General features: G+C 71.2%; 108 protein-coding genes (2 of these 108 cut by a window edge). 24 read left to right on the top strand and 84 right to left on the bottom strand.

What is annotated here, in order from left to right; translation table 11 throughout:
* From sucC to ACZ7H1_RS07085, 4 genes are all read right to left on the bottom strand, one after another.
* A protein-coding gene (gene sucC, locus ACZ7H1_RS07100) for an ADP-forming succinate--CoA ligase subunit beta (protein WP_470784429.1) crosses the window boundary here: on the bottom strand, nt 1–997 show its 5' portion. The gene continues 182 nt to the left of window position 1, outside the view; only the first 997 of its 1,179 coding nucleotides appear in the window; the start codon lies at nt 995–997; the stop codon falls past the left edge of the window.
* Nucleotides 998–1,271: 274 nt separating this feature from the next.
* Nucleotides 1,272–2,498: a VWA domain-containing protein gene (locus ACZ7H1_RS07095; protein WP_470784428.1), complete on the bottom strand. Its 1,227-nt coding sequence runs from the start codon at nt 2,496–2,498 to the stop codon at nt 1,272–1,274.
* An 83-nt stretch (nt 2,499–2,581) separates the two neighbouring features.
* The gene (locus ACZ7H1_RS07090) at nt 2,582–4,888 is read right to left on the bottom strand and encodes a DUF5682 family protein (protein WP_470784427.1); all 2,307 of its coding nucleotides are present in this window, start codon (nt 4,886–4,888) and stop codon (nt 2,582–2,584) included.
* Nucleotides 4,885–5,991, bottom strand: a complete 1,107-nt coding sequence (locus ACZ7H1_RS07085; RefSeq protein ID WP_470784426.1) for an ATP-binding protein — start codon at nt 5,989–5,991, stop codon at nt 4,885–4,887. The genes ACZ7H1_RS07090 and ACZ7H1_RS07085 overlap by 4 nt, the downstream gene beginning before the upstream one ends.
* A gap of 167 nt (nt 5,992–6,158) precedes the next feature.
* Between ACZ7H1_RS07085 and ACZ7H1_RS07080 the strand changes: the two genes are divergently transcribed.
* Together ACZ7H1_RS07080 and ACZ7H1_RS07075 are read left to right on the top strand one after the other, a co-directional pair.
* Nucleotides 6,159–7,502 (top strand): SWIM zinc finger family protein, encoded by a 1,344-nt coding sequence (locus ACZ7H1_RS07080; protein ID WP_470784424.1) that lies wholly within the window; start codon nt 6,159–6,161, stop codon nt 7,500–7,502.
* An 89-nt stretch (nt 7,503–7,591) separates the two neighbouring features.
* Complete coding sequence (locus ACZ7H1_RS07075; protein WP_470784423.1) at nt 7,592–9,214, top strand: DUF5691 domain-containing protein; 1,623 nt, start codon at nt 7,592–7,594, stop codon at nt 9,212–9,214.
* A gap of 64 nt (nt 9,215–9,278) precedes the next feature.
* On the opposite strand, the gene ACZ7H1_RS07070 is transcribed toward ACZ7H1_RS07075, so the two are convergent.
* The gene (locus ACZ7H1_RS07070; RefSeq protein WP_470784422.1) at nt 9,279–9,692 is read right to left on the bottom strand and encodes a cobalamin B12-binding domain-containing protein; all 414 of its coding nucleotides are present in this window, start codon (nt 9,690–9,692) and stop codon (nt 9,279–9,281) included.
* A gap of 230 nt (nt 9,693–9,922) precedes the next feature.
* Between ACZ7H1_RS07070 and ACZ7H1_RS07065 the strand changes: the two genes are divergently transcribed.
* Nucleotides 9,923–10,741 (top strand): esterase/lipase family protein, encoded by an 819-nt coding sequence (locus tag ACZ7H1_RS07065; RefSeq protein WP_470784421.1) that lies wholly within the window; start codon nt 9,923–9,925, stop codon nt 10,739–10,741.
* Between the two features lie 222 nt (nt 10,742–10,963).
* Nucleotides 10,964–12,574 (top strand): M23 family metallopeptidase, encoded by a 1,611-nt coding sequence (locus tag ACZ7H1_RS07060; RefSeq protein ID WP_470784420.1) that lies wholly within the window; start codon nt 10,964–10,966, stop codon nt 12,572–12,574.
* A gap of 31 nt (nt 12,575–12,605) precedes the next feature.
* On the opposite strand, the gene pcrA is transcribed toward ACZ7H1_RS07060, so the two are convergent.
* Nucleotides 12,606–15,089, bottom strand: coding sequence for a DNA helicase PcrA (gene pcrA / locus ACZ7H1_RS07055; protein ID WP_470784419.1), 2,484 nt, complete (start codon nt 15,087–15,089; stop codon nt 12,606–12,608).
* A 202-nt stretch (nt 15,090–15,291) separates the two neighbouring features.
* On the opposite strand from pcrA, the gene ACZ7H1_RS07050 reads away from it, so the two are divergent.
* Entirely contained in the window at nt 15,292–16,368 is a 1,077-nt protein-coding gene (locus ACZ7H1_RS07050) for a C40 family peptidase (RefSeq protein WP_470784417.1), read from the top strand.
* 44 nt (nt 16,369–16,412) lie between these two features.
* On the opposite strand, the gene ACZ7H1_RS07045 is transcribed toward ACZ7H1_RS07050, so the two are convergent.
* Nucleotides 16,413–16,766: a hypothetical protein gene (locus ACZ7H1_RS07045; protein ID WP_470784415.1), complete on the bottom strand. Its 354-nt coding sequence runs from the start codon at nt 16,764–16,766 to the stop codon at nt 16,413–16,415.
* 140 nt (nt 16,767–16,906) lie between these two features.
* Between ACZ7H1_RS07045 and ACZ7H1_RS07040 the strand changes: the two genes are divergently transcribed.
* Nucleotides 16,907–17,980: a C40 family peptidase gene (locus ACZ7H1_RS07040; protein ID WP_470784414.1), complete on the top strand. Its 1,074-nt coding sequence runs from the start codon at nt 16,907–16,909 to the stop codon at nt 17,978–17,980.
* 17 nt (nt 17,981–17,997) lie between these two features.
* Here the strand turns inward: ACZ7H1_RS07040 and ACZ7H1_RS07035 are convergent, their stop codons facing one another.
* Both ACZ7H1_RS07035 and ACZ7H1_RS07030 read right to left on the bottom strand, forming a co-directional pair.
* Complete coding sequence (locus tag ACZ7H1_RS07035) at nt 17,998–18,690, bottom strand: LuxR C-terminal-related transcriptional regulator (protein ID WP_470784412.1); 693 nt, start codon at nt 18,688–18,690, stop codon at nt 17,998–18,000.
* The gene (locus ACZ7H1_RS07030) at nt 18,687–19,994 is read right to left on the bottom strand and encodes an ATP-binding protein (RefSeq protein ID WP_470784410.1); all 1,308 of its coding nucleotides are present in this window, start codon (nt 19,992–19,994) and stop codon (nt 18,687–18,689) included. Before ACZ7H1_RS07030 ends, ACZ7H1_RS07035 begins: the two co-directional genes overlap by 4 nt.
* Before the next feature lie 131 nt (nt 19,995–20,125).
* Here ACZ7H1_RS07030 and ACZ7H1_RS07025 point away from each other — a divergent pair, with 131 nt between their 5' ends.
* Nucleotides 20,126–21,448 carry a PspC domain-containing protein gene (locus ACZ7H1_RS07025; RefSeq protein ID WP_470784409.1) on the top strand — a complete coding sequence of 441 codons (1,323 nt, stop codon included), beginning with the start codon at nt 20,126–20,128 and terminating at the stop codon, nt 21,446–21,448.
* A complete protein-coding gene (locus ACZ7H1_RS07020) occupies nt 21,435–21,635 on the top strand; it encodes a hypothetical protein (protein WP_470784407.1) in 201 nt (66 codons plus the stop codon). The genes ACZ7H1_RS07025 and ACZ7H1_RS07020 overlap by 14 nt, the downstream gene beginning before the upstream one ends.
* Here ACZ7H1_RS07020 and ACZ7H1_RS07015 read toward each other — a convergent pair.
* The 4 genes from ACZ7H1_RS07015 to guaA form a co-directional block, all read right to left on the bottom strand.
* Entirely contained in the window at nt 21,605–22,102 is a 498-nt protein-coding gene (locus ACZ7H1_RS07015; RefSeq protein ID WP_470784405.1) for a DoxX family protein, read from the bottom strand. The two genes, ACZ7H1_RS07020 and ACZ7H1_RS07015, sit on opposite strands and share 31 nt — an antisense overlap.
* An 18-nt stretch (nt 22,103–22,120) precedes the next feature.
* Nucleotides 22,121–23,371: a hypothetical protein gene (locus ACZ7H1_RS07010; RefSeq protein WP_470784403.1), complete on the bottom strand. Its 1,251-nt coding sequence runs from the start codon at nt 23,369–23,371 to the stop codon at nt 22,121–22,123.
* Nucleotides 23,372–23,466: 95 nt separating this feature from the next.
* Nucleotides 23,467–24,267: a class II aldolase/adducin family protein gene (locus tag ACZ7H1_RS07005; protein ID WP_470784401.1), complete on the bottom strand. Its 801-nt coding sequence runs from the start codon at nt 24,265–24,267 to the stop codon at nt 23,467–23,469.
* A gap of 165 nt (nt 24,268–24,432) precedes the next feature.
* Nucleotides 24,433–26,013, bottom strand: a complete 1,581-nt coding sequence (guaA, locus tag ACZ7H1_RS07000; protein WP_470784399.1) for a glutamine-hydrolyzing GMP synthase — start codon at nt 26,011–26,013, stop codon at nt 24,433–24,435.
* A gap of 310 nt (nt 26,014–26,323) precedes the next feature.
* Between guaA and ACZ7H1_RS06995 the strand changes: the two genes are divergently transcribed.
* Nucleotides 26,324–26,611, top strand: a complete 288-nt coding sequence (locus ACZ7H1_RS06995; RefSeq protein WP_470784398.1) for a chorismate mutase — start codon at nt 26,324–26,326, stop codon at nt 26,609–26,611.
* 315 nt (nt 26,612–26,926) lie between these two features.
* Here ACZ7H1_RS06995 and ACZ7H1_RS06990 read toward each other — a convergent pair whose 3' ends face one another.
* The 7 genes from ACZ7H1_RS06990 to ACZ7H1_RS06960 form a co-directional block, all read right to left on the bottom strand.
* Nucleotides 26,927–28,534 (bottom strand): LPXTG cell wall anchor domain-containing protein, encoded by a 1,608-nt coding sequence (locus tag ACZ7H1_RS06990; protein ID WP_470784396.1) that lies wholly within the window; start codon nt 28,532–28,534, stop codon nt 26,927–26,929.
* Between the two features lie 221 nt (nt 28,535–28,755).
* Nucleotides 28,756–30,540: a GMC oxidoreductase gene (locus ACZ7H1_RS06985; RefSeq protein WP_470784395.1), complete on the bottom strand. Its 1,785-nt coding sequence runs from the start codon at nt 30,538–30,540 to the stop codon at nt 28,756–28,758.
* Between the two features lie 42 nt (nt 30,541–30,582).
* Entirely contained in the window at nt 30,583–32,211 is a 1,629-nt protein-coding gene (locus ACZ7H1_RS06980) for a succinic semialdehyde dehydrogenase (protein ID WP_470784393.1), read from the bottom strand.
* Between the two features lie 159 nt (nt 32,212–32,370).
* On the bottom strand, nt 32,371–33,978 hold the full coding sequence (locus ACZ7H1_RS06975) for a serine/threonine-protein kinase (protein ID WP_470784391.1): 1,608 nt from the start codon (nt 33,976–33,978) through the stop codon (nt 32,371–32,373).
* Between the two features lie 128 nt (nt 33,979–34,106).
* Nucleotides 34,107–36,710, bottom strand: coding sequence for a protein kinase (locus ACZ7H1_RS06970; RefSeq protein WP_470784389.1), 2,604 nt, complete (start codon nt 36,708–36,710; stop codon nt 34,107–34,109).
* Between the two features lie 183 nt (nt 36,711–36,893).
* A complete protein-coding gene (locus ACZ7H1_RS06965) occupies nt 36,894–39,242 on the bottom strand; it encodes a serine/threonine-protein kinase (RefSeq protein WP_470784387.1) in 2,349 nt (782 codons plus the stop codon).
* A gap of 177 nt (nt 39,243–39,419) precedes the next feature.
* Nucleotides 39,420–41,126, bottom strand: coding sequence for a glycerol-3-phosphate dehydrogenase/oxidase (locus ACZ7H1_RS06960; RefSeq protein ID WP_470784385.1), 1,707 nt, complete (start codon nt 41,124–41,126; stop codon nt 39,420–39,422).
* Between the two features lie 242 nt (nt 41,127–41,368).
* Here ACZ7H1_RS06960 and ACZ7H1_RS06955 point away from each other — a divergent pair, with 242 nt between their 5' ends.
* The gene (locus ACZ7H1_RS06955) at nt 41,369–42,598 is read left to right on the top strand and encodes a nucleotide sugar dehydrogenase (RefSeq protein ID WP_470784383.1); all 1,230 of its coding nucleotides are present in this window, start codon (nt 41,369–41,371) and stop codon (nt 42,596–42,598) included.
* 64 nt (nt 42,599–42,662) lie between these two features.
* On the opposite strand, the gene ACZ7H1_RS06950 is transcribed toward ACZ7H1_RS06955, so the two are convergent.
* The 4 genes from ACZ7H1_RS06950 to ACZ7H1_RS06935 all read right to left on the bottom strand — a co-directional run bounded on the left by ACZ7H1_RS06950 (nt 42,663) and on the right by ACZ7H1_RS06935 (nt 47,165).
* The gene (locus ACZ7H1_RS06950) at nt 42,663–43,787 is read right to left on the bottom strand and encodes a GuaB3 family IMP dehydrogenase-related protein (RefSeq protein WP_470784382.1); all 1,125 of its coding nucleotides are present in this window, start codon (nt 43,785–43,787) and stop codon (nt 42,663–42,665) included.
* Nucleotides 43,788–43,949: 162 nt separating this feature from the next.
* Nucleotides 43,950–45,455, bottom strand: coding sequence for an IMP dehydrogenase (guaB, locus tag ACZ7H1_RS06945; protein WP_470784380.1), 1,506 nt, complete (start codon nt 45,453–45,455; stop codon nt 43,950–43,952).
* A 123-nt stretch (nt 45,456–45,578) separates the two neighbouring features.
* A complete protein-coding gene (locus tag ACZ7H1_RS06940) occupies nt 45,579–46,202 on the bottom strand; it encodes a sigma-70 family RNA polymerase sigma factor (protein ID WP_470784379.1) in 624 nt (207 codons plus the stop codon).
* Nucleotides 46,203–46,553: 351 nt separating this feature from the next.
* The gene (locus ACZ7H1_RS06935; RefSeq protein WP_003948568.1) at nt 46,554–47,165 is read right to left on the bottom strand and encodes a response regulator transcription factor; all 612 of its coding nucleotides are present in this window, start codon (nt 47,163–47,165) and stop codon (nt 46,554–46,556) included.
* 379 nt (nt 47,166–47,544) lie between these two features.
* Between ACZ7H1_RS06935 and ACZ7H1_RS06930 the strand changes: the two genes are divergently transcribed.
* Nucleotides 47,545–47,868, top strand: a complete 324-nt coding sequence (locus tag ACZ7H1_RS06930; protein WP_470784377.1) for a WhiB family transcriptional regulator — start codon at nt 47,545–47,547, stop codon at nt 47,866–47,868.
* Nucleotides 47,869–48,013: 145 nt separating this feature from the next.
* Here the strand turns inward: ACZ7H1_RS06930 and ACZ7H1_RS06925 are convergent, their stop codons facing one another.
* Entirely contained in the window at nt 48,014–48,910 is an 897-nt protein-coding gene (locus ACZ7H1_RS06925) for a LysR family transcriptional regulator (RefSeq protein WP_470784376.1), read from the bottom strand.
* Between the two features lie 80 nt (nt 48,911–48,990).
* On the opposite strand from ACZ7H1_RS06925, the gene ACZ7H1_RS06920 reads away from it, so the two are divergent.
* From ACZ7H1_RS06920 to ACZ7H1_RS06910, 3 genes are all read left to right on the top strand, one after another.
* Nucleotides 48,991–49,674 (top strand): MOSC domain-containing protein, encoded by a 684-nt coding sequence (locus ACZ7H1_RS06920; protein ID WP_470784374.1) that lies wholly within the window; start codon nt 48,991–48,993, stop codon nt 49,672–49,674.
* Between the two features lie 25 nt (nt 49,675–49,699).
* On the top strand, nt 49,700–50,473 hold the full coding sequence (locus ACZ7H1_RS06915) for an SDR family NAD(P)-dependent oxidoreductase (RefSeq protein WP_470784372.1): 774 nt from the start codon (nt 49,700–49,702) through the stop codon (nt 50,471–50,473).
* Nucleotides 50,474–50,535: 62 nt separating this feature from the next.
* Nucleotides 50,536–51,228 (top strand): ester cyclase, encoded by a 693-nt coding sequence (locus tag ACZ7H1_RS06910; RefSeq protein ID WP_470784370.1) that lies wholly within the window; start codon nt 50,536–50,538, stop codon nt 51,226–51,228.
* A gap of 75 nt (nt 51,229–51,303) precedes the next feature.
* Here the strand turns inward: ACZ7H1_RS06910 and groL are convergent, their stop codons facing one another.
* Both groL and groES read right to left on the bottom strand, forming a co-directional pair.
* Nucleotides 51,304–52,935 carry a chaperonin GroEL gene (gene groL, locus ACZ7H1_RS06905; protein ID WP_470784368.1) on the bottom strand — a complete coding sequence of 544 codons (1,632 nt, stop codon included), beginning with the start codon at nt 52,933–52,935 and terminating at the stop codon, nt 51,304–51,306.
* 125 nt (nt 52,936–53,060) lie between these two features.
* Entirely contained in the window at nt 53,061–53,369 is a 309-nt protein-coding gene (gene groES, locus ACZ7H1_RS06900; RefSeq protein WP_030230757.1) for a co-chaperone GroES, read from the bottom strand.
* A 370-nt stretch (nt 53,370–53,739) separates the two neighbouring features.
* Between groES and ACZ7H1_RS06895 the strand changes: the two genes are divergently transcribed.
* On the top strand, nt 53,740–55,167 hold the full coding sequence (locus ACZ7H1_RS06895; RefSeq protein WP_470784365.1) for an FtsW/RodA/SpoVE family cell cycle protein: 1,428 nt from the start codon (nt 53,740–53,742) through the stop codon (nt 55,165–55,167).
* 24 nt (nt 55,168–55,191) lie between these two features.
* Here ACZ7H1_RS06895 and ACZ7H1_RS06890 read toward each other — a convergent pair whose 3' ends face one another.
* A complete protein-coding gene (locus tag ACZ7H1_RS06890; RefSeq protein WP_470784450.1) occupies nt 55,192–56,067 on the bottom strand; it encodes a polysaccharide deacetylase family protein in 876 nt (291 codons plus the stop codon).
* 14 nt (nt 56,068–56,081) lie between these two features.
* Entirely contained in the window at nt 56,082–57,020 is a 939-nt protein-coding gene (locus ACZ7H1_RS06885) for a polysaccharide deacetylase family protein (RefSeq protein WP_470784364.1), read from the bottom strand.
* A gap of 102 nt (nt 57,021–57,122) precedes the next feature.
* Here ACZ7H1_RS06885 and ACZ7H1_RS06880 point away from each other — a divergent pair, with 102 nt between their 5' ends.
* Nucleotides 57,123–58,310 carry a THUMP-like domain-containing protein gene (locus ACZ7H1_RS06880; RefSeq protein WP_470784362.1) on the top strand — a complete coding sequence of 396 codons (1,188 nt, stop codon included), beginning with the start codon at nt 57,123–57,125 and terminating at the stop codon, nt 58,308–58,310.
* Here ACZ7H1_RS06880 and ACZ7H1_RS06875 read toward each other — a convergent pair.
* The 5 genes from ACZ7H1_RS06875 to tsaB all read right to left on the bottom strand — a co-directional run bounded on the left by ACZ7H1_RS06875 (nt 58,246) and on the right by tsaB (nt 61,639).
* Nucleotides 58,246–58,938 (bottom strand): hypothetical protein, encoded by a 693-nt coding sequence (locus tag ACZ7H1_RS06875; protein WP_470784361.1) that lies wholly within the window; start codon nt 58,936–58,938, stop codon nt 58,246–58,248. The two genes, ACZ7H1_RS06880 and ACZ7H1_RS06875, sit on opposite strands and share 65 nt — an antisense overlap.
* Before the next feature lie 83 nt (nt 58,939–59,021).
* Entirely contained in the window at nt 59,022–59,288 is a 267-nt protein-coding gene (locus ACZ7H1_RS06870) for a hypothetical protein (protein WP_470784359.1), read from the bottom strand.
* Nucleotides 59,285–60,412, bottom strand: coding sequence for a tRNA (adenosine(37)-N6)-threonylcarbamoyltransferase complex transferase subunit TsaD (gene tsaD / locus ACZ7H1_RS06865; protein WP_470784358.1), 1,128 nt, complete (start codon nt 60,410–60,412; stop codon nt 59,285–59,287). The genes ACZ7H1_RS06870 and tsaD overlap by 4 nt, the downstream gene beginning before the upstream one ends.
* Nucleotides 60,405–60,890 (bottom strand): ribosomal protein S18-alanine N-acetyltransferase, encoded by a 486-nt coding sequence (gene rimI / locus ACZ7H1_RS06860; protein ID WP_470784356.1) that lies wholly within the window; start codon nt 60,888–60,890, stop codon nt 60,405–60,407. Before rimI ends, tsaD begins: the two co-directional genes overlap by 8 nt.
* Nucleotides 60,891–60,961: 71 nt before the next feature.
* Entirely contained in the window at nt 60,962–61,639 is a 678-nt protein-coding gene (gene tsaB, locus ACZ7H1_RS06855) for a tRNA (adenosine(37)-N6)-threonylcarbamoyltransferase complex dimerization subunit type 1 TsaB (protein ID WP_470784354.1), read from the bottom strand.
* Between the two features lie 122 nt (nt 61,640–61,761).
* On the opposite strand from tsaB, the gene ACZ7H1_RS06850 reads away from it, so the two are divergent.
* The gene (locus ACZ7H1_RS06850; RefSeq protein ID WP_470784352.1) at nt 61,762–62,313 is read left to right on the top strand and encodes a hypothetical protein; all 552 of its coding nucleotides are present in this window, start codon (nt 61,762–61,764) and stop codon (nt 62,311–62,313) included.
* A gap of 69 nt (nt 62,314–62,382) precedes the next feature.
* On the opposite strand, the gene ACZ7H1_RS06845 is transcribed toward ACZ7H1_RS06850, so the two are convergent.
* The 7 genes from ACZ7H1_RS06845 to glmS form a co-directional block, all read right to left on the bottom strand.
* Complete coding sequence (locus tag ACZ7H1_RS06845) at nt 62,383–62,670, bottom strand: hypothetical protein (RefSeq protein WP_470784350.1); 288 nt, start codon at nt 62,668–62,670, stop codon at nt 62,383–62,385.
* Nucleotides 62,671–62,807: 137 nt separating this feature from the next.
* Nucleotides 62,808–63,362, bottom strand: a complete 555-nt coding sequence (gene tsaE, locus ACZ7H1_RS06840) for a tRNA (adenosine(37)-N6)-threonylcarbamoyltransferase complex ATPase subunit type 1 TsaE (protein ID WP_470784349.1) — start codon at nt 63,360–63,362, stop codon at nt 62,808–62,810.
* Entirely contained in the window at nt 63,334–64,521 is a 1,188-nt protein-coding gene (locus ACZ7H1_RS06835) for an alpha/beta fold hydrolase (protein ID WP_470784347.1), read from the bottom strand. Before ACZ7H1_RS06835 ends, tsaE begins: the two co-directional genes overlap by 29 nt.
* Before the next feature lie 66 nt (nt 64,522–64,587).
* Nucleotides 64,588–65,730 (bottom strand): alanine racemase, encoded by a 1,143-nt coding sequence (alr, locus tag ACZ7H1_RS06830; RefSeq protein WP_470784345.1) that lies wholly within the window; start codon nt 65,728–65,730, stop codon nt 64,588–64,590.
* Between the two features lie 126 nt (nt 65,731–65,856).
* Nucleotides 65,857–67,287 carry an NAD(P)H-hydrate dehydratase gene (locus tag ACZ7H1_RS06825; RefSeq protein WP_470784343.1) on the bottom strand — a complete coding sequence of 477 codons (1,431 nt, stop codon included), beginning with the start codon at nt 67,285–67,287 and terminating at the stop codon, nt 65,857–65,859.
* A 4-nt stretch (nt 67,288–67,291) separates the two neighbouring features.
* Entirely contained in the window at nt 67,292–67,660 is a 369-nt protein-coding gene (locus tag ACZ7H1_RS06820; RefSeq protein ID WP_470784341.1) for a holo-ACP synthase, read from the bottom strand.
* A gap of 28 nt (nt 67,661–67,688) precedes the next feature.
* A complete protein-coding gene (gene glmS, locus ACZ7H1_RS06815) occupies nt 67,689–69,536 on the bottom strand; it encodes a glutamine--fructose-6-phosphate transaminase (isomerizing) (RefSeq protein ID WP_470784340.1) in 1,848 nt (615 codons plus the stop codon).
* A gap of 115 nt (nt 69,537–69,651) precedes the next feature.
* Here glmS and ACZ7H1_RS06810 point away from each other — a divergent pair, with 115 nt between their 5' ends.
* Genes ACZ7H1_RS06810 through ACZ7H1_RS06800 form a run of 3 tightly spaced genes read left to right on the top strand, consistent with a single transcriptional unit; the run spans nt 69,652 to nt 72,354 of the window.
* On the top strand, nt 69,652–70,059 hold the full coding sequence (locus ACZ7H1_RS06810) for a hypothetical protein (protein WP_470784339.1): 408 nt from the start codon (nt 69,652–69,654) through the stop codon (nt 70,057–70,059).
* A complete protein-coding gene (locus ACZ7H1_RS06805; RefSeq protein ID WP_470784337.1) occupies nt 70,056–71,825 on the top strand; it encodes an alpha/beta hydrolase in 1,770 nt (589 codons plus the stop codon). Before ACZ7H1_RS06810 ends, ACZ7H1_RS06805 begins: the two co-directional genes overlap by 4 nt.
* Nucleotides 71,815–72,354: a hypothetical protein gene (locus tag ACZ7H1_RS06800; protein WP_470784336.1), complete on the top strand. Its 540-nt coding sequence runs from the start codon at nt 71,815–71,817 to the stop codon at nt 72,352–72,354. The genes ACZ7H1_RS06805 and ACZ7H1_RS06800 overlap by 11 nt, the downstream gene beginning before the upstream one ends.
* Nucleotides 72,355–72,407: 53 nt before the next feature.
* Here the strand turns inward: ACZ7H1_RS06800 and ACZ7H1_RS06795 are convergent, their stop codons facing one another.
* A complete protein-coding gene (locus tag ACZ7H1_RS06795) occupies nt 72,408–73,130 on the bottom strand; it encodes a hypothetical protein (RefSeq protein WP_470784334.1) in 723 nt (240 codons plus the stop codon).
* Nucleotides 73,131–73,426: 296 nt separating this feature from the next.
* Here ACZ7H1_RS06795 and coaA point away from each other — a divergent pair, with 296 nt between their 5' ends.
* Together coaA and ACZ7H1_RS06785 are read left to right on the top strand one after the other, a co-directional pair.
* Entirely contained in the window at nt 73,427–74,422 is a 996-nt protein-coding gene (gene coaA, locus ACZ7H1_RS06790; RefSeq protein ID WP_470784332.1) for a type I pantothenate kinase, read from the top strand.
* 21 nt (nt 74,423–74,443) lie between these two features.
* Nucleotides 74,444–75,412, top strand: a complete 969-nt coding sequence (locus ACZ7H1_RS06785; RefSeq protein WP_470784330.1) for a DUF389 domain-containing protein — start codon at nt 74,444–74,446, stop codon at nt 75,410–75,412.
* Between the two features lie 28 nt (nt 75,413–75,440).
* Here ACZ7H1_RS06785 and glmM read toward each other — a convergent pair whose 3' ends face one another.
* The 5 genes from glmM to ACZ7H1_RS06760 all read right to left on the bottom strand — a co-directional run bounded on the left by glmM (nt 75,441) and on the right by ACZ7H1_RS06760 (nt 81,058).
* Nucleotides 75,441–76,799, bottom strand: coding sequence for a phosphoglucosamine mutase (glmM, locus tag ACZ7H1_RS06780; RefSeq protein ID WP_470784329.1), 1,359 nt, complete (start codon nt 76,797–76,799; stop codon nt 75,441–75,443).
* A gap of 129 nt (nt 76,800–76,928) precedes the next feature.
* Nucleotides 76,929–77,450: a 30S ribosomal protein S9 gene (gene rpsI / locus ACZ7H1_RS06775; protein WP_470784327.1), complete on the bottom strand. Its 522-nt coding sequence runs from the start codon at nt 77,448–77,450 to the stop codon at nt 76,929–76,931.
* Between the two features lie 42 nt (nt 77,451–77,492).
* Nucleotides 77,493–77,936 (bottom strand): 50S ribosomal protein L13, encoded by a 444-nt coding sequence (gene rplM, locus ACZ7H1_RS06770; protein WP_470784325.1) that lies wholly within the window; start codon nt 77,934–77,936, stop codon nt 77,493–77,495.
* Between the two features lie 206 nt (nt 77,937–78,142).
* Nucleotides 78,143–79,396, bottom strand: coding sequence for a glycosyltransferase family 87 protein (locus ACZ7H1_RS06765; RefSeq protein WP_470784323.1), 1,254 nt, complete (start codon nt 79,394–79,396; stop codon nt 78,143–78,145).
* A gap of 33 nt (nt 79,397–79,429) precedes the next feature.
* Nucleotides 79,430–81,058 (bottom strand): ABC-F family ATP-binding cassette domain-containing protein, encoded by a 1,629-nt coding sequence (locus tag ACZ7H1_RS06760; RefSeq protein WP_470784321.1) that lies wholly within the window; start codon nt 81,056–81,058, stop codon nt 79,430–79,432.
* A 63-nt stretch (nt 81,059–81,121) separates the two neighbouring features.
* On the opposite strand from ACZ7H1_RS06760, the gene ACZ7H1_RS06755 reads away from it, so the two are divergent.
* Nucleotides 81,122–81,922 (top strand): hypothetical protein, encoded by an 801-nt coding sequence (locus ACZ7H1_RS06755; protein WP_470784319.1) that lies wholly within the window; start codon nt 81,122–81,124, stop codon nt 81,920–81,922.
* Between the two features lie 6 nt (nt 81,923–81,928).
* Here the strand turns inward: ACZ7H1_RS06755 and truA are convergent, their stop codons facing one another.
* The 35 genes from truA to rpsL all read right to left on the bottom strand — a co-directional run bounded on the left by truA (nt 81,929) and on the right by rpsL (nt 103,955).
* Nucleotides 81,929–82,792 carry a tRNA pseudouridine(38-40) synthase TruA gene (gene truA / locus ACZ7H1_RS06750; protein WP_470784316.1) on the bottom strand — a complete coding sequence of 288 codons (864 nt, stop codon included), beginning with the start codon at nt 82,790–82,792 and terminating at the stop codon, nt 81,929–81,931.
* A 91-nt stretch (nt 82,793–82,883) separates the two neighbouring features.
* A complete protein-coding gene (gene rplQ / locus ACZ7H1_RS06745) occupies nt 82,884–83,357 on the bottom strand; it encodes a 50S ribosomal protein L17 (protein ID WP_470784312.1) in 474 nt (157 codons plus the stop codon).
* Between the two features lie 118 nt (nt 83,358–83,475).
* Nucleotides 83,476–84,498, bottom strand: coding sequence for a DNA-directed RNA polymerase subunit alpha (locus ACZ7H1_RS06740; RefSeq protein ID WP_007265920.1), 1,023 nt, complete (start codon nt 84,496–84,498; stop codon nt 83,476–83,478).
* A 128-nt stretch (nt 84,499–84,626) separates the two neighbouring features.
* Nucleotides 84,627–85,031: a 30S ribosomal protein S11 gene (gene rpsK, locus ACZ7H1_RS06735; protein WP_003956432.1), complete on the bottom strand. Its 405-nt coding sequence runs from the start codon at nt 85,029–85,031 to the stop codon at nt 84,627–84,629.
* 68 nt (nt 85,032–85,099) lie between these two features.
* Nucleotides 85,100–85,480, bottom strand: a complete 381-nt coding sequence (gene rpsM, locus ACZ7H1_RS06730) for a 30S ribosomal protein S13 (protein ID WP_470784310.1) — start codon at nt 85,478–85,480, stop codon at nt 85,100–85,102.
* A gap of 185 nt (nt 85,481–85,665) precedes the next feature.
* Entirely contained in the window at nt 85,666–85,779 is a 114-nt protein-coding gene (gene rpmJ, locus ACZ7H1_RS06725; RefSeq protein ID WP_003956441.1) for a 50S ribosomal protein L36, read from the bottom strand.
* Between the two features lie 62 nt (nt 85,780–85,841).
* Entirely contained in the window at nt 85,842–86,063 is a 222-nt protein-coding gene (gene infA, locus ACZ7H1_RS06720) for a translation initiation factor IF-1 (RefSeq protein ID WP_003956442.1), read from the bottom strand.
* Between the two features lie 139 nt (nt 86,064–86,202).
* Nucleotides 86,203–87,054 carry a type I methionyl aminopeptidase gene (gene map / locus ACZ7H1_RS06715; protein ID WP_470784309.1) on the bottom strand — a complete coding sequence of 284 codons (852 nt, stop codon included), beginning with the start codon at nt 87,052–87,054 and terminating at the stop codon, nt 86,203–86,205.
* A gap of 91 nt (nt 87,055–87,145) precedes the next feature.
* Entirely contained in the window at nt 87,146–87,793 is a 648-nt protein-coding gene (locus ACZ7H1_RS06710; RefSeq protein WP_470784308.1) for an adenylate kinase, read from the bottom strand.
* A complete protein-coding gene (gene secY, locus ACZ7H1_RS06705) occupies nt 87,793–89,106 on the bottom strand; it encodes a preprotein translocase subunit SecY (RefSeq protein WP_470784307.1) in 1,314 nt (437 codons plus the stop codon). The genes ACZ7H1_RS06710 and secY overlap by 1 nt, the downstream gene beginning before the upstream one ends.
* A gap of 336 nt (nt 89,107–89,442) precedes the next feature.
* Nucleotides 89,443–89,898 carry a 50S ribosomal protein L15 gene (gene rplO / locus ACZ7H1_RS06700; RefSeq protein WP_226734101.1) on the bottom strand — a complete coding sequence of 152 codons (456 nt, stop codon included), beginning with the start codon at nt 89,896–89,898 and terminating at the stop codon, nt 89,443–89,445.
* Nucleotides 89,899–89,900: 2 nt separating this feature from the next.
* Complete coding sequence (gene rpmD / locus ACZ7H1_RS06695; RefSeq protein ID WP_053682614.1) at nt 89,901–90,083, bottom strand: 50S ribosomal protein L30; 183 nt, start codon at nt 90,081–90,083, stop codon at nt 89,901–89,903.
* Nucleotides 90,083–90,685 (bottom strand): 30S ribosomal protein S5, encoded by a 603-nt coding sequence (rpsE, locus tag ACZ7H1_RS06690; RefSeq protein WP_030008472.1) that lies wholly within the window; start codon nt 90,683–90,685, stop codon nt 90,083–90,085. Before rpsE ends, rpmD begins: the two co-directional genes overlap by 1 nt.
* A 45-nt stretch (nt 90,686–90,730) precedes the next feature.
* Nucleotides 90,731–91,114 (bottom strand): 50S ribosomal protein L18, encoded by a 384-nt coding sequence (gene rplR, locus ACZ7H1_RS06685; RefSeq protein ID WP_470784305.1) that lies wholly within the window; start codon nt 91,112–91,114, stop codon nt 90,731–90,733.
* 3 nt (nt 91,115–91,117) lie between these two features.
* Nucleotides 91,118–91,657, bottom strand: coding sequence for a 50S ribosomal protein L6 (gene rplF / locus ACZ7H1_RS06680; protein WP_351320252.1), 540 nt, complete (start codon nt 91,655–91,657; stop codon nt 91,118–91,120).
* A gap of 20 nt (nt 91,658–91,677) precedes the next feature.
* Nucleotides 91,678–92,076 carry a 30S ribosomal protein S8 gene (rpsH, locus tag ACZ7H1_RS06675; RefSeq protein WP_005313538.1) on the bottom strand — a complete coding sequence of 133 codons (399 nt, stop codon included), beginning with the start codon at nt 92,074–92,076 and terminating at the stop codon, nt 91,678–91,680.
* Nucleotides 92,077–92,295: 219 nt separating this feature from the next.
* Nucleotides 92,296–92,481 carry a type Z 30S ribosomal protein S14 gene (locus tag ACZ7H1_RS06670; RefSeq protein ID WP_003956452.1) on the bottom strand — a complete coding sequence of 62 codons (186 nt, stop codon included), beginning with the start codon at nt 92,479–92,481 and terminating at the stop codon, nt 92,296–92,298.
* Nucleotides 92,482–92,486: 5 nt separating this feature from the next.
* Nucleotides 92,487–93,038, bottom strand: a complete 552-nt coding sequence (rplE, locus tag ACZ7H1_RS06665; protein WP_030298216.1) for a 50S ribosomal protein L5 — start codon at nt 93,036–93,038, stop codon at nt 92,487–92,489.
* Nucleotides 93,038–93,349 carry a 50S ribosomal protein L24 gene (gene rplX / locus ACZ7H1_RS06660; RefSeq protein WP_150258782.1) on the bottom strand — a complete coding sequence of 104 codons (312 nt, stop codon included), beginning with the start codon at nt 93,347–93,349 and terminating at the stop codon, nt 93,038–93,040. Before rplX ends, rplE begins: the two co-directional genes overlap by 1 nt.
* A gap of 2 nt (nt 93,350–93,351) precedes the next feature.
* Nucleotides 93,352–93,720, bottom strand: coding sequence for a 50S ribosomal protein L14 (gene rplN / locus ACZ7H1_RS06655; RefSeq protein ID WP_003956455.1), 369 nt, complete (start codon nt 93,718–93,720; stop codon nt 93,352–93,354).
* Between the two features lie 105 nt (nt 93,721–93,825).
* A complete protein-coding gene (gene rpsQ, locus ACZ7H1_RS06650; RefSeq protein ID WP_007265908.1) occupies nt 93,826–94,107 on the bottom strand; it encodes a 30S ribosomal protein S17 in 282 nt (93 codons plus the stop codon).
* The gene (gene rpmC / locus ACZ7H1_RS06645; protein WP_008739703.1) at nt 94,107–94,331 is read right to left on the bottom strand and encodes a 50S ribosomal protein L29; all 225 of its coding nucleotides are present in this window, start codon (nt 94,329–94,331) and stop codon (nt 94,107–94,109) included. Before rpmC ends, rpsQ begins: the two co-directional genes overlap by 1 nt.
* Nucleotides 94,331–94,750: a 50S ribosomal protein L16 gene (gene rplP, locus ACZ7H1_RS06640; RefSeq protein WP_030026326.1), complete on the bottom strand. Its 420-nt coding sequence runs from the start codon at nt 94,748–94,750 to the stop codon at nt 94,331–94,333. The genes rpmC and rplP overlap by 1 nt, the downstream gene beginning before the upstream one ends.
* Before the next feature lie 5 nt (nt 94,751–94,755).
* Nucleotides 94,756–95,592, bottom strand: a complete 837-nt coding sequence (gene rpsC / locus ACZ7H1_RS06635) for a 30S ribosomal protein S3 (protein WP_470784303.1) — start codon at nt 95,590–95,592, stop codon at nt 94,756–94,758.
* Nucleotides 95,592–95,939 (bottom strand): 50S ribosomal protein L22, encoded by a 348-nt coding sequence (gene rplV, locus ACZ7H1_RS06630; RefSeq protein ID WP_470784301.1) that lies wholly within the window; start codon nt 95,937–95,939, stop codon nt 95,592–95,594. The genes rpsC and rplV overlap by 1 nt, the downstream gene beginning before the upstream one ends.
* A gap of 43 nt (nt 95,940–95,982) precedes the next feature.
* Complete coding sequence (rpsS, locus tag ACZ7H1_RS06625) at nt 95,983–96,264, bottom strand: 30S ribosomal protein S19 (protein WP_007265903.1); 282 nt, start codon at nt 96,262–96,264, stop codon at nt 95,983–95,985.
* A gap of 12 nt (nt 96,265–96,276) precedes the next feature.
* The gene (gene rplB, locus ACZ7H1_RS06620; protein ID WP_470784300.1) at nt 96,277–97,113 is read right to left on the bottom strand and encodes a 50S ribosomal protein L2; all 837 of its coding nucleotides are present in this window, start codon (nt 97,111–97,113) and stop codon (nt 96,277–96,279) included.
* Nucleotides 97,114–97,152: 39 nt separating this feature from the next.
* Complete coding sequence (gene rplW, locus ACZ7H1_RS06615) at nt 97,153–97,473, bottom strand: 50S ribosomal protein L23 (RefSeq protein ID WP_150209238.1); 321 nt, start codon at nt 97,471–97,473, stop codon at nt 97,153–97,155.
* Nucleotides 97,473–98,123, bottom strand: a complete 651-nt coding sequence (gene rplD, locus ACZ7H1_RS06610) for a 50S ribosomal protein L4 (protein WP_470784298.1) — start codon at nt 98,121–98,123, stop codon at nt 97,473–97,475. The genes rplW and rplD overlap by 1 nt, the downstream gene beginning before the upstream one ends.
* 5 nt (nt 98,124–98,128) lie before the next feature.
* On the bottom strand, nt 98,129–98,773 hold the full coding sequence (gene rplC / locus ACZ7H1_RS06605) for a 50S ribosomal protein L3 (protein WP_470784296.1): 645 nt from the start codon (nt 98,771–98,773) through the stop codon (nt 98,129–98,131).
* Between the two features lie 14 nt (nt 98,774–98,787).
* A complete protein-coding gene (gene rpsJ / locus ACZ7H1_RS06600; protein WP_003948644.1) occupies nt 98,788–99,096 on the bottom strand; it encodes a 30S ribosomal protein S10 in 309 nt (102 codons plus the stop codon).
* A 499-nt stretch (nt 99,097–99,595) separates the two neighbouring features.
* Nucleotides 99,596–100,789: an elongation factor Tu gene (gene tuf / locus ACZ7H1_RS06595; RefSeq protein WP_470784295.1), complete on the bottom strand. Its 1,194-nt coding sequence runs from the start codon at nt 100,787–100,789 to the stop codon at nt 99,596–99,598.
* A gap of 152 nt (nt 100,790–100,941) precedes the next feature.
* Entirely contained in the window at nt 100,942–103,071 is a 2,130-nt protein-coding gene (fusA, locus tag ACZ7H1_RS06590) for an elongation factor G (RefSeq protein ID WP_470784293.1), read from the bottom strand.
* A gap of 39 nt (nt 103,072–103,110) precedes the next feature.
* The gene (gene rpsG / locus ACZ7H1_RS06585; RefSeq protein ID WP_109778523.1) at nt 103,111–103,581 is read right to left on the bottom strand and encodes a 30S ribosomal protein S7; all 471 of its coding nucleotides are present in this window, start codon (nt 103,579–103,581) and stop codon (nt 103,111–103,113) included.
* A gap of 2 nt (nt 103,582–103,583) precedes the next feature.
* Complete coding sequence (gene rpsL, locus ACZ7H1_RS06580) at nt 103,584–103,955, bottom strand: 30S ribosomal protein S12 (RefSeq protein ID WP_007265893.1); 372 nt, start codon at nt 103,953–103,955, stop codon at nt 103,584–103,586.
* A gap of 352 nt (nt 103,956–104,307) precedes the next feature.
* Here rpsL and ACZ7H1_RS06575 point away from each other — a divergent pair, with 352 nt between their 5' ends.
* Complete coding sequence (locus tag ACZ7H1_RS06575) at nt 104,308–106,782, top strand: YfhO family protein (protein WP_470784291.1); 2,475 nt, start codon at nt 104,308–104,310, stop codon at nt 106,780–106,782.
* An 81-nt stretch (nt 106,783–106,863) separates the two neighbouring features.
* On the opposite strand, the gene ACZ7H1_RS06570 is transcribed toward ACZ7H1_RS06575, so the two are convergent.
* Both ACZ7H1_RS06570 and rpoB read right to left on the bottom strand, forming a co-directional pair.
* Nucleotides 106,864–110,763 carry a DNA-directed RNA polymerase subunit beta' gene (locus ACZ7H1_RS06570; protein WP_470784289.1) on the bottom strand — a complete coding sequence of 1,300 codons (3,900 nt, stop codon included), beginning with the start codon at nt 110,761–110,763 and terminating at the stop codon, nt 106,864–106,866.
* A gap of 97 nt (nt 110,764–110,860) precedes the next feature.
* Nucleotides 110,861–112,387, bottom strand: the final stretch of a protein-coding gene (gene rpoB / locus ACZ7H1_RS06565) for a DNA-directed RNA polymerase subunit beta (protein ID WP_470784287.1). It continues 1,956 nt past the right edge of the window; the window shows 1,527 of its 3,483 coding nt (coding positions 1,957–3,483); the start codon falls outside the window, past its right edge; it ends in the stop codon at nt 110,861–110,863.

Genomic DNA, 112,387 nt, shown 5'->3' with positions numbered 1-112,387 from the left:
CCTGGACGATGCCGTTGGCGACCTCGTCGCAGGCGGTGATGCCGCCGAAGACGTTGACGAAGACGGACTTGACGTCCGGGTCGCCGAGGATGATCTCGAGACCGTTGGCCATGACGGCGGCGGACGCGCCGCCACCGATGTCCAGGAAGTTGGCGGGCTTGACGCCACCGTGGTTCTCACCGGCGTACGCGACGACGTCGAGGGTGCTCATGACGAGACCCGCGCCGTTGCCGATGATGCCGACCTCGCCCTCGAGCTTCACGTAGTTCAGGCCCTTGGCCTTGGCCGCCGCCTCGAGCGGGTTGGCCGCGGCGTGGTCCACGAACTCCTCGTGGCCCGGCTGGCGGAACTCGGCGTTCTCGTCCAGGGAGACCTTGCCGTCGAGAGCGATGACGCGGCCGTCGGCGACCTTCGCGAGCGGGTTGACCTCGACGAGGAGCGCGTCCTCGGCGATGAAGGTGGCCCACAGGGTCACGAGGATCTCGGCGACCTGCTCGGCGACCTCGGCCGGGAACTTCGCCTGGGCGACGATCTCGCGGGCCTTCTCGATGGTCACGCCCTCGTTGGCGTTGACCGGGACCTTCGCGAGGGCCTCGGGGGTCTTCTCCGCGACCTCCTCGATGTCCATGCCGCCCTGCACGGAAGCCATGGCCAGGAAGGTGCGGTTGGTCCGGTCGAGGAGGTACGAGACGTAGTACTCCTCGGCGATCTCCGGAGCGGTCTCGGCGATCATCACCTTGTGGACCGTGTGGCCCTTGATGTCCATGCCGAGGATGTCCGTCGCACGGGCGACGGCCTCGTCCGGGGTGGCGGCCAGCTTGACGCCGCCGGCCTTGCCGCGGCCTCCGACCTTCACCTGCGCCTTGACGACCGACTTGCCGCCCAGCCGCTCGGTGGCCTCGCGAGCCGCCTCAGGCGTGTCGATGACTTCACCGGCCAGCACCGGTACACCGTGCTTGGCGAAGAGGTCCCTCGCCTGGTACTCGAACAGGTCCACGCGCGTCCGTCCCTTGTCTTAAAGATTCGCAGTGTTCGCGGTTGTCTGCGTGGGCGTGCCGCGGAGGGCAACGTGACGGCGCTGTCACAGGGGATGCGCACACGGTGACCGTGGACGCGGCATGTCCGTCCGGCAGGTTATCCCTGCAGGACGTGGGTCCCTAAATTGCAGATCACACCGGCGCGGTGATTCCTCTCACAGATCGCCTCAGGCATGAGCTGCAACTTCGTGCGATCTGACCATTCCGCCGGGCCGGAGCGTGCGTCTGCGCCGGTCAGGGCACGGGCAGGGGACGCTTCTCGATCGCTGCGGCCATCACCTCCGGGAAGAGGTCGGGGGTGCAGGCGAAGGCAGGGGCGCCGAGCGCGGCCAGGGCTGCGGCGTGCTCGCGGTCGTATGCGGGGGCGCCCTCGTCCGAGAGGGCGAGCAGGGCGACGAACTGGACCCCGGCGGCCTTCATCGCGGCGACCCGCTTGAGCATCTCGTCGCGGATGCCGCCCTCGTAGAGGTCGCTGATGAGGACGACGACGGTGTCGGCGGGCCGGGTGATCTTCGACTGGCAGTAGGCGAGCGCGCGGTTGATGTCGGTGCCGCCGCCGAGCTGCGTCCCGAAGAGCACGTCCACCGGGTCGTCGAGCTGGTCGGTGAGGTCGACGACCGCGGTGTCGAAGACGACCAGGCGGGTGGCGATGGAGCGCATCGAGGCCAGTACGGCGCCGAAGACGGAGGCGTAGACGACGGAGGCGGCCATCGAACCGGACTGGTCGATGCAGAGCACCACGTCCTTCTTCACGGACTGCGCGGCGCGGCCGTAGCCGATGAGCCGCTCCGGTACGACCGTGCGGTACTCGGGCAGATAGTTCTTCAGGTTGGCCCGGATGGTGCGGTCCCAGTCGATGTCGCGGTGGCGGGGGCGGCTGATGCGCGCCGAGCGGTCCAGCGCGCCCGTCAGGGTGGCCCGGGTGCGGGTGGCGAGCTTCTTCTCCAGTTGCTCGACGACCTTGCGCACGACGGCCCGGGCGGTCTCCTTCGTCGTCTCGGGCATGGCCTTGTTGAGGGACAGCAGGGTGCCGACCAGGTGCACGTCCGCCTCGACGGCCTCCAGCATCTCCGGCTCGAGCAGCAGCGAGGACAGCCCGAGGCGGTCGATCGCGTCGCGCTGCATCACCTGGACGACCGAGCTGGGGAAGTACGTACGGATGTCGCCGAGCCAGCGGGCCACGGAGGGCGCGGACGCGCCGAGGCCCGCCGAGCGGTCCCCGGGGCGCTTGCGGGTGCCCTGGCGGCCGGATCCGTAGAGCGCGGCGAGGGCCGCGTCCATGGCGGCGTCCCGCCCGGTGGGGGCGTAGCCCGTGCCGTCGCCGCCCTCGGCTCCCAGGACCAGCCGCCAGCGGCGCAGCCGCTCGTCGGCCGGATCCACCGCTCCGCCCGCCGGGCCTGTCGTGCCCGTCGTACCTGCTGCGTCCGTCGTGCCGGTCGTGTTCGTCGTGTGCGTCGTCATGGCCGCGCTCCCGCCCATCGGTCCCTCCCCCTGTCGTCCGTCTCGTTCATCCCGGTCGTGCGTCCCGCCGGCGGGCGGGGCCGTCAGCCCGCTGCCGCGTGTGCGCCGAGCAGCAGCCGCACCAGGGGCACGACCGCGTCCGCCCGCACCGGGTCCAGCTCCGGCGCGAAGCCGGTCGGCGCGGCCCCGGAGAGGCCGGATGCGGACCCGCCGCCGTCCGGGCCGCGCCGGACCAGTTCGCCGAGCGTGCGCCGTACCCCCGGCTCGTACGCCCCGAAGGTCCGCCGCAGCAGCGGCAGTACGTCGGTGAAGGCCTCGGCGGGCACGCCGGTGAGCCAGCCGTCGACCAGACCGAGCAGCCGCTCGTCGTGGACCAGCAGGGTGCCGCCGCCGGCGCCGCCGCCGACGAACCCCTCGATCCAGGCGGCCGCGTCGGCAGGTTCGGCCGCCCGCGAGAGCGCCAGACCCATCAGCCGCGCCGTCTCCTCGGCGGGCAGCAGCCCGTCGTCCAGGAGCAGGCGGGCGGCCCGGCCCCGGATCCCGCCCGGCACCGTCTCGCGTGCGGCGAGGGCGCGGAGCACGGCCGACCACCGCTGCCGCAGGCCGGGCTCCTCGAGCAGCCCGATCGCCGCGTGCACCGCGTCGACATGGCCGCGCAGCTCCGCGGCGCCTTCCGCGTCCAGGCCCGTGCACGCGGGCGGCAGGGCGACGCATATCCGCTCGGCGAGCCCGGCCGCCACCCCGGCGAGGGCGGCCGTGTCCGTGCCGCGGACGTCGCCGTACCGCAGCGAGCGCGCCAGGGCGGGCAGCGCCCGGGCCAGCTGGGCCACGTCCGCGCCGAGCGCCGCCCGGTCCGCGAGCACCCGCATCACCGTCGGCAGTGCCTCGGAGAGGCCCGCGAGCAGGCACTTCTCCGCCAGCGAGGTCACGTCGCCGAGCTGCCGGGCGGCCAGGGCGTCGGCCTCCGCCCTCGCGGTCGCCGCCCCGAGCACGGTCGTGCCCCAGACGGCGGCCTCGGCCACCCGGACCGAGAGCTCGGGCTCCCAGCGCAGCCGCCACGTCTCGCGGAACGTGCCGGTGCTGCCGCGCGAGACTGCCGCTTCGCCCCAGTCGACGCCCAGCAGCCGCAGCCGGTGCAGGAGCAGGCTGCGTCCGCTGTCGGTGTCCTTGCGGAGGTCGAGTTCGAGCTCGCGCTCCAGCGCCTCCGGCTTGAGCCGCAGCGAGCGCTGCTGCCGGGTCAGATCGCGCTGGAGCGGGACGACCGGCGCGTGCTCGGGCACTTCGCCGAGCTCGTCGCCGACGACGAGCCGGTCCTCGATCAGTGCGAGGGGGACGTCGGATCCGTCGCACATCACGGCCCGGACGGCGTCCATGGTCTCGGAGAGGCCGGGAAGCGGGCGGCCGCGCATGGCAGCCAGGGTGTCCGCGAGCCGTACCGCCTCGATGACGTGGGCGGACGAGACCTGCTTGTCCTCCGCCCGCAGCAGCCCGGCGACCCGGGTCAGCCAGCGCTCCACCGGCCGGTCGGGTGCGGTGAACAGGTGCCGGTACCAGCCGGGCGAGGAGATCCCGGCGCCGTATCCGGCGGCCCGCGACAACCGGCGGTGGGTCCAGGGCACCCAGGCCGTCTCGGTCTTCACCTTGGGCAGTCCGGTGAGCAGCGCCCGGTCGGCGGTCGCGGTGGTCTTCGCCCGCAGCGCCGGCACGTGCCAGGCCCCGCACACGACGGCATACGCGTCGCCGAACTCCCGCCGGGCCGCACGCATCCGCTGGCGCATGTGGGCCTCGCGGACCAGGTCGCGGGCGTGGCCGCCGTCCCCCGCATCCTCGCGCAGTGCGGCCATGGCGTCGCCGACGGCCTCGAAGGCGGCGAGCGGGTCGCCGCCCGCGCCCCGGTGCTCGACGGCGTCCTCCCACCAGCGCTCGGGGTCGTCGTACCCGGCGGCCTCCGCGAGTGCGGCGAGCGGGTCGAGGCGCAGGGCCGCGGCGTCTTCCCCGTCCCCGGTCTGCGGCTCCGGCGCGCCCTCCCCGGCGTCCGGGACGGCGAGGGAGTGTGCGGCGGGCAGGTCGATGAAGCGAACGGGGACCTCGTGGGCGAGCGCCCAGCGGATCGCCACCCACTCGGGCGAGAACTCGGCCAGCGGCCAGAACGCCGCGCGCCCCGGGTCGTCGGCGACGTGGGCGAGCAGCGCGACGGGCGGCCGCATGCCGGGGTCGGCGGCGAGGGGCAGCAGGGCGTCGCCCTCGGGCGGCCCCTCGACCAGGACGGCCCGGGGCCGGGCGGTGTCGAGGACGGCCCGCACGGCGCGGGCGGAGCCGGGTCCGTGGTGCCGGACGCCGAGCAGCAGCGGGCCGGTCGGGCCGCCGGTCCCTCCGGTCCCTCGGGTCATGCCGATACCTCCCGGCAGGCGCGGTAGAAGTCCTTCCAGCCGTCGCGCTCCCGGACGACCGCTTCGAGGTACTCCTGCCAGATCACCCGGTCGGCCGCCGGGTCGCGGACCACGGCGCCGAGGATTCCGGCGGCCACGTCCGAGGGGCGCAGCACTCCGTCCCCGAAGTGGGCGGCGAGGGCGAGGCCGTTGGTGACGACGGAGATGGCCTCGGCCGTGGACAGGGTGCCGCTGGGCGACTTCACCTTGGTCCGGCCGTCGGCGGTGACGCCGTCGCGCAGTTCGCGGAAGACGGTGACGACGCGGCGGATCTCCTCGAGGCCCTCGGGGGCGGCGGGCAGGTCGAGGGAACGTCCTATCTGGTCGACGCGGCGGGACACGATGTCGACTTCCGCCTCGGGGCTCTCCGGCAGCGGCAGTACGACGGTGTTGAAGCGGCGGCGCAGCGCGCTGGAGAGGTCGTTGACCCCGCGGTCGCGGTCGTTGGCCGTCGCGATCAGGTTGAACCCGCGGACGGCCTGGACCTCCTCGCCCAGCTCGGGAACGGGCAGGGTCTTTTCCGACAGGACGGTGATCAGGCTGTCCTGGACGTCGGCGGGGATGCGGGTGAGTTCTTCGACGCGGGCGGTCATGCCCTCGGCCATGGCCCGCATGACCGGGCTGGGCACCAGGGCCTCGCGGCTGGGGCCGTGGGCGAGCAGGCGGGCGTAGTTCCAGCCGTAGCGGATGGCTTCCTCGGGAGTGCCGGCGGTGCCCTGGACGAGCAGGGTGGAGTCTCCGCTGACGGCCGCCGCGAGGTGTTCGGACACCCAGGTCTTGGCGGTGCCGGGCACGCCGAGGAGCAGGAGGGCGCGGTCGGTCGCGAGGGTGGTGACGGCCACTTCGACGATGCGGCGCGGGCCCACGTACTTGGGTGTGATCACCGTGCCGTCGGGGAGCGTGCCGCCGAGGAGGTACGTGGCGACGGCCCACGGCGAGAGTTTCCAGCGGGCGGGGCGGGGCCGGTCGTCGGCGGCCGCCAGGGCGGACAGTTCGCCGGCGAACGCGTCCTCCGCATGCGGCCGCAGTACCTCGCCGTCCGTGGTGTTTCCGGGCATGGTCATGGATCCCCCTCCATATGCGTGTCCGTGCTTCCCGGTGCGAGCCGGGCGTGATTCCACGGTGCACCACGGCACTGACATCGCCCCGGCGGCGGACCGCCAACCCCCTTCCGCAGCGGTGTTGTTGCAGGTCAGGGCGATTGTCAGTGGGCCCCTCTACCTTCGGACACATGACTGATCAGGCGGTGCGCTGGACTGCCGAGCAGGTGCTGTCGCTGGCGCCTGACGAAGCGTCGCGCAAGGCGGGGACGAAGCTCGGCAGCGCCGGGCCGTGGTCGGGGGCGGGCTGTTCCGCTTCGGGCGCGGTGTGGGGGTTGTGCAAGGGCAGCGGGAGCAAGCCGTACCAGACGGTGGTCGACCTGGCGGGCACGGCGTACAAGTGCTCGTGCCCGAGCCGGAAGTTCCCGTGCAAGCACGCGCTCGGGCTGCTGCTGCTCTGGGCGGGGGACGAGCGGGCCGTGCCGGAGGGGGAGGCGCCCGACTGGGCCGGGCAGTGGCTCGGGGAGCGCGCGGGGAAGAGGAAGGAAGGGGGTCCCGCGGGCGGGGGGAAGCCCGCGGATCCGGAGGCCGCCAGGAAGCGGGCGGAGCGCCGGGCCGGGCGGATCGGCGCGGGGGTGACCGAGCTGGAGCAGCGCCTCGCCGATCTGCTGCGCGGCGGTCTCGCCGGCCAGGAGCAGGCGGGGTACGGCGCGTGGGAGGAGACCGCGGCGCGGATGGTCGACGCCCAGGCGCCGGGACTGGCCGCGCGGGTACGGGAGTTGGGGACGGTCCCGTCCTCGGGGCCGGGGTGGCCGGTGCGGATGCTGGAGGAGTGCGCGCTGCTCCACCTGCTCGACCGGGCCTGGCTGGGGGTGTCGCAGCTGCCGGAGCCGCTGGCGGCGACGGTGCGGACGCGGGTGGGGCTGCCGGGCACCGCGGGGGGCGTCCCGGTGCGCGACCGGTGGCTCGTGCTGTCGCAGTACGACTCGGCTTCGCCGGACGGGCGGCTGACGACGCGTCGGATCTGGCTGTACGGGCTGGAGAGCGCCCGTCCGGCACTGGTGCTGGACTTCGGCCCGCCCGGCCGGCCGCCGCAGCTGTCCCTGCCGGTGGGGCTGGCGGTGGAGGCGGAGGCGTCTTTCCATACGGGGGCGGGGCAGCTGCGGGCCGATCTGGGAGATCGGTTCGGACCGCCGCTGCCGCATGCGGGGCCGCCGCCGGGGGTGGACACGGGGGCGGCGCTGGACCTGTACGGCGAGGCGCTGCGCGAGGACCCGTGGCTGGACTCCTGGCCGGTGGTGCTGGACGGGGTGATACCGGTGCCGTCGGACGACGGCGGCTGGCAGCTGGCGGACGGCGACGGGAAGTTCGCGCTGCCGCTGAGCCGGGCCGGGCGGTCGGGTGCGGGCCGGTGGCAGCTGGCCGCACTGTCGGGCGGGGGGCCGCTGACGGTGTTCGGGGAGTGCGGGCACACGGGGTTCACCCCGCTGACGGCCTGGCAGCCGGCCTCCGCGGAGGCCGTGCCGCTGGGCTGAACCGGCTCCGGTGTTACCGGGGACGGACTGCCCCGGTCCCGCGGAGGGGGCGGGACCGGGGCGCACATCGCACAGGAGGGGAGGACGGCATGACGGATACGGATACGCAGACCGGTCTGCGCCCGGTGGCGGGGCCGCCGGCCGGGGCCGGGGGCCTGGGTGCGGCCGGCGACTGGGAGGAGCTGGTCACGGCGGCGCTGCTGGGCACGGAGCGGCGGGGCGGCGTGGGGGCCGCGGGGAGCCCGGAGCTGCTGCTGGACGCGGCGGCGCTGCACACCGTACGGCGGCGGGCGGGGCTGCGGCCCGCCGCGGCCGGCCCGCTGCCGGATCCGGTGGCGCCGGATCCGCGGCCGGAGCTGCCGCCGGCCGCGCGACGGCGGCTGGCGCAGCTGCTGGCGGGCCGGGCCGCGGGGGGCGGGACGGGGCGCGGGGTGGCGCCCGATCTCGCGGAGCTGCTGCCGCAGTGGCTGGCCGCGGCGAACGCCCGCGGCTACCGGGCTCCGGCGGCGCTGCTGCCGGGCCTGCTGGACGCGGCCCGCGCACGGACGGACCTGCGTCCTGCGGCGCTGAAGCTGGCCGGGGTGCGCGGGCTGTGGCTGGCGCGCCTCAATCCGGACTGGCGGTTCGCGCTGCGCAGCGGGAGCGGGGGTGCGGCGCTGCCGGATCCCGCGGACCGGGCCGCTGTGGAGCGGCTCTGGCAGGAGGGTCTGTTCGCGGAGCGGGTCGCGCTGCTCGGCCTGGTGCGCGGCCAGGATCCGGCAGCCGGGCGGGAGTTGCTCGCGGGGGGCTGGCAGTCCGAGCGGGCCGAGGACCGGCTGATGTTCCTGGATTCGCTGCGCGCCGGGCTGTCGGACGCGGATGAGCCGTTCCTCGAGCAGGCCCTGTCGGACCGCAGCCGCAACGTCCGCGCGACGGCGGCGGAGCTGCTGTCCGCACTGCCTGGTTCTGCGCTGGCCGGGCGGATGGCGGTTCGCGCCCTGGCGTGTGTCGGGCCCGAGGGGGTGACGGCGCCGCGGGAGTGCGATGTGGGGATGCAGCGCGACGGGGTGGTGAAGCGCCCGCCGGCGGGGCGCGGCGAGCGTTCCTGGTGGCTGGGGCAGGTGGTGGAGGCGGCTCCGCTGTCCTGCTGGGGGGAGCGGTTCGGCGGGCTGGGCCCGGCGGAGATCGTGGCACTGCCGGTGCCCGAGGGCTGGGCGGAGGACCTGCACGCGGCCTGGTGCCGGGCGGCGGTCCGGCAGCGGGACGCGGACTGGTCGAGGGCGCTGCTCGGGCCGGCCTCGGCGCCGCCGGCGGCGGGCCCGGGGACGGCGTCGCTCGCGGAGCGCGCCAAGCTCCTGGAAACGCTCCCTGAGGACGCGCGGGCCGCCTGGGTCGCCGAGTTCGTCGGGGCGCACGGCCTGTCGGAGGCGTTCCAGCTGCTCGGGGTGTGTCTGGTGCCGTGGGCCGGGCCGCTCGGCAGGGCGGTGGTGGACGCGCTGGACATCGCGCGGGACGCGGGCAGCTACCCGTGGAGCTTCAGCGGGGTCCTGGGGCTGGCGGAGCGCTGTCTGGATCCGGCGGAGGCGGATCGCCTGGAGGCGCTGACCGCGGCGTACGAGGACCCGCCGGACGGGTCGCCGGGCGCGGCGGGCTACTGGTCGGAGGCCTTCCGGCGGCTGGTCGCGACCCTGCGCCTGCGGGCCGCCCTGCACGCCGAGCTGACCCCGCCGTAGCGGCGCCGGGCGGGCCGGGCCCCCGCCGCGGGCCGGGCGGGGGTCGGGGTGGGGGCGGGGAGGATCAGGCTTCGGCGGGATGGCGGACGTTCGCGCGCACCCAGTCGACGATCGCGGTGGTCGTCGCGCCGGGCGTGAAGATCTCGGCCACGCCCTTCTCCTTGAGCGGCGGGATGTCCGCCTCGGGGATGATGCCGCCGCCGAAGACCTTGATGTCCTCGGCGTCGCGCTCCTTGAGGAGCTCGATGACCTTGACGAACAGGGTGTTGTGCGCGCCGGAGAGGATCGAGAGGCCGATCGCGTCGGCGTCCTCCTGGATCGCCGTGTCCACGATCTGCTCGGGAGTCTGGTGGAGACCGGTGTAAATGACCTCCATGCCGGCGTCACGCAGCGCACGCGCGATCACCTTGGCACCCCGGTCATGGCCGTCGAGACCCGGCTTGGCGACCACCACTCGGATCGGACCGGTCACACCCATCACTACCTCCAGGTGAACGAACGTTAAGCACAGCATCCCGCAAGCCGCCGTTTCGCGGTGGACGGCATGGGGGAAATCACACCTGACACGTTTCGGTCATTGACACAGCCGGTCGCAAGGGGAGCCGCGACGAGGTAGCCACGCCACCGTGCCGCCAGCCGCACGGCACGGCGGCGTGGCGCACCTGGATAAGACGCCGCCGCTTCCGGAGCACTCTTCAGGAGCCAGGCATGGGCTTGTCACTGAGATTGGCCACGGAGGACCACAGGGCCCCGGTGTCCGCGGACGCCGTCCGGGCCGCTGTACTCGAGCTGGCGATCCTGGCTGCGCACCTGATCGTGTACCCCACTGGGGTGCTGTCGGAACGTCCCGAGCCCGAGGACTCCCCCGGGACTCCGTGCGAGGGCACGGCCCGGCCGCCCGTCCTGTTGCTCCACGGGTTCACGGACAACCGCTCCGTGTTCGTCCTGCTGCGCCGGTCACTGCGCGCGCACGGCCTGCGACGGGTGGAGACGGTCAACTACTCCCCGCTGACCATGGACCTGCGCGCCGCCGCCCGGCAGCTGGCCCCGCGGGTGGAGGAGGCCTGCGCCCGCAGCGGTCAGGACCGTGTCGACATCGTCGGCCACAGCCTCGGCGGCCTGATCGCCCGCTATTACGTACAGCGGCTGGGCGGCGACGCCCGGGTCCGCACGCTGGTCACCCTCGGCACCCCGCACCAGGGCACCCGGGTCGCGCCGCTGATGGACGCGCACCCCTTGGTCCGGCAGATGCGGCCGGACTCCGACGTGATCGCGGAGCTGCGGCGTCCCGCGCCCGGCTGCCGCACGCGGTTCGTCAGCTTCTGGAGCGATCTCGACCAGCTGATGGTGCCTGCGGAGACGGCCCGCCTCGACCATCCCGACCTGCTGGCGGAGGACGTCCCGGTCACGGGCATCGGCCATCTCGCGATGCCGGTGCACCCGGCGGTCACGACCGGGATCCTGCAGGCCCTCGACGGCCCCGCCACCCGGCCACAGGCCGCCTCCGGCGACTCGTCCGTCGCCTGAACACGCCCGGACCTTTTTTCGAACACCTCTCGAACGCAGCGCCAAGGCTGTGCCTGTACCCAGCCGAAAGGCGGCTGAATGCCCGGTTCCTGAGGAACCGAAACCCGGCGAAGATTGTCGATGCCGGTAACCGGCGGGTACAGTCACGCCACTGCTCTCCTCCGGGGAACCTCGAGTTCCCCGGCCACCCAGGCCCCCACTGCCGAGGCGAAAGAGAAGTTGGTGAACGACCGCCCCTCGTCGGGCCCGTACCCGGATGCCGGGTACGACGGCCTTTCCACCACCACTTTCGCCGGTGATCCGTCCTCCTACGGATCCTTCGAGGGCGGCTACGAAAACCACCAGCAGACGCAGGGCTACGGCTACGCCTACGACCCGTACGCCGCGTACGCCCCGCAGCAGGGCCTGGAGACCGGCACGTACGACACCACTGCCTGGACCGCCCCCGAGGCCTACCTCGCGTCCATCCCGGCCCAGACCGTCTCCGACGACACGACCGGGCAGTGGGACGCGAGCGCCTGGAACAGCGCGAACAGTGCGCTCGGCGCGAACGGCACCGAGTACCAGCAGGGCGCCTTCGGGTACGGCGCCACCGGCCACGAGTCCGGCCAGTGGGCGATGCCCGGCTTCGCCACCGGCGCCGCGGAGACCGGCACCTACGACGCGACCGCGTGGAACACCGGCGCCGCCGAGGAGCTCCCCCGGCAGTACACGCCGTCGTACGAGCAGTTCGGCGAGTACGAGTACGAGACCCCGGCCGCTCCCTTCGCCCAGGACCCCTACGCGCAGAGCGCGACCGCGGAGACCTACCCGGCGCAGGACGCGTACGAGACCTCTTACGACGCGTACGACTCCTACGAGCCCGCCGCGCAGTACCCCGCCGACGCCGGGACCACGGCCACCTTCGACATCACCTTCGAGGACGAGGCCGAGCCCGGGACGGCCGACCTCGAGGCCGGTTCCGACACCGGTGCCGGGACCGCCGGACCGGACACCGCACCGGACGCCGGACCGGCCCCCGTCGTGCACGCGCCCCGCTCCGCCCGCCGGTCCGCCGGCGCGGCCGGTTCCGCCGCGACGGCCGGCAGCCGCGGCCGCCGCCGCACCCCCGCCAAGCGCTCCGCGCTGCTGACCGTGGCCGTGCCCTCCGCCTGCGTGATGGGCGTCGCGGGTGTCGCCGCCGCCTCCGTCGGCGGACTCACCGGCGGCCAGCAGCCCGTCGAGGACACCACCACCCTGGCCGCGCCCGACCCGGCCTCGGTGAAGCCGGTCGCCGCGAACAGGCAGCTCGACACCCAGCTCGCCGCGCTCAGCGCCGATGCCGGTGACTTCGCGGACCGCGCGAGCCGCACCCAGGAGCGCATCGACCTCAAGGCCCGCCAGGAAGCCGAGCGCAAGAAGCGTGCGGAGGAGGCGGCCCGCAAGGAGGCCATGCGTCCCAAGTTCGCGCTGCCCGTCGCGCGGCACGGGCTGAGCGCCGGCTACGGCCAGTCCGGCGTCAACTGGATGTCGCTGCACACCGGCATCGACTTCCCGGTCTCGTACGGCACTCCGGTCATGGCCGCCACCGACGGCACCGTCCGCACGCAGTGGAACAGCGCCTACGGCAACATGGCCATAGTCACGGCCCCCGACGGCACCGAGACCTGGTACTGCCACCTCAGCAGCACCAAGCTCCGCTCCGGGTCGGTGAAGGCCGGCGACGTCATCGCCTACTCCGGAAACTCCGGCAACTCCACCGGCCCCCACCTCCACTTCGAGGTGCGGCCCGGCGGGGGTTCGGCGATCGACCCGCTGTCGTGGCTCCGCAGCCACGGCCTGGACCCCACCTGAGCCCAGGCCCCACCCTGATGAGTGCGCCCCGCTAGAGCTTCTGCACCGGCGCGTACCGCAGCAGCAGCCGCTTCGGCTTCGCGTCGCCGAAGTCGATCGTCGCCTGCGCATCCGCACCCGCGCCCGTCACCTGCATGACGGTCCCCAGCCCGAACTGGTCGTGCGTGACCCGGTCGCCGACCGCCAGCGAGATCACCGGCTTGTCCGCGGCCCGCCGCGTGGCGAACCCCGACGGCCCCGACTTCGTGCGCGACGAGGACAGGAACGCCTCGGGCGAGGTCCCGAACGACGACGTCCTGCCGCCTCCGCGCGAGCCCGCTCCCATGCCCGACACCGGACCGGCCGGCTTCTGCGCACCCGTCCGCTTCCACTGCACGTACTGCTCCGGGATCTCCTCCAGGAACCGCGACGGCGGGTTGTACGACGGCGTGCCCCAGGCACTGCGCATCGCCGAGCGGGTCAGGTACAGGCGCTCACGGGCGCGCGTGATGCCGACGTACGCCAGCCGGCGCTCCTCTTCCAGCTCCTTGACCTGGCCCAGCGCCCGCATGTGGGGGAAGACCCCGTCCTCCATGCCGGTCACGAAGACCACCGGGAACTCCAGGCCCTTGGCGGTGTGCAGGGTCATCAGCGTGATGACGCCGCTGCCGTCCTCGTCCTCGTCGGGGATCTGGTCGGAGTCGGCGACGAGGGCGACCTTCTCCAGGAACTCGGCCAGGGTGCCGGCGCCTTCGTCGTCACTGCGCTCCTGCTCGAACTCCAGGGCCACGGCGGCCAGTTCCTGGAGGTTCTCGATGCGCGTCTCGTCCTGGGGGTCCGTCGAAGCCTGGAGCTCGGCCAGGTAGCCGGTCCGCTCCAGGACGGCTTCCAGCACCACCGCCGGGCCCGCGCCGGACTCCACGATCGTCCGCAGCTCCTCCATGAGCGCGTTGAACCGCTTGACGGCGTTGGCCGATCGCGCGGCCATGCCGTACGCGTCGTCGACCCGCTTCAGCGCCTGCGGGAAGGTGATCTTCTCGCGCAGCGCGAGGGCGTCGATCATCGCCTCGGCACGGTCCCCGATGCCGCGCTTGGGCACGTTCAGGATCCGGCGCAGCGGGACGTTGTCCTCCGGGTTCGCCAGGACGCGCAGGTAGGCGAGGACGTCCCGGACCTCCTTGCGCTCGTAGAAGCGGACGCCGCCGACGACCTTGTACGGCAGGCCGGTCCGGATGAAGATCTCCTCGAACACACGGGACTGGGCGTTGGTGCGGTAGAAGACGGCGACGTCGCCGGCCTTCGCGTCGCCCGCGTCCGTCAGCCGGTCGATCTCGTCGGCGACGTACTGCGCCTCGTCGTGCTCGGTGTCGGCCACGTAGCCCGTGATGACGGCGCCGGTACCGGCGTCCGTCCACAGGTTCTTCGGGCGGCGGTTCTCGTTGCGCTCGATGACGGCGTTGGCGGCGGACAGGATGGTCTGCGTGGAGCGGTAGTTCTGCTCGAGCAGGATCGTCGTCGCGTCCGGGTAGTCCTCCTCGAACTGGAGGATGTTGCGGATCGTCGCACCGCGGAAGGCGTAGATGGACTGGTCCGCGTCACCCACGACGCACAGCTCGGCGGGCGGCAGGTCGTCGTATCCGGCACCGACAAGTTCGCGTACGAGGGTGTACTGCGCGTGGTTGGTGTCCTGGTACTCGTCGACGAGGACGTGCCGGAAGCGGCGGCGGTAGTGCTCGGCCACGTCCGGGAACGCCTGGAGCAGGTGGACCGTGGTCATGATGATGTCGTCGAAGTCGAGGGCGTTGGCCTCGCGCAGCCGCGACTGGTACATCGCGTACGCCTGGGCCAGCGTCTTCTCGAATCCGTCGGCGGCCTGGTCGGCGAAGGCGTCCTCGTCGATCAGTTCGTTCTTCAGGTTCGAGATCTTGGCGTTGAAGGCCTTGGGCGGGAACCGCTTGGGGTCGAGGTCCAGGTCCCGGCAGACCAGGGCCATCAGGCGCTTGGAGTCGGCGGCGTCGTAGATCGAGAACGACGACGTGAAGCCGAGCCGCTTCGACTCGCGGCGCAGTATCCGCACGCAGGCGCTGTGGAAGGTGGACACCCACATGGCGTTCGCGCGGGGGCCGACCAGGCCCTCGACGCGCTCCTTCATCTCGCCGGCGGCCTTGTTCGTGAAGGTGATCGCGAGGATCTGGCCGGGGTGGACGCTGCGGGCGGCCAGCAGGTGGCCGATCCGGTGGGTCAGCACCCGGGTCTTGCCGGAACCGGCTCCGGCCACGATGAGCAGCGGGGATCCCGCGTGCACGACAGCGGCGCGCTGCTGTTCGTTCAGCCCGTCGAGCAGGGCCGCCGGGTCGATCACGGGCTTGGGCGAGCCGTCGCGGTAGTACGCGTCCCCGGTCATGGGCACGTCGAACTTCCCGTCGAACAAGTCGTCCGAGGGGCCGTCCGGGGCGTGCTCCTCCGGGGGCGGCGGGTGCTCCTCGTCGGAGGGCTTCAGGTCCGCCAGGAAACTGTCGTCAAAGAGGCTGCTCATCGCCCTCCGAGTCTAGTTGCCGGTACCGACACTCCGGCCCGCGTCCGGAGAATCCCCCGCCGGGAGGGCCCGGTCACGCGGGGTGCCCGGGCGCGTACGCATATGCGTGCGGCCCCTTCCCAGCCGGCGCCCCGGCGGCTAGCGTGCCCCGCCAAGCCGGAGCCCCTCGGATCTCGGATCCCCACGGAAGGAGGTGCCGGCTGTGTCCACCCACCGCAGACCGCGCACCGCACACCGTCCGCACGCCCGGGCGCTGGGCGCGACCTCGGCCGCGCTCGCCTCGGTGACCCTGCTGTCCGCGCAGGGCGCGGTCGCCGTGCCGGGCCCGCGGCCGGCGGCCGGGGACGTGCGCGAGCGGGTGGACGAGCTGTACCGGCAGGCGGGGGCCGCGACGCAGGGGTACGACGCGGCCCGGGAGCGCCGGGACGCGCAGCGCGCGGCGGTGTCCCGGCTGATGGAGCAGGTGGCGCGGAACACCGGGAGGCTGAACGAGGCCCGGCGGCTGCTCGGCAGCTACGCGGCCGCGCGGTACCGGGGCGGCGGGGGCGTCGGGGACACCGCGACCCTGCTGCTCGCCGACGACCCGCAGGCCTACTTCGCGCAGAACCACCTGCTGGCCCGGCTCGGCGGGCAGGAGCAGGACGTGCTGACCGAGTTCCGGTCCCGGCGGGCGGACACGGCGCGCAAGCGGCGCGCGGCTGCCGTGGGCCTGGCGGCGCTCGACGACGCACAGCGCGAGCTGGGCCGCCGCAAGGCCGAGGTGCAGCGCAAGCTCGCGGAGGCCCGGAGCCTGCTGGCGCGGCTGACCGCCGAGGAGCGGGCGAGGCTGGCCGCGCTGGAGCGGGAGCGCGGGCGCGAGGCCCGGCGGCGGGCGGACGAGCAGCGCGAACGGGAGGAGCGGGACCCGGCTCCGGTGCCGCCGGGCGCCTCGCGGGGTGCGGCGGCGGTCGCGTTCGCCCGCGCCCAGCTGGGCAAGCCGTACGTGTGGGGGGCGACGGGCCCGAACGCCTACGACTGCTCGGGGCTGACCCGGGCGGCCTGGCGGACGGCGGGGGTGGACCTGCCCCGGACGACCTGGGAGCAGGTGAAGGCCGGGCCGCGGGTCGCGACGGCCGACCTGGTCCCGGGGGACCTGGTGTTCTTCTACGACGACATCAGCCACGTGGGGCTGTACATCGGCGGCGGCCGGATGATCCACGCGCCGCGCCCGGGGGCGTACGTCCGCGAGGACTCGGTCTTCTACCAGCCGGTCTACGGGAGCGTCCGGCCGGGCGGATAGCGTGATCGCGGTCGTACGCCGGCACAGGGCGGCGCGGCGCTCCCTCAGGTCCAGAGCACGGCGATGAAGATGTTCACGAGGGTGAGCCCGCCCACCGCCGCGAAGAGGCCCTTCTCCACGTGCTCCTCGTCCCGCTTCACGTAGACGAGGGCGAGGATGACGAAGAGGACGGCGAGCTTCACGCCGATCTTCACGTTGTTCACCGGATCGTCCTGCATCTGGTGGAAGCCGACCAGCGCGACGCCCGTGACCAGCATCGTCAGCGCGCCGTGCAGCATGGCGGGGACGAAGCGCGCGGTGCCGGCGCCCATCGCCTTCATCTGGGTGAGGAAACCGCCCAGCAGGGAGGCGATGCCGATGATGTGCAGGCCGACGAATACATCGATGACTACGTCCATGGCGCCGAGCGTAGCCAGCGAGCAGGATCGCATTCGACACCGCCCCCGTCGGGTCAATTCCGATCATCGCAATCAACGACAAGGGCAATTAAGGTCATTGCGATATCTGCCCGTTACCTTCCCCTTTAGCGTCCTCCCCCATGAAGCATCGAAAGCCGAGGCAGCGCCCGCTCTCCGGTGGCACGGTACGGACCGCCGCCACCACGCTCGCCCTTGCGGGCGCTGCCACCGCCACCGCGTTCGAAGGCTCCTCCACCGCAGAGCCCCGCCTCACCCCGGCCCAGGTCAAGGCCAGGGTCGACGCGCTCTACGAGGAGGCCGAAGCCGCCACCGAGAAGTACAACGGGGCGAAGGAGGAGACCGGCAGGGCCCGCCGCGCCCTCGACAACCTGCGCGACGAGGCCGCCCGCAAGACCGCGAAGCTCAACGCGGCGCGCAACGCCCTCGGTTCGATGGCCGCGTCCCAGTACCGCAGCGGCTCCCTCGGCCCCGCCGTGCAGCTCGCGATGTCCGACGACCCGCAGGAGTACCTGGAGCGCGCCTCGCGCATGGAGCGGGCCGGCGACCGCAGCGCCGCCGGCATCGCGTCCGTACGGCGGCAGCTCGACGAGGTGAACGCCCTGCACGAGAAGGCCGCCGGGACCCTCGCCGAACTCCGCGCGCAGCAGGCCGCGGTGGCGCGCCACAAGAGCACCGTCGAGGGCAAGCTCGCCGCCGCCCGGCAGCTGCTCGCCAAGCTCACGGCCGAGGAGCGGGCCCGCTACGAGCAGGCGCGCAGCGGCGACGGCGGTGGCGGGCAGGCCACCACCCCGCCCGCGGGCACCCGGCGCCCCGCCGGAACGCCCCCCGCCCCGGCCGTCACCGGCTCCCGCGCGGCGCAGGCGGTGGCCTTCGCGTACGGCGCGATCGGCAAGCCGTACGTGTGGGGCGCCACGGGCCCGCGCTCCTTCGACTGCTCGGGGCTCACCCAGGCCGCCTGGCGCTCGGCCGGCGTCTCGCTGCCGCGCACCACGTACACGCAGATCAACGCGGGCCGCCGGGTGTCCCGTTCCGAACTGGCCCCGGGCGACCTGGTCTTCTTCTACTCCGGGGTGAGCCACGTCGGGCTCTACATCGGCGGCGGCAAGATGATCCACGCCCCGCGCCCGGGGTCCACGGTGCGGGTCGCGCCGATCACCGAAATGCCGTGGGCCGGCGCCTCCCGCCCCTCCTGAGCCCCCTCACCCGGGCGTCACACCAGCCGGCGCGCCGTCGCCCACCGGGTCAGCTCGTGCCGGTTCGACAACTGGAGCTTGCGCAGCACCGCCGAGACGTGCGACTCGACGGTCTTGACCGAGATGAAGAGCTGCTTCGCGATCTCCTTGTAGGCGTACCCGCGGGCGATCAGCCGCAGCACCTCGCGCTCGCGCTGCGTCAGCCGGTCCAGGTCCTCGTCCACCGGCGGCGCGTCCGTCGAGGCGAAGGCGTCGAGCACGAAGCCCGCGAGCCGGGGCGAGAAGACCGCGTCCCCGTCCTGGACGCGGAAGACCGAGTCGACCAGGTCGGTGCCCGTGATGGTCTTGGTGACGTAGCCGCGGGCACCACCGCGGATGACGCCGATGACGTCCTCGGCCGCGTCGGAGACCGACAGCGCGAGGAAGCGCACGGGCTGCTCGGCCGCCGCCATCAGGGGCGCGCAGCGGCGCAGCACCTCGACACCGCCGCCGCCGGGCAGGTGCACGTCGAGCAGGACGACCTCGGGCCGGGTCGCGGTGATCACCGTGACCGCCTGGTCCACGTCCGCGGCCTCCCCGACGACCTCGACGCCGGTCCGCTCGGTCTCGCCGATCTCCGCCTGGACGCCGGCGCGGAACATCCGGTGGTCGTCGACGAGCACCACCCGGACCCGCCGCTGCTCTGCCACGGTCGTGTTCTCCTCGGTCATGACGTGCTCGCCCTCTCCATCTCCAGCTCGACCTCCGTGCCGCCGTCGGGCGCGGAGCGCAGCCGTGCGGTCCCGCCGTTCCGCTGCATCCGGCCGATGATCGATTCTCGTACGCCCATCCGGTCGCCGGGTACCGCGTCGAGGTCGAAGCCCGGGCCCCGGTCCCGTACGGACACGAACACCGTCCGGCCCTCCACCTCGGCGTAGACCTGCACCGGCCCGCCCTCGCCACCGTACTTGGCGGCGTTGACCATCGCCTCGCGTGCGGCCTGGATCTGTGCGCCCAGTTTCTCGTCGAGCGGGCAGTCGCCGACGACCACGACCTCGATCGGGACGCCGTGGTGGTCCTCGACCTCCGCGGCGGTCTTCTTGACGGCCTCGGCGAGGCTGTCGGGCTCCTCCGCCTCGTCCTTGCCCCGGCCCTCGGGCTTGTACAGCCAGTTCCGCAGCTCGCGTTCCTGCGCGCGGGCCAGCCTGCGGACCTCGCCGGCGTCCTCGGCGTTGCGCTGGATCAGGGTGAGGGTGTGCAGGACGGAGTCGTGGACGTGGGCGGCGACTTCGGCGCGCTCCTGGGCGCGGATGCGCATCAGGCGCTCCTCGGAGAGGTCCTGGGTCATCCGGATCAGCCACGGGCCGGCGAGCAGGGCGATGCCGACGAGCACGGCGAGGGCGGCGGTGAGGACGTTGCCCAGCTGGGCCGCGGAGCCGCGTACGACGATGAAGACGGTGAGCCCGACGCCGACCAGGACGACCCCGGCCAGGGCCCGGACCAGCGGCAGCAGCCGGCCGTGGCGGCCGGTGACACTGCTGCCCCAGTGGGCCCGGCGGGCGTTGTCCGCCTGCCGCCAGACCAGGACCACACCGGCGCCGACGAGCAGCGTGGGCCAGACGTACCGGCCGGATCCACCGCCGCCCTGCAGCTTGGAGATGAAGATCCCGGCTCCGACGAACAGCGCGATCAGGGCGACGACCTGCCCCTTGTCGGGCTTGCGCAGCCGGCGGCTGCCGTCGGCGAGGGTCTCGAAGAAGGACCGGTCCGCCGACCGCCCGCCGACGCCGAGCGGCACGAACACCCAGAACGCCGCGTAGATCAGCACCCCGAGTCCCTCGCCGAACATGAACATCCCGAAGAACGCCAGCCGGACCCAGATCACGGGCAGCCCGAGATGGCCGGCGAGCCCGCGCGCGACACCGCCCAGCATCCGGCCGTCGGCGCTGCGGTACAGCTTGCGCAGCGACGGCTCCTCGCCCTCGGGCGCGGGTGCGCCATGGCTGTGTACGGGTCGCGGTGCGGCTGCTGGCATGCCACCGATGGTCACACGCCGGGCCGTCGACGGACATCAGGGCATCCCCCCACTTCCGGGGCCCGGATATCAGGGTCGGGCCAGGGTCGGGCCGGATACCGGGGCGCCGGGGCGCCCGTCACCATGGACCCATGACCGAAGCACCCGACGCCCCTGCGGCGACCGCCGACGGGCCGGCACCCGGCTCCGGAGCCGCGGAGCGGCCCCCGCTGCGCCGCACCCGGCGCAACCACGTGGTCGCAGGCGTGTGCGGAGGGCTCGGCCGTCACTTCGACGTCGACCCGGTGGTCTTCCGGGTCGTGCTCGGCGTCCTCGCGGTCACGGGGGGCGTCGGGCTGATGTTCTACGGCTTCGCCTGGCTGCTCGTCCCCGCGGAGGGCGAGGAGGACAACGAGGCCAAGCGCCTGCTGACCGGCCGGATCGAGGGGTCGACGCTGGCGGCGGTGCTGGCGGCCCTGGCGGGCTGCGCGCTGTTCCTGTCGATGCTGGACAACGGCGCCATGGCGGCGTTCTCGCTGCTGGTGGTGGCGTTGGTGGGCGCCGCCGCCCACTGGTCCCGGCGCCGCCGGCACGCGCCCGCGCCGGAGGCGGAGGTGACGCATCCGCGCACCGAGCCGCCGCCGGAGACGCAGGCCCCGCCGACCCCGATGGTGACGTCGTGGTGGCGGGACCCGCTGGTCAAGGACGGGACGACGGGCCCGGTGGCGAGCGGCTACCTGTGGGGTCCGGAGGAGACGGGCGCGGACCTCCCGGGCCGCGGAGCGCACGTCCCTGAACCCGACGCCGGCGGGGCGGCGGGTGACGGTACGCCGGTACGCCGCTCCGGGGGCGGCATCGGCGGCCGGGTCTTCCTGCTGGCCCTGCTCGCGGCCGTGGCGGGTACGGCGGCCGCCTGGCACGGGAACCCGCTGGGCCATGCGCTGCAGACCGGGTTCGCCGCGGCGCTGGCGGTGTTCGGCCTGGGCCTCGCGGTCAGCTCGTTCAAGGGCCGCACCGGCTTCGGCACCCTGCTGCTCGCCGTGCTCACGGCCGGTCTGCTGATGATCGCCACGGTGCTGCCGCGGGAGATCTCCACCGACTGGGGGCGGACGCTGTGGAGGCCCACGGCGGTCACCGCGGTCCAGCCGGGGTACGAGGCCGGAACCGGACTGGCCACCTTGGACCTCAGTCGGCTCGACGTGCCCAAGGGCCGCACCCTGGTCGTCGCCGCCTCGATGGACGCGGGCCGGCTCAAGGTGGTCGTCCCGCGCGAGGTCACCGCGAAGGCCGACATCCGGCTGCGGCTCGGCGACGTACAGCTGCCGGGCGAGAAGCCGGACGACGTACGCGTGGAAAGGGACGTCACCCGGACCGTGGAGCTGGCGCCCCCGGCGGGCACGGAGCCCGGCGGGACGATCGAGCTGCGGCTGAGCGCCGCGGTGGGACGGGTGGAGGTGGAGCGTGCGGCGTCATGAGTTCCAGCCGGGACGGCTGCTGGCGGGGCTGGTGCTGCTGACCGCGGGCGTGCTGTACCTGGTGGACGCGAGCGGTGACCTCGACGTGCCGTGGTTCGTGATCATCCCGATGACGATGGGCGGGCTGTCGATTTCGGCCCTGGTGGGCATGGTGGCCTACGCGGTGCGGCGCGACCGCCGCGAGTGAAGGCGCTCGTCGAGGGAGAGGGCGGGCGCCCCGGCCAGGATCAGCGGCAGCCAGGCCATCAGGTAGATCAGGTCGTTGCCGTAGTAGTACGGCGTGGTCGCCCAGCTGACCGTGAGCCACAGGCTCAGCGAGATCAGCGCGCCCCCGGCCGCCGCGACGCGGGTCAGCAGCCCGGCGAGGGTGCCGAGGCCGACCAGGATCTCCCCGATCGCGAGTATGACGGCGAAGGCGACGGGGGCCTTCAGCGCGAGGTCCACCAGGGCCGGGATGGCGGAGGAGTCGCGCACGGCGTTCATGAGCTCGCCGATGGACCCCTCCCCCGAGGCCTTGAGGAACGCCGGGTCGGTCAGCTTGTCCAGCCCGGCGTAGACGAAGGTCACGCCGAGGAAGATCCGCAGGGGGAGCAGCGCGTGGCGTGAGGCCTGCGCGCGCAGTCCGGGGCGGTCGGAAAGATCGGTTCCGGTCACCCCGCCATCATCACCCGCTCACTCGGCCACGTCGATGGCACAGCGGTTGGATTCCACGCCGGCCGCGGTGACGACCTGGACCTCGACCCGCCCGGGTTCGACATCGGCCGGGACCGGCACGGTCAGCACCTGATCGGCCGGATTGCTGAATCCGCCCGCGACCGGGACCAGCGGGACGTGCACGTGCACCGTGCCGATCCGCACCACGATCCGGGCCAGCATCTCGGGGGTCTGCGCTCCCGGGGGCACGAAGCCGACCCCGCGGATCTCGATGTCGTCGCCCGTCCTGATGGCCGCGTCGAGCTCGCCCTTCTCCCGGGTCCGCACCACCGACAGCACCAGCGGGCGGCTGCCCTCGGCGTACTTCGCGGCCAGGTACACGGCGGCCGACAGGGCGGTCAGTACGGCCAGCGACCAGGGCAGCTGCGGCAGCCTGTCCGGGTAGCGGGCCAGCGACACCGCTACGTACGCCAGGGTGACCGTCGCGACCAGGACGTACTGGGCGTCGGGGAAGCTGCCCCGGCCCGCGTCGTCGGTCAGCAGGTCCGCCCCGCGCGGCCGGTCCGCGGGCAGCTTCTGAAGCCGCTGCCCCAGGATCCGTACGGACACCACGCGCCGGACCACCACGGCGACTCCGGAGGTCACGGCCAGCACGGTGAGCAGCGGCAGCGACCGGGTCAGGTCGAGCCCCGCGTACAGGGCCTCCCGGTCGGGGCCGGGTGCGGAGGCGGCCAGCCGCAGCGCGGGCAGCAGGGCGGCGAACGCCGTCAGCACCAGCCAGGCGCAGGGGACCGCGCGGGAGGTCGAGAGCCGGTTGTCCTCGCCCACGACCGGGGCGAGGAGACCGCCGCGCAGGGTCTGGGCGCGGGCGGCGACGGTCAGCAGCCCGGCCAGCGCCACGGCGGAGAGCAGGCCCGCGGTGCGGGCGGTGCTCCAGCCGGTGCCGAGCGCGGTGCCCACCTGGACCACGAGCAGCACTCCGGCGGCGATCCACACGGCGAGGACCGCGCGCCTCGACCACAGGTAGAGCCAGGAGTGGCCGGCCTCGCGCCCCCGGTCGGCGACGGTGCGGGCGGACTGGGTCAGTTCGTCGGAGACCCACTGGCGGGAGGCGCCGGCGGAGCGGGCGACGGCTGCGGGCAGGCCCTGGCCTGCGGCGAGGTCGTCGCGCATCTCCACGAACGCGGCGACCGCCCGGCGGTGTCCTTCGCGCGCCCCGTGCGGGCAGTCGTCGCAGGTGCAGCCGCCGCCGTGGGTACTTCGGTGCATTTCTTGGACAGCCACGTACGTGCCGCCTCTCTAACTACCGTGCAGTGCCTGCGAATTGTGCACCACTGCGGCAGTGCTCCGGATTGCAGGCGACGTCAGAGCGGGTGATTGTCCGACTGCGGTGTTGACGCGACGCGCTGCCACAGGGGCTGGTAACTGATCCACGCGACGAGGTCCGAGCCGAGCCGTTCCCGGGTCGCCACCGCGCTCTTGTGGTCGATGAGGACGGGTTTCCCGGCGGCCTTCGCGGCCAGCTGGATCCCGCAGGCGCGGTCCAGGGCGATGAACCACCAGGCGGCCGCGTCGACCGAGTCGCCTACGGTCAGCAGCCCGTGGTTGCGCAGGACGAGCGCCTTGTGCGGACCGAGGGCGGCCGCGATCAGCCGGCCTTCCGCCGCGTCCACGGCAACGCCCGTGTACCGGTCGAGCAGGGCGTGGTCCTCGTAGAAGGCGCACGCCTCCTGGCTGATCGGGTCGAGGAGCTCGCCGAGCGCCGCGAAGGCCCGCCCGTGCGCGGAGTGGGCGTGCGCGACGGCGACGACCCCGGGCCGGGCGCGGTGGACGGCGGAGTGGACGGCGAACGCGGCCTGGTTCACGTGCTGCTCGCCCCGGACGACGCGGCCGTCGCCGTCGACGAGGATCAGCTCCCCGGCCGTGATGCGGGCGAGCGGCGTGCCGAAGGGGTTGACCCAGAAGCAGTCGCCGAACTCCGGGTCCCGGGCGGTGATGTGCCCCGACACCCCGTCCTCGAAGCCGAGCCCGCCGAACAGCCGCAGCGCGCCCGCCAGCCGCTCCTTGCGGTACGCCCGCTCCTGCGCCGGGTCCTCGTGCACCGGCGGCATCGCGAACCGCAGCCGCTCGACGGGGACGGGCTGGGGCTGCTCGGGCTCGGGCATCGCGGCGCTCCTTCGTCGGGTCGGGGCGCAAGGTACCGGGGCCGCCCGCAGGTGGCCAGAGTTGCGTCCGGACGGCCGGAGATGCCGCCGCGCTGCCGGAGATGCGGCAGGGCCGCCGCCCGCATCGCTGCGGACGGCGGCCCTGTCACGGGACCCTCGGGGGACCTACTCCCACTCGATGGTGCCCGGCGGCTTGCTCGTGCAGTCCAGGACGACGCGGTTGACGTCCGGGACCTCGTTGGTGATGCGGGTGGAGATGCGGGCGAGCACCTCGTACGGCATCCGGGTCCAGTCGGCCGTCATGGCGTCCTCGGACGAGACCGGGCGCAGCACGATCGGGTGGCCGTAGGTACGGCCGTCGCCCTGCACGCCGACGCTGCGGACGTCCGCGAGCAGGACGACCGGGCACTGCCAGATCTCCCGGTCGAGGCCGGCCGAGGTGAGCTCCGCGCGGGCGATGGCGTCGGCCTCGCGCAGCAGGTCCAGGCGCTCCTTGGTGACCTCGCCGACGATGCGGATGCCGAGGCCGGGGCCCGGGAAGGGCTGGCGCTGGACGATCTCCTCGGGCAGGCCGAGGTCCTGGCCGACCATCCGGACCTCGTCCTTGAACAGCTGGCGCAGCGGCTCGATCAGCTTGAACTCGAGGTCCTCGGGGAGGCCGCCGACGTTGTGGTGCGACTTGATGTTCGCGGTGCCGGTGCCGCCGCCGGACTCGACGATGTCCGGGTACAGGGTGCCCTGGACCAGGAACTCGACGGGCTGGTCGCCGGGGGCCTCGGCGACGATCTCGGCCTGGGCCTGCTCGAAGACCCGGATGAACTCCCGGCCGATGATCTTGCGCTTCTCCTCCGGGTCGGAGACGCCCTTGAGGGCGGTGAGGAAGCGCTCCTGGGCGTCGACGACCTTCAGCTGCACGCCGGTGGCGGCGACGAAGTCCTTCTCGACCTGCTCGGTCTCGCCCTTGCGCATCAGGCCGTGGTCGACGTACACGCAGGTCAGCTGGTTGCCGATGGCCTTCTGGACCAGGGCCGCGGCGACCGCGGAGTCCACGCCGCCGGAGAGGCCGCAGATGGCGCGCTTGTCGCCGACCTGCGCGCGGATCGCCTCGATCTGCTCCTCGATGACGTTGCCGGTGGTCCAGCTGGGCTCGATGCCGGCGCCGCGGTAGAGGAAGTGCTCCAGGATCTGCTGGCCGTGCGTGGAGTGCATCACCTCGGGGTGGTACTGCACGCCGTAGAGCTTCTTCTCGTCGTTCTCGAAGGCCGCGACCGGGACGACGTTCGTGGACGCCGTGACGGTGAAGCCCTCGGGGGCGGCGGAGCAGGCGTCGCCGTGCGACATCCACACCGACTGCTCGGCCGGGGTGCCCTCGAAGAGGGTCGAGCCGACCTTGGAGACGTGCAGCGGAGTGCGGCCGTACTCGCGGGCACCGGTGTTGTCGACCGTGCCGCCGAGGGTGGTGGCCATCAGCTGGAAGCCGTAGCACATGCCGAAGACCGGGACGCCGGCCTCGAACAGCGAGCGGTCGAGCTGCGGTGCGCCCTCTTCGTACACGGAGGACGGGCCGCCGGAGAGGATGATCGCCTTGGGGTTCTTGGCCAGCATCTCGGCCACGGGCATCGTGCCGGGCACGATCTCGCTGTAGACCCGGGCCTCACGGACGCGGCGGGCGATGAGCTGGGCGTACTGCGCGCCGAAGTCGACAACGAGGACGGTGTCAGGGGCGGCGGAGGGTGCTTCTGGCACGGGGCGGCCTTCCGGCGGAAAGAGGGGCTGTTTCACTCGGGCTGTTTGTCGATTCTAACGGGGCGCGTACACCCGCATTCGTCTCACCATCCGAACCCGCTTGGTGCCGGGGCGGGTGGAGGGCCATAATCCGTCTCGTGCGCAAGCAGCTGAGCTTCCTCTTTACCTATGGCACCGGTCGGTCCGGTCGCCATGGGTATGCGTGCTGCTCCGCTTGAGCCGCTGACTTCCCGAAGCGCCCCGGTCCGACAGGACCGGGGCGCTTCCGCGTTTCCCGCTCCTGTCGGCACACACCCCACAGGAGAGACCCATGAGCACCACTGCCACCGCCACCGCTGCCGCCGCGACCGCCCCCGAGCGGCTGATCGCCGATTCCCGCGAGCGCATCGACGCGATCGACGACCGGATCATCGGTCTGATCCAGGAACGCATGGCCGTCTCGGCCGTGATCCAGGAGGCCCGGATCGGCTCCGGCGGCCGCCGCGTGCACCTCTCGCGCGAGATGGAGGTGCTGGCGCACTTCTCCGACGCGCTGGGCACCAAGCCGGGCACCGCGCTCGCGATGACGCTGCTGGAGCTGTGCCGGGGCCGCGTCTGAGGCCCCGAGCGGCCGTTCGTCACTCGTCCGGACCGTGACCGGCCCCGCGGGGCTTCGTTGGTGAGGTTGTCCGTGCCAGCCAGGCGCGGGCCCGCACGAACCACGCGTGGCTCCGCTGGAGCGATGAGACGTACGGCCCGTGGAGCGTACGTCGTGGGACCTCGCTCCAGCGTGTGACCGGACGGCAGGGGACAGCAGCCCGGTCACCCCAAAGGACGGCCGGCACCGGGGACGCCCGGGGCCGGCTGCTCCGTCTTTCCTGCGGCCTTCACGGCCGTACGCGCCTTCCTGCGGCCTTCACGGCCGTACGCAGCGCTACGCGCCGCCCGTCCGGCGCCGGAACGCGAACACCAGCGCCCCGCCGGCCAGCAGCGCCGCCCCGGCGAGGCCGGTCATGACACCCGCTCCGGATCCGGTGTTGGCGAGGTCGCCGCCCGCACCGGGCGAGGCGGAGGCGGACGGCGACGCCGTCGCACTCGCCGTGGCCCCGGGGGTCGGCGTCGCGGCGGTCGGGGTGGCGCTCGCCGAGGGGGTCGGCGAGGCCGTCGCCTTCGGGTTCAGGAGGATCTGCGCGGTGTCGTCGGCCGGCTGCCGGTCGGCCGGGACCACCCGGTCGCCGGAGAAGGCCCCGCCCACGGTGACGGTGCTCGCGGCGCCGGGCACGTACCGCTCGATCTCCAGCCGGAACGCGAAGGTCTCCCCATGCCCGTCGAGGAAGAACGTCCGCTTCGAGAGGCAGAAGTAGCGGGGGGCGCCCAGCTGCTCGGCGCGCTGCGCGCCGTCGGCGGTGCGGGCGTGGCACTGCGCGGGCTTCTCGATGACGCGCGCGCCCTCGGGGATGCGTACGTCGGCCACGCCGATGGCCCCGCCGTCCGGGTCCTCCGTCCACGCGGGACCGAGGTTGCGCAGGCCGGGTGCCATGGTGACGGTCTCGCCCGCCGCGCTCTTGAGGGTGGCGCCGATGGCGGCGAAGTTCGCGGTGTTGCCCTCGGTGCGGAAGTCGAAGGCCTGGCCGTTGTCGTGCGGGTTCGGGTCCGCGGACAGGGCCGCCTGCTTGCGCGGCTTCAGGAGCAGGCCGCCGGGGCCCTGGAGGCGGCCGGTCCCGGCCTGCGGCTGCCGGGACGGGACCGTCAGCTCGTACGCGAACCGGTCGTACAGGGCGTGCGCGTTGGTGCGCAGGGTGAGCGCGCCGTCGAGCTCGTAGGTGGCTCCCGCCTCGAAGGGGCCGGTGAACGAGCAGACGACGCTGCTCTCGCGGGCCGCGCGGGCAGGGGCGGGGTAGGTGCAGTTGTCGTAGCGCTCGACGATCTCCAGGCCGCGGGTGGTCCGCAGTTCCAGGCTCAGCGCTGCCGCGTCCACGACGCCCCGGTTCTTGAAGGCGAGGGGGATCGGCTGCCGGTCCCCCGCCTCGGTGTCCTCCGGCATGGTGAAGGGGATCACGGAGACGTCGGGGGCACCGACGGTGACGGTGGTGGTGAGCGGCGCGATCGTGGCGCCCTCGGCGGTGGCGGTGATCTTCATCTGCCCGGACGCGCCGGGCGCGGCTCCCTTCGCCGCGGTAAGGCCGAGGGCGATCAGGTCGCCGCCGGAGAGGCCCCTGTCGCCCTCGCAGGTGGCGACGGAGCCCTTCAGCTCGCACGTCGGGCCTGTCGTGGTGCCCAGGTCCTCGACGTCCACGATGCCGGCGAGACCGGTGAAGTCGATGGTGGCCTTGTACGGCTTGCTCCACCTGAGTTCGTCCGTGCCGTCGACGATCCGGTAGCGCGCCGACGTCTGCCGCGGGGCGCCGGACGCCGGGGCCGGCTGTACGGACACTCCGGCGGGACCGTCGACCTTGAACGTGGGTACCTCTGCGGCGGACACCGGAGCGACGAGGCCCAGGGTCGCCAGGCCTGCCGCCACCAGCAGGGAAATTCGCTTCATGCACCCATCGACCCATGAAGATCGGGTGGAGTTGCATGCTCCGAGGTCACGAATTGTGAACGATGCATACGCCACACATATTCGTGTGACCCACGCCACAGGAAATTTCCGTCCCGGCCGTACAACCATCGGCGGTGATCGCGTGTCACACAAGCGGAACCAACGCTCCGGCGTGAGGGGCTGCACGCGGAGGGGGCGTGCAGCCCCTTTCGTTCTGCCCGTTACGCCGGCTTCTTCGGCGGCACCTCCGGCACGGCCAGGAAGGGCAGCCGCAGCGCGCCGAAGGCCTCCTTCGGCACCGCCGGACTGACCGGCTCCACCGCCGCGAGCCGTTCGTACGCCGCTCCCTGCTCCGGACGCGCGTCCCGCTCGCCGTTGTTCGGCCAGTACGACATGGCGCGCTCGGCCTGGGCCGTGATGGTCAGGGACGGGTTGACGCCCAGGTTCGCGGAGACCGCCGAGCCGTCCACGACCGAGATGCCCGGGTGTCCGTACAGCCGGTGGTAGGGATCGACGACGCCTTCCTCGGCGCTCGCGCCGATCGGGCAGCCGCCCAGGAAGTGCGCGGTCAGCGGAGTGCCCATCAGCTCGCCGACGTTGCTGCCCGCGAAGCCGTTGATCTCCTCGGCCAGCAGGCTCGCCGCCTCGGTCGCCTCCGCGATCTGGGTCGGGTTGGGCGCGCCGTGCCCCTGGCGGGCGGTGAGCAGGCCCTTCCCGATGCCGCCGGGCTTGCGGTAGGTGGTGAGCGAGTTGTCCAGCGACTGCATGACCAGTCCGATGATCGTGCGCTCGGACCAGCGGCGGTTGGAGAGCGAGCGCAGCAGCTGGAGGGGGTGGGTGGCCGTGCGGCCGAGCCAGGCCAGCACCCGGTGCTTGCCGTAGGGGACCTGGAGGACCGTCATGAACCCCATCGCGTTGGAGCCCTTGCCGTAGCGGACCGGCTCGATGTGGGTGTCGGCGTTGGGGTGGACGGAGGAGGTGATGGCCACGCCGTGGGTGAAGTCCGCGCGCGCCTCGCCGCCGTGCTTGCGGCGGTAGCGGCGGTCGTCGGTCTGGGCGCCGACCAGGCCCTCGGAGTTGGTCCGGGTCAGGTCGCCGAGCCGGGCCGAGATCCGGGGCAGTTCGCCGCGGTCCTTCATGGTGTGCAGCAGGGTCTGGGTGCCGTACGTCCCGGCGGCGACGACGACGTACCGCGCGCGGAGCACCTTCGCGCGGCCCCGGCGACGGCCGTCGGTGGGGACGGTCCGCACCCGGTAGCCGCCCTCGGGGTGGTCGGCGAGTGCGGTGACCGTGGTCATCGGGTGGATGACCGCGCCCGCCCGCTCGGCCAGGTGGAGGTAGTTCTCGTTCAGGGTGTTCTTCGCGCCGTGCCGGCAGCCGGTCATGCACTCGCCGCACTCGGTGCAGGCCTTGCGGGAGGGTCCGGCGCCGCCGAAGTACGGGTCGGGCACCTCCTCGCCGGGCCGGGCGCGCACCGTGCCCTCGGCGTCCTGGCCGTCGCCGAAGAAGACGCCGACGGGGGCCATGTGGAAGGTGTCGCCGACGCCCATCCGGTCGGCCACGGCCTTCAGGTGGACGTCCGAGGCGGTCATGGTCGGGTTGAGCCGGACGCCGAGCATCCGCCGGGCCTGGTCGTAGTACGGCGCCAGCTCCTCCTGCCAGTCGGTGATCGACGCCCACTGGCGGTCCCGGAAGAAGGCCGGCGGCGGGACGTACAGGGTGTTGGCGTAGTTCAGCGAGCCGCCGCCCACCCCCGCGCCCGCCAGCACCATCACCTTGCCGAGCAGGTGGATGCGCTGGATCCCGTACAGCCCGAGGGCCGGCGCCCACAGGTAGTCGCGCAGGGACCACGAGGTGCGGGGCAGGCTCTCGCGGGTGAACCGGCGTCCCGCCTCCAGGACGCCGACGCGGTAGCCCTTCTCCGTGAGCCGCAGTGCCGAGACCGACCCTCCGAAGCCCGATCCGATGACGATGACGTCGTAGTCGTAGTCGTAGTCGTACGACACTGCCGTGCCTCCCAGGGGATGTGCCGTGCCAGAGGGGGATGTTCAGCGCAGGCGGAGGGTCTTCATGACCTTGAGGCTGCGGGTCATGAACGCGGCGTACTTGTCGTCGTCCATGCCCAGCGAGGGGGCCATCGGGAGCAGGCGCTGGTGGGCGACGGTCTGGGCCTCGGTGTACTTGAGGATGCCCTCGGAGCCGTGCCGGCGGCCCAGGCCGGAGTCCTTCATGCCGCCCATGGGCGCCTGGACGCTGCCGTAGGCCGGGGCGTAGCCCTCGTTGATGTTCACGGTGCCGGTGCGCAGCCGGGCGGCGACCGCGTGGCCGCGGCGGGCGTCCTTGGTCCACACGCTGGAGTTGAGGCCGTACGGGGTGGCGTTGGCGAGCGCGATCGCCTCGTCCTCGTCCGTGAAGCGGTAGATGGAGACCACGGGCCCGAAGGTCTCCTCGGCGCACACGGCCATGGGGGCCTCGACGCCGTCGAGGATCGTGGGCTCGAAGAAGAGCGGGCCGATGTCGGGGCGTGCCACGCCGCCCGCGACGAGCGTCGCGCCCTTGGCGACGGCTTCGTCGACGTGCCGCTGCACGGTCTCCAGCTGGCGTTCGCCGACCAGCGAGCCCATGTCCGCGCCGTACGCGAGCGAGCTGCCGAGCCGCATGGCCTTGGTGCGGGCGGCGAAGCGCTCGACGAAGGCGTCGGCGATCGAGGCGTGCACGTACAGCCGCTCGATGGATATGCAGAGCTGGCCGGCGGAGGAGAAGCAGGCGCGGACGGCGCCGGCGGCGGCCTTCTCCACGTCGGCGTCGTGCAGCACCAGCATGGCGTTCTTGCCGCCGAGTTCGAGGGTGACGCCGACGAGCCGGGCGGCCGCGCCCTGGGCGACCTCGCGGCCGGTGCGGGTGGAGCCGGTGAAGGAGACGTAGTCGGCGTGCCGGACGACCTCGGGGCCTACGACGGGGCCCTCGCCCAGCACGACCTGGAAGACCTCGCCGGGCAGGCCCGCCTCGATCAGCAGCTCGCGGGCCCACAGGGCGGTCAGCGCGGTCTCGGTGTCGGGCTTCATGACGACGGCGTTGCCCGCGACGAAGGCGGGCAGCGCGTCGCCGACGGAGAGTTCGAGGGGGTAGTTCCAGGGGGCGATCTGCCCGACGACCCCGCGCGGCTGGCGCAGCTCGGTGACCTTGGTGAGGGTGGGCATGGCCCCGGCGTGGCCGCGCGGGCGCAGGTACGCGGGGGCCTTGCGGCCGTAGTGGCGGGCGGCCACGGCGACGGCCTGGACCTCTTCGTGGGCGTGGAGACGGGCCTTGCCGGTCTCCAGCTGGATCAGGTCGAGGATCTCGGCCTGGCGGTCGAGGAGCAGGTCGTGGAAGCGCAGCAGGACGGCGGCGCGCCTGCGGACGGGCAGGGCGGCCCAGGCGGCCTGGGCGGTGCGGGCGGCGGCGAAGGCGGCCGCGACCTCCTCGGGCGAGGACTCGGGCAGGTCGGCCAGCTTCTCCCCGGTGAAGGGGGTGTGGTTGGCGGTCCGGCCCGAGCCGGTGACCCCGCGGGTCAGGCGGGAGACCAGCCCGGGGGTGACCACGTCGGCGGCGGTACGCGCACCGGCCGGGGCGGGGGCCACCGGATTGGTCGCGACAGGGACGCTGCGGAGGGGGGCCGGGGCCTGCGAGTCCGTCATGGCGGTGAGCGTATGACGTTCCGGGCACCCTTGGGTACCCATCGGTAACCATTTTTTGGCATCGCGCCAGTGATCACTGGCAGAACTGGCCTGAACTGCGTGGATCGGGCCGCCGGCGGCCTGACGGAGGCTGCGGCGGCCTACGGGGCCAACGACTGCTTACGGGGCCTGCCAGCCGCGCAGCGCGGTGTCGAACTGCTCGCGGGTCTGCGCCCAGTCCTCCTGCGGCCCGGCCATGAAGATCGCGTACTCCGTGCCGCTCGGCGCCACGTACATCTGGTCGATGGCGCGGCGCTCGCCCGGGAAGTCCTTGCGCTCGGTCCAGGTGAACTCCCAGATGGCCGCCTGGGTCGTGTCCCGGAAGGTGTTCGGGTGCAGGGTCTGGCGCTTGTAGTCCAGCCGCTTGCGGACCTGCTTCTCCAGGTCGAGCATGTGCGCGTACGGGTTCGGGAACGCCGGGGACTTGTCGATGCCGATCCGGATGCGGTGCCGGCCGTTGTCGGGCGTGTAGTCGATCTGGTCCCCGTCCGCCTGGCGGCGCCAGCCCTGCGGCACCCACAGCGTGAACCCCTCCGGGTCCGTGACCTGCCGCCAGCCCTCCGGCAGCGCCCCGGCCCCGGTGCCCGTCTTTCCTTCGGCCGTACGGCTGCCCGTGGACCCGGCGGTGGATCCGGCGGTGGTGCCCGTGCCCTTCCCGCCGCCCTCCTCGCCTTCGTAGTACTTGAGCACGCCGAAGGCCAGCCCGCCGCCGAGCAGCGCGGCCACGACGGCCACGACGGCCGCCCGCTTGAGCAGTCCGGCGCCCTGCGGAGGCTGCGGGGCCACGTGGAGCGGCGGCCGCTGCTCGCGCAGGGGCGCCGCGGGCCCCGTCGCGGGCGCGGGCGGCTCCTCGGCGGTGAGCCGCTGGGTCGGTACGTACGCGTGGGCGGAGCGGGGCTCGCGGCCCTCCATCGCCTCGATGAGCATCTGCTCGGCCTCGGCCGCCGAGGGGCGCTCGGCGGGGTCCTTGCGCAGCAGGGCCGTGATGACCGGGCCGAGCGCGCCCGCCTGCGACGGCGGCGGGGGTTCGTCGTGGACGACGGCCGCAAGGCTGGAGATGGGCGAGGTGCGGCGGAACGGCGAGCGGGCCTCGACCGCGGTGTACAGGGTGGCGCCCAGCGACCACAGGTCGGAAGCCGGGTCGGGGGCGCCGCCGGTGACCCGCTCGGGGGCCAGGTAGTCGATGGAGCCGATCAGTTCGCCGGTCCGCGTGATGGAGGAGTCCCCCTCGATGGCCGCGATGCCGAAGTCGGTGAGCAGTACCCGGCCGTCCTTCGCCAGGAGCACGTTGCCGGGCTTCACGTCGCGGTGCAGGACGCCGACGGCGTGCGCGGCACGCAGGGCGCCGAGGACGTGGAGGCCGATGCGGGCCGCCTCGCGGGGCTCGATGCGGCCGGCGGCCTTGGCCGCTTCGGCGAGCGAGGGGCCGTCGATGTACTCCATGACGATCCACGGGCGGTTGTCGTGTTCGAGCACGTCGTGGACGGTGACCACGGCCGGGTGCGCGATCCGTGCGGCCGCGCGGGCCTCCTTCTGCGTACGGGCGTGCAGGACGGCCCGGTCGGCTTCGGCGACGTACAGACCCGCCGTCAGTTCCTTGACGGCGACCGTCCTGTGCAGCACCTCGTCGTGCGCACGCCAGACCTTGCCCATGCCACCGGTGCCGATGGACTCGCCGAGCCGGTAACGGCCCGCGAGCACCGCGCCCGCACCTGTCCTGTGATTCACGAAATCCTGCCGCTTCTCCGCTTTCGGATGGCCAGATTACGGAGCGCGGAAGGATCCTCGGTACCGCGGAGGGGCTGCGAGACCGCACTGTGACGCAACTGTCGGTTTCGGCCCCCGACCCGGTTGCCTCAGGCGCCCGACTGGTAACTGGCCGTGGCCCGTTCGTAGATCTCGGTGACCTTCTCGCGGCTGTCCTCGGGGCCGACGACCATGAGGACGTGGTACCGGCCGCCGAGCGCGACGACGCGGTTGCGGACGTAGACGGACCGGCCGCTCGCGTCGTTCCAGGTGTACTGGCCCTCGGCCATGACCTTCTGACCGACGGTGACCTGCCGCGCCTCGATCTGCTGGGCCCAGCTGGAGGCGCGGAAGGGTTCCAGTTCGCGTTCCTTGTCGCGCTGGTAGCCGAGCGGGTCGGGGGTGCCCTGGACGGCGTCCCGGCCCGGTACGACGATCAGTTCGTGGTCGCCGTCCGCATAGCGGACCTGCCCGGCGTCGTTGAGGGAGCGCCGGTCCCAGCCTTCGGGGACCGCGACCTGGAAGCCCTCGCTGTCCTTGACCAGGGTGTAGCCCTTGGGGACGGTGGCGGGCGGCGAGCCGGGGCGGGTGGTCTGCGGATCCGGCTTCGGCTTCGCCGTCGGGGTCGGGGCGGGGCTGTCGTCCGGAGTGCCGCCGGAGTCCGGCCCCGAACTCTTCGCGGGGCCGGGGCCGGGGCCGGTGGCGGCCGGCGGGCGCTGCCCGACGTCCTTGCCCGCGGGCTCCGTCTTCGGCAGGAAGACCATCGCGTAGAGCACGGCGCCCGTCAGCGCGACGAGCACGCCGAGCAGGAGGTTCCGCCCCAGGGAGCGCGCGGCCTTCGGGCGGGCCTGCGGCCGGGGCCGGGGCCGGGAGGGTGCGGGCCGGGCCGGCCTGGACGGTGCCGACTGCGCGCCCGGCGCCTCGGCGGCGCTGTGGAACTCCTCCGTCTCCACGGACTTCGGGGTGCGTTCCGAAGCCGCCCGCCTCCCGGGCTTCGGCGCGGACTTGGGGCGCCCGGCCTGCCGGTGGCGGCCGTGCCCGGCGGAATCTCTCCCTCCGCCCGACTGCCACCGCCTGCGGACCAGTTCGCCGCGCCGCCGCACGATCGGCAGCCGGGCCGCGTCGGGTGCGGGCGCCGGGACCACCTGCGTCCCGGCGTCCGGCTCCGGCGCCGAGCGCACGAGCGAGCGCAGCCAGCCGCGCAGCTCCTCGAAGTCCGGCCGCTCCGTGGGGTCCTGGCGCAGCAGCGACTCGACGACGGGGCGCAGCGGGCCGCACTCCTCGGCGAACGCCGGCGGTTCGGAGCACACCATCTCGACCAGCTCGGCGGCGCTGTCCTCCGGGTAGGGCGCGTGGCCCTGGACGACGCGGTAGAGCAGGGCGCCGAGCGCCCACAGGTCGGTGGCGGGCCCGACCGGTGCGGCGAGCTGCCAGTACTCGTGGACGGGATGGGCCTGCTCCGGGGCCCAGCGCTCGGTGACGGCCCCGACGACCGTGATCCGGGTCTGCCGGGCCCGCTCGGCGGCCAGCGGCGTACCGGGTCCGCGCCCGGCTGCCGGAACGGCGTCCGGCTCGTCCCAGCCGGACCGGCCGCCGGACGGCTGCACGGGCACGGCCACGGGCAGGGGCGCCGGTACGGGGGCGGGGGCGGGCGGCTCGGGCGCGGGAGCCGGCGCGAGCTCGGGCGCGGGCGTGTACCCGGCGGGCAGGGCCGGGGTCCGCGGGGTGGCCCCGTGCCAGGTGGCGTCCGGTCCGCCGTACGGATACGAGTAGCCCTGCGGGAGGTTGGAGCCCTGCGGCCGGGTCTCCGGCTCGGCGGCCCGGCGCTCCTCGGCGGCGCGCGCGGCGGCCTGGGCGCCGGCCCGGTAGGCGGCGATGGCCCCGGCCCGCGCTGCGGCCTTGAGGTCCGCGGCGCTGCCGCCGTGGCCCGCCTCGAAGGGCTGCCGGGGCTCGGGGGGCCGGGGCACGGCCGCGGACTGCGGAGGTACGGCTCCGGGGGCGGGGGCGGACGGGGCCGCCGGCACGGGCGGAGGCAGGGGCGAGGGCGGCAAAGAAGACGGCGGCACGGCCGGTTCCGGTGCCGCGTCCTCGGACGGCGGCACCACGTCGTAACCGCACAGGGCCTCTTCGGCCGCACCAGCCGCCAGGCCGGTGAGGACCACCCGGCCGTCCTCGCAGACCAGGACCGTGCGCGTGGTGATGTTCCGGTGGGTCCAGCCGTGCGCGTGCAGCACCCGCAGGGCCGTGAGCACGTCGGAGGCGACCTCGGCCGCCCGGTAGGGGCTCAGGGGCCGTTCGGCGAGCAGGGCCGCGAGCGGGCGGGCTCGTACCAGTTCACTGACTATCCACAGCGAGCCGCCCTCGGCGAACACGTCGAAGACCTGGTCCAGCCGCGGGTGGTCGGGGATCCCGGCGGCCGCCTGGGCCGCCTCGATCGCGCGCCGCACGTCGGGGTCGGCGGGCCGCCGGGTGGCGCCGGGCTCCCAGGGCCTGCGGCCGCCGTAGCCGGGGCGGCCGGGTGCGCCCGCTGCGCCCCGGCCCTCGGCGTCGAGCAGTTCGGCGTCCACGATCTCCGGCAGCGGCACCTGCCGGACCAGTACCTCCTGGCCGCTGCGGGTGTCGAACGCACGGGTCTCCACCAGTTCGAACTCGTCGGACGGCGGCAGCGGCAGACGGTAGCGGTCGGCAAGGACCCTTCCCGCGTACTCCTCCACGACCCGCCTCCCCAGAGCGTTCCCCCGTCACGAGCAGCCACGGCTCGTACGCGGCGAAACGGGCCAATTCCGGTCGCATACCGGCCCATTGCGGCTGCGTACGGTCCGCGGTCTCTCACGATACGTCGCAGGGGCCACCCGCGTCGCGGGTCCGGCGAGGTCAGGCGGGTCGGACCGGCCGGGTCAGTCCTTGGGCTGGAACGTCGCGAAGGCCGTGTCCCGCAGCGTCTTGCACTCCGGGCCGTCCCACTCGTCAGCCTTGCAGCTGATCATGATGGCGTAGCCGTGCGAGGCGTCGACCTTGAAGCCGCGGTTGAGTATCCGCACCCGGATCCCGCCCTGGTCGCGCTCGAACTGCCAGTCCGCAACGGTCGGGTAGCCGCGGTAGTCCTTCTCCGCGATCCCGATGAGCTTGTAGCCGCTGCTGCTGTACTTGACGGCCGTGGCGAGCTGGAGCCAGGCGAGCCGGGCGTCGTCGAGGGGGCTGTCGTTGAAGTCGACCTGCACCCGGGGGAATCCGCCGTCGCGGTTGTAGATCCCGCCGGAGTTGCGGCCCGCTATGTCGTTCCTCTTGAAGTCCTTGGGCATGGCCATCGTGAAGTGGAAGCGGCTGTCGGTGACCTGCACGTATCCGGCGGGCAGCGCGCCCTGGCCGGTGCCGGTGCCGGTGCCCGTCCCCTTGCCGTCGCCCTTGCCCTGGCTCTGCCCCTGGCCCTGGGCCGCGCCCCTGCCGTCGCCCTGGCCCGTCCCCTTGCCGTCGCCCTGACCCTGCTCCTGGGTCTGGCCGGAGCCGGCGGTGGCGGCGCCGCCGGACGCGGCGCCGGAGGATCCGGTCGCGGGCGAGCCCGACGAGGCGGCGGACGTACGGCCGTCCTTGCCCTTCTTGCCGGGCGACTCGTCATCGCTGAAGGCGTACGCGATGACCCCGCCGATGGCGGCCAGCACGGCGACCAGCGCGACGATCGTCAGCGCGATCGTGCGGCGCGGCACCACGTCCGTCAGCGAGGCGGCCGGGGCCACCCGCCGCCCGGACGCCGGCTCCGGCGCGGGCTTGCCCTCGCTCTTCACCGCCGAGGCGGCGGCGGCGCGTACGGCGGAGAGCGCGGCCTTGGCCCGCTCCTTGTCCTGGGCGATCCGGGCGGCCCGAGCCGCCTTGGCGGCCTCCTTGGCCTTCGCCGCTTCCTTCGCGGCCTCCCTGGCCGCCTCGCGGGCCGCTTCCTTGTCCTTCGCCGGGTCCGCCTCCGGTACGGGCGGCAGGGCGATCACGCGGGTCTGGTCGGCGGGCGGCTCGGGCTCGGGCTCCGGCGCGTTGACGACGGCGTTCAGCAGGGCGCGCGCACCCGCGTCGTCGAGCCGCTGCTCGGGGTCCTTGGCCAGCAGGCCGTAGATGACGTCGGTCAGCGGGCCGGCGTTCTTCGGCGGGTCCACCTGTTCGGTCATCACGGCCGTCAGCGTCGCGAGGGCGGAGCCCTTGTCGTACGGCGGAACGCCCTCGACGCACGCGTAGATGAGGCCGCCCAGCGACCACATGTCGGCGGGCGGGCCGGGCTTGTAACCGCGGGCCCGCTCGGGCGAGATGTACGAGGGCGCGCCGACGAGCATGCCGGTGGAGGTGACCGAGGGGTCGCCCTCGACCTGGGCGATGCCGAAGTCGGTGAGGACGACGCGGCCGCTGTCGGAGATGAGGACGTTGGACGGCTTCACGTCGCGGTGCAGGATGCCCTCGCGGTGTGCGGCGCGCAGCACGTCGAGCACCGCGAGGCCGACCTCGGCCGCCCGGCGCGGGGTCAGCGTGCCCTTCTCGCGGATGAACTCCGCGAGGGAGGAGCCCTCGACGAGCTCCATCACGATCCAGGGGCGGTCGTCCTCGTGCACGACGTCGAAGACGGTGACCGCGCCGCCGCTGCGGATCCGGGCGATGGCCTTGGCCTCGCGCAGGGTCCGGGTGATCAGGCGGCGCTTCTCGTCCTCGTCGATGGCGGACGGGAAGCGGAGTTCCTTGACGGCGACGGTGCGGCCGAGGGTTTCGTCGACCGCCCGCCAGACCGTGCCCATGCCGCCCTTGCCGAGGACGCGTCCGAGCCGGTAGCGGCCGGCGAGCAGCTGGCCCTCGTGGTCGCCGGTCGCCGACGGTCCGTCAGTGTTCTTCTTGGCGAGCGCGACCGGCTTGCCGCCGGCCTTGACCGCCGGAACCGCCTTGCCGGCCGCCGCCTTCGCCGTCTCGGCGACGGGCTTGGCGCCGGGCTCGGCAGCGGGCTCGGCAGCGGGCTTGGCCTCGGGCTCGGCAGCGGGCTCGGACACGGCCTGTGCAGCAGGTCCGCCAACGGCCTTGGCGGCAGGCGTGTCAACTGGCTTGTCGGCGGGCTCGGGAACGGGCGCGGCCGCGGGCGCGTCGGCAGGGTCGGCGCCGGCCTCCACCGCGGTCTCGGCAGCCGTCCCGGGAGCAGCCCCGACAGCGGGCTCGGCGTCCGAGGGGGTACGGCTGCCGCCCGCGAGGGCATCCGGCTTGCGCGTGTGCTCCGGCTTCGACATGCGTCCCCTCTTGCGTTCGTGCCGCCTGCGGTCACTCACCGGACCACACCCCACGTCAGTGGGGAGCGCGGCAACCCGCCCCGGCAGGAACCTCATTGTTCCTCACTCCGGCACGGACGGATGCCCGGGGTCCGCGGTTCCACGGAACCTCAGAAGGTCCTCAAGATCACAAAATCCTCAGAGCGGCACGATGTCCGGTGCTCCCAGCCGGGCCGCGTCCGCCGTCTGGTCGTCCGGCTGACGCTGGGATTCCCTTTCCGCCTGCACCCGCTTCTCGTAGTGCTCGATCTCCTTCTCGATCTGCTCCTTGTCCCAGCCCAGCACCGGCGCCATCAGTTCGGCGCACTCCCGTGCGCAGCGCGTCCCGCGGTCGAAGGTCTCGATCGAGATCCGGGTCCGGCGGGTCAGTACGTCGTCCAGATGGCGGGCGCCCTCGTGCGAGGCGGCGTACACCACCTCGGCGCGCAGGTAGTCGTCGGCCCCGCCCAGCGGCTCCCCCAGCCCCGCGTCCCGCGCGATGAGTTCGAGCAGTTCCTCCGTCAGGGAGCCGTAGCGGTTGAGCAGATGCTCGACCCGCGCCACGTGCAGTCCGGTGCGCGCCGCGGTCCGCGCCCGGGCGTTCCACAGCGCGCGGTAGCCCTCGGCGCCCAGCAGCGGCACGTCCTCGGTGACACACGCGGCCACCCGCTGGTCCAGGCCGTGCACGGCCTCGTCCACGGCGTCCTTCGCCATCACGCGGTACGTCGTGTACTTGCCGCCCGCCACGACGACCAGGCCCGGGGCCGGGTGGGCGACCGTGTGCTCCCGGGACAGCTTGCTCGTCGCGTCGGACTCGCCGGCCAGCAGCGGCCGCAGGCCCGCGTACACGCCCTGGACGTCCTCCCGGGTCAACGGCACCGCCAGGACGGAGTTCACGTGCTCGAGCAGGTAGTCGATGTCCGCGCTCGACGCCGCCGGGTGGGCCTTGTCGAGGTCCCACTCCGTGTCTGTGGTCCCGACGATCCAGTGCCGGCCCCACGGGATCACGAACAGCACGGACTTCTCGGTGCGCAGGATCAGCCCACTGGACGAATGGATCCGGTCCTTCGGTACGACCAGGTGGATGCCTTTCGACGCCCGTACGTGGAACTGGCCGCGCTCCCCGATCAGCGCCTGGGTGTCGTCCGTCCACACGCCGGTGGCGTTCACGACCTGCTTGGCCCGGATGCGGTACTCGCCGCCGCCCTCGACGTCCTGGACCGTGGCGCCGACCACCCGCTCGCCCTCGCGCAGGAATCCGACCACCCGGGCGCGGTTCGCGGCGAGCGCGCCGTACGCCGCGGCCGTGCGCACGAGCGTGGCGACGTACCGGGCGTCGTCCATCTGGGCGTCGTAGTACTGGAGCGCCCCCACCAGTGCGTCCTTGCGCAGGCAGGGGGCGACGCGCAGGGCGCGCTTGCGGGAGAGGTGCCGGTGCACGGGCAGTCCGCGCCCGTGGCCGCTCGACACGGACATGGCGTCGTACAGCGCGACGCCCGATCCGGCGTAGAACCGCTCCCAGCCCTTGTGCTGCAGCGGATACAGGAAGGGCACGGGCTTGACCAGGTGCGGGGCCAGCCGCCCCAGCAGCAGCCCGCGCTCCTTGAGCGCCTCGCGCACGAGCGCGAAGTCGAGCATCTCCAGATAGCGCAGCCCGCCGTGGATCAGCTTGCTCGACCGGCTCGACGTGCCCGAGGCCCAGTCCCGCGCCTCCACCAGGCCGGTCGACAGGCCCCGGGTGACCGCGTCGAGCGCCGTGCCCGCGCCCACCACCCCCGCGCCCACCACCAGCACGTCCAGCTCGCGCTCGGCCATCCGGGCGAGCGCCTCGCTGCGCTGCGCGGGTCCCAGTGTCGCTGTCCTCACCGCTGCCTCCCGTTGATGCGGGTGTTCCGGTTGGTACGGGTGGTCCCGCTCGCATCCCCCTCGTCACGATTCTGACGGGATGCACCCGGTTCAGCCACCGCCTGTGGACAACACAACGGTGGCCGCCGTCCCACAATGCCGCAGATCGGTCATATATACGCCTAGTCTGACATAGCGCCAGGTTCTGTTTGCCCCGGACTTGCGCGCCCAGCCCTCTCCGGTTAGGGAAGGACGGCCACCCCGTGCCCGCAGACCTCGCCGTCATCGGCCTCGGCCATCTCGGCCTCCCCCTCGCGCAGGCCGCGGTCGCCGCCGGCGTCGAGACCGTCGGATACGACGCCGGCCCGGCGACCGACAGCCCGCTCACCGCCGCCGAGATCCGCCGCATGTCGGCGGCGGGCTTCCGCGTCACCACCAACCCCGCCGAACTGGGCCGGGTACGGACCGCCGTCATCTGCGCCCCCACCGCACTCGGCGCCGACCGCGCCCTGGACCTGTCCGCCGTCGGGGAGGCCGCCCGCGCCCTCGCCGCCCGGCTGCGCCCGCACACCACGGTCATCCTGGAATCGGCCGCTCACCCCGGCGTCACCGAGGACTACCTCCGCCCGATCCTCGAATCCGGCTCCCGGCTGCGCGCCGGTCAGGACTTCCACCTGGCCTACTCCCCCAGCCGCCTCGACCCGGGCAACCGCACCCACGGCTTCGCCAACACGCCCAAGGTGATCGGGGGCCTCACGCCCGCCTGCACGGAGTCCGCGGCCGCCTTCTACGCCCGCCTCACCGAGAAGGTGGTGCGCGCCCGCGGCCTGCGCGAGGCGGAGACGGTCCAGCTGCTCGAGACCACCTACCGGCACGTCAACATCGCCCTGGTCAACGAGATGGCCGTGCTCTGTCACGACCTCGGCGTGGACCTGTGGGACGTCATCCGCTGCGCGGAGACCAAGCCGTACGGCTTCCAGGCCTTCCGCCCCGGCCCCGGCGTCGGCGGCCACGGCGTCCCCCTGGACCCCAACTACCTCCCCCACGCCCCCCGGACCCCCGGCCACCCGCTGCGCATGATGGGCCTCGCCCAGGAGGTCAACAACCGCATGCCGCAGTACGTCATCCAGCGCTGCGCCACCCTGCTGAACGAGCACGGCAAATCCGCCCGCGGCGCCCGCGTCCTGCTGCTGGGCGTCACGTACAAGCCGGACCTCGCCGACCAGGAGGGCTCCCCCGCCCGCGAGATCGCCAGCCGCCTGCTCGACCTGGGCGCGCAGATCAGCTACCACGACCCCTACATCGCGGGATGGCGGGTGCGCGAACAGCCTGTCCCGCGCGCCGACTCCCTGTACGAGGCCGCCGCCAACGCCGACCTCACCATCCTGCTCCAGCACCACCGCACGTACGACCTCCAGGGCCTGGCCGTGAAGGCCCAGCTGCTGCTGGACACGCGCGGCGCCAGCCCCGCGGGCGCCGCCCACAGGCTGTGAACAACGCCGGAGGGCCGGCACCCCCCCGCGGGGATGCCGGCCCTCCTGTGCGTACGGCGCCGGGTCAGCGGCGGTGCTGCGAGTCCGCGACCGTGACCTCGACCCGCTGGAACTCCTTGAGCTCGCTGTAGCCGGTGGTGGCCATCGAGCGGCGCAGCGCGCCGAAGAGGTTCATCGAGCCGTCGGGCGTGTGCGACGGGCCGGTGAGGATCTCCTCGGTGGTGCCGACCGTGCCCAGGTCGACCTTCTTGCCGCGCGGCACGTCCTCGTGGACGGCCTCCATGCCCCAGTGGTTGCCCTTGCCGGGCGCGTCGGTGGCGCGCGCCAGCGGGGAGCCGATCATCACGGCGTCGGCGCCGCAGGCGACGGCCTTGGGGAGGTCGCCCGACCAGCCCACACCGCCGTCGGCGATGACGTGGACGTACCGGCCGCCGGACTCGTCCATGTAGTCGCGGCGGGCCGCGGCCACGTCCGCGACGGCGGTCGCCATCGGGACCTGGATGCCGAGGACGTTGCGGGTGGTGTGCGCGGCGCCGCCGCCGAAGCCCACCAGCACGCCGGCCGCGCCGGTGCGCATCAGGTGCAGCGCGGCGGTGTACGTGGCGCAGCCGCCGACGATGACCGGCACGTCGAGTTCGTAGATGAACTGCTTCAGGTTCAGCGGCTCGGCGGCGCCGGAGACGTGCTCGGCGGAGACGGTGGTGCCGCGGATGACGAAGATGTCGACGCCCGCGTCCACGACGGCCTTGGAGAACTCGGCCGTGCGCTGCGGGGAGAGCGCGGCGGCGGTGACGACGCCCGAGTCGCGCACCTCCTTGATGCGCCGGCGGATCAGGTCCGCCTGGATCGGGGCGGAGTAGATCTCCTGGAGGCGGCGGGTGGCGGCCTCCTCGGGCAGCTCCGCGATCTCGTCGAGCAGCGGCTGCGGGTCCTCGTAGCGGGTCCACAGGCCTTCGAGGTTGAGGACGCCGAGGCCGCCCAGCTCGCCGATGCGGATCGCGGTCTGCGGGGAGACGACCGAGTCCATGGGGGCGGCCAGGAACGGGAGCTCGAAGCGGTAGGCGTCGATCTGCCAGGCGATCGAGACCTCCTTGGGGTCTCGGGTGCGCCGGCTCGGGACGATGGCGATGTCGTCGAACGCGTACGCCCTGCGGCCGCGCTTGCCGCGCCCGATCTCGATCTCAGTCACGTGTGGTGGCCTTTCCCTCTTGGTCTGCCCGTCCAGTATCCCCGACCGCCGGGGCCCCGCGTTTCGGTGACCGCTGTACGGACGCACGTGTGAGGGGGCCGACCCGCCGGGCCGGCCCCCTCACACGTGGTTTCGTACGTACGCGCCGCGAACGGCCGCGGCTTACTTGTTGCGGCTGTAGTTCGGCGCCTCGACGGTCATCTGGATGTCGTGCGGGTGGCTCTCCTTGAGGCCCGCCGAGGTGATCCGGACGAACCGGCCGCGGTCCTGGAGCTCGGGGACGGTGCGGCCGCCGACGTAGAACATCGACTGGCGCAGACCGCCGACCAGCTGGTGGACCACCGCGGAGAGCGGGCCGCGGTAGGGCACCTGGCCCTCGATGCCCTCGGGGATGAGCTTGTCGTCGCCGCCCACGCCCTCCTGGAAGTAGCGGTCCTTGGAGAAGGACTTGCGGTCGCCGCGGGACTGCATCGCGCCCAGCGAGCCCATGCCGCGGTACGACTTGAACTGCTTGCCGTTGATGAAGAGCAGCTCGCCCGGGGACTCCTCGCAGCCCGCGAGCAGGGAGCCGAGCATCACGGTGTCGGCGCCGGCGACGAGCGCCTTGGCGATGTCACCGGAGTACTGGAGGCCGCCGTCGCCGATGACGGGGACGCCCGCGGCCTTCGCCGCGAGGGAGGCCTCGTAGATCGCGGTGACCTGCGGGACGCCGATGCCGGCGACCACGCGGGTGGTGCAGATGGAGCCGGGGCCGACGCCGACCTTGATGCCGTCGCAGCCGGCGTCGATCAGCGCCTGGGCACCGTCGCGGGTGGCGACGTTCCCGCCGATGACGTCGACGGAGGAGTTCGACTTGATCTTGGCGACCATGTCGCCGACCAGGCGGGAGTGGCCGTGCGCGGTGTCGACGACGATGAAGTCGACGCCGACCTCGATGAGCGCCTGGGCGCGCTCGTACGCATCGCCGGCGACGCCGACCGCGGCGCCGACCAGCAGGCGGCCGTCCTTGTCCTTGGCGGCGTTCGGGTACTTCTCGGCCTTGACGAAGTCCTTGACCGTGATGAGGCCCTTGAGGGTGCCCGCGTCGTCGACCAGCGGCAGCTTCTCGATCTTGTGGCGGCGCAGCAGCTCCATGGCGTCCACGCCGGAGATGCCGACCTTGCCGGTGACCAGCGGCATCGGGGTCATGACCTCGCGCACCTGGCGGCTGCGGTCCGACTCGAAGGCCATGTCGCGGTTGGTGACGATGCCGAGCAGCTTGCCGGCCGGGTCGGTGACCGGGACGCCGGAGATGCGGAACTTGGCGCACAGCTCGTCGGCCTCGCGCAGCGTCGCGTCCGGGTGCACCGTGATGGGGTCGGTGACCATGCCGGACTCGGAGCGCTTGACCAGGTCCACCTGGTTGGCCTGGTCGGCGATGGAGAGGTTGCGGTGCAGCACGCCCACGCCGCCCTGGCGGGCCATCGCGATGGCCATGCGGGCCTCGGTGACCTTGTCCATCGCGGCGGACAGCAGCGGGATGTTGACCCGGACGTTCCTCGAGATGAGGGAGGAGGTGTCGATCTCGTCCGGTGCCATGTCGGACGAGCCCGGCAGCAGCAGGACGTCGTCGTAGGTCAGCCCGAGAGTGGCGAATTTGTCGGGCACTCCGTCAGCGTTGACAGTCATGACACCTTCCCAGATGGTCTTGCTCAGCGCAGGTGTCCATGCTAACGGGATCCCACCGCGTCTCATTCCACGACGAAGATCGACCGGGATTTTCGTCGTTTCCTACGAGTTTACGGGGCGGTGCTACTGCTCTGCCAGAGCGCGGAGGCGACTCAGCGCACGGTGCTGCGCGACCCGCACGGCACCCGGCGACATCCCCAGCATCTGCCCGGTCTCCTCCGCCGTCAGCCCGACGGCCACGCGCAGCACGAGCAGCTCGCGCTGGTTCTCGGGGAGGTTCGCCAGGAGCTTCTTGGCCCAGGCGGCGTCGCTGCTCAGCAGCGCCCGCTCCTCGGGCCCCAGCGAGTCGTCCGGCCGCTCCGGCATCTCGTCCGACGGGACGGCCGTGCTGCCGGGGTGGCGCATGGCCGCCCGCTGCAGGTCGGCGACCTTGTGGGCGGCGATGGCGAAGACGAAGGCCTCGAACGGCCGGCCCGTGTCGCGGTACCGGGGCAGGGCCATCAGGACGGCGACGCAGACTTCCTGCGCGAGGTCCTCGACGAAGTGGCGGGCGTCCCCGGGGAGCCGGGAGAGCCGCGTGCGGCAGTAGCGCAGGGCCAGCGGGTGGACGTGGGCGAGCAGATCGTGCGTGGCCTGCTCGTCCCCCTCGACCGCGCGGCGGACCAGGGCCCCGACCGCGCCGGTGTTCTGGGGGGACCCCGAGGGGCCCGTGGCCGTGGGTGACCCCAGGGCCTCGTCGTCGCGCATCAATCCATGGTGCCTTGACGCGGGAGGTTCCGTGGCACCGTGGTCCGGGTTGTGCACCGAAGCGTTATGAGCGGGCGCGCCGGAACTCATCGTCAACGCCCTCCCCTCCCGCTCGGTCGAATGGTCCCCGAAGCAGCGGCGCCTGAATCCTGAAATCCGGACCGCTCCCCGAGGGTTTCCACTCTCAAGGATGCGGCATCGCGCACGAAGCGACACGTCCCCTGGATTCTGCCCCGCCAACCCCCTCGCGCACACCGGGTAGGACAAGACTGGTGCGACTGCCCGAAGTCGCGGGCATGCGCACGGTACGCCGCCCCGTCCGCCCGGCGGCGGACGGGGACCGCCACGCGATCAGCGGACCAGGCCCCAGCGGAACCCCAGCGCCACGGCGTGCGCCCGGTCGGACGCGCCCAGCTTCTTGAAGAGCCTGCGGGCGTGCGTCTTGACGGTGTCCTCGGAGAGGAAGAGCTCACGCCCGATCTCGGCGTTCGAGCGGCCGTGGCTCATGCCCTCCAGCACCTGGATCTCGCGCGCGGTGAGCGTGGGAGCGGCACCCATCTCGGCCGAGCGCAGCCGCCGCGGGGCGAGCCGCCAGGTCGGGTCGGCCAGCGCCTGGGTCACGGTCGCCCGCAGCTCGGCGCGCGAGGCGTCCTTGTGCAGGTAGCCGCGGGCACCGGCGGCGACCGCGAGCGCGACCCCGTCGAGGTCCTCGGCCACGGTCAGCATGATGATGCGGGCGCCCGGATCGGCCGAGAGCAGCCGGCGCACGGTCTCGACACCCCCGAGTCCGGGCATCCGCACGTCCATCAGAATCAGGTCGGAGCGGTCGGCACCCCAGCGGCGGAGGACTTCCTCGCCGTTGGCGGCCGTCGTCACACGCTCGACGCCGGGCACGGTCGCAACCGCGCGGCGGAGCGCCTCTCGGGCAAGCGGGGAGTCGTCGCAGACGAGGACGGATGTCATGGCCGCCCTCCGCAGCTGCTGATGCGCGTCACCTTGAGCCTCCAGGCTGGTACGTATCGTCACCTGAGCGGTCGATGCCCTCGGACACCTGTCCGGGAACTTCTTCCTTCAACCGCCTTCGCACTCTCAACGATGGTCACTCGAAAGAGTTACGGGTCGGACGGACACCTTCGGCACTCTACGTGAGGAAGCCGACACGACACGGGCACCACAAGCCAACTGTCCTCCGTCTGGAGGTATGCCCTATTTGGCGGCTTTCCTTCCGTTTGGTGTGTGTCTGAGGCTAGATTCCCAATGAGTCATATTTACATCTACTCAGATAGTAGATGTTGAGACTTGGACCGTATCCGCCTCAGTACCGGCTTCAAGAGGACTACCCATGGCAGATTTCTCCCGCCTCCCCGGACCGAACGCCGACCTCTGGGACTGGCAGCTGCTGGCCGCCTGCCGGGGCGTCGACAGCTCCCTCTTCTTCCACCCGGAAGGCGAGCGGGGTGCGGCCCGGAGCGCGCGCGAGGCCTCGGCTAAAGAGGTCTGCATGCGATGCCCGGTGCGCGCCGAGTGCGCCGCGCACGCTCTCGCCGTACGCGAGCCCTACGGGGTCTGGGGAGGCCTGACCGAGGACGAGCGCGAGGAACTGATGGGCCGCGCCCGCCACCGCCTGATCTCCGCCTCCGGCGCCAGCGGAACCGCCACTCACTGAACCAGTGTTCGAAAGGCACTGAAGGAACGTTTCTTCAAAGACGAGCCGCTCTCGACGAACCGCTCTCGAACCGCTCTCGACGAACCACTGCGCGACCGGGAGGGTCCGCGGCACGCCCGCGCGTGTCGCGCCGGGCCGCCGCCCGCTAGCGGGCGGCGGCCTTCTCCAGCTGGTCGAGCGTCGCGGCGACCGCGGGGACGCGGGCCAGGTCGGGCAGGGTCAGTGCGACGACCTCGCGCTGCACGGCGGGTTCGACCGCCACGGTCCGCGCCCCCTTGGTCCGCACGGACTCGACGGCCAGCTCGGGCAGGACGGCCACGCCGAGTCCGGCGCCGACCAGGCCGACCACGGCCGGGTAGTCGTCGGTGGCGAAGTCGATGCGCGGCGTGAAGCCCGCCTCCTCGCACACGTCCACCAGGTGGCGGCGGCAGCGGGGGCAGCCCGCGATCCAGGGCTCGCCGGCCAGTTCGGCGATCCCGACCCGGTCCGCCCCGGCGAGCCGGTGCCCGTCGGGCACCAGGCCCACCAGCTTGTCGGTCAGCAGCGGCCGGACCACCAGGTCCGCCCACTCCGCCGGATCCGCCGCGCCGGTGTAGCGGAAGGCCAGGGTCACGTCGCAGTCGCCCTCGCGCAGCATCTCCACCGAGCGCGGGGGCTCCGCCTCCACCAGCGAGATGCGCGTACCGGGGTGCTGCTCGCGCATCGCGGCCAGCGCGGTCGGCACGAGGGTGGAGCTGCCGCTGGGGAAGGAGACGAGCCGGACCCGCCCGGCGCGCAGGCCGGCGATCGCGGCGACCTCCTCCTCCGCGGCGGTCAGCCCGGCCAGGATGCCGGCGGCGTGCCGGACCAGGGCCTCGCCGGCCTGGGTCAGCCGCATCTCGCGGCCGGTCCGGATCAGCAGCGGCGTGCCGGCCGACTGCTCCAGCGCCTTCATCTGCTGGCTGACGGCGGGCTGGGTGCAGCCGAGCTCGCGGGCGGCGGCGGAGAAGGACCCGGTGGCGGCCACGGCGCGCAGTACTCGGAGGTGGCGTGCTTCGATCACCCTTCGAGCATAAGCCCACCTTTGATGAGCGCGCCAATGTCATCTGGCGCCTTTGAGGCGTGACGGGTTACCGTGCCGCCATGCACCTCATCTCCGTGAACCTGGGCCGGGCGACCGCCGCCGACTACACCGACGCGGCCGTCGGAGCGACCGGAATCGGCAAGCGGCCGGTCCCCGGCCCCGTCCGGGTCAGCGCCCCCGGCCCGAAGGGGACCGGCGGCAGCGGGCTGGAGGGGGACGCGATCTGCGACCGCCGCCACCACGGCGGCGACCACCAGGCGGTATACGCCTACGCGCGCGAGGACCTCGACTGGTGGGAGCGGGAGCTGGGCCGCGAACTGCCCGGCGGGATCTTCGGCGAGAACTTCACCACCTCCGGGATCGACGTCAACGCCGCCCGGATCGGGGAGCGCTGGCGGGTCGGCCGGGGCCTGGTCCTGGAGGTGGCCTCCGCGCGGATCCCCTGCCGCACCTTCCAGGGCGTCCTGGGCGAGGCGGGCTGGGTCAAGCGGTTCACGCGCGAGGCTCGGCCGGGTGCGTACCTGCGGGTGATCGAGGAGGGGGAGGTCTCCCCGGGCGATCCGGTCGAGGTCCTGCACCGCCCCGACCACGAGGTGACGGTGGCCTTCCTGTTCCGCGCGTACACCACGGAGCGGGAGCTGCTGCCGCGCATCCTGGCGGCGGGCGCGGCGCTGGAACCGGAAGCGCGGGCGAAGGCCGAGAAGGCCGGGAGCGCCGGGAACCACCGCGGCGCGCGGAACTGACACCGGGTACGGCTAGGTTGCCCGTATGACGACTGCTCTGATTACGGGTTCCACGGCGGGCATCGGCGCCGCCTTCGCACGGCTGCTGGCCGCCCAGGGGAACAACCTCGTCCTCGTGGCCCGCGACACCAAGCGGCTGCGCGAGCAGGCGACCGAGCTCCACGACCGCCACGGGGTCGAGGCCGAGGTGCTCGCCGCGGACCTGTCCGCGGAAGAGGGCATCGCGGCGGTCGAGACCCGGCTCGCGGACCGCCGGGACCCGGTGGACCTGCTGGTCAACAACGCCGGCTTCGGCAACAAGGGCCGGTACCTCGAAGTCTCCATGGCCGACGAGCTGACCATGTTGAAGGTGCACGTGGAGGCGGTGCTGCGGCTGACCTCGGCCGCCTCGGAGAGCATGCGGGTACGCGGGCGCGGCGGCATCGTCAACGTCGCCTCGGTGGCGGCCTTCGTACCGCGCGGTACGTACGGCGCGAGCAAGGCGTGGGTCGTGCAGTTCACCCAGGGCGCGGCGAGGGACCTCGCCGGCTCCGGGGTCCGGCTGATGGCGCTGTGCCCCGGGTTCGTGCGTACGGAATTCCACGAGCGGGCCGGCATGGGGACCGACAACATCCCCAACTGGATGTGGCTGGACGCGGACAAGCTGGTCGCCGCCGCCCTGGCCGACCTGGCGCGCGGCAAGACGGTCTCGATCCCGGACCCGCGGTACAAGGCGCTGATGGGTGTCGTGAAGCTGACTCCGCGCGGGCTGCTGGGCGGGGTGTCCTCGCGCACGGGCCGCAAGTACGGACCGTCCTAGAACCAGCCGGTATCACCCGAAATCACTAGAATGGACGTGTCCTTTCGAGCCCGGGAGACGCCATGACATTCGTACAAATAATCGATTACCGAACCCGGCGGGCCGACGACCTCAACCAGTTGCTGGACCGGTACGTCAGCCAGAGCCAGGGCAAGCGCACGGTGACCCACAGCATCGTCGGCAGGGACCGCGAGGCCGAGGACCACTACGTGGACGTGGTCGAATTCCCGTCGTACGAAGACGCCATGAAGAACTCTCATCTCCCGGAGACGGACACGATGTTCCAGGAGATGGTGGCGCTCTGCGAGGGAATGCCCACCTTCACCAACCTGGACGTCGTCCGCGACGAGCACCTCAACAAGCTCATGGTGGACAGGATGTTCGACGAGGTCGCCACCCAGGGGAAGTACGACGTCATCGACGAGGTCTTCGCGCCCGGGTACATCGACCACGACATCATGAAGGAAGCGGAGAGCGTCACCGGCCGGGACGTCATCAAGGAGGACGTGAAGGGCTGGCGGGACGCCTTCGACTTCAGCTTCACCAAGGACGCGCAGGTCGCCGAAGGCGACTACGTCACCACGCTGTGGACCTGGACCGGCATGCACAAGGGCGAGTTCCAGGGCATGGCCCCGACGGGCAAGACGTGCACGATGACCGGCAGCACGACCTTCCGCTGCGAGGACGGCATGATCGCCGAGGGCTGGTGGCACTTCGACGCCATGGGCCTCATGCGCCAGCTGGGCGCCATGTAACGCGGGAAGGCCCCCGCCCCTCCGCGCGAAGCGGACGGGACGGGGGCCTTTCGCGTGTGTCAGCCCGACCGGAGGTCAGTGGCTGTGGCCGTGGCCGTGGCCGTGACCGTGGCCGTCGCCCTCTTCCTCGGCCGGCTTCTCGACGACCAGGGTCTCGGTCGTGAGCAGCAGGGAGGCGATGGAGGCGGCGTTCTCCAGGGCGGAGCGGGTGACCTTGACCGGGTCGATGACGCCGGCCTTCACCAGGTCGCCGTACTCGCCGGTGGCGGCGTTGAAGCCCTGGCCCTTGTCGAGCTCGGCGACCTTCGAGGTGATGACGTAGCCCTCGAGGCCGGCGTTCTCGGCGATCCAGCGCAGCGGCTCGACGGCGGCGCGGCGGACGACCGCCACACCGGTGGCCTCGTCGCCGGTCTTGCCGAGGTTGCCCTCGAGGACCTTGACGGCGTGGACCAGAGCGGAGCCACCACCGGAGACGATGCCCTCCTCGACCGCGGCGCGGGTCGCGGAGATGGCGTCCTCCAGACGGTGCTTCTTCTCCTTCAGCTCCACCTCGGTGGCGGCGCCGACCTTGATGACGCAGACGCCGCCGGCGAGCTTCGCCAGGCGCTCCTGCAGCTTCTCGCGGTCCCAGTCGGAGTCCGTGGACTCGATCTCGGCCTTGATCTGGTTGACGCGGCCGACGACCTCGTCGTGGCTGCCGCCACCGTCGACGATGGTCGTGTCGTCCTTGGAGACGGTCACGCGGCGGGCGGAGCCCAGCACGTCCAGACCGGCCTGGTCGAGCTTGAGGCCGACCTCCTCGGCGATGACGGTGGCACCGGTGAGGGTGGCCATGTCCTGCAGCATCGCCTTGCGGCGGTCACCGAAGCCGGGCGCCTTGACGGCGACGGCGTTGAAGGTGCCACGGATCTTGTTGACGACGAGGGTGGAGAGCGCCTCGCCCTCGACGTCTTCGGCGATGATCAGCAGCGGCTTGGAGCCACCCGCCTGGATGACCTTCTCCAGCAGCGGCAGGAGGTCCTGGATGGAGGAGATCTTGCCCTGGTTGATCAGGATGTACGGGTCGTCGAGGACGGCCTCCATACGCTCCTGGTCGGAGACCATGTACGGCGAGAGGTAGCCCTTGTCGAAGGCCATGCCCTCGGTGAACTCCAGCTCCAGGCCGAAGGTGTTGGACTCCTCGACGGTGATGACACCGTCCTTGCCGACCTTGTCCATCGCCTCGGCGATGAGCTCGCCGACCTGCTGGTCCTGCGCGGAGAGCGCGGCCACGGCGGCGATGTCGGACTTGTCCTCGATCGGACGGGCGGTCGCGAGGAGCTCGTCGGAGACGGCCTTGACCGCGGCGTCGATGCCCTTCTTCAGGGCGGCCGGGGACGCGCCGGCGGCGACGTTGCGCAGACCCTCGCGGACCAGCGCCTGCGCCAGCACGGTGGCGGTGGTGGTGCCGTCACCCGCGATGTCGTTGGTCTTGGTCGCCACCTCCTTCACCAGCTGCGCGCCCAGGTTCTCGTACGGGTCGTCCAGCTCGACCTCGCGGGCGATGGTGACACCGTCGTTGGTGATGGTGGGGGCGCCGAACTTCTTGTCGATGACGACGTTGCGGCCCTTGGGGCCGATCGTCACCTTGACCGTGTCGGCAAGCTTGTTGACGCCGCGCTCGAGGGCGCGACGGGCGTCCTCGTCGAACTTCAGGATCTTCGCCATGGGAGCGGTTCAGCCCTCTCGAAAACTCGTCTTAACGAACTGCGCCCCTCGCCGCCCGGCAATCAGCGGGGTGACCAGGGGCGCAGCTCAAAGCAAAAACTCTTGCTCGGTATTACTCGGGTGACTTACTTCTCGACGATCGCGAGCACGTCGCGAGCCGAGAGGACGAGGTACTCCTCGCCGCTGTACTTCACCTCGGTGCCGCCGTACTTGCTGTACAGCACGATGTCGCCGACGGAGACGTCGAGCGGCAGGCGCTGACCGTCCTCGAAGCGACCCGGGCCCACGGCGAGGACGACGCCCTCCTGGGGCTTCTCCTTCGCGGTGTCCGGGATAACCAGGCCAGAGGCCGTGGTCTGCTCGGCGTCGAGCGGCTGGACCACAATGCGGTCCTCGAGCGGCTTGATGGCAACCTTGGAGCTGGCGGTCGTCACGATCCGACCTCCCCCTTCGGAGATCTCACGGGGTTAACTGTCTGAGGTGGCGACCAGGTGGATCCGTCGTCGCGGGTGCCGGACCTGCCCGTCGCTGTGTTGGCACTCACCAGTGGCGAGTGCCAGGCCCGAGACTATTCCGGCGATTAGCACTCGGTCAAGCGGAGTGCCAATTCAGTGCGCTTGGCGTTGCGCGATCCGCGGGAGATCGGCCACTGCGGGACCCTCCCCCGCCCGGCACCCCCGGGGCCCTGCCCAGCACTCCCCGGCCCGAAACCCGGAACCACCACAAGGACATAAACGTCCTAACCGATATGAATCCAAAGCGCCTCACGGCCGAACAGACAGGGCCCACCGACGGCGGCGAACCGTGCGCGGACTGACCCTGACGCCCCGGACGCCGGCAGGGGCGCGCCGCCGTACCGAGGCCCTGCTGCTGGCCTTCGTCGTAGCGATCACGGTGTTCGGCCACGCGAGCGTGGGCCTGGCGATGAACGACGCACTCCCGTCGAACCTCACCGGCTTCACGATCAGCATGACGCTGCTCGCACTGGTGGGGCACCTGGGCGTGCGCCGGTTCGCGGCGTACGCCGACCCGCTGATCCTGCCGCTGGCGCTGCTGCTGTCCGGCGTCGGACTGGTGCTGCTGGCTCGGCTCGACCAGACGTACGTCGAGAAGTTCGAGAGCGCGGCCGCGAACGCCCCCGGCCAGCTTCTCTGGACGGTCATCGGCGTCGCGATCTGCATCGGGGTGGTGGCGCTCCTGCGGGACCACCGGCTCCTCCAGCGGTACATCTACCTCACGATGGCCGTCGCGCTGCTGCTGCTGATCGCGCCCGCGTTCTTCGGCGCCGACCAGTACGGCGCCAAGCGGTGGATCACCATCGCCGGGCAGTCCCTCCAGCCCGGCGAGTTCGTGAAGATCATGATCTCGGTGTTCTTCGCGGGCTACCTGGTCATCCACCGGGACGCGCTGGCCCTGACGGGCCGCCGGTTCCTCGGGATGCGGCTGCCGCCCGGCCGCCAGCTGGCGCCGCTCGTCACGGTCTGGATCGTGTCGCTGCTGGTGCTGGTCTTCGAGCGCGACCTCGGCACGTCGCTGATCTTCTTCGGCGTCTTCGTGGTGATGCTGTACGTCGCCACCGAGCGCACCAGCTGGATCGTCTGCGGTCTGCTGATGGCCTCGGCCGGCGCCTTCGTGGTCGGGTCCACCGAGCCGCACGTCAAGGGGCGCATCGCGGCCTGGCTGGAGCCCATGGCGATCTTCCTGCCGCCGGAGCAGCGGCCGCCGGGCATCGTCTCGGACCAGTCGGCGCAGGCGCTGTTCAGCTTCGGCACCGGCGGGATCACCGGCACCGGCCTGGGGCTCGGGCACCCGGAGCAGATCGGCTTCGCGGCGCGCTCGGACTTCATCCTCACCACCGTGGGCGAGGAGCTGGGCCTCGCGGGCGTCATGGCGGTGCTGCTGATCTACGGGCTGCTGGTCCAGCGGGGCCTGCGGATGGCGCTCGGCGCACGCGACCCGTTCGGCAAGCTGCTCGCGGTCGGCCTGGCCTCCGCCCTCGCGCTCCAGGTGTTCGTGGTGGCCGGCGGCGTCACGGGCCTGATCCCGCTCACCGGCAAGGCGCTCCCGTTCCTCGCGAAGGGGGGGTCCTCACTGGTGGCCAACTGGATCATGATCGCCCTGCTGCTGCGCATCAGCGACAGCGCGGAGCGGCAGCGCGAGGCCGACGCCGACATGCCGGACCCCCCGGACCCGTCGCCGGAACGCTCACCGGACCCGGCCCTGGTGGCCTGAGGGTACTGCCGGGCGGCCCGTGCCCTACAGGTAGTCCTCCAGGCGCCCTATCCGGTACCCCTGCTCCTGGATCTTCCTGAGCATCCGGGTGGTCATCTCGGTGATCGTCGAGCCCTTGAGCTCGCCGGGCCCGCGGAAGTGCGCCAGCACGATGTCCCCCGGCTTCAGGCCGTCGCCCTCGGCGTAGCGCAGGTTGTGTATCTGCATCGACGCCCGCCACAGGACGACGGAGGAGACCCCGCACTCGGCCGCCGCGCGCAGCGTGTCGTCGTTGTAGTTGCCGAACGGTGGGCGGAACAGCCGCGGCTGCTCGCCGAATCGTTCCTTCAAGCGCTGCTGCTGGCCGCATATCTGGGCCTTCTGCTCCCCGAACGACAGGGTCCGCATGTTCGGGTGCGTCAGCGAGTGGTTCTGTACCGCGCTGCCCGTGCCCAGGTCCCGCAGCTTCCGGAAGTGCCCGTACCCGGGCGCGGCCACGCTGTCCGTCAGGAACATGCTGATCGGCAGCTTCAGGTCGGCCGCCATCTTGAGGAACTGCGGGTCGCGCTCGGCGCCGTCGTCGAAGGTGAGGAAGACGGTCTTCTCCCCCGCCGGGACGGGTATGCGGTCCACGACCGGCACCCGCCCCGCTCCCGCCGCGGGCAGCACCGGCCTGCGGTCCGGTTTCGGCGCGAACTCCAGCGGCTCGGACAGCCCCCATCGCCGGTGGGCGTCCGGCGCGGCCGGCGGCGGCGCCGTGGACGCGGACGGCGCCGGGGACGTCGGCCCCGGGCCCCGTCCCCCCGTGACCTCGGCCGTCGCCTTGCGGCCGAGCCGCTCGATCGGATCGACGCTCTGCGCACACCCGGTCATGCCGAGCGAGAGCGCGAGCGCGCCGGCCGCCAGCGTTCCGGCCGTCAACCGGCGCGCGTGGTTCACAAGTAGTCCTCCAGGCGGGCCACGGCGTACCCCTTCGCCGTGACGGTCTTCATGACCTGACGGATCATGTCAGGCATGGTGCCCTTCCAGTCCTCCCGCCCCCGGAAGTGCGTGAGGATGATGTCTCCGGGGTGCAGGTCGCGGTCCCACTCCCGCCAGTCCATCCGGTCGGGGAACACCTCGGCGTTCCACAGCGGCACGGCCTTGACCCCGCAGGACTTCGCCGCGCGCAGGGTGTCCTGGTTGTAGTTGCCGTACGGCGGCCGGAAGAGCGCCGGGCGCTTGCCGAACTGCTTCTGGATGGTGTCCTGCTGGCCGCAGATCTCCTGGCGCTGCTTCTCGTACGGCAGCGCCGGCATGTAGCGGTGGTTGAGCGTGTGGTTGTTCAGCGTGACGCCGTGGCCCTGCATCTTCTTGAAGTAGGCGTAGTCGTCGCGGACGAGGTAGTCGCTGAGGAAGGCGCTGTACGGGATCCTCAGCTCCTGCATCATGCGCAGGAACTCCGGGTCCTTCTCGGCGCCGTCGTCGATCGTCAGGAAGACGATCTTCTCCTCGGTCGGCACGGTGGTGAAGACCGGCGGGAGGTCCTCGCCGTCCTCGACCTCGAAGCCGTCCCGCGTGGTGATCTCGGGCTTCTCCTTGGGTGCCGGGGGCGCGAGGAGCGGCGTCCTGGCCAGACCCCAGCGCTTGGCGGCGGCCACGCGTGCCGCCTCGGCCTGCTTGAGCCGGGCCGCGGAGCCGGGGGCGCCGACGGGGCCGCCGAGGGCCTTCGCCTTCGCCGCCTTCTCGCGGGCCGCCTTCTCTTCCGCCGCCTGGTCGCCCGACCCGCAGGCCGTGCCGAGGGCGGCCACCAGGAGCGCGGCCAGCGCCACCCCGAACCGGCCGCGCACGCCACCAATGGGTCCCGTTTGTTCGTTTTGTCGTACTAGCTGCATGGCGCCGCATCCTGTCACCAGAAAGATCCCCGGAGCGGCGCGACACCCTGAAGAAGACGCGGCCCGGCGCGTTCCTTCCTCCGACTGGCCGACAATGATCCGGTGAACGACCTCGATGCCTTCGCCGCCCTGCTGTCCGACGAGGGCCAGTCCCTCCTCGCCGAACTGCGGGACCACGACCCGGCGAAGGAACTCGCGACCGCCACCCGGCTGCGCCGCGACCACCCCGCCGAACTGGTCTCCGCCGCCCTGGGCCAGGCCCGGCTGCGCCAGCGCGCGGCGGTCAAGTTCGGCGCCGAGGACGCGTACCGGATGTACTTCACGCCGGGGGGCGTCGAGATGGCCACCCGCGCCTCCGTGGCCGCGTACCGCGCCCGGCGGCTGGCCGGCCTCGGGGTGCGCAGCGTGGCCGACCTGTGCTGCGGCATCGGCGGCGACGCCCTCGCGCTGGCCCGCGCGGGCATCCGCGTCCTCGCCGTGGACCGCGACCCGCTGACCGTCGCCGTGGCCCGCGCCAACGTCGGCGCGCTCGGGCTGGCCGACCTGGTCGAGGTGCGCGAGGCCGATGTGACCGAGGTCGGAACCGGCGCGTACGACGCCGTGTTCCTGGACCCGGCCCGCCGCGGCGGCCGCGGCCGCACCTTCGACCCCGAGGCGTACTCCCCGCCGCTGTCCTGGGCCGTCGAGGCCGCCCGCACGGCGCGGCACGCCGCCATCAAGATCGCCCCGGGCATCCCGCACGAGGCCGTGCCCGCCGAGGCGGAGGCCGAGTGGATCTCCGACCACGGAGACGTGAAGGAGGCCGTGCTCTGGTTCGGCACCGCGCCCGGCACCGTCCGCGCGACCCTGCTCCCGCAGGGCGACTCGCTCGCGACCGCCGACCCGCTGCCCGACCCCGAGCCCGGACCGGTCGGCCGCTACCTCTACGAACCGGACGGCGCCGTGATCCGCGCGCACCTGGTCGCCGAGGCCGCCGCCGCGCTGGACGGCCGCCTGATCGACCCGACGATCGCGTACATCACCGCCGACACCCTGCGCCCGACGCCGTACGCCACGGCGTACGAGATCACCGACGTGCTGCCGTTCAACCTGAAGAAGCTCAAGGCGCTGCTGCGCGAGCGCGAGGTCGGCATCCTCACGGTCAAGAAGCGGGGTTCGGCCATCGAGCCCGAGGAACTGCGCAAGAAGGTCAAGCCGCAGGGCCGCAACTCCGCGACGGTCTTCCTCACCCGGGTGGCGGGTGCTCCTTCGATGCTGATCGGCGGGCCGGCGGAGGCAGCCGCCGGGTGACCGGCACCCCGGGGGCGCAGACCCGCAGCGCCCAGCGGTAGTGCGCCGCGGCCCGCGCGACGCCGAGCAGGCCGGTGACCCACAGGATCATCCCGAGGCCCATGCAGAAGGCGACCGTGCCGTACGTGTCCTCGCCCGGCCGGGCCGAGACCGATACGTCGAAGGTCACCCAGAGTCCGAGCGCGCACAGCCCTAACGACGACAGCAGCCAGCCCAGGCTGCGGCCGGGGGCGCGCAGCCCGGCGTCGGCGGCCGGGTCCCGGTCCGCCACGGCCCACGCGCCGAGCAGCCGGCGCACCTCCCGGTCGCGGCGCGCCGAGGCGGCCGCCCAGCAGCCGGCGGGCACCAGCACGCCGACGCCGAGCGCGAGGAACACCAGGCCGACGAGGCGCTCGCCGCGGTCGCCCTGCTCGAAGGCCAGCAGGGCCATCCCCAGGAACGACCAGCCGAGTGCGAAGACCGCCGCGACCAGCCACAGCAGTAAGAGCCGTCCGGCGCCGAGGCCGTGCCGCACCAACTCCGCCAGCGCGGCGGCCCGCTCGGCCCGCCACGCGGCCGGATCCGGCCAGCCGCGCAGGTGCGCGGGAGGCGGGGGCGGCGGCAGATGCAGCAGGGGGCGGCACGGCATGCGCATGACCATAGCGGCCCCCGCCGCCCCCGGACCGGCACTCCGCATGGCCGGTACGCGACCTGCTGCAGCTCCCCGGCGGACTAGCTCACACCGGCCGACTCGAAGCGCCAGCGGTGCACCGGACGGGTGATCAGATCGGCTGCGGGCTCGGGGAGTTCGGGCAGGTCCGCGGTGAGGCTCGCCGCCTCCCACCAGGTGATCACCAGGACCCGGTCGCCGGGCGCGCTGAAGATCTCGCGCCGGACCGGGTCCGCGGCCAGCACCTGGGCGCGGGCCCACTCCAGGAGCTCGTTGCCCCGGCCGGCCGCGGCCCGGGCCTCCCACATCAGGGCGACCGTGGTGCTCATGAGTACAGGTTGTCCTTGCTGAGCTCGTGCACGTGGTCGTGGTCGTGCCCGTGCGAGCGCCCGTGGCCGTGCGAGTGCCCCGTGCCCGGCACGTGCGGATCGGTCACCGGCAGCGAGGAGTCCGCCGACAGGTCCCAGTCCGAGGCCGGCCGGTTGCGCGCCACCATCTCGGCGCCGAGGGCCGCGACCATCGCGCCGTTGTCGGTGCACAGCTTCGGCCGGGGCACCCGCAGGACGATCCCCGCGTCGTCGCAGCGCTCCTGCGCCAGCGAGCGCAGCCGGGAGTTGGCCGCCACCCCGCCGCCGATCATCAGGTGGTCGACGCCCTCGTCCTTGCAGGCGCGGATCGCCTTGCGGGTGAGCACGTCCACCACCGCTTCCTGGAAGGACGCGGCCACGTCGCGCACCGGGACCTCCTCGCCGGCATTGCGCTTCGCCTCGATCCAGCGGGCCACCGCCGTCTTGAGCCCCGAGAAGGAGAAGTCGTACGCGGCGTCGCGCGGCCCGGTCAGCCCGCGCGGGAAGTTGATCGCCGCCGGGTCGCCCTCCTTCGCGAGCCGGTCGATGACCGGGCCGCCGGGGAAGCCGAGGTTCAGCACGCGGGCGATCTTGTCGAAGGCCTCGCCCGCCGCGTCGTCGATGGTCGCGCCGAGCGGCCGTACGTCACTGGTGATGTCCGGGGCCAGCAGCAGCGAGGAGTGCCCGCCGGACACCAGCAGCGCCATCGTCGGCTCGGGCAGCGCCCCGTGCTCGAGCTGGTCCACGCAGATGTGCGAGGCCAGGTGGTTGACGCCGTACAGGGGCTTGCCGAGGGCGTACGCGTACGCCTTCGCGGCGGAGGTGCCGACCAGCAGGGCGCCCGCGAGCCCGGGACCGGCGGTGACGGCGATGCCGTCGAGGTCCCTGGCGCTGACTCCGGCTTCCTTCAGGGCCCGCTCGATGGTCGGGACCATCGCCTCCAGGTGGGCGCGCGAGGCGACCTCGGGCACGACACCGCCGAAGCGGGCGTGCTCGTCGACGCTGGAGGCGACCGCGTCCGCGAGCAGGGTGTGTCCGCGGACGATGCCGACGCCGGTCTCGTCGCAGGAGGTCTCGATGCCGAGGACGAGGGGTTCGTCAGCCATGGTTCTCACTTCTTACGGAACGTGCGGGATCGGAGAGTCTCATCACGAGGGCGTCGACGTTGCCGGGCTGGTAGTACCCGCGGCGGAAGCCGATCGGCTCGAAGCCGAAGCGCTCGTAGAGCCGCTGCGCACGGGTGTTGTCCACCCGTACCTCCAGCAGCACCTCGGCGCATTCGAAGGCCGTGGCCGCCCGCAGCAGGTCGGTGAGCAGCCGGGCGCCGAGCCCGGTGCCCCACTGGTCGCGGGCCGCCGCGATGGTCTGTACGTCGCCCAGGTCGCCGGCGGCGGCGAGCCCGGCGTACCCGACCAGCCGGGCGCCGCCGTCCGCTAGGAGCTCCTCCGCCACCACGTAGCGGCGGGTGGCGTGCGGGCCGCGCGCATGGGCCAGTTCGGACCAGAACATGCCCGCGGACCAGGCGTCCTCGGGGAACAGCTCGTGTTCCAGTTCCAGCACCGGGTCGATGTCCCACCAGCGCATCTCACGCAACCGAGGGGGGCCGCCGCGTGACGGTGCCGTCCCGGGGCGGTGGTCGGACGACGGGTGGGAAGTCACTGGGGAGTGACCACCTTGTAGTTCTTGGGCACCTGCGCGTCGGGGCGGCGCAGGTACATCGGCTGCGGCGGCACGCCCCCGGCGTTCACGAACGCCTCGCCGCGGGCGAGCTTCCCGGCGGCGATCGAGGCGAGTGCGGCGGCCGACTGGTGCTCGGGGCCGCGCGCGTCCGGGAACACCTCGGGGTAGAGCAGCGCGCCCGCGCCGACGGCCGGGAGCCCGGCCACCTGCTCGGCGATGTCGGCCGGCCGGTCCACCGCGGCGTCGGTGACCCGGGTGAGCGGGTCGGCGTACCGGGCCCAGTACACCTCCTTGCGGCGGGCGTCGGTGGCGACGACGAACGGCCCCTCGACGCCCGCGGCCCCGGCGGCGTACGCGAGGCCGTCGAGCGTGCACAGGCCGTGGACGGGTACGCCGAGCGCGGAGGCGAAGGCGGCGGCCGTGACCAGGCCGACCCGCAGTCCGGTGTACGGGCCGGGTCCTACCCCGACGACGATGCCGGTCACCGCGTCGAGCTTCACCCCGGCCTCGGCGAGCACGCGGTCGACGGAGGGCAGCAGCAGCTCCCCGTGGCGGCGGGCGTCGACCTGGTTCGCCTCGGCGAGGACGGACTCGCCGTCGTGGAGGGCGACGGTGACGGCGGGCGTGGCGGTATCTACAGCGAGCAAGAGCACGCGAACAGCCTACGACTCCGGGCAGGCGCGCAATGGCGGGACCGTGGGGCCGCACCCCGGCTGCTACCGTCACCACAGGGGTTTCAGGGGACCCCGCAGGGCGACGTGAGAGGCGGAACAAGGTGGCACGCAGCAGCTCGGGAATCGTGGCCGGGCTCACCGCCGCGGCCGTCGCCGCGGTGTGCTTCCTCGCCTACCAGGCGTCCGCGAGCGCACCGGAGCACCCGGCGGCCGGCCGCACCCCCGGCAAGGTCTCCCCCAGCGCCCCCGCCGCCCCGCAGGCCCGGCAGAAGTCGACGGCCGTCCCCGCGGCCTCGGGCACGGGTGTACGGGTCGTCTACTCCGTCGGCGCCCGGCAGGTCTGGCTCGTCGGCGACAAGGGCAAGCCGCGCACCTTCGACGTCATGCCGAGCACGGTGAGCCCGACCCCCGGCACGTACATCGTCGGCTCGCGCTCCGGCAAGATCACCGGCTCGGACGGCGTGCCGATCGAGCACGTGGTGCGCTTCGCGAGCGTGGGCGGCGTGACCATCGGCTTCAGCGCACGGGTGGACGGCTCGCTGCCGGAGCCCGATCCGCGCAAGAAGACGGGCGGCATCCGCATGACGCGCGCCGACGGCGACGCGATGTGGACCTTCGCGACGATCAACTCGAAGATCGTCGTCGTTCCGTAGGGCGCGCCCGGCGGCTGCGCGGCCGCGCCCCGGCGGCTCATCCGAACGGACGACACCCGCGTCCCGCCCTCACGCCGCCTCGGACTCCGGGGCGGCGCTCTTCGCGGTCTTCGGGTTCTTCGGGTATTGCGGCTTGTTCGGGCTGTTCGGGTTGTCCGTCCGCGGCCGGTGCCGTGCCGTCACGGGCGGGGTGGACACCGCCGTCGCGGCCGCGCAGGTCGCCAGCAGGTCCCCGACGGACATCCCTGCCATGCCCGACAGACCCGGCAGGCCGCTGCCGCCGGAACGGCCGGATGCCGCACCCGGCGCCTGCGGCCGCGTCGTACGGGGGACTTCTTCGCGCTCTGGTGCCGGCATGGCTGCCTCCTGGGCCCGGGAAGCCGTAGTTAGGTAGACCTAACCAGGTCTCGCTACCATGTCACCACGGCCGTCACCACCGGCGCAACATGTTGCCGACAAGTTGTCGGCAGCGGAATCCCTGCGCACCCGGCCGGTTACGGAACGTCCAGCTCCGCGAGCTTCTCGTCCGCCCAGCGGCCGCCGATGCCGGTCACCGAGACCGTACGGACGTCGTCGAGGACCTCCTCGTGCCCGACGGCGCGCGCGATCACCACGTGCAGGCGGTCGTCCGACAGCTCCTCGACCTTGCCGTCGCCCCACTCCACGACGATGACGGACTCCGGCAGCGAGACGTCGAGGTCCAGGTCCTCCATCTCGTCGAGGCCGCCGCCGAGCCGGTACGCGTCCACGTGCACCAGCGCGGGACCGCCGGTCAGCGACGGGTGCACCCGGGCGATCACGAAGGTCGGCGAGGTCACGGCGCCCCGGACGCCCAGGCCCTCGCCGAGCCCGCGGGTCAGGGTGGTCTTGCCGGCACCCAGCTCGCCGGTCAGCAGGACCAGGTCACCCGGGCGCAGCAGCCCGGCGATCCGGCGCCCGAGGTCCTGCATCCGCTGCGGGGAGTCGACGGTGATCTGCGTACTGGTCCGCGCGGTCTGCGCGGCGGGCTGCGCGACGGCCTCAGGGGGCCGGATGTGCGGTGCTTCCATACGCGCCAACGTTAGCCGCTGCGGATCCGGCTCCGGCGCGGGCCAGCAGGTCCGCCAGCCGCCCGGTGACGGTCTCCGGGTGCTCCAGCATCACCAGGTGCCCGGCGTCCGGCAGGACGGTCAGTTCGGCGTCCGGGAGCTGCTCCGCGATGGTCTCGCTGTGCGCGCTGGGCGTGATGAGGTCCTTGTCGCCGGCCAGCACCAGGCCCGGCACCTGCGTGAACACCGACAGGTCGGCGGTCTTGTCGTGCGGCTCGAAGGCCGGGTAGAACTCCGCGACCACGTCGATCGGGGTGGCCTCGATGAGCCGCTCGGCGAACCTGGCGACCGCGGGGTCCACGTCCTTCGAGGCGAAGGAGTACCGCTTGATGGTGCCCGCGAAGAGGTCCGCCGTCGCCCGCCGTCCCCGCTCCACGAGGTCCACCTCGGAGCCGAGCACCTTCAGCACGCCCGGCAGCACCCGGCGCACCAGGCCCATCCCGGCGGCCGGCAGCCCGTACGTCACCTCGCCGAGCCGGCCGCTCGACGTACCGATGAACGCCACCGCGGCGACCCGGTCGCGGATCAGTTCCGGGAACTGCGCGCCCAGCGCCATGATCGTCATACCGCCCATGGAGTGCCCGACGAGGATCAGCGGGCCTTCGGGCGCCGCCGCGTCGATCACGGCCTTCAGGTCGCGGCCCAGCAGGTCGATCGTGACCGGCTCGCCGTCGGCCTGCCCGAGCCCGCGCTCGGAGCGGCCGTGGCTGCGCTGGTCCCAGTAGACGGCGCGGACGGCTCCGCGCAGCGCGGCCCGCTGGAAGTGCCAGGCGTCCTGGCTCAGGCAGTAGCCGTGGCAGAAGACCACGGTGAGGGGGGCCGCGGGGGCGCCGGGCTTGCGCCGGAACCTCCGCCTGGCCGGCGCGGGCTCCGCCTGCGCGGGGGTCTCGTCGGGCTCGTCGGTTTCGTAGTAGAGCGCGGTGCCGTCCTCGGCCCGCACCCGGCCGGGCGTGCCGCGCAGGGACCCGTACGGCCCGGCGGCGTCGAGGGCCAGGCGGGCCTTCATCCGGATGCCGCGGCCGACGGTGAGCCGCTCGACGGCCACGCCCGCGGCCGCGCCGGCGGCTATGACGCCGATCGCGGCGCCGGCCAGTCCGGCCCTGCGCCAGTTCTCGCTCACGGCACCCTCACTCCCCCTCGGTCAGGCCGTCCGCACGCCTGCACATCGGTACACCGGCAGCGGACGTCACCCGTTGAGGTAGACGCGGGGGACGCGTCCGCCGATCCGCGTCACGATCTCGTAGGCGATGGTGCCGGACGCCTGCGCCCAGTCCTCGGCCGTGGGCTCCCCGGCGTCGCCCGGCCCGAAGAGCACGGCCTCGTCGCCGGTACGGACGTCGTCGCTGCCGACGTCGACCACGAACTGGTCCATGGCCACCCGGCCGGCCACCGTGCGCACCTTGCCGCCGACCAGCACCGGGCCGCGGCCCGAGGCGTGCCGCGGGACGCCGTCGGCGTAGCCCGCCGGGATCAGCGCGAGGGAGGTCTCGCCCTCCGTGACGTAGTGGTGCCCGTAGCTGACGCCGTGACCGGCGGGCACGTCCTTGACGAGGGCGACGGCCGCCTTCAGGGACATGGCGGGACGCAGTCCGAGCTGCTCGGAGGTCCCCAGCTCGGGCGCGGGCGACACGCCGTACACGCCCAGGCCGGGGCGGACGAGGTCGAAGTGGCTCTCGGGCAGGGTCAGGGTCGCCGGGGAGTTCGCGATGTGCCGGACCTCGGGGTCGAGCCCCTCCTTCTCGGCGTAGCCGACCATCTCCCGGAACACGTCGAGCTGCAGCCGGATCGAGGGGTGGCCCGGCTCGTCGGCGCAGGCGAAGTGCGACCAGAGGCCGGTGACCTCGACGGTCCCCTCGGCCTGCGCGGCGAGCGCGGCGCCGACGAGCTCGGCCCAGTCGTGCGGCTGGCAGCCGTTGCGGCCCAGTCCGGTGTCCGCCTTGAGCTGCACCCGGGCGGTGCGGCCGGCGGCCTTCGCCGCCGCCTTCGCCTCGTCGAGCGCCCACATCCCGCTGACACCCATGTCGATGCCCTCGTCCACGGCCTGCCGCCACGGCCCGCCGGGCGTCCAGAGCCAGCACATCACCCGCGCGTCGATGCCGGCGGCGCGCAGGGCGAGCGCCTCGTCCGGCGTGGCGGTGCCGAGCCAGGTCGCTCCGGCCTGGAGTGCGGCCCGCGCACAGGGCACGGCTCCGTGCCCGTACCCGTCGGCCTTCACCACGGCCATCAGCTGGGCCCGCGGCGCCCGGTCGCGCAGCGCGCGCACGTTGTGACGCACGGCGGCCAGATCGATCTCGGCGCGTACGCGGGGCGGATGCGATGTCTCGTTCATCGCGCCCAGTCTCTCAGAGCCCGCGCCCCCGCCCCTCGCAGCCCGCCGGAGCCCGGCTCTCGCGGCGGTCGCGGAAGGACCGCCGGGCAGGGCGGCGGACGGCGGACCGAGCCGGTGCCGGGCGGGTCAGGGGGCCTTGGCGTCCCGCCAGGCGGCGGGCAGGGCGAGCGCGACCTCGTGGGCGGTGGCCGGGGCGCCCGCGGCGGCGTGCCGGCCGGCCAGGCCGTGGAGGTGGGCGGCGACCGAGCCGGCGTCCGGCGCGGACAGGCCCGCGGCCAGCAGTGCGCCCCCGAGACCGGACAGGACGTCGCCGCTGCCCGCCGTGGCGAGCCAGGGCGTGCCCGTCGGATTGACGCGTACCGGCCCGCCGCCGGGACCGGCCACCAGCGTCGTGGACCCCTTGAGCAGCACCGTCGCGCCGTACCGGTCGGCCAGCGTACGGACGGACGCCAGCCGCGCGGACTCGACCTCGTCGCGCGCCGCGCCCAGCAGCGCCGCCGCCTCGCCCGCGTGCGGGGTCAGCAGGGTGGGGGCCGCACGGCGCCGCACGGCCTCCGGGTCCAGCCCGCGCAGGCCGTCCGCGTCGATCAGCAGCGGGACGTCCGAGCCGAGGAGCTCGGCGACCTCGCCCCGGCCCTCGCCCAGGCCGGGTCCGACCACCCACGCCTGGACCCGGCCCGCGCGGCCGGGCGGGCCGTCGTCGACCAGGGACTCGGGGTAGCGGGCCAGCACCTCGGCGCCGGCGGGTCCGACGTACCGCACGGCCCCGGCCCCGCCGCGCAGCGCGCCCGCGACCGCGAGCACCGCGGCGCCCGGGTAGCGGGCCGAGCCCGCGACCACCCCGACGACACCGCGCCGGTACTTGTCGCTGGCCGCGGACGGCTCCGGCAGCCGCGCGGCCACGTCCGGGTACTGCAGCGCCTCCAGCGCGGGCCGCGTGCCGAACGACAGCCCGATGTCCACCAGCCGCAGCGCGCCCGCGTGCCCGGCGCCCGGATCGACCAGCAACCCGGGCTTGTACGCCCCGAAAGTCACCGTCGCGTCGGCCGAGACCACCGGCCCCGCCACCTCGCCCGTGTCCGCGTCCACCCCGCTCGGCAGGTCCACCGCGACCACCAGCGCGCCCCCGGCCCGGGCCGCCGCCGCCCGGGCGGCGAGCTCCGCCGCGGCCGGCCGCAGCCCGCCGCGCCCGCCGATGCCCAGCAGCCCGTCGAGCACCAGGTCCACCCGGCCGTCCGGAAAGCGGTCCGCGACCCGGCCGCCGGCCGCCAGCAGCGCGCGCAGTCCGCCTTCGTGCATCCGCTGCGGATCCATCGGGACCGCGCACACCCCGGCGCCCCGGCGGGCCAGCCGCGCCCCCGCGTACAGCGCGTCGCCGCCGTTGTCCCCGGGCCCGGCCAGGAGCACCACCCGGGCCCCGTACACCCGCGGCAGCAGCCCGGCGCAGGCGGCGGCCAGACCGGCCGCGGCCCGCTGCATCAGGGTGCCCGCGGGCAGCCGTGCCATCAGCTCGCGCTCGGCGGCCCGTACGGTCTCCACGCTGTAAGCAGTACGCATGGGGTCAGCCTTCCGCGATCACCACCGCCGAGGCCACCCCGGCGTCGTGGCTGAGCGAGACGTGCCAGGACCGTACGCCCAGCGCCTCGGCCCGCGCGGCGACCGATCCGGACACCCGCAGCCGCGGCTGCCCGCTGTCCTCCACGAACACCTCGGCGTCCGTCCACAGCAGCCCGGCCGGGGCGCCCAGCGCCTTGGCCAGCGCCTCCTTCGCCGCGAACCGCGCCGCGAGCGACGCGATGCCGCGCCGCTCGCCGCTCGGCAGCGTCAGCTCGGCGTCGACGAACAGGCGCGTGGCCATGCCGGGCGTACGCTCCAGCGCGGCTTCGAACCGGTCGATCTCCGCGACGTCGATGCCCACCCCGATGATCACTCCACCATCCTCACGAACCTCGGCGAACTCACTCCACCGTCACCGACTTCGCGAGGTTACGCGGCTGGTCGACCTCGTTGCCCCGGGCGGTGGCCAGCTCGCACGCGAACACCTGCAGCGGCACCGCCGCCACCAGCGGCTGGAGCAGCGTCGGCGTGGCCGGGATGCGGATCAGGTGGTCGGCGTAGGGGGCGACCGCCTCGTCCCCCGCCTCCGCGATCACGATGGTGCGTGCGCCCCGGGCCCGGATCTCCTGGATGTTCGACACGATCTTGTCGTGCAGCACCGAGCGCCCGCGCGGCGACGGCACGACGACCACCACCGGCAGGTCCTCCTCGATCAGCGCGATCGGCCCGTGCTTGAGCTCGCCCGCCGCGAAGCCCTCGGCGTGCATGTACGCGAGCTCCTTCAGCTTGAGCGCGCCCTCCAGCGCCACCGGGTAGCCCACGTGCCGCCCCAGGAACAGCACGGTGTTCTTGTCCGCCAGCGACCGAGCCAGCTCGCGCACCGGCTCCATCGTCTCCAGCACCGCGTCCACGGCGCCCGCGATGTCCGACAGCTCCCGGATCACGGCCTGGATCTCGTCGCCCCACTTGGTGCCGCGCACCTGCCCCAGGTACAGCGCCACCAGGTAGCACGCCACCAGCTGGGTCAGGAACGCCTTCGTCGAGGCGACCGCGACCTCCGGGCCGGCGTGCGTGTACAGCACCGCGTCCGACTCCCGGGGGATCGTGGAGCCGTTCGTGTTGCAGACGGCGAGCACCTTCGCCCCCTGCTCGCGCGCGTGCCGCAGCGCCATCAGGGTGTCCATCGTCTCGCCGGACTGCGAGATCGCGATGACCAGCGTGCGCTGGCCGAGGATCGGGTCGCGGTAGCGGAACTCGCTCGCGAGCTCGGTCTCGCACGGGATCCGGGTCCAGTGCTCGATGGCCAGCTTCGCGATCATCCCCGCGTGGTAGGCGGTGCCGCAGGCGACGATGACGACCTTGTCGACCTCCCGGAGCACGGAGTCGGGGATCCGCACCTCGTCGAGGGTCAGCGAGCCGTTCGCGTCGATCCGGCCCAGCAGCGTGTCGGCGACGGCCTTCGGCTGCTCGGCGATCTCCTTGAGCATGAAGTAGTCGTAGCCGCCCTTCTCCGCCGCGGACGCGTCCCAGTCGACGTGGTACGCCCGCACGTCCGCGGGCGCTCCGGCGAAGTCCGTCACCGTGACGCCGTCGCGGCGCAGTTCCACGACCTGGTCCTGGCCCAGCTCGATGGCGGACCGCGTGTGGGCGATGAACGCCGCGACGTCCGAGGCGAGGAAGGACTCGCCCTCCCCCACGCCCACCACCAGCGGGGAGTTGCGGCGCGCGCCGACCACCACGTCGGGCTGGTCGGCGTGTACGGCGACGAGCGTGAAGGCTCCTTCGAGCCGCCGGCACACCTGCCGCATGGCCTCCGCCAGGTCGCCGACCGCGGAGAACGCCTCGGCGAGCAGGTGGGAGACGACCTCGGTGTCGGTCTCCGACTCCAGCCGGTGCCCGCGCTCCGCCAACTCGTCGCGCAGCCGCGCGAAGTTCTCGATGATGCCGTTGTGGACGACGGCCACCCGCCCGGAATTGTCCAGGTGGGGATGGGCGTTGGCGTCCGTGGGCGCGCCGTGGGTGGCCCAGCGGGTGTGCCCGATCCCGGTGGAGCCGGCCGGCAGCGGCCGCCCCACCAGCTCCTTCTCCAGATTGACGAGCTTTCCGGCCTTCTTCGCGGCGGCGAGACCGCCGTCCGCCAGCACGGCCACGCCCGCCGAGTCGTAGCCCCGGTATTCGAGCCGCTTGAGTCCTGCGATGACGACATCGAGCGCGGACTGCGCTCCCACGTATCCCACGATTCCGCACATGTGCGGCAGCCTACGCCGCTCTTCGGCTCCCGCCCGGGACCCGGACGGGAGGAAAACCCCGGCTCGCCTTTGCTAGCTTCACAGGAACAAACTTGCGATCTCGGAGGGGTGGGGCGTGGCACTCGACGCCAAGTGGCAGGACTTGTTCGGCCCGGGAGGGTCCGGGGACGGTATGGCACTCGCCTCCGCCGCCACACCCGGAGGCGGCGGCTCCGGCGGTTCCGACCTGCAGGCCGACCCGGCACCGTGGTCCGCCGCGGGCGCGGTCGCCAAGTCCCTGCAGGGGACCACCGGAACGTCCCTCACCGAACTGGGCACCGCCCACGAGGGCGTGGCCGCGGGCACCGCCGGTTTCAGCTCCACGAGCGCCCTGGAGGGCGTCCGCGGCTCGTGGCAGGCCCGCCTGGGCGCGGTCCGCGACGAATGCGGGCGGCTGGAGGAGGCCTGCGTCTCCACCGGCCGGGACTTCGGCGAGCGCGAGGACGAGAACGCGCGCCAGATGCGAGAGGCGAACCGACCGTGACGACCTGGCAGCAGCTGCGGGACGTGCAGCTGGGCGAGTACGAGGCCGCGGCCGACGGCTGGGGCAGGGTCTCCAGTCAGGCGAGCGCCTCCAAGGACCGCGTCGACAGCGAGATGCTCGCCCGGATCCGGGAGTCCCAGAAGGGCGCCGCCGCCGACGCCGCGGTCGCCGACATGGAGCGGCTCAGCCGCAACTACCAGTACGTACACACCGAGTGCGGCCTGATCCGCACCACCCTGAACGCGCTCGCGAGCGAACTGTCCCACCCCCAGCAGAAGCTGAAGCACGCCCTGGAGGAGGCCGAGAGCCGCAACTTCACCGTCCACCCGGACGGGTCCGTCGAATACCCGGCGGCCGAGGCCGAGACCCCTCTGCTCGAGCCCGGCCCCGGCGGCACCGCCACCCCGGGCGCGCCCGCCCCGCTCCAGCCCGGCACCGGGGAGACCGGCCCCAACCCCAACAAGGCCGTCGCCGAGGAGATAGCCGAGCGCATCGGCGCCGCCGTCCGCGAGGCCAACGAGATCGACGGCCGGTACGCGGGCGTGCTCGCCAAGCTGTCCACGAACGACCAGCTCGACGTCACCGACGCGATGCTCGCCGACGCCGGTTCCGACACCGCCGACGTACGGACGGCCGCCGCGAAGTACGCCGCCGGCTCGGAGATCCCCCAGGACAAGTCCCCCGCAGAGAACGCGCAGTGGTGGAACGGCCTGACCCCCGAGCAGCGCGACGAGTACGCCACCCTCCACCCGGCCGCCGTCGGCGCCCTCGACGGCCTCCCGGCCACCGTCCGCGACGACGCCAACCGCATGGTCCTCGCCGAGTCGAAGGCGGCGTACCAGCTGGAGCTGAACGCCATCCCGGCCGAGCCCTCCCCCAAGTGGGTCAACGGCGGCCCGCGCGTCGGCATGGTCTACAGCGACGCGTGGATCGGCTGGAACAAGCAGCACGGCGAACGCCAGGCCCACCTGAACGAAGCCCTCAAGGGCATGCGGGCGATCGACGACCGTTTCGGGGCCACCGGCAAGGAGGGCCTGCCCGAGGCCTACCTGCTCGGCTTCTCCCCCGAGGGCAACGGCCGCGCCGTCATCGCCAACGGCAACCCCGACACGGCCGACCACACCGCCGTCTTCGTCCCCGGCACCACCTCGCACCTCGGCTCGGTGGGCGGCGACATCAAGCGCATGGCCGATCTCTGGGAAGCCTCCACCACCATGGCCGCGCCCGGCACCAGCGTCTCCACCATCACCTGGCTGGGCTACGACGCACCGCAGGACATCGTCAAAGACTCCCCGTTCAGCCACTACGCGAACGACGGCGCCCCCGCGTTCAACCGGTTCATGGAGGGCCTCGACCACACCAACCCGGACGGCCACCACACCGCCGTCGGCCACTCGTACGGCACCACGCTCATCGGATCCGCCGCCCGGCAGGGCGAGCTGAACGCCGACGACGTCGTCTTCGCCGGCAGCCCGGGCGTCCAGGTCGGAGCGGCCTCCGAGATGGACGTCCCCGAGGGCCACGTCTGGAACGAGGAAGCCGACGGCGACGCGGTGCCCGACATCGGCCGGTGGGGCCACGGCGGCGAGCAGTGGCGGCTCGGCGGCGGCGTCTTCATCATCCCCAGCGACGACCTCTTCGGTGCCAACCAGATGAGCACCGACACGGAGGGCCACAGCGACTACTGGCTGCCGGGCAAACAGAGCCTGCTCAACCAGGCCGCCGTGGTGACCGGCGACTACCAGGCGGTCGAGCGTGAAGACTAGGCACTACGCGGCGGTGGTCCTCGCCGCCGTGACGACCCTCTCACTGAACGGGTGCAGCATGACCGACTCCGGCTCGAAGGACCCCGAGGTCCGCGGCGTCCGAAGCCTCGACGAGGCGACGGCTGCCACCAAGCAGGTCTCCAGCGAGATCTTCGACGTCATCGGCCTCAAGGGCGAGACCACGGGCGGGGGCGTGCGCATCAGCGCGTGCGGCGACCGCGACTCCGAGAAGTACTACACGACCTTCCACCCGTGGGGGCTGGCCGGGCACGGCTCCGAGGAGCTCCGCACCGCGATGGTCCGGCTCAGGGACGGGCTCCCCGGGCGCGGGTGGAAGATCGTCGCGTACGGCCCCAACACCAGCAAGGCCGGGAACCTGGAGCTGACCGCGGACCACGGCACCCGGCACTTCGGCGTGAACGTCGTCCTGATGGACAAGCGGGACGGCGGCAGGCCTCCGCAGCTCACCGTCAGCGTGGTCTCCGGCTGCTACGAGGTCCCCGAGGGCGAGCGCGTCGACCGCTACTGACATGCGGATGCCCCCGGTGCCCGCAGGGGCTCCGGGGGCATCCGCACGCAGGCTCAGCCCAGCTTCTTCAGCTGCGCCTCGATGAGCGCGGTCGGCATCGCGGTCTTGCCCGTGAAGCTGATCGAGTGCAGGGTCACCAGCGTGTTGCCCTTGCGGACGACGACCAGCTTGGTCTGCGCCTTCTCGCCGTCCATGTCCGCAGTCTGCGTCCAGGCCACGGCCTCGTCGCCGGCCGTCAGGGTCTCCGGCGCCAGACCGTAGACCTTGGTCTTCTCGTCCTTCGTGGTGCTCGTGTAACCGCCCTTGCACGACTCGCCGGCGGCCTTCAGCGTGGCGATGGCCTCCTCGGCGCCCTTGCCCTCGTACGAGCCGAGGGTGATGCCGGTGGCGGTGATGCTCATCAGGTCCTTGGCCTGGGCGGGCTCACCGGTCGCCATGACCGAGGCGCTCGCGGCGGGCTTGCCGACCGAGATCAGCGACGAGGCCTCGTTGATGGCCTTGCACTCGGACTTGTCGGGGTTGGTCTCCGCGGCCTTGACCAGCTCCTCGGCCCCGGCCTTCTTGATCTGGTGCTTCGGGACGTCGCCCTGCGCCAGCGCGAGCTTCTCCAGCTCGGGCGCCGTCAGCGCCTTGACCGCGGGCGCCGACGAGGACTCCTTCCCGCCGTCCTTGGACTCCTCCTTCGAGGAGGACTCCGAGGTGCAGGCGGTGGCCAGCAGGGCCAGGGACGCGGCGGACGCGATCATGACGGAACGGCGGACGAGGGTGCTACGCATGGCTGAATCTCCCCTAGGACTCACAAGACCGGCAGGCCGGGCGCACGTCGACAGGACGGCGGCGCTCACGGAAAGCCGCGACGACCTGCAATCTACGGTCGCCGTCCCCCCGCGCCGCACGAATTCGACCCCCTCCCGGTGATCGTGACAGCGGTGAGACACGAGGGCGCCCCAATCGCAATACAGTCCCGTACAACCCCACAGCCTGCACACATGCCCGTCACCGCGCCGCCACGTGCACGCCACGTGACCGAGCCCACGGTCCACAACCGCCGCCCAGCGCCGACAATGGCCCTGTGATCACTTCGCCGCCACGAAGCGGAACCGACCGGCGCCGGACCGAGGCGTCGCCGTACGTCGACCTCACCCGCGCCGAGTGGAGCGCCCTGCGCGAGCGCACCCCCCTCCCGCTCACCGCCGACGAGGTCGAGCGGCTGCGCGGCCTCGGTGACGTCATCGACCTGGACGAGGTACGCGACGTGTACCTCCCGCTGTCCCGACTGCTGAACCTGTACGTCGGCGCCACCAGCAACCTCCGCGGCGCCGTCAACACCTTCCTCGGCGACGCCGGCAACGGCCACGGCGCCCAGACCGGCACCCCGTTCGTCATAGGCGTCGCCGGCAGCGTCGCCGTCGGCAAATCCACCGTCGCCCGCCTCCTCCAGGCCCTGCTCGCCCGCTGGCCCGAGCACCCGCGCGTCGAACTGGTCACCACGGACGGCTTCCTCTACCCCATGGAGGAGCTGCGTGAGCGCGGGCTCACCTCCCGCAAGGGCTTCCCCGAGTCGTACGACCGCCGCGCCCTGACCCGCTTCGTCGCCGACATCAAGGCCGGCAAGGACGAGGTCACCGCCCCGGTCTACTCCCACCTCATCTACGACATCGTGCCCGGCGAGCGGCTGACCGTACGCCGCCCGGACATCCTGATCGTCGAGGGCCTGAACGTGCTCCAGCCCGCGCTGCCCGGCAAGGACGGCCGCACCCGGGTCGGCCTCGCCGACTACTTCGACTTCAGCGTGTACGTCGACGCCCGGCCGGAGGACATCGAGCGCTGGTACCTCAACCGGTTCAGGAAGCTGCGCGAGACGGCGTTCCAGAACCCGTTCTCCTACTTCCGCAAGTACACCCAGGTCTCCGAGGAGGAGGCCATGGACTACGCCCGGACGATGTGGCGGACCATCAACCGGCCCAACCTGCTGGAGAACGTCGCCCCCACCCGCGGCCGCGCCACCCTCGTCGTCCGCAAGGGACCCGACCACAAGGTACAGCGGCTCAGCCTGCGCAAGCTGTAGGGGCGCGGCTAGGGTGCGGCCATGCTGCATCTACGGATGATCACCCCGCCCGACCGCACGGAGGCCGTGGTCGAGCTCGTCGAGAGCACCGTCGGCACCACCCATCTGGTCGTGCTCCCGGGAGCGGCACGCGAGCCGGCCGGGGACCTCGTGCTCTGCGACATCGCCCGCGAGGCGGGTGACGAGCTGCTGCACGGCCTGCGGAAGCTGGGCATCGACGAGAACGGCTCGATCGCCGTGGAGAACATCGACCTGTCGCTGTCGACCCGCGCCGAGCGTGCCGAGGAGGAGGCCCCCGGAGAGGGCGCCGACGCCGTCCTGTGGGAGCAGCTGAGCGAGGCGACCCACGAGGAGTCGACCCTCACCATCACCTACAGCGCCTTCATGATCCTGGCGACGATGATCGCGGCCTGCGGCGTGGTCCTCGACAACGCCGTCCTGATCGTGGGCGCGATGGCGGTCGGTCCCGAGTTCGGGCCGCTCGCCGGCATCTGCACGGCCCTCGTGCAGCGCGCTCCGAAGCCGGCCGCCCGCTCCCTCGTCGCCCTGGTCGTCGGGTTCACCGCGGCGATCGCGGCCACCACGGTGTTCACCCTGGTGATGGACTCCCTCGGGATGTTCGAGGAGGAGATGCTGGACAACGCGCGCCCGAACACCAGCTTCATCTGGCAGCCGGACCCGTTCTCCTTCGTCGTCGCCCTGCTCGCGGGCGCGGCCGGAGTCCTCTCCCTGACCTCGGCCAAGTCGGGCGCGCTGGTCGGCGTGGCCATCTCGGTGACGACCGTCCCCGCCGCGGCCAACGCCGCCGTCGCCCTCGGCTACGGCGACCTGGGCCAGATGTGGGGATCGGGCGAGCAGCTGGCGATCAACCTCGGCGGCATCGTCCTCGCGGGCGTGCTGACCCTGTACGGCCAGAAACTGCTGTGGCGCACCCAGCGGGGGCGCTGGACCCGACCGCCGGGTGCGCGACGCGGCACCGGGAGGAAGTGACCTTCCGGATCACCCGGAAGGGTGAGGGCTAACCGAGGGCGGACTTGACCGCGTCGGCCAGCCGGCCCGCCACCGAGCGGGCCTGCTCGATGTCGGCGGCCTCGACCATCACGCGGACGAGCGGCTCGGTGCCCGAGGGGCGCAGCAGGACGCGGCCCGTGGAGCCCAGCTCTCGCTCGGCGTCCGCCACGGCAGCCGCCAGCTCGCCGGAGGTGCCGACCCGGGACTTGTCGACGTCGGGGACGTTGATCAGGATCTGCGGCAGGCGGTTCATGACGCCCGCCAGGTCGCCCAGCGAGCGGCCGGTCGCGGCCACCCGCGCGGCCAGCATCAGGCCGGTCAGGGTGCCGTCACCGGTGGTGGCGTGGTCGAGGATGATCACGTGGCCGGACTGCTCGCCGCCGAGCGCGTAGCCGTGCTCCTTCATCGACTCGAGCACGTACCGGTCGCCGACCGCGGTCTGGACGAGGTCGATGCCCTCGGCCTCCATGGCCAGCTTGAAGCCGAGGTTCGACATGACGGTCGCGACCACGGTGTTCTCGCGCAGCTGGCCGGCCTCGCGCATGGCGAGCGCCAGCACGGCGAGGATCTGGTCGCCGTCGATCTCGTTGCCCTGGCCGTCGACGGCCAGGCAGCGGTCCGCGTCGCCGTCGTGCGCGATGCCGAAGTCGGCGCCGTGCTCGATCACGGCCGCCTTCAGCAGGCCCAGGTGGGTGGAGCCGCAGCCGTCGTTGATGTTGAGGCCGTCCGGCTCGGCGCCGATCGTGACGACCTCGGCACCGGCGCGCGTGAAGGCCTCGGGCGAGACGTGGGCGGCCGCGCCGTGCGCCTCGTCGAGGACGATCTTCAGGCCGTCGAGACGGTTGGGCAGTACGCCGATCAGGTGGGCGACGTAGCGGTCGAAGCCCTCGTCGTACGAGCGGACGCGTCCGACGCCGGAACCGGTCGGGCGCTCCCACGGGGCACCGGTGCGGTGCTCCTCGTACACGGACTCGATCTTGTCCTCGAGGTCGTCGGCGAGCTTGTGGCCGCCGCGCGCGAAGAACTTGATGCCGTTGTCGGGCATGGCGTTGTGGCTGGCCGACAGCATCACGCCGAGGTCGGCGCCCAGCGCACCGGTGAGATACGCCACCGCGGGAGTGGGCAGCACACCGACGCGCAGGACGTCCACGCCGGCGCTCGCGAGACCCGCGACGACAGCCGCCTCCAGGAACTCGCCGGAGGCCCGGGGGTCACGCCCGACCACGGCGGTCGGCCGGTGCCCTTCGAAGGTGCCCGCCTCTGCGAGCACGTGCGCCGCAGCCACGGAGAGGCCGAGCGCGAGCTCAGCCGTCAGATCCGCGTTGGCGACACCGCGTACACCGTCCGTGCCGAAGAGTCGTCCCACTGTTGTCCTCCGAGTTACCGAGATCGAGCGCGTTGAGACAGATATACGTCGCTTTTGGCGATAAACGAACCGCCCCGGCAGCACAGAGTGTGCCGCCGGGGCGGATTCGTGCAGAACAGCGGGCGGAGATTAGCGCTTGCTGTACTGCGGGGCCTTGCGGGCCTTCTTGAGACCGGCCTTCTTGCGCTCGACCGCACGGTCGTCGCGGGAGAGGAAGCCGGCCTTCTTCAGGGCGGCGCGGTTGTTGTCCACGTCCGCCTCGTTGAGGGCGCGGGCCACGCCGAGGCGCAGGGCGCCGGCCTGGCCGGAGACGCCGCCACCCGCGATGCGGGCGATGACGTCGTAGCGGTTGTCGAGCTCGAGCACCTTGAAGGGCTCGTTGACTTCCTGCTGGTGCACCTTGTTCGGGAAGTAGTCCTCGAGGGTGCGACCGTTGATCTTCCACTTGCCGGTGCCCGGAACGATCCGGACGCGGGCGATGGCGTTCTTGCGACGGCCCAGGCCGGCGGCCGGCTGCGGGTCGCCGAAGCGGCCGGCAAGGGACTCGGAGGTGTAGTCGCCCTCGACGACGACCTCAGACTCGCTGGTGTACTCCTCGACGTTGCCCTCGAACTCGTCGACGGGGGTCGTCTCGGCGGTGGTCTCGGCCACGATGCTCCTCAGAATTTTCTACGTCTTAGGGGGTGGCCGGAACTACTGCGCGACCTGGGTGATCTCGAACGGCACCGGCTGCTGGGCAGCGTGGGGGTGCTGGTCGCCCGAGTAGACCTTCAGCTTCGAGAGCATCTGACGGCCCAGGGTGTTCTTGGGGAGCATGCCCTTGATGGCCTTCTCCACGGCCTTCTCCGGGTTGTCACGGAGCAGGTCCTCGTAGCGGACGCTACGGAGGCCGCCCGGGAAGCCGGAGTGGCGGTACGCCATCTTCTGCGACGCCTTGTTGCCGGACAGGTGGACCTTGTCGGCGTTGACGATGATGACGAAGTCGCCCATGTCCATGTGGGGGGCGTAGGTCGGCTTGTGCTTGCCCCGCAGGAGGGTAGCGGCCTGGGTGGCCAGACGGCCGAGGACAACGTCCTGGGCGTCAATCACGTGCCACTGGCGCGAAATGTCGCCGGGCTTGGGGCTGTACGTACGCACGGTCGTATGCCTTCGCTTCTTCAGTGATGGGTCCTGACAAGGGTCACCACGGACGATCACGACAGCCCTGGTGCACGCCGGGGACGCAACCCGTGTGTACCGCTGGTCATCGGCCCGGTGGACCGGCGTAAGGGCCCTTTCACGTGAGAATGAACAAGCCAATACGCATAACGAACCAGCAGGATACCTGTGCTGCCCCGGACGGGTCAAAACGCCGGTCGACTTCCGGCCTCGGCCGGCTCGTCGGCGCGCACAGCTCCTGCAGTTCGTACGCTCACCAGACTAACCCGCGCGCGACCCGCACACCTCCGCATGAGCGCCACGGCGAGCACACAGAGCGTGAAGCAGTCCAGGAAGGCACGGCTGTGCCCACCGCCCCGGAAGGGCCACGGCAGGCCCCCCGCCTGCGGCACCAGAGCCACCCAGAACCAGGGCGAACGGGTCACGGAGTCCGGCCGCGCCGCCGACGCGAGCAGCACCGGGAGCACCACCAGCAGGTAGTGGTCGAACGACGGCCGCGAGACCAGAAAAGCGGCGAGCATCACCATCGCGGCCGTCTCCACCAGCCTCCGGCCCTCGTACGGCCCGTCCCCGGGCGCGTCCGCGGAAGGGCGGCGCCACCGCCGCCAGGCGCACCACAGCCCCGCCAGCGCACCCACGGCGGCCACCGCGACGGCCGCCGGCTGCGGCACCCCGAGCCGCGGCAGCACCGCGACCGGCGAGGCGTCCCACGGAAGGGCGAAGGAGTCCTGCCCCCGGAGCAGGAACGGCAGCGTCTTCGTGAAGAAGAGCGTCGGGCCGGGCATCAGGAGCGCGCCGGCCAGCGAGGCCGCGGCCGGCACCAGCACGACGGCCGCCAGCCCCCGCCACTGCCGGGCGAGCAGGAACAGCACGGCGAGGGGCACCAGCATCGGCTTGAAGGCGATCGCGAGCCCGACCAGCAGGCCGGCCGCGGGCCAGCGCCCCCGCGACGCCAGCAGCAGCGCGCACGGCAGGGCCGCCGCGGAGACACAGGTCCAGTTCCCCAGCAGCACGAGGTTCGCGTACGGCTTGAACAGCAGCGCCAGGACCCCGCAGCCGCCCACCGCGAGCCGCGAGCGGACCGGCACGGCGAAGATCCGCAGCGCGCACCACCAGCCGGCCGCGAGCAGCCCGGTGGTCACCAGCGGGGCGGCCCACCGCAGCACCGGCACCGGCAGCAGCGCCTCCGGCACCGCCGCGAGCACGGCGCTCGGCAGGTACAGGAACCGCTTGTCGGCGTACGGCGACCCGCCGGCCAGCAGCGTGTCGGCGGCCTTCACCACGAAGGCGTTGTCCATACCGCCGCCCGGAGCCCGTACGCCCGCGCAGACGGCCACCGTCAGCAGCACGCCGAGCGATGCGACCCGCCACGGCCGGGGCGCGGGCCGCAGCAGCCACTCCCCCGCGGGCGCGCCCGTCCCCCGCTCCTTGCGACCCATCCCCCGGATGTTAGGGGGCCGGGCCCCGCCCGCTCACCGCTCCCGCTCGACCCGCCGCTCGTCCCACACCGGCTCGGTGCTCTCCCGCACGACCCCGTCCGTGCCGAAGACCAGGTACCGGTCGAAGGAACGCGCGAACCAGCGGTCGTGCGTCACGCACAGCACCGTGCCCTCGTAGGCCTCCAGGCCCTCCTGGAGGGCCTCCGCCGACTCCAGGTCCAGGTTGTCCGTCGGCTCGTCCAGCAGCAGCGCCGTGGTGCCCGCCAGCTCCAGCAGCAGGATCTGGAAGCGCGCCTGCTGCCCGCCGGACAGCTTCTCGAACGGCTGGTCGCCCTGCCGCTCCAGCTCGTAGCGGCGCAGCACCGACATGGCGCCGCCCCGGTCCTTGGCGTGCTCCGTCCACAGGATGTCGACGAGCGTGCGCCCGAAGAGCTCCGGGTGCGCGTGCGTCTGCGCGAAGTGGCCGGGGACGACCCGCGCGCCGAGCTTCCACTCGCCGGTGTGCCGCACGTCCTCGCCTGCGAGCAGCCGCAGGAAGTGCGACTTCCCCGAGCCGTTCGACCCCAGGACCGCGACCCGCTCGCCGTAGTAGACCTCCAGGTCGAACGGCTTCATCAGGCCGGTGAGCTCCAGGTTCTTCGCGGTCACCGCCCGCACGCCGGTACGGCCGCCCCGCAGCCGCATGGTGATCTCCTGCTCCCGCGGCGGCTCCGGCGGCGGACCCGCCTCCTCGAACTTCCTCAGCCGGGTCTGCGCGGCCGAATAGCGGGACGCCAGCTCGTGGCTGACCGCGGCCGCCTGCCGCAGCGTGATCACCAGCTTCTTCAGCTGCGCGTGCTTCTCGTCCCAGCGCCGCTTCAGCTCCTCGAAGCGGGCGAAGCGCTCCTTGCGCGCCTCGTGGAACGTGTCGAAGCCGGCGCCGTGCACCCACACGTCCGAGCCGTCGACGCCCGGCTCCACGCTCACGATCTTCTCCGCGGCCCGCGCCAGCAGCTCCCGGTCGTGGGAGACGAAGAGCACCGTCTTGCGCGTGGCCTTCAGCTGGCCCTCCAGCCACCGCTTGCCCGGCACGTCGAGGTAGTTGTCCGGCTCGTCCAGCAGCAGCACCTCGTCCGGACCGCGCAGCAGCGCCTCCAGCACCAGCCGCTTCTGCTCACCGCCGGAGAGCGTGCGCACCTCGCGGAACTGCGCCTTGTCGTACGGCACCCCCAGCGCGGCCATCGTGCACACGTCCCACAGGGTCTCGGCCTCGTACCCCTGCACGTCCGCCCAGTCGCTGAGCGCCTGCGCGTACGCCATCTGCGCGGCCTCGTCGTCGACCGTCATGATCAGGTGCTCGGCGCGGTCCACGGCCTTCGCGGCCTCCCGGATCCGCGGCTGCGCCACCGACACCAGCAGGTCCCGGACCGTGCGGTCGTCCCGGACCGAACCCACGAACTGCGACATCACGCCCAGCCCGCCGCCCACCGTCACGGCACCGCCGTGCGGCTGCAGCTCGCCCGAGATCAGCTTCAGCAGCGTGGTCTTGCCCGCGCCGTTCGCTCCGACCAGGGCGACGACGGACCCCTCTCCCACCCGGAAGGACGCGTCCGACAGCAACACGCGCCCGTCCGGCAGGAAATAGTCCAGGTGTCCGGCTTCAAGATGTCCCATGCCACGCATTGTGACGGTCTCCGGAGCAGACCCCCAAGCGGGTTTCCCGCAGCACCGCCTAGGATGCGCGGCATGAGCTTTGGGGAGGGACCCGTCCGACCGCGTCCGCAGACGCCGGACTGGGAGGCGATGGCCGAGGCCGCGGCCGCGGAACGGCGCCGCCGGAAGCGGCTGTGGACCGGCGGCGGGATAGTCGCCGCGGCCACCGTGGCCGCCGTCGTGGCCACGACACTGGCCGTCACCGGGGACGACTCTCCCCCCGACAAGGCCGACGGGACCGGACAGGGCCGGACGGCCGCCCCGGAGTTCGCGGCCTCCGCCCCGGCCTCGCCGCACCCCCTGGACTACCTCGGCAGCGCGAAGACCGACCGCGCCCGCTTCAACTCCAGCAGCTTCTTCCCCACCTTGAAGGCCGAGCTCAGCGGCCGTACGTACACGAAGATCGCCGGCGACACGAACAGCGACTGCGCCAAGGCCGCCCCGGCCGCGGTCGCCGCGGTCCTCAAGAAGAACGGCTGCCTGAAGCTGATCCGCGCCAGCTACCAGCTCGGCGGCATCGCCACCACCGTCGGCGTCGCCGCCTTCGAGGACTCCGCGCACGCCGCCCGCGCCAAGGAGCAGCTGCCCGGCCCGGTCGCCGCGCTGCCGCCCCGCAAGGGCAAGAAGTTCTGCCCTTCCGGCACGGTCTGCCGGCGCACCGCCAACAGCTACGGCCGCTTCCTGTACGTCACCCTGACCGGCTTCCAGAGCGGCAGGAACGTCACCAAGAAGGACCGGGCCGTCCTGGTGGCCGGCAACGACCTCGCCGAGTACACCTTCCAGCGGCTCATCAAGCGCGGACGCGCCCTCGCCGAGGCCTCCAACGGCCACTGACCCCGGTCAGCAGCAGCCCGCCCCCGTGGCCCCGCCCGGCAGCGTCCGCATGTTGCGCGCCTGCTTGCTGCGCTCGGCCAGCAGCTCGTCCGCCGGGTAGCCGACCTCTTCGAGCGTCAGCCCGTGCGGCCGTACGACGTGCACCGAGGAGTCCCGTACGCCCGCGGCCAGCACCTTGCCCGGCCAGTCGACGGGCCGGTGCCCGTCGCCGACGTGCAGCAGCGCGCCCACCAGCGAGCGGACCATGTTGTGGCAGAAGGCGTCCGCCCGCACGGTCGCGGTGATGATGCCGTCCTCACCCCGCTCCCAGCCCAGCTGCTGGAGCGTGCGGATGGTCGTCGCGCCCTCGCGCTTCTTGCAGTACGCGGCGAAGTCGTGCTCGCCCAGCAGCGCCTGCGAGGCCTCGTTCATGGCCTCCACGTCCAGCGGCCAGTCGTGCCACAGCACGTGCCCGCGGCGCAGCGGGTCCACCCCGCCCTTGTGGTCGCCGACCCGGTAGGCGTAGCGGCGCCAGACCGCGGCGAAGCGCGCGTTGAAGCCCGCGGGCGCCTCGGCCACCTTCCACACCCGCACGTCGTGCGGCAGCCGCCCCGCGAGCCGCCGCAGCAGCTTGTCGTGGTGCTCCGCCCACACGCCCTCGGGCAGGTCGACGTGCGCCACCTGGCCGCGCGCGTGCACCCCCGCGTCCGTCCGCCCGGCAACGGTCAGATCGACCGGGTCCGGCAGCCGCATCACGGTCTGCAGCGCGGACTCCAGCTCGCCCTGCACGGTCCGCCGCGTGGCCTGCTTCGCCCAGCCGGAGAAGTCCTTGCCGTCGTACGACAGGTCCAGCCGCACCCGGACGAACCCGGGCTCCACCTCGTCACTCACCCGTAAATCCTCTCAGAACGACAGAACGGGCCCGCCCCGGGAAAGGGGCGGGCCCGTTCAGAGCCGATCAAGCAGGCGATCCGTTACCGGATCAGGCCTCCTTGGTCTCCTCGGCCGGAGCCTCGGTGGCCTCGGACTTGGCCTCGGCCTCCTTCACCGCACGCTTGGTGGCGGCCTCGGCCTCACCGGTGGCCTGCTGGGCCACGGTCAGGGCCTCGACCAGCTCGATGACAGCCATCGGGGCGTTGTCGCCACGACGGTTGCCGATCTTGGTGATGCGGGTGTAGCCACCGGGGCGGTTCTCGTAGCGCGGGGCGATCTCGGTGAAGAGCGTGTGGACGACGCCCTTGTCCGTGATCGACTGCAGCACCAGGCGACGGTTGTGGATGTCGCCCTTCTTCGCCTTGGTGATCAGACGCTCGGCGACCGGACGCAGGCGGCGGGCCTTGGCCTCGGTCGTGGTGATGCGGCCGTGCTCGAAGAGGGACTTCGCGAGGTTCGCGAGGAGCAGCTTCTCGTGCGCGGCGCTGCCGCCCAGACGGGCACCCTTGGCGGGACGCGGCATGGTGTTTCTCCTTGTGTGCTGCACCGGCCGTGCGAGGTACCGGTGTCAGTACCCCTCCCGCGGGCGCGGGAGGGGTGTACGGGGGGCTTGCGCCCTCCGCAAGTCTTACGGGTGGTGCTTAGTACTGCTCGGTCTCGACGAAACCGGCGTCCGCGTCGTCGTCGGCGCCGAAGGCGTCGGCGGCGGCGGTCGGGTCGAATCCGGGCGGGCTGTCCTTCAGGGCCAGGCCCATGCCGGCGAGCTTCGCCTTGACCTCGTCGATCGACTTCGCACCGAAGTTGCGGATGTCGAGCAGGTCGGCCTCGGAGCGGGCGACGAGCTCACCCACGGAGTGGATGCCCTCGCGCTTGAGGCAGTTGTACGACCGAACGGTGAGCTCGAGCTCCTCGATCGGCAGCGCCAGGTCGGCGGCCAGGGCGGCGTCCGTCGGGGACGGGCCCATGTCGATGCCCTCGGCGTCGATGTTGAGCTCGCGCGCCAGACCGAACAGCTCGACCAGGGTCTTGCCGGCGGACGCCATGGCGTCGCGCGGGCGCATGGCCTGCTTGGTCTCGACGTCGACGATGAGCTTGTCGAAGTCGGTGCGCTGCTCGACTCGGGTCGCCTCGACCTTGTAGGTGACCTTGAGGACCGGGCTGTAGATGGAGTCGACCGGGATGCGGCCGATCTCCTGGCCCAGCTGCTTGTTCTGGACGGCGGAGACGTAGCCGCGACCGCGCTCGACGGTCAGCTCCATCTCCAGCTTGCCCTTGCCGTTGAGCGTGGCGAGGACCAGGTCCGGGTTGTGCACCTCGACACCGGCCGGGGGCGCGATGTCGGCAGCGGTGACCAGGCCGGGACCCTGCTTGCGCAGGTACATCACGACCGGCTCGTCGTGCTCCGAGGAGACGACCAGCTGCTTGATGTTGAGGATGATGTCGGTGACGTCTTCCTTGACGCCCGGCACGGTGGTGAACTCGTGCAGGACGCCGTCCACGCGGATGCTCGTGACGGCGGCACCCGGGATGGAGGACAGGAGCGTACGGCGGAGCGAGTTGCCGAGGGTGTAACCGAAGCCCGGCTCGAGGGGCTCGATCACGAACCGCGAGCGGTACTCGTCGACGACCTCTTCGGTCAGCGAGGGACGCTGAGCGATAAGCATGTCTGTATTCCTTCAGTCGTGGACGCCCACTATTTGACGTCCGACTAGTGACAAGGGTACGGGCGGCACGACCCGATGAGGGGACGTACCGCCCGGACTCTCAAAGACGCACAGGTGCGTCCGCTGCGTCAGACGCGGCGGCGCTTCGGCGGGCGGCAGCCGTTGTGCGGGGTGGGGGTGACGTCCTGGATCGAACCGACCTCGAGGCCGGTGGCCTGGAGGGAGCGGATCGCGGTCTCGCGGCCGGAGCCGGGACCCTTGACGAAGACGTCAACCTTGCGCATGCCGTGCTCCTGCGCGCGGCGGGCGGCCGACTCGGCAGCCATCTGCGCGGCGAAGGGGGTGGACTTGCGCGAGCCCTTGAAGCCGACGTGGCCGGCGGAGGCCCAGGAGATCACGTTGCCGGACGGGTCCGTGATCGAAACGATGGTGTTGTTGAACGTGCTCTTGATGTGGGCGTGCCCGTGAGCGACGTTCTTCTTTTCCTTGCGGCGCACCTTCTTGGCAGCGCCCTGACGACCCTTGGGGGGCATCTCTTACTCCTACAGGGAGGTGGTCGGTCCTACAGCGCAAGACCGCTGGAAAGCGTGTCCGCTGAGGACTACTTCTTGCCCGGCTTCTTCTTGCCGGCGATCGCGCGACGCGGGCCCTTGCGGGTACGGGCGTTCGTGCTGGTGCGCTGACCGTGCACGGGCAGGCCACGACGGTGGCGGATGCCCTGGTAGCACTGGATCTCGATCTTGCGGCGGATGTCGCCCTGGATCTCGCGGCGGAGGTCACCCTCGGTACGGAGGTTGGCGTCCACGTACTCGCGGATCTTGATCAGGTCCTCTTCGGCCAGATCACGAACGCGGGTGTTCGGGTTCACGCCGGTGGAGGCGAGGATCTCCTTGGACCGGGTGCGCCCGATACCGAAGACGTAGGTGAGTGCGATCTCCACGCGCTTTTCGCGCGGGATGTCAACACCGGAAACGCGTGCCATTCAATGGCTCCTGTGTGTTCGGGGGTCTTCAGCAAAGCCACTCCCGATCCGCCGTATGAGGTACAGCTCGGGTCCCCGGCCCCCGCCGGAGGTGCCGCCGGCCCTTGCGGGCTGGGCGGGCTCTGCATATGTACGTACTTACGTCGCGCGAAGAACTGCGAAAGATGCAGGTCGGTCGGCGTGCGTCAGCCCTGGCGCTGCTTGTGGCGCAGGTTGTCGCAGATGACCATGACCCGACCGTGACGGCGGATCACCTTGCACTTGTCGCAGATCTTCTTGACGCTCGGCTTGACCTTCATGTGGGTGAGGTTCTCCGGGTCAGTGCCACCACCCACGCCGGAGCGGGGTGCGGGGGCAAGATCTACTTGTATCGGTAGACGATCCGGCCACGCGTCAGGTCGTACGGAGACAGCTCCACGACGACCCGGTCATCCGGGAGGATACGGATGTAGTGCATCCGCATCTTTCCGCTGATGTGCGCGAGGACCTTGTGACCGTTCTGGAGCTCCACCTTGAACATCGCGTTCGGGAGGGACTCGATCACGGTGCCCTCGATCTCGATGGCACCTTGCTTCTTGGCCACGCTTCGCCTTTCGAATCGGCTACCTTGATCAGCTCCCCGCGCGCATGAAGACATGCGGATGCAAAGGAGCCGACGAGTCAGTCTACGTCAGGGCACCCAGAAAGACGAATCCGGAAAGTTTGCCCCACAGACTAGATCATTAACCGAGCGGGTCGGGCGCCGTCGTGATCCCATACTCGGCGAGCTTCGCCTTGCCGCAGTCCGGGGACGTCAGGACGATCGGGCCGGCCTCCGTGAGGGCGATCGAGTGCTCCCAGTGGGAGGACCAGGTGCCGTCCGTGGTGATGACCGTCCAGTCGTCGGCCAGCACCTCGGTCTGGGCCGTGCCCAGGCTCACCATCGGCTCGATGGCCAGGCACACGCCCGGCACCAGCTTGATGCCCTTGCCGCGCTTGCGGGAGACGTAGTTCAGCAGGTGCGGGTCCATGTGCATTTCGGAACCGATGCCGTGGCCGCCGTAGTCCTCGATGATCCCGAACTTGCCCATGCTGTGGTCACCGGCGGCGGGGCGCGGCTGGCGCTTGATGTACTGCTCGATCGCCTTCGAGATGTCAACGAGGCGGTTGCCGAGCTTCATGGCGGCGATGCCGGCCCACATCGACTCCTCGGTCACCCGGGACAGCTCCACGAGCTCCGGCGCGTGCCCGGTGCCCACGAAGGCCGTGTAGGCCGCGTCGCCGTGCCAGCCGTCCACGATCGCGCCCGCGTCGATCGAGATGATGTCGCCGTCCTTGAGGACCGTCTTGTCGTCCGGGATGCCGTGGACGACGACCTCGTTGGCCGAGGTGCAGATGGTCGCGGGGAAGCCGCCGTACCCGAGGAAGTTCGACTTCGCACCGTGGTCCGCGATGACCTTGCGGGCCACCATGTCCAGATCCCGGGTCGTGGCGCCCGGCACGGCCGCCTCGCGGGTCGCCGCGTGGATGGCGGCGACGACCAGCCCCGCCTCGCGCATCTTCGCGATCTGCTCCGGGGTCTTGATCTGGACCATGCTGCCTCTTGCCTCTCGTGCGAATGTCTCTGCTCAACAGTACGGCCGCGGCGTCCAGAGGACACCGCGGCCGTACGGAAGGTACTGCGTACTACTTCTTCAGCGCGTCCATCGCGCGCTGCGTGACCTCGTCCACCTTGCCGAGCGCGGAGATCGTCACCAGCAGGCCCTGGGCCTTGTAGTAGTCGATGATCGGCTCGGTCTGCGTGTGGTAGACCTCCAGGCGGTTGCGGACCGTCGCCTCGGAGTCGTCACCGCGCTGGTAGAGCTCGCCGCCGCAGGTGTCGCAGACGCCCTCGGCCTTCGGCGGGGCGTACAGGACGTGGAAGACGTGCGCGGAGTCGTTGCGGCACGTCCGGCGGCCGGCGATGCGCTTGACCACCTCGTCCTCCTCGACCTCCAGGTCGAGGACGGCGTCCAGCTTCATGCCCGCGGCCTTCAGCATCACGTCCAGGGCCTCGGCCTGGGAGACGTTGCGCGGGAAGCCGTCGAGCAGGAAGCCGCCTGCGGCATCCGCCTGCTCCATGCGGTCCTTGGCCATGCCGATGGTGATCTCGTCGGGGACGAGGTCACCGGCGTCCATGAAGGCCTTGGCGCGCTTGCCCAGGTCCGTGCCCTGGCTGATGTTGGCCCGGAAGAGGTCGCCCGTGGAGATGTGCGGGATCGACAGGTTCTTGGCAAGGAACGCAGCCTGCGTTCCCTTGCCCGCACCGGGCGGCCCGACGAGGACGATACGCATCAGCGGAGGAACCCTTCGTAATTGCGCTGCTGGAGCTGGCTCTCGATCTGCTTCACGGTCTCCAGGCCCACACCCACGATGATGAGGATGCTCGTCCCGCCGAAGGGGAAGTTCTGGTTGGCACCGAAGCCGGCCAACGCCATCGTCGGCACAAGAGCGATCAGACCCAGGTACAGCGACCCCGGCCAGGTGATCCGGTTGAGCACGTAGCTCAGGTACTCGGCAGTGGGTCGACCAGCCCGGATGCCCGGGATGAACCCACCATACTTCTTCATGTTGTCCGAGACTTCCTCCGGGTTGAACGAGATCGCCACGTAGAAGAAGGCGAAGAACACGATCAGGAGGAAGTACACGGCGATGTAGTAGGGGTGGTCGCCCTTGACGAAGTGCTTCTGGATCCAGACGGCCCAGCCGGCGGTCGAACCGCTGAACTGGACGATCAGCGCCGGGATGTAGAGCAGCGACGAGGCGAAGATGACGGGGATGATGCCCGCCTGGTTCACCTTGAGCGGGATGTACGTCGACGTACCCCCGTAGGCGCGGCGGCCGATCATGCGCTTCGCGTACTGGACCGGGATGCGGCGCTGGGCCTGCTCGACGAAGACCACGAGGCCCACCATCGCGAGGCCGACCAGCATGACGACGCCGAACTCGACCCAGCCGTCGGCGATCTTGCCCTGCTCCTTGATGGCCCACAGGGAGCCGATGAAGCCGGCGGCGATCGAGATGAACATCAGGATCGACATGCCGTTGCCGATGCCGCGGTCGGTGATCAGCTCACCCATCCACATGACGACACAGGTACCGGCGGTCATGGTGATGACCATGACGACGGTGGTGAAGATCGACTGGTTGGGGACGATCTGCCCGGCGACGGGGCAACCCTGGAAGAGGGCGCCGCTGCGCGCGGTGGCGACGAGACCCGTGCCCTGGAGCACGGCGAGGGCGACCGTCAGATAACGCGTGTACTGCGTGATCTTCGCGGTACCCGACTGCCCTTCCTTCTTCAGGTTCTCCAGCCGGGGAATGACCACGGTCAGCAGCTGCAGGATGATGCTCGCCGTGATGTACGGCATGATGCCGAGCGCAAAGATAGTGATCTGGAGCAGCGCACCACCGCTGAACATCTGCATGAGGCCCATGAGGCCCTGCCCGGACCCCGCCTGGTCGAGGCAGATCTGGACGTTCTTGTAACTGACTCCGGGGATCGGGATCTGCGACCCCAGCCGGAACAGCACGATGATGCCGAGCGTGAAGAGCAGCTTCTTGCGCAGGTCGGGCGTCTTGAACGCCCGGGCGAACGCGGTGAGCACGGTGCCTCCTGCGACCCCCGCGTTACGCGCGTGAGGTGACGGTTTGGTAAGTCGGCGGTTACAGACGAGGCAGCCGCACACTGGTCGAGGGTGCAGACTGCCCGGAGATTAGCAACGCCACCTTACCCGGCGCCTGCGTAACCGTGAAACATCCAGTCTGGGCCATCGCACCCATCGGCGCCGCCCTTGCCCCGGACCGTACTGCTTTCGGTGGGTACGACCGACACGAATCACAGCCTGAAGAACGACCCCGTCAACGCCAAAAGCCTGGCCGGTACCCCTCGAAAGGGGTACCGGCCAGGCTTCTTGGTACGTGTCAGCCGGTGACGTCAGAAATTAGACGAGCTCGGTGACGGTGCCGCCGGCGGCGGCAATCTTCTCCTTGGCGGAGCCGGAAACGGCGTCAACCGAAACCTGCAGCGCCACGGAGATCTCGCCCTGGCCCAGGACCTTGACGAGGCTGTTCTTGCGCACCGCGCCACGCTCGACGAGACCGGCCACAGTGACCTCTCCACCCTCGGGGTAGAGCTCGGCCAGCTTGGCCAGGTTCACGACCTGGTACTCGGTGCGGAACGGGTTCTTGAAGCCCTTGAGCTTCGGGAGACGCATGTGGAGGGGCATCTGCCCACCCTCGAAGCGCTCCGGAACCTGGTAACGCGCCTTGGTGCCCTTGGTACCACGACCGGCCGTCTTACCCTTCGACGCCTCACCGCGACCCACACGGGTCTTCGCGGTCTTGGCACCGGGGGCGGGACGGAGGTTGTGGATCTTGAGCGGGTTGTTCTCCGCCATGATCAGTCGACCTCCTCAACCGTCACGAGGTGGCGGACGGTCTGCACCATTCCGCGGAACTCGGGGCGGTCCTCCTTGACGACCACGTCGTTCAGGCGCTTGAGCCCGAGCGAACGAAGGGTGTCGCGGTGGTTCTGCTTGCTGCCGATGTACGACTTCGTCTGCGTGATCTTGAGGCGAGCCATTACGCACCCGCCCCAGCACGTGCACGAAGCAGAGCCGCGGGGGCGACGTCCTCGAGGGGCAGACCACGGCGAGCCGCGATCTCCTCGGGACGCTGCAGGCCCTTGAGGGCCTCCACGGTCGCGTGCACGATGTTGATCGCGTTGTCGGAGCCGAGCGACTTCGACAGGATGTCGTGAACGCCGGCGCACTCCAGAACGGCGCGCACCGGGCCACCGGCGATAACACCGGTACCGGGGGAAGCAGGCTTCAGCAGGACAACGCCGGCCGCCTTCTCGCCCTGGATCGGGTGCGGGATGGTGCCCTGGATGCGGGGAACCTTGAAGAAGTTCTTCTTGGCTTCCTCGACGCCCTTGGCGATGGCCGCGGGAACTTCCTTGGCCTTGCCGTAACCGACACCTACGGTGCCGTCACCGTCGCCCACCACGACCAGCGCGGTGAAGCTGAAGCGGCGACCACCCTTGACAACCTTGGCAACGCGGTTGATCGCGACAACGCGCTCAACGTAAGCGGTCTTCTCGGCGGCAGGGCCACCGTCGCGACCCTTCCGGTCCCGCCGCTCGCCGCCACCGGCACCGCTTCCGCGGCGCTGGGGTCCAGCCATTGGATTACCTCTCTCTGTTACGTCCGTTAGTCCCGGAACCGGGGCTTAGAACTTCAGCCCGGCTTCGCGGGCGGCGTCAGCCAGAGCGGCAATGCGCCCGGCGTACCTGTTGCCACCACGGTCGAACACGACAGTCTCGACGCCGGCAGCCTTGGCGCGCTCGGCGACCAGGGCGCCGACCTGCTTGGCCTGCGCGGACTTGTCGCCCTCGCCACCGCGGATCGAAGCGTCCAGGGTCGACGCGGACGCCAGGGTGTGACCCTGGAGGTCGTCGATGACCTGAGCAACGATGTTGCGGTTGGAACGCGTCACGACGAGGCGCGGACGCTCCGCCGTACCCGACACGTTCTTGCGGATGCGGATGTGACGGCGGGCCTTCGCAGCGCGCTTGTAAGCGTCACCCTTGGCGATCTTTACACCGTATGCCATGGCTTACTTACCAGCCTTTCCGACCTTGCGGCGGATGACCTCGCCGGCGTACTTGACGCCCTTGGCCTTGTACGGGTCGGGCTTGCGCAGCTTGCGGATGTTCGCCGCAACCTCGCCGACCTTCTGCTTGTCGATGCCCTCGACCGAGAACTTGGTCGGCGACTCGACCTTGAAGGAGATGCCCTCGGGCGCCTCCACCAGGATCGGGTGGCTGTAGCCGAGCTGGAACTCCAGGTTGGAGCCCTTCGCGGCGACACGGTAACCGACACCGCTGATCTCGAGAGCCTTGACGTATCCCGTGGTCACACCGGTGATCATGTTGGCCACCAGCGTGCGGGACAGGCCGTGGAGGGCCTTGTTCTGACGCTCGTCGTTCGGACGGGTGACGTTCAGAACGCCGTCCTCGCCCTTAACGATCTCGATGGGGGCGGCAACGGTGTGCGTCAGGGAGCCCTTGGAGCCCTTGACGGTGACCGTGCGGCCATCGATGGTGACGTCCACGCCGGCGGGAACCGGGATGGGGAGCTTGCCGATACGAGACATAGCTATTCCTCCGTTCCCGACTACCAGACGTAGGCGAGGACTTCCCCACCCACGCCCTTCTTCTGCGCCTGCTGGCCGGTCAGGAGACCGTGGGACGTGGAGATGATCGCCACGCCCAGGCCGCCGAGGACCTTCGGCAGGTTGGTGGACTTCGCGTACACGCGCAGACCCGGCTTCGAGATGCGCTTGATGCCGGCGATCGAGCGCTCGCGGTTCGGGCCGAACTTCAGCTCGAGGACGAGGTTCTTGCCGACCTCGGCGTCCTCGACCTTCCAGCCGGTGATGAAGCCCTCCTGCTGGAGGATCTCCGCGATGTGCGACTTGATCTTGCTGTGCGGCATCACGACAGAGTCGTGGTACGCCGAGTTAGCGTTACGCAGACGGGTCAGCATGTCTGCGATGGGGTCAGTCATGGTCATGAATTGGCCTTCGGCCTCTCTCGCCGGGGTTTCCTGTATGCGCCATCCCTCTCCCCACTCTTTGGCGGGACGGGTGCGGTGCGGGGACCTACGGCGTAGTAAGTCGACGGGCGGCGGACGCCCAACCCCACTAGCCTACGGCATGGGGGATCGGGCCTCCGCCGACCCAGATGCTTACCGAGAGTTCCTGAAACCCTTGCGTCCTAGGGACGGAAGGAGTTACCAGGAGCTCTTGGTCACGCCCGGCAGCTCGCCACGGTGAGCCATCTCACGAAGGCACACGCGGCACAGGCCGAACTTGCGGTACACGGAGTGGGGGCGACCGCAGCGCTGGCAGCGGGTGTACGCACGCACACCGAACTTGGGCTTGCGGGCAGCCTTCGCGATGAGAGCCTTCTTCGCCATCTCGCTTACGCCTCCTTGAAGGGGAAGCCGAGGTGACGAAGGAGCGCGCGGCCCTCGTCGTCGTTGGTCGCCGTGGTGACCACGGTGATGTCCATACCCCGGGTACGGTCGATCTTGTCCTGGTCGATCTCGTGGAACATGACCTGCTCCGTGAGACCGAAGGTGTAGTTGCCACGGCCGTCGAACTGCTTCGGCGACAGACCACGGAAGTCACGGATACGCGGCAGCGCGAGCGACAGCGTACGGTCCAGGAACTCCCACATGCGGTCACCACGGAGGGTGACGTGGCAGCCGATCGGCTGACCCTCGCGCAGCTTGAACTGCGCGATGGACTTGCGGGCCTTCGTGACGGCCGGCTTCTGACCGGTGATCGTCGTCAGGTCGCGGATGGCGCCGTCGATCAGCTTGGAGTCGCGGGCGGCGTCGCCCACACCCATGTTGACCACGATCTTCACGAGGCCGGGGATCTGCATGACGTTCTCGTAGGAGAACTCCTCACGCAGCTTGCCCGCGATGTCCTCGCGGTACTTCGTCTTGAGACGCGGAGTGGTAGCCATCAGATGTCCTCACCCGTCCGCTTGGCAACGCGGATCTTGTTGCCCTCGTCGTCGAAGCGGTAGCCGACGCGGGTGACGACCTTCTTGCCGTCCTTCTCCACAACCAGCTGAACGTTGCTGACGTGGACCGGGGCCTCGGTGATCACAATGCCACCGGCCTGGTTCTGCGCAGCCTTGGTGTGCTTCTTGACCCGGTTGACACCCTCGACGAGGACACGGTTCTCAGCGGGGAAGGCAACGATGACCTTGCCCTGCTTGCCCTTGTCCTTACCGGTGATGACCTGGACCAGGTCGCCCTTCTTGATCTTCATGCTTACAGCACCTCCGGCGCGAGCGAGATGATCTTCATGAACTTCTTCTCGCGCAGCTCACGGCCGACGGGGCCGAAGATACGGGTGCCGCGAGGGTCGCCGTCGTTCTTCAGAATGACGGCGGCGTTCTCGTCGAAGCGGATGTACGAGCCGTCCTGGCGGCGGCGCTCCTTGACGGTGCGAACGATGACCGCCTTGACGACGTCACCCTTCTTCACGTTGCCACCGGGGATCGCGTCCTTGACGGTGGCGACGATGACGTCACCGATGCCCGCGTAGCGGCGACCGGAACCACCGAGAACACGGATGCAAAGGATCTCCTTGGCACCAGTGTTGTCGGCGACACGCAGTCGCGACTCCTGCTGGATCACGTCTATCTCCTGTTTGTCTGCCGGTTCCCGGCGGGGGCTTCACTCCGGAGAGCGTCGCCCCCACCGAGCCTGGCGGAACGAACCTAAGGGAAACCCCTCAGGTGCTTACTTGGCCTTCTCGAGGATCTCGACGATGCGCCACCGCTTGGTCGCCGACAGCGGACGCGTCTCCATGATGAGGACGCGGTCGCCGACGCCTGCAGCGTTCTGCTCGTCGTGCGCCTTGAGCTTGTTCGTACGGCGGATGACCTTGCCGTACAGGGCGTGCTTGACGCGGTCCTCGACAGCGACGACGACGGTCTTGTCCATCTTGTCGCTGACGACCAGACCCTCACGGGTCTTGCGGAAACCGCGCTCGGTCTTCTCAGTCACGTTGTTCTCGCTCATCAGGCGCTCTCCACCGTCTCGATACCGAGCTCACGCTCGTGCATCAGGGTGTAGATGCGAGCGATGTCCTTACGGACGGACTTGAGCCGGCCGTTGTTCTCCAGCTGACCCGTGGCCGCCTGGAAGCGGAGCTTGAACAGCTCCTCCTTGGCCTCGCGCAGCTTGCCAACGAGCTCCTCGTTGCCGAGCTCACGCAGCTCGGACGCCTTGGTTCCCGTCGCCATCACGACTCACCTGCCTCGCGCCGAACAATCCGGCACTTCATCGGAAGCTTGTGAGCAGCGCGGGTGAGCGCCTCACGAGCAATCTTCTCGTTCGGGTAGGACAGCTCGAACATGACCCGGCCCGGGTGCACGTTCGCGATCCACCACTCGGGAGAACCCTTACCGGAACCCATGCGGGTCTCGGCAGGCTTCTTCGTGAGGGGACGGTCCGGGTAGATGTTGATCCAGACCTTGCCGCCACGCTTGATGTGACGGGTCATCGCGATACGAGCCGCCTCGATCTGGCGGTTCGTCACGTACGCCGGGGTCAGCGCCTGGATGCCGTACTCGCCGAACGAGACCTCAGTACCGCCCTTGGCCATACCGCGGCGCTTGGGGTGGTGCTGCTTGCGGTGCTTGACCCTACGAGGGATCAGCATGTCGGTCAGGCCTCCGTTCCGGTGCTCTCAGCCGGAGCGGCGGCAGCGGCCTCGGCCTTGGGGGCCTCGGCAGCAGCAGCCTGCTGCGGCTTGCGGCCGCCACGGCCGCCACGCTCGCCGCCACGGCCACCACGGCCGGCCGGACGGTCGGCACCGGCACCACGGGCCGGGCGGTTACCCGCACGGGCCGCAGCGTTCTCGGCGCGAACCTCGGCGATGTTCTTGACGTCGCCCTTGTAGATCCAGACCTTCACACCGATACGGCCGAAGGTGGTCTTGGCCTCGAAGAAGCCGTAGTCCACGTTCGCGCGCAGCGTGTGCAGCGGCACACGACCCTCGCGGTAGAACTCGGAGCGGGACATCTCGGCGCCGCCGAGGCGACCGCCACACTGGATCTTGATGCCCTTGGCGCCGGCCTTCATCGTGCCCTGCATGCTCTTACGCATGGCGCGACGGAAGGAGACGCGGGAGGAGAGCTGCTCGGCAACGGCCTGGGCGACCAGCTGAGCGTCCATCTCGGGGTTCTTGACCTCGAGGATGTTCAGCTGGACCTGCTTGCCCGTGAGCTTCTCGAGGTCGCCGCGGATGCGGTCGGCCTCGGCGCCACGGCGGCCGATGACGATGCCCGGACGAGCGGTGTGGATGTCCACACGCACGCGGTCACGGGTGCGCTCGATCTCAACCTTCGAGATGCCGGCGCGCTCCATGCCGGACGTCATCATCCGACGGATGGCGACGTCTTCCTTGACGTAGTCCTTGTACAGCTTGTCGGCGTACCAACGCGACTTGAAGTCGGTGGTGATGCCGAGCCGGAACCCGTGCGGGTTTACCTTCTGGCCCATTACCGGGTTCCTTCCTTGCTGCTGACGACCACGGTGATGTGGGAGGTCCGCTTGCGGATCCGGTAGGCACGGCCCTGAGCACGCGGACGGAACCGCTTCAGGGTCGGGCCCTCGTCAACAAACGCCTCACTGATGATCAGCGAGGAGGCGTCCGTGTGGTTGTAGTTGTGCGCGGCGTTGGCAATGGCGCTGTCAAGCACCTTGCCGACCGGCACAGACGCGGCCTGCGGGGCGAAACGCAGGACCGCCTGGGCCTCCGTGGCGTCCATGCCACGGATGAGGTCCACCACACGGCGGGCCTTCATGGGCGTGACGCGGATGTACCGCGCCTGGGCCCTGGCTTCCATGGTTGTCCCTTCGATGTAAGTCATTAGTCGTTCCACCCCGCGATTAGCGGCGCTTCGACTTCCGGTCGTCCTTGACGTGGCCGCGGAAGGTGCGAGTCGGCGAGAACTCGCCGAGCTTGTGGCCGACCATGGACTCGGTGACGAACACCGGGACATGGGTCTTGCCGTTGTGCACCGCGATGGTGTGACCCAGCATGCTGGGGATGATCATCGAGCGACGGGACCAGGTCTTGATGACGTTCTTGGTGCCGGCTTCGTTCTGGGCGTCCACCTTCTTTACGAGGTGGTCGTCGACGAAGGGCCCCTTCTTGAGACTGCGCGGCATCTAAACCCGCTCCTAGCGCTTCTTGTTCGTCTTGCGGCGGCGGACGATGTACTTGCTCGAAGCCTTCTTCGGCGAGCGAGTACGACCCTCCTTCTGACCCCACGGGGAGACCGGGTGGCGACCACCGGAGGTCTTGCCCTCACCACCACCGTGCGGGTGGTCAACCGGGTTCATGGCAACACCGCGAACGGTCGGGCGAACGCCCTTCCAGCGCATACGGCCGGCCTTGCCCCAGTTGATGTTCGACTGCTCGGCGTTGCCGACCTCGCCGATCGTGGCGCGGCAGCGCACGTCGACCAGACGGATCTCACCGGACGGCATACGGAGGTGCGCCATGGCACCTTCCTTCGCCAGCAGCTGCACGGAGGCACCCGCGGAACGGGCGAACTTGGCACCGCCACCGGGACGGAGCTCGATCGCGTGGATCGTGGTACCGACCGGGATGTTACGGAGCGCCAGGTTGTTACCGGGCTTGATGTCGGCCGTCGGGCCGTTCTCGATCCGGTCGCCCTGGTTCAGGCCGCGCGGAGCGATGATGTAGCGCTTCTCACCGTCTGCGTAGTGCAGCAGAGCGATGCGAGCGGTGCGGTTGGGGTCGTACTCGATGTGCGCGACCTTGGCCGGCACGCCGTCCTTGTCGTGACGACGGAAGTCGATCACACGGTAGGCGCGCTTGTGTCCGCCACCCTGGTGGCGAACGGTGATCCGACCGGCGTTGTTACGGCCGCCCTTGCTGTGCAGCGGGCGAACCAGCGACTTCTCCGGCGTGGACCGCGTGATCTCGACAAAGTCGGCGACGCTGGAGCCACGACGGCCCGGAGTCGTCGGCTTGTACTTGCGGATACCCATTTCTCAGTCCTCGTCCGATATTCGGACCAGGGCGCTCCGTTAGGAGGCCTGGCCGAAGATGTCGATACGGTCGCCCTCAGCGAGGGTCACGATGGCGCGCTTGGTGTTGGCGCGCTTGCCGAAACCGGTCTTGGTGCGCTTGCGCTTACCCTGACGGTTGATCGTGTTGACCCCGGTGACCTTGACCGAGAAGACCGCCTCGACGGCCTGCTTGATCTGGGTCTTGTTGGCGCCGGGCGCGACGATGAACGTGTACTTGTTCTCGTCCAGCAGCGCGTAGCTCTTCTCGGAGACGACCGGCTTGATCAGCAGGTCGCGCGGGTCCGTGAAGGTCTTGCTGGTGATCGTTGCCTCAGACATCAGGCCTCGTTCCCTTCGGTCTCAGCGGCCTTGGGGCCAGACACGAAGGACTCGAGAGCGGCCTGGGTGAAGACCACGTCGTCCGAGACGAGCACGTCGTACGTGTTCAGCTGGCCCGGCTCCAGGATGTGCACCTGGGGCAGGTTGCGGGCGGACAGCCACGCGGCCTCGTCGGCGCGGTCGACGACCAGGAGCAGGTTCTTGCGCTCCGAGATCTTGCCGAACAGCGTCTTGGCGGCCTTGGTGGAAGCGGCACCCTCGACCACGCCGGAAACGACGTGGATGCGGGAGTGACGGGCCCGGTCGGTGAGGGCGCCACGCAGAGCGGCAGCCTTCATCTTCTTCGGGGTCCGCTGCGAGTAGTCACGCGGCACGGGGCCGTGCACGACGCCACCGCCGGCGAACTGCGGCGCACGGGTCGAACCCTGACGGGCGCGGCCGGTGCCCTTCTGGCGGTACGGCTTCTTGCCACCACCGCGGACCTCGCCACGCGTCTTGACCTTGTGCGTACCCTGACGGGCAGCGGCCAGCTGCGCGACGACGACCTGGTGGATCAGCGGAACGCTGACCTTGGCGTCGAAGATCTCGGCCGGGAGCTCGACGGTCCCGGTCTTGTCGCCTGCGGGCGACAGAATGTCAATGGTGCTCATAGTCCTCAGGCCCCCTTGGCCGCAGTGCGGACCAGGACGAGGCCGCCGTTCGGACCAGGAACCGCGCCCTTGATGAGCAGCAGGCCCTTCTCCGCGTCAACGGCGTGAACGGTCAGGTTCTGGGTGGTGACCCGGTCGTTGCCCATGCGGCCGGCCATCTTCATACCCTTGAAGACGCGGCCCGGGGTGGCGCAGCCACCGATCGAACCCGGCTTGCGGTGCACGCGGTGGGCACCGTGGGAGGCCTTGCCACCACGGAAGTTGTGGCGCTTCATGACACCGGCGAAGCCCTTGCCCTTGCTCGTGCCCGTGACGTCAACCTTGACGCCGGACTCGAACACCTCGGCAGTGATCTCCTGGCCGAGCGTGTACTCGCTGGCGTCGGAGGTACGGAGCTCCACCAGGTGGCGGCGCGGGGTCACGTCGGCCTTGGCGAAGTGGCCCTTGAGGGGCTTGTTCACCTTGCGCGGGTCGATCTCGCCGAAGGCGATCTGGACCGACTCGTAGCCGTCGATGTCGTTGGAGCGGACCTGGGTCACGACACAGGGCCCGGCCTTGACGACGGTCACCGGAACGATCCGGTTGTTCTCGTCCCAGACCTGGGTCATGCCGAGCTTCTCGCCCAGGACGCCCTTGATCAGCTTAGCCATCTTCTCCGCGCCTCTCAGAGCTTGATCTCGATGTCAACGCCGGCCGGAAGGTCCAGGCGCATCAGCGAGTCAACGGTCTTGGGCGTCGGGTCGAGGATGTCGATCAGGCGCTTGTGCGTGCGCATCTCGAAGTGCTCGCGCGAGTCCTTGTACTTGTGCGGCGACTTGATGACGCAGTACACGTTCTTCTCAGTGGGCAGCGGCACCGGGCCCGCGACCGACGCACCAGTGCGCGTCACCGTCTCGACGATCTTCTTCGCCGAGGAGTCGATGACCTCGTGGTCGTAGGCCTTGAGCCGGATGCGGATCTTCTGTCCCGCCATGGCTACTTCGTAGTCCTTTGTCTCTGTGGAACGCTCTGGAACTCGCTGGGCTGCCTGCAGACTGTCTCTCTCCGACCCACGCGGTCGGGCGTGTCGCACTCCCTCTTTGAAAATTTCCATACGGAAATTCCCTCTCCAAGGGGGTGCGGCCCTAGGCCGCGTGCTGGGGGAGAAACACCCACCGAGTGCCTGGCCGGCACCCCGCTGACGCTTCCCGGAAGATTCCCGTACGTCCGCCCCATTGCTGCCCCGAGGGGCAGATAAAGGCGACGAGTACTGTGGGACTCGCTTCCGGTCCTCCCGGCGGGAGGCGCGCAGCATCGGTACTCAACCGAGCAACTTGAACAGTTTGCCATACATGACGCAGAGGGCGCCAATCGCAAGCGGGGAGGGTACCCCATCTCACATTCAGAAGGGCCCCGCCTCGCCGCGCGAACGGCAGGGCGGGGCCCTTCCTTCGAACATGGTGCTCCGCAGAGCTACCAGGTCAGAGCACGAATTACTTCGTGATCTTGGTGACCTGGCCGGCGCCGACGGTCCGGCCACCCTCACGGATGGCGAACTTCAGGCCCTCTTCCATGGCGACGGGCTGGATGAGCTCAACGGTCATCTCAGTGTTGTCGCCCGGCATGACCATCTCGGTGCCCTCGGGGAGGGTCACGACGCCGGTCACGTCCGTGGTGCGGAAGTAGAACTGCGGGCGGTAGTTGTTGAAGAACGGGGTGTGACGGCCACCCTCGTCCTTCGACAGGATGTAGGCCTGGGCCTCGAACTCGGTGTGCGGGGTGACCGAACCGGGCTTGATGATGACCTGGCCGCGCTCGACGTCCTCGCGCTTGATGCCACGGAGGAGCAGACCGACGTTCTCACCGGCCTGGCCCTCGTCGAGCAGCTTGCGGAACATCTCGATGCCGGTGACCGTGGTGGTGGTCTTCTCCGGGCGGATACCGATGATGTCGACGGTCTCGTTGACCTTCAGGACACCACGCTCGATACGACCGGTGACGACGGTGCCACGACCGGTGATCGTGAAGACGTCCTCGACGGGCATGAGGAACGGCTTCTCGGTGTCACGCGGCGGGGTCGGGATGAAGTCATCCACGGCCGTCATGAGGCCGAGGAGCTTCTCGCCCCACTCCTTGTCACCCTCGAGGGCCTTGAGCGCCGAGACCTGGACGACCGGGACGTCGTCGCCCGGGAAGTCGTACTCGGACAGGAGCTCGCGAACCTCGAGCTCGACGAGCTCCAGGATCTCCTCGTCGTCCACCATGTCGGCCTTGTTCAGGGCGACGACGATGGAGGGGACGCCGACCTGGCGGGCCAGGAGCACGTGCTCCTTGGTCTGCGGCATCGGGCCGTCGGTGGCGGCGACCACGAGGATGGCGCCGTCCATCTGCGCGGCACCGGTGATCATGTTCTTGATGTAGTCCGCGTGACCCGGGCAGTCGACGTGGGCGTAGTGACGCGCCTCGGTCTGGTACTCGACGTGCGCGATGGAGATGGTGATACCGCGCTGGCGCTCCTCAGGAGCCTTGTCGATCTGGTCGAAGGCCGAGGCCTCGTTCAGGTCCGGGTACGCGTCGTGCAGCACCTTGGTAATGGCGGCCGTGAGGGTCGTCTTACCGTGGTCAATGTGACCGATGGTGCCGATGTTGACGTGCGGCTTAGTCCGCTCGAACTTCGCCTTCGCCACGGGGGTCCTCCTGGAGAGTGGTTCTGTACGCCTTACTCATCGGCGCCAGGTGATCTTTGCTGGGATGCCGACTTCCCCCGGGGCGACGGGAGGGTTGCTCCTGTCGCCCCTGAGGCTGCCGGTGACAAGCCTAAAGCGTGAACTCGGAAGAGTTACTCGCCCTTGGCCTTCGCGATGATCTCCTCGGCGACGTTCCGGGGAACCTCGGCGTAGGAGTCGAACTGCATCGAGTAGCTTGCGCGACCCGAGGTCTTGCTGCGGAGGTCGCCGACGTAGCCGAACATCTCCGAAAGCGGCACGAGGCCCTTCACGACGCGAGCGCCGTGACGCTCCTCCATGGCCTGGATCTGGCCACGGCGGGAGTTGATGTCGCCGATGACATCGCCCATGTAGTCCTCGGGCGTGGTGACCTCGACGGCCATCATCGGCTCGAGGAGCACGGGCGAAGCCTTGCGCGCACCCTCCTTGAAGGCCTGCGAACCGGCGATCTTGAAGGCGAGCTCGGAGGAGTCGACCTCGTGGTAGCCACCGTCGAGAAGGATGACGCGGACGCCAGTCATCTCGTAGCCGGCCAGGATGCCGAACTGCATGGCTTCCTGCGCACCGGCGTCGACCGAAGGGATGTACTCCTTCGGGATGCGGCCACCGGTGACCTTGTTCACGAACTCGTACGCCGGACCATCGGCGTCCGTGATCGGCTCGATCGCGATCTGCACCTTGGCAAACTGACCGGTACCACCGGTCTGCTTCTTGTGGGTGAAGTCGATGCGCTCGACGGCCTTGCGGATCGTCTCGCGGTACGCGACCTGCGGCTTGCCGACGTTGGCCTCGACCTTGAACTCGCGCTTCATACGGTCGACCAGCACCTCGAGGTGCAGCTCGCCCATACCGCCGAGGATGGTCTGGCCCGTCTCCTCGTCCGAGTGAACGTGGAAGGAGGGGTCCTCCTCCGCGAGACGCTGGATGGCGACACCCAGCTTCTCCTGGTCACCCTTGGACTTGGGCTCGATCGCGACCTGGATGACCGGCGCCGGGAAGTCCATGGACTCCAGGATCACCGGGTTCTTCTCGTCGCAAAGCGTCTCACCGGTGGTGGTCTGCTTCAGGCCCATGACGGCGACGATGTCGCCGGCGCCCACCGCGTCGATCTCCTCACGCTTGTTCGCGTGCATGCGGTAGATCTTGCCGATGCGCTCCTTCTTGCCCTTGACGGAGTTCTGCACCGAGGTGCCGGCCTCCAGGCGGCCCGAGTAAACCCGGACGAAGGTGAGCTTGCCGAGGTGCGGGTCGCTCATGATCTTGAACGCCAGCGCCGCGAGGGGCTCCTCGTCGGACGGCTTGCGCTTCACGACGACCTCGGCGTCCTTGACGTCGTGGCCCTCGATGGCCTCGATGTCCAGGGGCGACGGCAGGTAGCGGACGACAGCGTCGAGCAGGGGCTGAACGCCCTTGTTCTTGAACGCCGTGCCACAGAACACCGCGGTGATCGTGGCGCCCTGGCCCTTGCCGGAGCCGATGATGATGCGACGGACGGCGGCGTGCAGCTGCTCCACGGACGGCTCGTCGCCGTTCAGGAAGAGCTCCATGATCTCGTCGTCGTTCTCGGCGACGGTCTCGACCAGCTTGCCGCGCCACTCTTCAGCAGCCTCGGTGTGCGTGGCCGGGATGTCGACGATGTCGTACATCTCGCCCTTGGTCGCCTCGGCGGACCAGACGAACGCCTTCATCGTGACGAGGTCGACGACACCCTGGAAGTCGGCCTCGGCACCGATGGGGAGCTGCATCACGATCGGAACCGCACCAAGGCGGTCCTTGATCATGTCGACGCAGCGGTGGAACTCGGCACCGGTGCGGTCGAGCTTGTTCACGAAGCAGATACGCGGAACGCCGTAACGGTCGGCCTGACGCCAAACCGTCTCGGACTGCGGCTCCACACCGGCGACACCGTCGAACACGGTGACGGCACCGTCGAGGACGCGGAGCGAACGCTCCACCTCGACCGTGAAGTCAACGTGACCCGGGGTGTCGATGATGTTGATGGTGTGGTCGACGTCCTCGAGCGGCCAGTGGCAGGTCGTCGCGGCGGACGTGATCGTGATGCCGCGCTCCTGCTCCTGCTCCATCCAGTCCATCGTGGCGGCGCCGTCGTGGACCTCACCGATCTTGTAAGACACACCGGTGTAGAACAGGATGCGCTCGGTGGTGGTCGTCTTGCCCGCGTCGATGTGGGCCATGATGCCGATGTTGCGCACCTTGGCCAGGTCAAGCGAAGTGGTAGCCATATCGGCTCAGTCTTCTCTCGGTCTCGATGTGGGTTGCGACTACCAGCGGTAGTGCGCGAAGGCCTTGTTGGACTCGGCCATCTTGTGCGTGTCCTCACGCTTCTTGACGGCAGCGCCGAGGCCGTTGGAGGCGTCGAGCAGCTCGTTCATGAGGCGTTCGGTCATGGTCTTCTCGCGGCGGGCGCGGGAGTAGCCCACGAGCCAGCGCAGCGCGAGGGTGGACTGACGGCCGGGCTTGACCTCGACCGGGACCTGGTAGGTCGCGCCACCGACACGGCGGGACTTGACCTCGAGCGACGGCTTGACGTTCTCCAGCGCGCGCTTCAGCGTGATGACCGGGTCGTTGCCGGTCTTCTCGCGGAGGCCTTCCATGGCGCCGTAGACGATGCGCTCGGCGGTGGAGCGCTTGCCGTCCAGGAGGATCTTGTTGATGAGCGAGGTCACCAGAGGAGATGCGTAGACCGGGTCGATGATGACCGGGCGCTTCGGGGCGGGGCCCTTACGAGGCATTCTTACTTCTCCTTCTTGGCGCCGTAGCGGCTGCGGGCCTGCTTGCGGTTCTTGACAGCCTGGGTGTCAAGCGCACCGCGGATGATCTTGTAACGAACACCCGGCAGGTCCTTCACACGGCCACCACGCACGAGCACGATCGAGTGCTCCTGCAGGTTGTGTCCCTCACCCGGAATGTAAGCGGTGACCTCGATGCCGGAGGTCAGACGCACACGCGCGACCTTACGGAGCGCCGAGTTCGGCTTCTTCGGGGTGGTCGTGAACACACGCGTGCAGACGCCACGGCGCTGGGGCGAAGCCTCAAGCGCGGGCGTCTTCGTCTTCTCGACCTTGTCCTGCCGGCCCTTCCGGACCAGCTGCTGGATCGTAGGCACTACTTCTCCGGTTTCTGTGTGCCGTCGGTGAAACTAACCTGGAACGTCGCCGACCCACGCGGTCGGGTGTGTCGAATCCGCCGGGCTTCCGCGCAAGGCGGAAATGTACGGATTGCGGTGGCCGATGCGGCTCGCGTGCGGTGATGGACACACACGGGAGCCCAGGCACACCCCAGGCACAAGGTCTGAGCGTACCTATCGCATCCACTCCGGTCAAAACAAATGCCCACGCCCGGCGACCCCCCGGATGACCTCCGCGCCCTGCCCGCACCCGCCGCCTAAACTGCGAAAAGGGCTGTAAGCACCAAAACGTTCCAAACATGCCTAGGCAAGGGGAGCAGCATTGGGGACCGTGGCACCGGAGCCGCTCGCGCTCGACGCTCCGATCCCGGAACCGGACCGGCCGCCCCCCGGCCGCACACGGTCCCTCGCCGGCCCCGCCCTCGCCTTCCTGGTCACCACGACCGCCTTCTGCGCGTCCTGGGCCTTCCGGGGCGCCCAGCCCTTCGGCGGCCGCCCCCGGGCCCTGAACGACCAGGCGAACCAGTACGTCCCCTTCCACCTGGGCCTGTGGGACCTGGTGCACGGCCGCGGCGCCGGCGACCTGCTGTTCGGCTGGCGCAGCGGCTTCGGACAGCAGTTCCTCTCCGACCACCACACCTATCTCGGCAACCCGCTCTCCTGGCTGACCACGGCCGTCCCCCGCCACCACGTCGACCTCGCGGTCTTCGCGCTCGCCCCCCTGACCATGGGCCTGGCCGCCGCGGCCATGACGGTCTACCTCGGCCGGCTGGCACCCGGGCCCGGCTGGCAGCGCGGCCTGCTCGGCGCCTGCTACGGCCTGTGCGGCTGGGCGGTCAGCGACGCCTCGTACATCCCGATGTGGCTGTGGGGCCTGGTCGCCCTGCCCCTGCTCGGGACCGCGGTCGAGTGGTGCCTTCAGGAGCGCCGCTGGCCCGCCGTGACCCTGCTGGTCGCGCTCGCCTGGCTGGGCAACTTCTACACCGCGATGATGGCCACGGCGGCGGCCTGCGTGCTGCTCGCCGTACGGCTGACCGTGGTCGGCCTGACCACCCGGCAGCGCGTCCGGGCCGCCTGGCGCGCCGCCACCGCGGCCGCCACGGGCATCCTGCTCACGCTCCCCCTGCTGCTGCCGTCGTTCCTCGCCAGCCGGGCGTCCCAGCAGACCCGGGCGGGCCGCTTCACCCCGACCGGGCTGGACTCGTTCCTCACCGGCATGCTGCCCGCCGGGTACCAGTGGGGCGGCCACGCCCGGCTGTACGTCGCCTCGCTCGGCCTGGTCCTGGCCCTGGCGTTCCTCCTCAACCCGGCCGTCGCCCGCCGGACCCGGCTGGTCTGGGGGTCCGCGGCGGTCCTGGTCGCCGCTTCCTTCCAGTTCCCGCCCACCCAGTACCTGTGGCACGGCCTCGCGGTGCCGAACGGCAATCCGTACCGCGAGGCCTTCGTCTTCAGCGGGCTGCTCGTCGTCCTGGCCTGGCTCGGGCTCGCCGCCCGCCCCCGCCCGGCCCACCTGGCGACCGCCGCGGGCCTCCTGGCCGGCGCCGCCTTCCTGCTCCGCGGCACCGACGACTTCAGCCCGGCCACCTGGATCGCGGTCCTCGGCGGCGGGGCCCTGTCCGTCACCGGGCTCCTGCTCGTCCGGCGCGGCGGCCCGGAGCGGCGCCGGGGGCTCGTGACGGCCGGCGCCCTGCTGCTGACGGGCGTGGTGCTCGCCGAGTCCGCACTGTCGGCGACCGTCGCCGACAGCCGCCGGGCCCGGGAGAACTGGGCCCGGCCCCGGGCCACCGCCGGGCCCGCCTTCGCCGCCCGGCTCGCCGCCGCCCGCGAGGTCGACGGATGGCCGCGGTACCGCACGGACTCCGGCGGGCCGGAGCTCACGTACAACGACCCCCTGGTCCTGCGCACCGAGGGCCCGCAGTACTACAGCAGCTACCTGCCCGCGGTCACCTTCCGCGCCCTGGAACCGCTGGGCTACGGCTACACCAACGACGGCCGGACCCTCTTCGGCGCCGACAACCCCGTCCTGGACGCGGTCTTCTCCATCGGCGCCCGGGTGCGGCCCGTCCCCGGCACGCCGGGCGCCTGGGCCGGCGAGACCTTCCCCGCTCCCCCGCTGGTGACCGTCCGCGAGCGCCCGTACGTCTCCCCCAACCCGGCGGACAGCGTGTACGCCCGCCAGGAGAACCTCCTCGGCAGCACCGTCTACCGGGTCCCGCCCGCCACCCGCGGCCCCCGCACGGCCGAGGCCCCCGGCGAGCAGCGCTACGCCGCCCGGTGCGCCCCGGGCTCGGAGGCCTACTGGTACTCCCCCGCCCTCCTCGGCCGGCTCGACTACGGCGGCACCGGCCGCCCGCTGCGGGACAAGGCCAGCGGCGTGGTGCGGCTCGGCGCCGTACCGCCCTCCGGCCTGGTCGAGGTCACCGTCCACACCCGCAGCCCCGGGGCCGCCCCGCGCCACCCCGTCGGCTGCCTCGACCGGGCCGCGCTCGACACGGCCGTACGCCGCCTCACCGCGACCGGCGCCCCGCGGGTCCGCGTCGGCGGCCACTCCGTCGGGGCCGTCCTCCCCCGGGGCGCCACCGGCACCGCGGTCTTCGCGACCACGGCCGTCCCCGGCTGGCACTGCTCCGTCCCCTCCCGCAGCTTCCACGGCCTGCTGGCCGTGGACCTCCCCGCAGGCACCCGGACGCTCTCGTGCGCCTTCACCCCGCCGGGCCTGGCCCCGGGCCTGGCCGGCGGCGGTCTCGCCCTGGCCGTGCTGACCGCCGTGACCTGGGCGGGCCGGCGCCGGCGCCCGCGCGGCTGACCGCACCGCACCGCAGCCCGGAAACGGCGAAGCCCCCCGCCACTCCTCTCGGAGCGGCGGGGGGCTTCGTCTGACGAGCTCTTAGCCGTTGTACGGGCCGTAGTCGTAGTCCTCCAGCGGGACAGCCTGGCCGGAGCCGGTGCCGAAGGGCGAGTAGTCGATGTCGTCGTAGCCGACGGCCGAGTACATCGCGGCCTTCGCCTCCTCGGTGGGCTCGACCCGGATGTTGCGGTAGCGGGACAGACCCGTACCGGCCGGGATGAGCTTACCGATGATGACGTTCTCCTTGAGGCCGATCAGGGAGTCCGACTTGGCGTTGATCGCCGCGTCGGTCAGGACCCTGGTCGTCTCCTGGAAGGACGCCGCCGACAGCCACGACTCGGTCGCCAGCGAGGCCTTGGTGATACCCATCAGCTGCGGACGGCCGGAGGCGGGGTGACCGCCCTCGGTGACCACACGACGGTTCTCGGTCTCGAAGCGCGAGCGCTCGACGAGCTCGCCCGGGAGCAGCTCGGCGTCGCCGGACTCGATGATCGTCACGCGGCGGAGCATCTGCCGGATGATGATCTCGATGTGCTTGTCGTGGATCGACACGCCCTGCGAGTTGTAGACCTTCTGGACTTCGCCGACCAGGTGGACCTGGACCGCACGCTGACCGAGGATGCGCAGCACGTCGTGCGGGTTGGTGGCACCCGCGGTGAGCTTCTGGCCCACCTCGACGTGGTCGCCCTCGGAGACCTCGACGCGCGCACGCTTCGAGATCGGGAAGGCCGTCTCGTCGGAACCGTCGTCCGGCGTGATGACGATCTTCTTGGTCTTCTCGGTCTCCTCGATCCGCACGCGGCCGGCGGCCTCGGAGATCGGGGCGACACCCTTCGGGGTACGGGCCTCGAAGAGCTCGACGACACGCGGCAGACCCTGGGTGATGTCGTCACCGGCCACACCACCGGTGTGGAAGGTACGCATCGTCAGCTGGGTACCGGGCTCACCGATGGACTGGGCGGCGATGATGCCGACCGCCTCACCGATGTCGACCAGCTTGCCGGTGGCGAGCGAGCGTCCGTAGCAGAAGGCACAGGTGCCGACCGCGGACTCACAGGTCAGGACCGAGCGGGTCTTGACCTCCTCGACGCCGTTGGCGACGAGGGCGTCGATCAGGACGTCGCCGAGGTCGACGTTCGCCGGCGCGATGACCTTGCCGTCGATGACGACGTCCTCGGCCAGCATGCGGGCGTACACGGAGGTCTCGACGTCGTCGGCCTTCCGCAGAACGCCGTCCTCGCCCTTGACCGCGATCTTCAGCTTCAGACCGCGCTCGGTGCCGCAGTCCTCCTCGCGGATGATCACGTCCTGCGAGACGTCCACGAGACGACGGGTCAGGTAACCCGAGTCGGCGGTACGCAGGGCGGTGTCCGCGAGACCCTTACGGGCACCGTGGGTGGAGATGAAGTACTCCAGCACGGACAGGCCCTCACGGAACGAGGCCTTGATCGGACGCGGGATGGTCTCGTTCTTCGCGTTCGACACCAGACCACGCATACCGGCGATCTGTCGCATCTGCATCATGTTTCCTCGGGCACCCGAGTCAACCATCATGAAGATGGGGTTCGTCTTGGGGAAGTTCGCGTTCATCGCCTCGGCGACCTCGTTGGTCGCCTTGGTCCAGATCGCGATGAGCTCCTGCGTGCGCTCGTCCTTGGTGATCAGACCGCGCTCGTACTGCTTCTGGACCTTCTCGTCCATCGCCTCGTAGCCCGCGACGATGGCCTTCTTGGCCTCGGGCACGACGACGTCGGAGATGGCCACGGTGACGCCCGAACGGGTCGCCCAGTGGAAGCCGGCCGCCTTCAGGTTGTCGAGCGTCGCCGCCACGATGACCTTGGGGTAGCGCTCCGCCAGGTCGTTGACGATCTCGGAGAGCTGCTTCTTGCCCACCGAGTAGTCGACGAACGGGTAGTCCTCGGGCAGCAGCTCGTTGAAGAGCGCACGGCCCAGGGAGGTCCGCAGACGGAAGCTGTCGCCCGGCTGGAACTCGGCCTCACCCTCCTCGGCGACCGGGGGGACCCAGCCGCGCGGCGGAATGGTGCCGACGGGGAAGCGGATGTCGACCTGCGACTGCAGCGCGAGCTCACCGGCGTCGAACGCCATGATCGCCTCGGCGGTCGAGTTGAACGCCCGACCCTCGCCCTTGGTGTCGCGCAGCTCACCGTCGGTGGTCAGGAAGAACAGACCGAGGACCATGTCCTGGGTCGGCATCGTGACCGGACGGCCGTCGGCCGGCTTGAGGATGTTGTTCGAGGACAGCATCAGGATGCGGGCCTCGGCCTGCGCCTCAGCGGAGAGCGGCAGGTGCACGGCCATCTGGTCACCGTCGAAGTCCGCGTTGAACGCGGTGCAGACGAGCGGGTGGATCTGGATGGCCTTGCCTTCGACCAGCTGGGGCTCGAAGGCCTGGATGCCGAGGCGGTGCAGCGTGGGCGCACGGTTCAGCAGCACCGGGTGCTCGGCGATGACCTCTTCGAGGACGTCGTACACGACGGTGCGGCCGCGCTCGACCATGCGCTTGGCCGACTTGATGTTCTGCGCGTGGTTCAGGTCGACCAGGCGCTTCATCACGAACGGCTTGAAGAGCTCCAGCGCCATGGCCTTGGGCAGACCACACTGGTGCAGCTTCAGCTGCGGACCGACGACGATCACGGAACGCGCGGAGTAGTCCACGCGCTTGCCGAGAAGGTTCTGACGGAATCGACCCTGCTTGCCCTTCAGCATGTCGCTGAGGGACTTCAGCGGACGGTTGCCGGGGCCCGTGACCGGGCGGCCGCGACGGCCGTTGTCGAAGAGGGCGTCGACCGCCTCCTGGAGCATCCGCTTCTCGTTGTTCACGATGATCTCGGGGGCACCGAGGTCGAGCAGACGCTTCAGACGGTTGTTGCGGTTGATCACGCGGCGGTACAGGTCGTTCAGGTCGGAGGTCGCGAAGCGGCCACCGTCCAGCTGCACCATCGGACGCAGGTCCGGCGGGATGACCGGGACGCAGTCCAGAACCATGCCCTTGGGGCTGTTGCTGGTCTGCAGGAACGCCGAGACGACCTTGAGGCGCTTGAGCGCACGGGTCTTCTTCTGGCCCTTGCCGGTACGGATGATCTCGCGGAGGCGCTCGGCCTCCTCCTCCAGGTCGAAGGACTCCAGGCGCTTCTGCAGCGCCGCGGCACCCATCGAGCCGTCGAAGTACGTGCCGAAGCGGTCACGCAGCTCGCGGTAGAGCAGCTCGTCGCCCTCCAGGTCCTGGACCTTGAGGTTCTTGAAGCGGTTCCACACCTCGTCGAGACGGTCGATCTCGCGCTGCGCACGGTCGCGCAGCTGCTTCATCTCGCGCTCGGCACCCTCGCGCACCTTGCGGCGCACGTCGGCCTTGGCACCCTCGGCCTCGAGCTCGGCCAGGTCGGTCTCGAGCTTCTTGGCGCGGGCCTCGAGGTCCGCGTCACGGCGGTTCTCGATCTGCTGGCGCTCGACGGAGACGTGGGCCTCCAGCGACGGGAGGTCGCGGGTGCGGCGCTCGTCGTCCACGAACGTGATCATGTACGCGGCGAAGTAGATGACCTTCTCGAGGTCCTTCGGCGCGAGGTCCAGCAGGTAGCCCAGGCGCGATGGAACGCCCTTGAAGTACCAGATGTGGGTGACGGGAGCGGCAAGCTCGATGTGGCCCATCCGCTCACGGCGCACCTTGGCGCGCGTGACCTCGACGCCACAGCGCTCACAGATGATGCCCTTGAAGCGGACACGCTTGTACTTGCCGCAGTAGCACTCCCAGTCCCGGGTCGGACCGAAGATCTTCTCGCAGAAGAGTCCGTCCTTCTCGGGCTTCAGGGTGCGGTAGTTGATGGTCTCCGGCTTCTTGACCTCGCCGTGCGACCAGGTTCGGATGTCGTCCGCGGTGGCAAGGCCGATCCGCAGCTCGTCGAAGAAGTTGACGTCGAGCACTGTGCGTCAATCCCTCTTTCGGGGTCGAGTCTCAATCATGGTCTGAACGGTCCCGGGGATGACGGGGGGCTCTTGAGCGAGCCCCCCGTCAGGCCCGTCAGACCTCTTCGACGCTGCTCGGCTCGCGCCGGGACAGGTCGATACCGAGCTCCTCCGCCGCGCGGAAGACGTCCTCGTCGGTGTCGCGCATCTCGATGGACATGCCGTCCGAGGACAGCACCTCCACGTTGAGGCAGAGCGACTGCATTTCCTTGATGAGCACCTTGAAGGACTCGGGAATGCCCGGCTCGGGGATGTTCTCGCCCTTGACGATGGCCTCGTAGACCTTCACGCGGCCGGTCACGTCGTCGGACTTGATGGTCAGGAGCTCCTGGAGGGCGTACGCGGCGCCATAAGCCTCGAGCGCCCACACCTCCATCTCACCGAAGCGCTGGCCACCGAACTGCGCCTTACCACCCAGCGGCTGCTGCGTGATCATCGAGTACGGACCGGTCGAACGCGCGTGGAGCTTGTCGTCGACCAGGTGGTGGAGCTTGAGGATGTACATGTACCCGACCGAGATCGGGTCCGGGAACGGCTCGCCGGAGCGGCCGTCGAACAGGCGCGCCTTGCCGGACGGGAGCACCATGCGCTCGCCGTCGCGGTTCGGGATGGTGTGCTGCAGCAGACCGGCCAGCTCGTCCTCGCGGGCGCCGTCGAACACCGGGGTGGCGACGTTGGTGCCGGGGGCGACCTGGTCGGCACCGATGACCTGCAGGCGCTGGGCCCACTCGTCCGCGAGGCCGGAGACGTCCCAGCCGCGGCTGGCGAGCCAGCCGAGGTGGATCTCCAGGACCTGTCCCGGGTTCATTCGGGACGGGACACCGAGCGGGTTGAGGATGATGTCGACCGGGGTGCCGTCCTCGAGGAAGGGCATGTCCTCGATCGGAAGGATCTTGGAGATGACACCCTTGTTGCCGTGGCGGCCGGCGAGCTTGTCACCGTCGGTGATCTTGCGCTTCTGGGCGACGTAGACGCGGACCAGCTGGTTCACGCCCGGAGGAAGCTCGTCGCCCTCCTCGCGGTCGAAGACGCGGACACCGATGACCTTGCCGATCTCACCGTGAGGCACCTTGAGCGAGGTGTCACGCACCTCGCGGGCCTTCTCACCGAAGATCGCGCGGAGCAGGCGCTCCTCCGGGGTCAGCTCGGTCTCACCCTTCGGGGTGACCTTGCCGACCAGGATGTCGCCGGCGACGACGTCCGCACCGATGCGGATGATGCCGCGCTCGTCGAGGTCCGCGAGGACCTCCTCGGAGACGTTCGGGATGTCCCGGGTGATCTCCTCGGGGCCGAGCTTGGTGTCACGGGCGTCGACCTCGTGCTCCTCGATGTGGATCGAGGAGAGGACGTCGTCCTGCACGAGGCGCTGCGACAGGATGATCGCGTCCTCGTAGTTGTGACCCTCCCACGGCATGAACGCCACGAGCAGGTTCTTGCCAAGGGCCATCTCGCCCTCTTCGGTCGCCGGTCCGTCGGCGAGGACCTGGGACTCGATGACCCGGTCGCCCTCGTTGACGATGACCTTCTGGTTGACCGAGGTGCCCTGGTTGGAGCGGGAGAACTTGGCGACGCGGTACGTGGT

The organism is Streptomyces sp. NPDC037401, assembly GCF_055602345.1.
The sequence above is the reverse complement of the archived record's forward strand: the minus strand, read 5'-3'. Positions and strand labels throughout refer to the sequence as shown.

Coding starts and splice junctions, on each gene's coding strand:
- ACZ7H1_RS07095 (WP_470784428.1), bottom strand. CDS start 2,498: ATGACGACGCACACGACGAACACGACCGGCACGACGGACGCAGCAGGT.
- ACZ7H1_RS07090 (WP_470784427.1), bottom strand. CDS start 4,888: ATGACCCGAGGGACCGGAGGGACCGGCGGCCCGACCGGCCCGCTGCTG.
- ACZ7H1_RS07085 (WP_470784426.1), bottom strand. CDS start 5,991: ATGACCATGCCCGGAAACACCACGGACGGCGAGGTACTGCGGCCGCAT.
- ACZ7H1_RS07080 (WP_470784424.1), top strand. CDS start 6,159: ATGACTGATCAGGCGGTGCGCTGGACTGCCGAGCAGGTGCTGTCGCTG.
- ACZ7H1_RS07075 (WP_470784423.1), top strand. CDS start 7,592: ATGACGGATACGGATACGCAGACCGGTCTGCGCCCGGTGGCGGGGCCG.
- ACZ7H1_RS07070 (WP_470784422.1), bottom strand. CDS start 9,692: ATGGGTGTGACCGGTCCGATCCGAGTGGTGGTCGCCAAGCCGGGTCTC.
- ACZ7H1_RS07065 (WP_470784421.1), top strand. CDS start 9,923: ATGGGCTTGTCACTGAGATTGGCCACGGAGGACCACAGGGCCCCGGTG.
- pcrA (WP_470784419.1), bottom strand. CDS start 15,089: ATGAGCAGCCTCTTTGACGACAGTTTCCTGGCGGACCTGAAGCCCTCC.
- ACZ7H1_RS07045 (WP_470784415.1), bottom strand. CDS start 16,766: ATGGACGTAGTCATCGATGTATTCGTCGGCCTGCACATCATCGGCATC.
- ACZ7H1_RS07040 (WP_470784414.1), top strand. CDS start 16,907: ATGAAGCATCGAAAGCCGAGGCAGCGCCCGCTCTCCGGTGGCACGGTA.
- ACZ7H1_RS07035 (WP_470784412.1), bottom strand. CDS start 18,690: ATGACCGAGGAGAACACGACCGTGGCAGAGCAGCGGCGGGTCCGGGTG.
- ACZ7H1_RS07030 (WP_470784410.1), bottom strand. CDS start 19,994: ATGCCAGCAGCCGCACCGCGACCCGTACACAGCCATGGCGCACCCGCG.
- ACZ7H1_RS07025 (WP_470784409.1), top strand. CDS start 20,126: ATGACCGAAGCACCCGACGCCCCTGCGGCGACCGCCGACGGGCCGGCA.
- ACZ7H1_RS07010 (WP_470784403.1), bottom strand. CDS start 23,371: ATGCACCGAAGTACCCACGGCGGCGGCTGCACCTGCGACGACTGCCCG.
- ACZ7H1_RS07005 (WP_470784401.1), bottom strand. CDS start 24,267: ATGCCCGAGCCCGAGCAGCCCCAGCCCGTCCCCGTCGAGCGGCTGCGG.
- ACZ7H1_RS06995 (WP_470784398.1), top strand. CDS start 26,324: ATGAGCACCACTGCCACCGCCACCGCTGCCGCCGCGACCGCCCCCGAG.
- ACZ7H1_RS06990 (WP_470784396.1), bottom strand. CDS start 28,534: ATGAAGCGAATTTCCCTGCTGGTGGCGGCAGGCCTGGCGACCCTGGGC.
- ACZ7H1_RS06980 (WP_470784393.1), bottom strand. CDS start 32,211: ATGACGGACTCGCAGGCCCCGGCCCCCCTCCGCAGCGTCCCTGTCGCG.
- ACZ7H1_RS06965 (WP_470784387.1), bottom strand. CDS start 39,242: ATGTCGAAGCCGGAGCACACGCGCAAGCCGGATGCCCTCGCGGGCGGC.
- guaB (WP_470784380.1), bottom strand. CDS start 45,455: ATGACTGTCAACGCTGACGGAGTGCCCGACAAATTCGCCACTCTCGGG.
- ACZ7H1_RS06940 (WP_470784379.1), bottom strand. CDS start 46,202: ATGCGCGACGACGAGGCCCTGGGGTCACCCACGGCCACGGGCCCCTCG.
- ACZ7H1_RS06935 (WP_003948568.1), bottom strand. CDS start 47,165: ATGACATCCGTCCTCGTCTGCGACGACTCCCCGCTTGCCCGAGAGGCG.
- ACZ7H1_RS06930 (WP_470784377.1), top strand. CDS start 47,545: ATGGCAGATTTCTCCCGCCTCCCCGGACCGAACGCCGACCTCTGGGAC.
- ACZ7H1_RS06920 (WP_470784374.1), top strand. CDS start 48,991: ATGCACCTCATCTCCGTGAACCTGGGCCGGGCGACCGCCGCCGACTAC.
- ACZ7H1_RS06915 (WP_470784372.1), top strand. CDS start 49,700: ATGACGACTGCTCTGATTACGGGTTCCACGGCGGGCATCGGCGCCGCC.
- ACZ7H1_RS06910 (WP_470784370.1), top strand. CDS start 50,536: ATGACATTCGTACAAATAATCGATTACCGAACCCGGCGGGCCGACGAC.
- groL (WP_470784368.1), bottom strand. CDS start 52,935: ATGGCGAAGATCCTGAAGTTCGACGAGGACGCCCGTCGCGCCCTCGAG.
- ACZ7H1_RS06885 (WP_470784364.1), bottom strand. CDS start 57,020: ATGCAGCTAGTACGACAAAACGAACAAACGGGACCCATTGGTGGCGTG.
- ACZ7H1_RS06875 (WP_470784361.1), bottom strand. CDS start 58,938: ATGCCGTGCCGCCCCCTGCTGCATCTGCCGCCGCCCCCGCCTCCCGCG.
- ACZ7H1_RS06870 (WP_470784359.1), bottom strand. CDS start 59,288: ATGAGCACCACGGTCGCCCTGATGTGGGAGGCCCGGGCCGCGGCCGGC.
- tsaD (WP_470784358.1), bottom strand. CDS start 60,412: ATGGCTGACGAACCCCTCGTCCTCGGCATCGAGACCTCCTGCGACGAG.
- rimI (WP_470784356.1), bottom strand. CDS start 60,890: ATGCGCTGGTGGGACATCGACCCGGTGCTGGAACTGGAACACGAGCTG.
- ACZ7H1_RS06845 (WP_470784350.1), bottom strand. CDS start 62,670: ATGCCGGCACCAGAGCGCGAAGAAGTCCCCCGTACGACGCGGCCGCAG.
- tsaE (WP_470784349.1), bottom strand. CDS start 63,362: ATGGAAGCACCGCACATCCGGCCCCCTGAGGCCGTCGCGCAGCCCGCC.
- alr (WP_470784345.1), bottom strand. CDS start 65,730: ATGAACGAGACATCGCATCCGCCCCGCGTACGCGCCGAGATCGATCTG.
- ACZ7H1_RS06825 (WP_470784343.1), bottom strand. CDS start 67,287: ATGCGTACTGCTTACAGCGTGGAGACCGTACGGGCCGCCGAGCGCGAG.
- glmS (WP_470784340.1), bottom strand. CDS start 69,536: ATGTGCGGAATCGTGGGATACGTGGGAGCGCAGTCCGCGCTCGATGTC.
- ACZ7H1_RS06795 (WP_470784334.1), bottom strand. CDS start 73,130: ATGCGTAGCACCCTCGTCCGCCGTTCCGTCATGATCGCGTCCGCCGCG.
- ACZ7H1_RS06785 (WP_470784330.1), top strand. CDS start 74,444: ATGCTGCATCTACGGATGATCACCCCGCCCGACCGCACGGAGGCCGTG.
- ACZ7H1_RS06765 (WP_470784323.1), bottom strand. CDS start 79,396: ATGGGTCGCAAGGAGCGGGGGACGGGCGCGCCCGCGGGGGAGTGGCTG.
- ACZ7H1_RS06760 (WP_470784321.1), bottom strand. CDS start 81,058: ATGCGTGGCATGGGACATCTTGAAGCCGGACACCTGGACTATTTCCTG.
- ACZ7H1_RS06755 (WP_470784319.1), top strand. CDS start 81,122: ATGAGCTTTGGGGAGGGACCCGTCCGACCGCGTCCGCAGACGCCGGAC.
- rplQ (WP_470784312.1), bottom strand. CDS start 83,357: ATGCCGCGTCCCGCCAAGGGTGCCCGTCTGGGCGGCAGCGCCGCGCAC.
- ACZ7H1_RS06740 (WP_007265920.1), bottom strand. CDS start 84,498: ATGCTTATCGCTCAGCGTCCCTCGCTGACCGAAGAGGTCGTCGACGAG.
- rpsK (WP_003956432.1), bottom strand. CDS start 85,031: ATGCCCCCCAAGGGTCGTCAGGGCGCTGCCAAGAAGGTGCGCCGCAAG.
- rpsM (WP_470784310.1), bottom strand. CDS start 85,480: ATGGCACGCGTTTCCGGTGTTGACATCCCGCGCGAAAAGCGCGTGGAG.
- rpmJ (WP_003956441.1), bottom strand. CDS start 85,779: ATGAAGGTCAAGCCGAGCGTCAAGAAGATCTGCGACAAGTGCAAGGTG.
- map (WP_470784309.1), bottom strand. CDS start 87,054: ATGGTCCAGATCAAGACCCCGGAGCAGATCGCGAAGATGCGCGAGGCG.
- ACZ7H1_RS06710 (WP_470784308.1), bottom strand. CDS start 87,793: ATGCGTATCGTCCTCGTCGGGCCGCCCGGTGCGGGCAAGGGAACGCAG.
- rplO (WP_226734101.1), bottom strand. CDS start 89,898: ATGGCGGAGAACAACCCGCTCAAGATCCACAACCTCCGTCCCGCCCCC.
- rpmD (WP_053682614.1), bottom strand. CDS start 90,083: ATGGCTCGCCTCAAGATCACGCAGACGAAGTCGTACATCGGCAGCAAG.
- rpsE (WP_030008472.1), bottom strand. CDS start 90,685: ATGGCTGGACCCCAGCGCCGCGGAAGCGGTGCCGGTGGCGGCGAGCGG.
- rplR (WP_470784305.1), bottom strand. CDS start 91,114: ATGGCATACGGTGTAAAGATCGCCAAGGGTGACGCTTACAAGCGCGCT.
- rplF (WP_351320252.1), bottom strand. CDS start 91,657: ATGTCTCGTATCGGCAAGCTCCCCATCCCGGTTCCCGCCGGCGTGGAC.
- rpsH (WP_005313538.1), bottom strand. CDS start 92,076: ATGACCATGACTGACCCCATCGCAGACATGCTGACCCGTCTGCGTAAC.
- ACZ7H1_RS06670 (WP_003956452.1), bottom strand. CDS start 92,481: ATGGCGAAGAAGGCTCTCATCGCGAAGGCTGCCCGCAAGCCCAAGTTC.
- rplE (WP_030298216.1), bottom strand. CDS start 93,038: ATGGCTACCACTCCGCGTCTCAAGACGAAGTACCGCGAGGACATCGCG.
- rplX (WP_150258782.1), bottom strand. CDS start 93,349: ATGAAGATCAAGAAGGGCGACCTGGTCCAGGTCATCACCGGTAAGGAC.
- rpsQ (WP_007265908.1), bottom strand. CDS start 94,107: ATGAGCGAGAACAACGTGACTGAGAAGACCGAGCGCGGTTTCCGCAAG.
- rpmC (WP_008739703.1), bottom strand. CDS start 94,331: ATGGCGACGGGAACCAAGGCGTCCGAGCTGCGTGAGCTCGGCAACGAG.
- rplP (WP_030026326.1), bottom strand. CDS start 94,750: ATGCTGATCCCTCGTAGGGTCAAGCACCGCAAGCAGCACCACCCCAAG.
- rpsC (WP_470784303.1), bottom strand. CDS start 95,592: ATGGGCCAGAAGGTAAACCCGCACGGGTTCCGGCTCGGCATCACCACC.
- rplV (WP_470784301.1), bottom strand. CDS start 95,939: ATGGAAGCCAGGGCCCAGGCGCGGTACATCCGCGTCACGCCCATGAAG.
- rpsS (WP_007265903.1), bottom strand. CDS start 96,264: ATGCCGCGCAGTCTCAAGAAGGGGCCCTTCGTCGACGACCACCTCGTA.
- rplB (WP_470784300.1), bottom strand. CDS start 97,113: ATGGGTATCCGCAAGTACAAGCCGACGACTCCGGGCCGTCGTGGCTCC.
- rplW (WP_150209238.1), bottom strand. CDS start 97,473: ATGTCTGAGGCAACGATCACCAGCAAGACCTTCACGGACCCGCGCGAC.
- rplD (WP_470784298.1), bottom strand. CDS start 98,123: ATGAGCACCATTGACATTCTGTCGCCCGCAGGCGACAAGACCGGGACC.
- rplC (WP_470784296.1), bottom strand. CDS start 98,773: ATGGCTAAGCTGATCAAGGGCGTCCTGGGCGAGAAGCTCGGCATGACC.
- rpsJ (WP_003948644.1), bottom strand. CDS start 99,096: ATGGCGGGACAGAAGATCCGCATCCGGCTCAAGGCCTACGACCACGAG.
- fusA (WP_470784293.1), bottom strand. CDS start 103,071: ATGGCTACCACTTCGCTTGACCTGGCCAAGGTGCGCAACATCGGCATC.
- rpsG (WP_109778523.1), bottom strand. CDS start 103,581: ATGCCTCGTAAGGGCCCCGCCCCGAAGCGCCCGGTCATCATCGACCCG.